This is a genomic window from Gordonia terrae (assembly GCF_051789125.1).
Taxonomy (GTDB): Bacteria; Actinomycetota; Actinomycetes; order Mycobacteriales; family Mycobacteriaceae; genus Gordonia; species Gordonia terrae_A.
Map to the genome: position 1 here is coordinate 683,895 of NZ_CP196526.1, position 114,425 is coordinate 798,319.

The 114,425-nt window shown below is 66.2% G+C and carries 103 protein-coding genes (2 of these 103 cut by a window edge); 52 read left to right on the forward strand and 51 right to left on the reverse strand.

The window, feature by feature from the left end; genetic code table 11:
• Both mbtM and ACSUZC_RS03120 read left to right on the forward strand, forming a co-directional pair.
• On the forward strand, positions 1 to 244 hold the final stretch of the coding sequence (gene mbtM / locus ACSUZC_RS03115; RefSeq protein ID WP_439031464.1) for a long-chain-fatty acid--ACP ligase MbtM. The gene continues 1,406 nt to the left of window position 1, outside the view; 244 of the gene's 1,650 nt are visible here — the last part of the coding sequence; its start codon lies off the left edge, out of view; its stop codon occupies positions 242 to 244.
• A gap of 108 nt (positions 245 to 352) precedes the next feature.
• Entirely contained in the window at positions 353 to 1,099 is a 747-nt protein-coding gene (locus ACSUZC_RS03120) for a siderophore-interacting protein (RefSeq protein WP_439031465.1), read from the forward strand.
• Positions 1,100 to 1,157: 58 nt separating this feature from the next.
• Here the strand turns inward: ACSUZC_RS03120 and ACSUZC_RS03125 are convergent, their stop codons facing one another.
• The 6 genes from ACSUZC_RS03125 to ACSUZC_RS03150 form a co-directional block, all read right to left on the reverse strand.
• The gene (locus tag ACSUZC_RS03125; RefSeq protein WP_439032980.1) at positions 1,158 to 1,580 is read right to left on the reverse strand and encodes an organic hydroperoxide resistance protein; all 423 of its coding nucleotides are present in this window, start codon (positions 1,578 to 1,580) and stop codon (positions 1,158 to 1,160) included.
• Between the two features lie 26 nt (positions 1,581 to 1,606).
• Positions 1,607 to 2,038 (reverse strand): MarR family winged helix-turn-helix transcriptional regulator, encoded by a 432-nt coding sequence (locus ACSUZC_RS03130; protein ID WP_439031466.1) that lies wholly within the window; start codon positions 2,036 to 2,038, stop codon positions 1,607 to 1,609.
• A gap of 185 nt (positions 2,039 to 2,223) precedes the next feature.
• Positions 2,224 to 3,012: an exodeoxyribonuclease III gene (locus ACSUZC_RS03135; RefSeq protein ID WP_439031467.1), complete on the reverse strand. Its 789-nt coding sequence runs from the start codon at positions 3,010 to 3,012 to the stop codon at positions 2,224 to 2,226.
• On the reverse strand, positions 3,012 to 4,010 hold the full coding sequence (locus ACSUZC_RS03140) for an N-acetylglutamate synthase, CG3035 family (protein WP_439031468.1): 999 nt from the start codon (positions 4,008 to 4,010) through the stop codon (positions 3,012 to 3,014). Before ACSUZC_RS03140 ends, ACSUZC_RS03135 begins: the two co-directional genes overlap by 1 nt.
• Positions 4,011 to 4,017: 7 nt before the next feature.
• Positions 4,018 to 4,617: a peptide deformylase gene (locus ACSUZC_RS03145; protein WP_439031469.1), complete on the reverse strand. Its 600-nt coding sequence runs from the start codon at positions 4,615 to 4,617 to the stop codon at positions 4,018 to 4,020.
• 20 nt (positions 4,618 to 4,637) lie between these two features.
• A complete protein-coding gene (locus ACSUZC_RS03150) occupies positions 4,638 to 5,504 on the reverse strand; it encodes an esterase/lipase family protein (RefSeq protein WP_439031470.1) in 867 nt (288 codons plus the stop codon).
• Positions 5,505 to 5,749: 245 nt separating this feature from the next.
• On the opposite strand from ACSUZC_RS03150, the gene ACSUZC_RS03155 reads away from it, so the two are divergent.
• From ACSUZC_RS03155 to ACSUZC_RS03170, 4 genes are read left to right on the forward strand one after another with little or no spacing between them, the layout of a single operon-like run.
• Positions 5,750 to 6,121, forward strand: coding sequence for a DUF3263 domain-containing protein (locus ACSUZC_RS03155; protein WP_439031471.1), 372 nt, complete (start codon positions 5,750 to 5,752; stop codon positions 6,119 to 6,121).
• A 47-nt stretch (positions 6,122 to 6,168) separates the two neighbouring features.
• The gene (locus tag ACSUZC_RS03160; protein ID WP_439031472.1) at positions 6,169 to 6,654 is read left to right on the forward strand and encodes a LytR C-terminal domain-containing protein; all 486 of its coding nucleotides are present in this window, start codon (positions 6,169 to 6,171) and stop codon (positions 6,652 to 6,654) included.
• 58 nt (positions 6,655 to 6,712) lie between these two features.
• Positions 6,713 to 7,393, forward strand: coding sequence for a superoxide dismutase family protein (locus ACSUZC_RS03165; RefSeq protein WP_439031473.1), 681 nt, complete (start codon positions 6,713 to 6,715; stop codon positions 7,391 to 7,393).
• Positions 7,394 to 7,423: 30 nt separating this feature from the next.
• A complete protein-coding gene (locus ACSUZC_RS03170) occupies positions 7,424 to 8,551 on the forward strand; it encodes a glutamate--cysteine ligase (RefSeq protein ID WP_439031474.1) in 1,128 nt (375 codons plus the stop codon).
• Between the two features lie 3 nt (positions 8,552 to 8,554).
• Here ACSUZC_RS03170 and ACSUZC_RS03175 read toward each other — a convergent pair whose 3' ends face one another.
• From ACSUZC_RS03175 to ACSUZC_RS03205, 7 genes are all read right to left on the reverse strand, one after another.
• Positions 8,555 to 8,944 (reverse strand): DUF1304 domain-containing protein, encoded by a 390-nt coding sequence (locus ACSUZC_RS03175; protein ID WP_439031475.1) that lies wholly within the window; start codon positions 8,942 to 8,944, stop codon positions 8,555 to 8,557.
• A 131-nt stretch (positions 8,945 to 9,075) separates the two neighbouring features.
• On the reverse strand, positions 9,076 to 9,408 hold the full coding sequence (gene mnhG, locus ACSUZC_RS03180) for a monovalent cation/H(+) antiporter subunit G (protein ID WP_439031476.1): 333 nt from the start codon (positions 9,406 to 9,408) through the stop codon (positions 9,076 to 9,078).
• Positions 9,405 to 9,668, reverse strand: a complete 264-nt coding sequence (locus ACSUZC_RS03185; protein WP_439031477.1) for a monovalent cation/H+ antiporter complex subunit F — start codon at positions 9,666 to 9,668, stop codon at positions 9,405 to 9,407. Before ACSUZC_RS03185 ends, mnhG begins: the two co-directional genes overlap by 4 nt.
• Positions 9,665 to 10,501 (reverse strand): Na+/H+ antiporter subunit E, encoded by an 837-nt coding sequence (locus tag ACSUZC_RS03190; protein WP_439031478.1) that lies wholly within the window; start codon positions 10,499 to 10,501, stop codon positions 9,665 to 9,667. Before ACSUZC_RS03190 ends, ACSUZC_RS03185 begins: the two co-directional genes overlap by 4 nt.
• Positions 10,498 to 12,114 carry a Na+/H+ antiporter subunit D gene (locus ACSUZC_RS03195; protein WP_439031479.1) on the reverse strand — a complete coding sequence of 539 codons (1,617 nt, stop codon included), beginning with the start codon at positions 12,112 to 12,114 and terminating at the stop codon, positions 10,498 to 10,500. The genes ACSUZC_RS03190 and ACSUZC_RS03195 overlap by 4 nt, the downstream gene beginning before the upstream one ends.
• Complete coding sequence (locus ACSUZC_RS03200) at positions 12,111 to 12,893, reverse strand: Na(+)/H(+) antiporter subunit C (protein WP_439031480.1); 783 nt, start codon at positions 12,891 to 12,893, stop codon at positions 12,111 to 12,113. The genes ACSUZC_RS03195 and ACSUZC_RS03200 overlap by 4 nt, the downstream gene beginning before the upstream one ends.
• Positions 12,890 to 15,820: a Na+/H+ antiporter subunit A gene (locus ACSUZC_RS03205; protein WP_439031481.1), complete on the reverse strand. Its 2,931-nt coding sequence runs from the start codon at positions 15,818 to 15,820 to the stop codon at positions 12,890 to 12,892. The genes ACSUZC_RS03200 and ACSUZC_RS03205 overlap by 4 nt, the downstream gene beginning before the upstream one ends.
• Before the next feature lie 75 nt (positions 15,821 to 15,895).
• Between ACSUZC_RS03205 and ACSUZC_RS03210 the strand changes: the two genes are divergently transcribed.
• The 8 genes from ACSUZC_RS03210 to ACSUZC_RS03245 all read left to right on the forward strand — a co-directional run bounded on the left by ACSUZC_RS03210 (position 15,896) and on the right by ACSUZC_RS03245 (position 24,560).
• Entirely contained in the window at positions 15,896 to 16,324 is a 429-nt protein-coding gene (locus ACSUZC_RS03210; RefSeq protein WP_439031482.1) for a hypothetical protein, read from the forward strand.
• Between the two features lie 193 nt (positions 16,325 to 16,517).
• Entirely contained in the window at positions 16,518 to 18,014 is a 1,497-nt protein-coding gene (locus ACSUZC_RS03215) for an aldehyde dehydrogenase (RefSeq protein ID WP_439031483.1), read from the forward strand.
• A gap of 366 nt (positions 18,015 to 18,380) precedes the next feature.
• The gene (locus tag ACSUZC_RS03220) at positions 18,381 to 19,250 is read left to right on the forward strand and encodes an SDR family NAD(P)-dependent oxidoreductase (RefSeq protein ID WP_439031484.1); all 870 of its coding nucleotides are present in this window, start codon (positions 18,381 to 18,383) and stop codon (positions 19,248 to 19,250) included.
• A gap of 2 nt (positions 19,251 to 19,252) precedes the next feature.
• Entirely contained in the window at positions 19,253 to 19,489 is a 237-nt protein-coding gene (locus ACSUZC_RS03225) for a ferredoxin (protein ID WP_439031485.1), read from the forward strand.
• Positions 19,489 to 20,718 (forward strand): cytochrome P450, encoded by a 1,230-nt coding sequence (locus ACSUZC_RS03230; protein ID WP_439031486.1) that lies wholly within the window; start codon positions 19,489 to 19,491, stop codon positions 20,716 to 20,718. Before ACSUZC_RS03225 ends, ACSUZC_RS03230 begins: the two co-directional genes overlap by 1 nt.
• Positions 20,719 to 20,930: 212 nt before the next feature.
• Positions 20,931 to 22,115, forward strand: coding sequence for an aromatic ring-hydroxylating oxygenase subunit alpha (locus ACSUZC_RS03235; protein WP_439031487.1), 1,185 nt, complete (start codon positions 20,931 to 20,933; stop codon positions 22,113 to 22,115).
• A 132-nt stretch (positions 22,116 to 22,247) separates the two neighbouring features.
• Positions 22,248 to 23,768 (forward strand): class I adenylate-forming enzyme family protein, encoded by a 1,521-nt coding sequence (locus ACSUZC_RS03240; protein WP_439031488.1) that lies wholly within the window; start codon positions 22,248 to 22,250, stop codon positions 23,766 to 23,768.
• A gap of 156 nt (positions 23,769 to 23,924) precedes the next feature.
• The gene (locus ACSUZC_RS03245) at positions 23,925 to 24,560 is read left to right on the forward strand and encodes a TetR/AcrR family transcriptional regulator (RefSeq protein WP_439031489.1); all 636 of its coding nucleotides are present in this window, start codon (positions 23,925 to 23,927) and stop codon (positions 24,558 to 24,560) included.
• A 39-nt stretch (positions 24,561 to 24,599) separates the two neighbouring features.
• On the opposite strand, the gene ACSUZC_RS03250 is transcribed toward ACSUZC_RS03245, so the two are convergent.
• Both ACSUZC_RS03250 and ACSUZC_RS03255 read right to left on the reverse strand, forming a co-directional pair.
• Positions 24,600 to 25,751, reverse strand: coding sequence for an acyl-CoA dehydrogenase family protein (locus tag ACSUZC_RS03250; RefSeq protein WP_439031490.1), 1,152 nt, complete (start codon positions 25,749 to 25,751; stop codon positions 24,600 to 24,602).
• A 72-nt stretch (positions 25,752 to 25,823) separates the two neighbouring features.
• The gene (locus ACSUZC_RS03255; protein WP_439031491.1) at positions 25,824 to 26,612 is read right to left on the reverse strand and encodes an SDR family NAD(P)-dependent oxidoreductase; all 789 of its coding nucleotides are present in this window, start codon (positions 26,610 to 26,612) and stop codon (positions 25,824 to 25,826) included.
• A 142-nt stretch (positions 26,613 to 26,754) separates the two neighbouring features.
• Here ACSUZC_RS03255 and ACSUZC_RS03260 point away from each other — a divergent pair, with 142 nt between their 5' ends.
• Together ACSUZC_RS03260 and ACSUZC_RS03265 are read left to right on the forward strand one after the other, a co-directional pair.
• On the forward strand, positions 26,755 to 27,564 hold the full coding sequence (locus ACSUZC_RS03260) for a crotonase/enoyl-CoA hydratase family protein (protein WP_439031492.1): 810 nt from the start codon (positions 26,755 to 26,757) through the stop codon (positions 27,562 to 27,564).
• Positions 27,561 to 28,409: an enoyl-CoA hydratase-related protein gene (locus ACSUZC_RS03265; protein ID WP_439031493.1), complete on the forward strand. Its 849-nt coding sequence runs from the start codon at positions 27,561 to 27,563 to the stop codon at positions 28,407 to 28,409. The genes ACSUZC_RS03260 and ACSUZC_RS03265 overlap by 4 nt, the downstream gene beginning before the upstream one ends.
• Before the next feature lie 63 nt (positions 28,410 to 28,472).
• On the opposite strand, the gene ACSUZC_RS03270 is transcribed toward ACSUZC_RS03265, so the two are convergent.
• Together ACSUZC_RS03270 and ACSUZC_RS03275 are read right to left on the reverse strand one after the other, a co-directional pair.
• Positions 28,473 to 30,317 carry an AMP-dependent synthetase/ligase gene (locus ACSUZC_RS03270; RefSeq protein WP_439031494.1) on the reverse strand — a complete coding sequence of 615 codons (1,845 nt, stop codon included), beginning with the start codon at positions 30,315 to 30,317 and terminating at the stop codon, positions 28,473 to 28,475.
• 50 nt (positions 30,318 to 30,367) lie between these two features.
• Positions 30,368 to 32,389, reverse strand: coding sequence for a flavin-containing monooxygenase (locus ACSUZC_RS03275; protein ID WP_439031495.1), 2,022 nt, complete (start codon positions 32,387 to 32,389; stop codon positions 30,368 to 30,370).
• 104 nt (positions 32,390 to 32,493) lie between these two features.
• Between ACSUZC_RS03275 and ACSUZC_RS03280 the strand changes: the two genes are divergently transcribed.
• Positions 32,494 to 33,663 (forward strand): acyl-CoA dehydrogenase family protein, encoded by a 1,170-nt coding sequence (locus ACSUZC_RS03280; RefSeq protein WP_439031496.1) that lies wholly within the window; start codon positions 32,494 to 32,496, stop codon positions 33,661 to 33,663.
• 20 nt (positions 33,664 to 33,683) lie between these two features.
• Positions 33,684 to 34,823, forward strand: coding sequence for an acyl-CoA dehydrogenase family protein (locus tag ACSUZC_RS03285; RefSeq protein WP_439031497.1), 1,140 nt, complete (start codon positions 33,684 to 33,686; stop codon positions 34,821 to 34,823).
• Positions 34,824 to 34,845: 22 nt separating this feature from the next.
• On the opposite strand, the gene ACSUZC_RS03290 is transcribed toward ACSUZC_RS03285, so the two are convergent.
• Both ACSUZC_RS03290 and ACSUZC_RS03295 read right to left on the reverse strand, forming a co-directional pair.
• Positions 34,846 to 36,006: a CaiB/BaiF CoA transferase family protein gene (locus ACSUZC_RS03290; protein WP_439031498.1), complete on the reverse strand. Its 1,161-nt coding sequence runs from the start codon at positions 36,004 to 36,006 to the stop codon at positions 34,846 to 34,848.
• Entirely contained in the window at positions 36,003 to 37,325 is a 1,323-nt protein-coding gene (locus tag ACSUZC_RS03295) for an oxygenase MpaB family protein (RefSeq protein WP_439031499.1), read from the reverse strand. Before ACSUZC_RS03295 ends, ACSUZC_RS03290 begins: the two co-directional genes overlap by 4 nt.
• 190 nt (positions 37,326 to 37,515) lie before the next feature.
• Here ACSUZC_RS03295 and ACSUZC_RS03300 point away from each other — a divergent pair, with 190 nt between their 5' ends.
• From ACSUZC_RS03300 to ACSUZC_RS03320, 5 genes are all read left to right on the forward strand, one after another.
• Positions 37,516 to 38,244 carry a nitroreductase gene (locus tag ACSUZC_RS03300; RefSeq protein ID WP_439031500.1) on the forward strand — a complete coding sequence of 243 codons (729 nt, stop codon included), beginning with the start codon at positions 37,516 to 37,518 and terminating at the stop codon, positions 38,242 to 38,244.
• Between the two features lie 107 nt (positions 38,245 to 38,351).
• Positions 38,352 to 39,566, forward strand: coding sequence for an acetyl-CoA C-acetyltransferase (locus ACSUZC_RS03305; RefSeq protein WP_439031501.1), 1,215 nt, complete (start codon positions 38,352 to 38,354; stop codon positions 39,564 to 39,566).
• Positions 39,567 to 39,621: 55 nt separating this feature from the next.
• Positions 39,622 to 41,817, forward strand: a complete 2,196-nt coding sequence (locus ACSUZC_RS03310; protein ID WP_439031502.1) for a 3-hydroxyacyl-CoA dehydrogenase NAD-binding domain-containing protein — start codon at positions 39,622 to 39,624, stop codon at positions 41,815 to 41,817.
• Positions 41,814 to 42,638: an alpha/beta fold hydrolase gene (locus ACSUZC_RS03315; protein WP_439031503.1), complete on the forward strand. Its 825-nt coding sequence runs from the start codon at positions 41,814 to 41,816 to the stop codon at positions 42,636 to 42,638. The genes ACSUZC_RS03310 and ACSUZC_RS03315 overlap by 4 nt, the downstream gene beginning before the upstream one ends.
• Positions 42,639 to 42,686: 48 nt before the next feature.
• The gene (locus tag ACSUZC_RS03320; RefSeq protein WP_439031504.1) at positions 42,687 to 43,982 is read left to right on the forward strand and encodes a TetR/AcrR family transcriptional regulator; all 1,296 of its coding nucleotides are present in this window, start codon (positions 42,687 to 42,689) and stop codon (positions 43,980 to 43,982) included.
• A 13-nt stretch (positions 43,983 to 43,995) separates the two neighbouring features.
• Here the strand turns inward: ACSUZC_RS03320 and ACSUZC_RS03325 are convergent, their stop codons facing one another.
• Positions 43,996 to 44,796: an enoyl-CoA hydratase/isomerase family protein gene (locus ACSUZC_RS03325; RefSeq protein WP_439031505.1), complete on the reverse strand. Its 801-nt coding sequence runs from the start codon at positions 44,794 to 44,796 to the stop codon at positions 43,996 to 43,998.
• Between the two features lie 168 nt (positions 44,797 to 44,964).
• Here ACSUZC_RS03325 and ACSUZC_RS03330 point away from each other — a divergent pair, with 168 nt between their 5' ends.
• The 19 genes from ACSUZC_RS03330 (at position 44,965) to ACSUZC_RS03420 (ending at position 66,160) form a co-directional block, all read left to right on the forward strand.
• Positions 44,965 to 46,356, forward strand: a complete 1,392-nt coding sequence (locus tag ACSUZC_RS03330; RefSeq protein WP_439031506.1) for an aldehyde dehydrogenase family protein — start codon at positions 44,965 to 44,967, stop codon at positions 46,354 to 46,356.
• A gap of 408 nt (positions 46,357 to 46,764) precedes the next feature.
• Entirely contained in the window at positions 46,765 to 47,625 is an 861-nt protein-coding gene (locus ACSUZC_RS03335; RefSeq protein ID WP_439031507.1) for an ABC transporter permease, read from the forward strand.
• Between the two features lie 37 nt (positions 47,626 to 47,662).
• Entirely contained in the window at positions 47,663 to 48,493 is an 831-nt protein-coding gene (locus ACSUZC_RS03340) for an MlaE family ABC transporter permease (protein WP_439032981.1), read from the forward strand.
• Between the two features lies 1 nt (position 48,494).
• Positions 48,495 to 49,580 (forward strand): MlaD family protein, encoded by a 1,086-nt coding sequence (locus tag ACSUZC_RS03345; protein WP_439031508.1) that lies wholly within the window; start codon positions 48,495 to 48,497, stop codon positions 49,578 to 49,580.
• Position 49,581: 1 nt separating this feature from the next.
• The gene (locus tag ACSUZC_RS03350) at positions 49,582 to 50,589 is read left to right on the forward strand and encodes an MlaD family protein (protein ID WP_439031509.1); all 1,008 of its coding nucleotides are present in this window, start codon (positions 49,582 to 49,584) and stop codon (positions 50,587 to 50,589) included.
• Complete coding sequence (locus tag ACSUZC_RS03355; RefSeq protein WP_439031510.1) at positions 50,586 to 51,569, forward strand: MlaD family protein; 984 nt, start codon at positions 50,586 to 50,588, stop codon at positions 51,567 to 51,569. The genes ACSUZC_RS03350 and ACSUZC_RS03355 overlap by 4 nt, the downstream gene beginning before the upstream one ends.
• A complete protein-coding gene (locus tag ACSUZC_RS03360; RefSeq protein ID WP_439031511.1) occupies positions 51,569 to 52,630 on the forward strand; it encodes an MlaD family protein in 1,062 nt (353 codons plus the stop codon). The genes ACSUZC_RS03355 and ACSUZC_RS03360 overlap by 1 nt, the downstream gene beginning before the upstream one ends.
• Positions 52,627 to 53,643: an MlaD family protein gene (locus ACSUZC_RS03365; protein WP_439031512.1), complete on the forward strand. Its 1,017-nt coding sequence runs from the start codon at positions 52,627 to 52,629 to the stop codon at positions 53,641 to 53,643. Before ACSUZC_RS03360 ends, ACSUZC_RS03365 begins: the two co-directional genes overlap by 4 nt.
• Positions 53,640 to 54,593: an MlaD family protein gene (locus tag ACSUZC_RS03370; RefSeq protein ID WP_439031513.1), complete on the forward strand. Its 954-nt coding sequence runs from the start codon at positions 53,640 to 53,642 to the stop codon at positions 54,591 to 54,593. The genes ACSUZC_RS03365 and ACSUZC_RS03370 overlap by 4 nt, the downstream gene beginning before the upstream one ends.
• A gap of 97 nt (positions 54,594 to 54,690) precedes the next feature.
• Positions 54,691 to 55,437, forward strand: a complete 747-nt coding sequence (locus ACSUZC_RS03375) for a hypothetical protein (protein ID WP_439031514.1) — start codon at positions 54,691 to 54,693, stop codon at positions 55,435 to 55,437.
• Positions 55,438 to 55,459: 22 nt separating this feature from the next.
• Complete coding sequence (locus ACSUZC_RS03380) at positions 55,460 to 56,536, forward strand: ABC transporter ATP-binding protein (protein WP_439031515.1); 1,077 nt, start codon at positions 55,460 to 55,462, stop codon at positions 56,534 to 56,536.
• A 111-nt stretch (positions 56,537 to 56,647) separates the two neighbouring features.
• On the forward strand, positions 56,648 to 58,144 hold the full coding sequence (locus ACSUZC_RS03385; RefSeq protein WP_439031516.1) for an acetyl-CoA acetyltransferase: 1,497 nt from the start codon (positions 56,648 to 56,650) through the stop codon (positions 58,142 to 58,144).
• Between the two features lie 70 nt (positions 58,145 to 58,214).
• Positions 58,215 to 58,529 (forward strand): hypothetical protein, encoded by a 315-nt coding sequence (locus tag ACSUZC_RS03390; protein ID WP_439031517.1) that lies wholly within the window; start codon positions 58,215 to 58,217, stop codon positions 58,527 to 58,529.
• On the forward strand, positions 58,526 to 58,969 hold the full coding sequence (locus tag ACSUZC_RS03395; RefSeq protein WP_439031518.1) for a Zn-ribbon domain-containing OB-fold protein: 444 nt from the start codon (positions 58,526 to 58,528) through the stop codon (positions 58,967 to 58,969). Before ACSUZC_RS03390 ends, ACSUZC_RS03395 begins: the two co-directional genes overlap by 4 nt.
• On the forward strand, positions 58,966 to 60,150 hold the full coding sequence (locus tag ACSUZC_RS03400) for a thiolase C-terminal domain-containing protein (RefSeq protein ID WP_439031519.1): 1,185 nt from the start codon (positions 58,966 to 58,968) through the stop codon (positions 60,148 to 60,150). The genes ACSUZC_RS03395 and ACSUZC_RS03400 overlap by 4 nt, the downstream gene beginning before the upstream one ends.
• A 67-nt stretch (positions 60,151 to 60,217) precedes the next feature.
• Entirely contained in the window at positions 60,218 to 61,657 is a 1,440-nt protein-coding gene (locus ACSUZC_RS03405) for an aldehyde dehydrogenase (protein WP_439031520.1), read from the forward strand.
• Positions 61,658 to 61,720: 63 nt separating this feature from the next.
• Entirely contained in the window at positions 61,721 to 64,123 is a 2,403-nt protein-coding gene (locus ACSUZC_RS03410; protein ID WP_439031521.1) for a CaiB/BaiF CoA transferase family protein, read from the forward strand.
• Positions 64,120 to 65,121 carry a GNAT family N-acetyltransferase gene (locus ACSUZC_RS03415; RefSeq protein ID WP_439031522.1) on the forward strand — a complete coding sequence of 334 codons (1,002 nt, stop codon included), beginning with the start codon at positions 64,120 to 64,122 and terminating at the stop codon, positions 65,119 to 65,121. Before ACSUZC_RS03410 ends, ACSUZC_RS03415 begins: the two co-directional genes overlap by 4 nt.
• A gap of 58 nt (positions 65,122 to 65,179) precedes the next feature.
• The gene (locus ACSUZC_RS03420) at positions 65,180 to 66,160 is read left to right on the forward strand and encodes a PDR/VanB family oxidoreductase (protein ID WP_439031523.1); all 981 of its coding nucleotides are present in this window, start codon (positions 65,180 to 65,182) and stop codon (positions 66,158 to 66,160) included.
• A 36-nt stretch (positions 66,161 to 66,196) separates the two neighbouring features.
• Here ACSUZC_RS03420 and ACSUZC_RS03425 read toward each other — a convergent pair whose 3' ends face one another.
• The 7 genes from ACSUZC_RS03425 to moeA all read right to left on the reverse strand — a co-directional run bounded on the left by ACSUZC_RS03425 (position 66,197) and on the right by moeA (position 75,612).
• Positions 66,197 to 66,859, reverse strand: a complete 663-nt coding sequence (locus tag ACSUZC_RS03425) for a TetR family transcriptional regulator (RefSeq protein ID WP_439031524.1) — start codon at positions 66,857 to 66,859, stop codon at positions 66,197 to 66,199.
• Positions 66,860 to 66,976: 117 nt separating this feature from the next.
• The gene (locus ACSUZC_RS03430) at positions 66,977 to 67,810 is read right to left on the reverse strand and encodes a universal stress protein (RefSeq protein ID WP_439031525.1); all 834 of its coding nucleotides are present in this window, start codon (positions 67,808 to 67,810) and stop codon (positions 66,977 to 66,979) included.
• A complete protein-coding gene (locus tag ACSUZC_RS03435; protein ID WP_439031526.1) occupies positions 67,807 to 69,480 on the reverse strand; it encodes an MDR family MFS transporter in 1,674 nt (557 codons plus the stop codon). The genes ACSUZC_RS03430 and ACSUZC_RS03435 overlap by 4 nt, the downstream gene beginning before the upstream one ends.
• A gap of 657 nt (positions 69,481 to 70,137) precedes the next feature.
• Positions 70,138 to 72,423, reverse strand: a complete 2,286-nt coding sequence (locus tag ACSUZC_RS03440) for an AAA family ATPase (protein WP_439031527.1) — start codon at positions 72,421 to 72,423, stop codon at positions 70,138 to 70,140.
• Entirely contained in the window at positions 72,420 to 73,514 is a 1,095-nt protein-coding gene (locus ACSUZC_RS03445) for a CDP-alcohol phosphatidyltransferase family protein (protein ID WP_439031528.1), read from the reverse strand. The genes ACSUZC_RS03440 and ACSUZC_RS03445 overlap by 4 nt, the downstream gene beginning before the upstream one ends.
• Before the next feature lie 28 nt (positions 73,515 to 73,542).
• Positions 73,543 to 74,265, reverse strand: coding sequence for a phosphatidylserine decarboxylase (locus tag ACSUZC_RS03450; protein WP_439031529.1), 723 nt, complete (start codon positions 74,263 to 74,265; stop codon positions 73,543 to 73,545).
• A 105-nt stretch (positions 74,266 to 74,370) separates the two neighbouring features.
• Positions 74,371 to 75,612 carry a molybdopterin molybdotransferase MoeA gene (moeA, locus tag ACSUZC_RS03455; RefSeq protein ID WP_439031530.1) on the reverse strand — a complete coding sequence of 414 codons (1,242 nt, stop codon included), beginning with the start codon at positions 75,610 to 75,612 and terminating at the stop codon, positions 74,371 to 74,373.
• A gap of 99 nt (positions 75,613 to 75,711) precedes the next feature.
• On the opposite strand from moeA, the gene ACSUZC_RS03460 reads away from it, so the two are divergent.
• Positions 75,712 to 76,512: an HAD-IIA family hydrolase gene (locus ACSUZC_RS03460; protein WP_439031531.1), complete on the forward strand. Its 801-nt coding sequence runs from the start codon at positions 75,712 to 75,714 to the stop codon at positions 76,510 to 76,512.
• Between the two features lie 34 nt (positions 76,513 to 76,546).
• On the opposite strand, the gene ACSUZC_RS03465 is transcribed toward ACSUZC_RS03460, so the two are convergent.
• The 4 genes from ACSUZC_RS03465 to ACSUZC_RS03480 all read right to left on the reverse strand — a co-directional run bounded on the left by ACSUZC_RS03465 (position 76,547) and on the right by ACSUZC_RS03480 (position 80,146).
• Positions 76,547 to 77,005, reverse strand: coding sequence for an SRPBCC family protein (locus tag ACSUZC_RS03465; protein WP_439031532.1), 459 nt, complete (start codon positions 77,003 to 77,005; stop codon positions 76,547 to 76,549).
• 101 nt (positions 77,006 to 77,106) lie between these two features.
• On the reverse strand, positions 77,107 to 77,580 hold the full coding sequence (locus ACSUZC_RS03470; RefSeq protein WP_439031533.1) for a DUF350 domain-containing protein: 474 nt from the start codon (positions 77,578 to 77,580) through the stop codon (positions 77,107 to 77,109).
• Positions 77,581 to 77,796: 216 nt separating this feature from the next.
• Entirely contained in the window at positions 77,797 to 78,909 is a 1,113-nt protein-coding gene (locus tag ACSUZC_RS03475; RefSeq protein ID WP_439031534.1) for an acyl-CoA dehydrogenase family protein, read from the reverse strand.
• Between the two features lie 43 nt (positions 78,910 to 78,952).
• Positions 78,953 to 80,146, reverse strand: a complete 1,194-nt coding sequence (locus tag ACSUZC_RS03480; protein WP_238421794.1) for an acyl-CoA dehydrogenase family protein — start codon at positions 80,144 to 80,146, stop codon at positions 78,953 to 78,955.
• Between the two features lie 240 nt (positions 80,147 to 80,386).
• On the opposite strand from ACSUZC_RS03480, the gene ACSUZC_RS03485 reads away from it, so the two are divergent.
• A complete protein-coding gene (locus ACSUZC_RS03485; protein ID WP_439031535.1) occupies positions 80,387 to 81,013 on the forward strand; it encodes a TetR/AcrR family transcriptional regulator in 627 nt (208 codons plus the stop codon).
• A 1-nt stretch (position 81,014) separates the two neighbouring features.
• Here ACSUZC_RS03485 and ACSUZC_RS03490 read toward each other — a convergent pair whose 3' ends face one another.
• Complete coding sequence (locus ACSUZC_RS03490; RefSeq protein ID WP_439031536.1) at positions 81,015 to 82,268, reverse strand: MFS transporter; 1,254 nt, start codon at positions 82,266 to 82,268, stop codon at positions 81,015 to 81,017.
• A gap of 87 nt (positions 82,269 to 82,355) precedes the next feature.
• On the opposite strand from ACSUZC_RS03490, the gene ACSUZC_RS03495 reads away from it, so the two are divergent.
• Entirely contained in the window at positions 82,356 to 82,970 is a 615-nt protein-coding gene (locus ACSUZC_RS03495) for a TetR/AcrR family transcriptional regulator C-terminal ligand-binding domain-containing protein (protein ID WP_439031537.1), read from the forward strand.
• A 9-nt stretch (positions 82,971 to 82,979) separates the two neighbouring features.
• Positions 82,980 to 84,392 (forward strand): amidase, encoded by a 1,413-nt coding sequence (locus tag ACSUZC_RS03500; protein ID WP_439031538.1) that lies wholly within the window; start codon positions 82,980 to 82,982, stop codon positions 84,390 to 84,392.
• Between the two features lie 401 nt (positions 84,393 to 84,793).
• On the opposite strand, the gene ACSUZC_RS03505 is transcribed toward ACSUZC_RS03500, so the two are convergent.
• Both ACSUZC_RS03505 and ACSUZC_RS03510 read right to left on the reverse strand, forming a co-directional pair.
• Positions 84,794 to 85,453: a nuclear transport factor 2 family protein gene (locus tag ACSUZC_RS03505; protein WP_439031539.1), complete on the reverse strand. Its 660-nt coding sequence runs from the start codon at positions 85,451 to 85,453 to the stop codon at positions 84,794 to 84,796.
• A gap of 65 nt (positions 85,454 to 85,518) precedes the next feature.
• Entirely contained in the window at positions 85,519 to 86,907 is a 1,389-nt protein-coding gene (locus tag ACSUZC_RS03510) for an FAD-dependent oxidoreductase (RefSeq protein ID WP_439031540.1), read from the reverse strand.
• A gap of 260 nt (positions 86,908 to 87,167) precedes the next feature.
• Here ACSUZC_RS03510 and ACSUZC_RS03515 point away from each other — a divergent pair, with 260 nt between their 5' ends.
• The 4 genes from ACSUZC_RS03515 to ACSUZC_RS03530 all read left to right on the forward strand — a co-directional run bounded on the left by ACSUZC_RS03515 (position 87,168) and on the right by ACSUZC_RS03530 (position 91,910).
• The gene (locus tag ACSUZC_RS03515) at positions 87,168 to 87,902 is read left to right on the forward strand and encodes an IclR family transcriptional regulator (protein ID WP_439031541.1); all 735 of its coding nucleotides are present in this window, start codon (positions 87,168 to 87,170) and stop codon (positions 87,900 to 87,902) included.
• Positions 87,903 to 88,072: 170 nt separating this feature from the next.
• Entirely contained in the window at positions 88,073 to 88,960 is an 888-nt protein-coding gene (locus ACSUZC_RS03520) for a VOC family protein (protein WP_439031542.1), read from the forward strand.
• A 61-nt stretch (positions 88,961 to 89,021) separates the two neighbouring features.
• Positions 89,022 to 89,990: a zinc-binding dehydrogenase gene (locus tag ACSUZC_RS03525; RefSeq protein ID WP_439031543.1), complete on the forward strand. Its 969-nt coding sequence runs from the start codon at positions 89,022 to 89,024 to the stop codon at positions 89,988 to 89,990.
• Positions 89,991 to 90,119: 129 nt separating this feature from the next.
• Positions 90,120 to 91,910 carry an FAD-dependent monooxygenase gene (locus ACSUZC_RS03530; RefSeq protein ID WP_439031544.1) on the forward strand — a complete coding sequence of 597 codons (1,791 nt, stop codon included), beginning with the start codon at positions 90,120 to 90,122 and terminating at the stop codon, positions 91,908 to 91,910.
• Here the strand turns inward: ACSUZC_RS03530 and ACSUZC_RS03535 are convergent.
• From ACSUZC_RS03535 to ACSUZC_RS03610, 16 genes are all read right to left on the reverse strand, one after another.
• Complete coding sequence (locus ACSUZC_RS03535) at positions 91,890 to 94,202, reverse strand: ATP-binding protein (protein ID WP_439031545.1); 2,313 nt, start codon at positions 94,200 to 94,202, stop codon at positions 91,890 to 91,892. The genes ACSUZC_RS03530 and ACSUZC_RS03535 overlap by 21 nt on opposite strands.
• Before the next feature lie 315 nt (positions 94,203 to 94,517).
• Positions 94,518 to 95,282 carry an SDR family NAD(P)-dependent oxidoreductase gene (locus tag ACSUZC_RS03540; protein WP_439031546.1) on the reverse strand — a complete coding sequence of 255 codons (765 nt, stop codon included), beginning with the start codon at positions 95,280 to 95,282 and terminating at the stop codon, positions 94,518 to 94,520.
• A gap of 145 nt (positions 95,283 to 95,427) precedes the next feature.
• Entirely contained in the window at positions 95,428 to 96,708 is a 1,281-nt protein-coding gene (locus ACSUZC_RS03545) for an NAD(P)/FAD-dependent oxidoreductase (protein WP_439031547.1), read from the reverse strand.
• 1 nt (position 96,709) lies between these two features.
• Positions 96,710 to 97,033, reverse strand: a complete 324-nt coding sequence (locus ACSUZC_RS03550) for a 2Fe-2S iron-sulfur cluster-binding protein (RefSeq protein ID WP_439031548.1) — start codon at positions 97,031 to 97,033, stop codon at positions 96,710 to 96,712.
• A 45-nt stretch (positions 97,034 to 97,078) separates the two neighbouring features.
• The gene (locus ACSUZC_RS03555; protein ID WP_439031549.1) at positions 97,079 to 98,476 is read right to left on the reverse strand and encodes a Rieske 2Fe-2S domain-containing protein; all 1,398 of its coding nucleotides are present in this window, start codon (positions 98,474 to 98,476) and stop codon (positions 97,079 to 97,081) included.
• Positions 98,477 to 99,518: 1,042 nt separating this feature from the next.
• Complete coding sequence (locus tag ACSUZC_RS03560; RefSeq protein WP_439031550.1) at positions 99,519 to 100,361, reverse strand: alpha/beta fold hydrolase; 843 nt, start codon at positions 100,359 to 100,361, stop codon at positions 99,519 to 99,521.
• The gene (gene folD, locus ACSUZC_RS03565) at positions 100,358 to 101,284 is read right to left on the reverse strand and encodes a bifunctional methylenetetrahydrofolate dehydrogenase/methenyltetrahydrofolate cyclohydrolase FolD (protein ID WP_439031551.1); all 927 of its coding nucleotides are present in this window, start codon (positions 101,282 to 101,284) and stop codon (positions 100,358 to 100,360) included. The genes ACSUZC_RS03560 and folD overlap by 4 nt, the downstream gene beginning before the upstream one ends.
• Positions 101,285 to 101,296: 12 nt before the next feature.
• Positions 101,297 to 102,211 (reverse strand): formyltetrahydrofolate deformylase, encoded by a 915-nt coding sequence (purU, locus tag ACSUZC_RS03570; protein ID WP_439031552.1) that lies wholly within the window; start codon positions 102,209 to 102,211, stop codon positions 101,297 to 101,299.
• 416 nt (positions 102,212 to 102,627) lie between these two features.
• Positions 102,628 to 103,455: an IclR family transcriptional regulator domain-containing protein gene (locus ACSUZC_RS03575; RefSeq protein WP_439031553.1), complete on the reverse strand. Its 828-nt coding sequence runs from the start codon at positions 103,453 to 103,455 to the stop codon at positions 102,628 to 102,630.
• A gap of 112 nt (positions 103,456 to 103,567) precedes the next feature.
• Positions 103,568 to 104,431, reverse strand: a complete 864-nt coding sequence (locus ACSUZC_RS03580; protein WP_439031554.1) for a dioxygenase — start codon at positions 104,429 to 104,431, stop codon at positions 103,568 to 103,570.
• Between the two features lie 24 nt (positions 104,432 to 104,455).
• Positions 104,456 to 105,268: a citryl-CoA lyase gene (locus ACSUZC_RS03585; RefSeq protein WP_439031555.1), complete on the reverse strand. Its 813-nt coding sequence runs from the start codon at positions 105,266 to 105,268 to the stop codon at positions 104,456 to 104,458.
• Positions 105,265 to 106,452: a CaiB/BaiF CoA transferase family protein gene (locus ACSUZC_RS03590; protein ID WP_439031556.1), complete on the reverse strand. Its 1,188-nt coding sequence runs from the start codon at positions 106,450 to 106,452 to the stop codon at positions 105,265 to 105,267. Before ACSUZC_RS03590 ends, ACSUZC_RS03585 begins: the two co-directional genes overlap by 4 nt.
• A 243-nt stretch (positions 106,453 to 106,695) precedes the next feature.
• Positions 106,696 to 107,976 (reverse strand): hypothetical protein, encoded by a 1,281-nt coding sequence (locus ACSUZC_RS03595; protein WP_439031557.1) that lies wholly within the window; start codon positions 107,974 to 107,976, stop codon positions 106,696 to 106,698.
• Positions 107,977 to 108,535: 559 nt separating this feature from the next.
• On the reverse strand, positions 108,536 to 109,567 hold the full coding sequence (gene dmpG, locus ACSUZC_RS03600) for a 4-hydroxy-2-oxovalerate aldolase (RefSeq protein WP_439031558.1): 1,032 nt from the start codon (positions 109,565 to 109,567) through the stop codon (positions 108,536 to 108,538).
• Positions 109,564 to 110,541, reverse strand: coding sequence for an acetaldehyde dehydrogenase (acetylating) (locus ACSUZC_RS03605; protein WP_439031559.1), 978 nt, complete (start codon positions 110,539 to 110,541; stop codon positions 109,564 to 109,566). Before ACSUZC_RS03605 ends, dmpG begins: the two co-directional genes overlap by 4 nt.
• Complete coding sequence (locus ACSUZC_RS03610) at positions 110,538 to 111,359, reverse strand: 2-keto-4-pentenoate hydratase (RefSeq protein WP_439031560.1); 822 nt, start codon at positions 111,357 to 111,359, stop codon at positions 110,538 to 110,540. The genes ACSUZC_RS03605 and ACSUZC_RS03610 overlap by 4 nt, the downstream gene beginning before the upstream one ends.
• Before the next feature lie 207 nt (positions 111,360 to 111,566).
• Between ACSUZC_RS03610 and ACSUZC_RS03615 the strand changes: the two genes are divergently transcribed.
• Entirely contained in the window at positions 111,567 to 112,295 is a 729-nt protein-coding gene (locus ACSUZC_RS03615) for an IclR family transcriptional regulator (RefSeq protein WP_439032982.1), read from the forward strand.
• 119 nt (positions 112,296 to 112,414) lie between these two features.
• Here the strand turns inward: ACSUZC_RS03615 and ACSUZC_RS03620 are convergent, their stop codons facing one another.
• Positions 112,415 to 113,329: a LysR family transcriptional regulator gene (locus ACSUZC_RS03620; RefSeq protein WP_439031561.1), complete on the reverse strand. Its 915-nt coding sequence runs from the start codon at positions 113,327 to 113,329 to the stop codon at positions 112,415 to 112,417.
• A gap of 220 nt (positions 113,330 to 113,549) precedes the next feature.
• Between ACSUZC_RS03620 and ACSUZC_RS03625 the strand changes: the two genes are divergently transcribed.
• Positions 113,550 to 114,425: the 5' portion of an MFS transporter gene (locus ACSUZC_RS03625; RefSeq protein WP_439031562.1), read on the forward strand. 546 nt of this gene lie beyond the right edge of the window; only the first 876 of its 1,422 coding nucleotides appear in the window; it begins with the start codon at positions 113,550 to 113,552; its stop codon lies off the right edge, out of view.

Consider the following 114,425-nt stretch of genomic DNA (forward strand, 5'->3'; position numbering starts at 1 on the left):
CGGCGTCGTCGCGATGGCGCGGGGCGAGGGGTCGGCTCGTCCGGGTCTGGTCATCCTCGCCGAGTACAAGGGTTCCGATCCCGATCAGGCTCGCGCAGAGGTCAATTCAGAGGTCGCGTCCGCGTGCGGGATCATGCCGGCCGAGGTCATCTTCGTCGCCCCGGATTCCGTCCCGCGCACCACATCGGGCAAGATCCGCCGCCTCGAGACCCGGCAGATGGTCGAGAACGGAACCTTCGCGTAGGTCCGGGTTTTCCGTGGTGCGTCGTGTCCTGCCGATGGCCACGAGAATGACAGCGTCTCTCCGGCCCGGTCACCGGGCCGGGGAGGCACTGTAGGGAGAGGAATGCACATGAGTGACGTGTCGACGAAGGGCCGCGGCTGGCAGGGCGCGGTCATGAAGCTGATGGGCGCCGACGACTACACGTTCACGGTGACCGGAACCGAGCCCGTGACGGATCACTATCTGCGGCTTCGGTTCACCGGCGGTGGACTGCTCACCGATCGCACACCGCACCCGACGATGTGGGTGCGGCTCTGGTTCGCCGACGGCGGCAAGATGCATCAGCGCGGATATACGCTCGTCAACCCCGACCCGGCATCGGACTCGTTCGACATCGAGTTCGCCATCCACGACGGGACCGCGGCCCGGTGGGCCCAGCAGGCGCAGGCGGGGGACACCATCGGCGCAACCCTGATGGGCTCCAAGTTCGCGGTGCCCGACCCGGCGCCGGCCGGTTGGCTCATCGCCGGGGACACGGCGTCGCTCCCCGCCATCAACTCACTGCTCGACGCACTGGGTCCGGCCTCGCCCGCGGCGACCGTCTGGTTCGAATACCAGCACGAGAGCGACAAGTCGCTGCCGCTACATGCCCGGGAACAGGACACCGTCCACTGGATCCCGCGTGAGCGCAGCGGTGCCGCCCTGGTCGACGCCGTCCGCGCCGGTGTCTTCGACGCTCAGGACCACTTCGGCTGGGTCGCACTGGATTCGACGAGTACTCGTGCGGTCGCCGGACTGTTCAAGGGCGACTACCGATTGCCCAAGAAGTCCGTGAAGTCCCAGGCCTACTGGATCGTGGGCAAGTCCTTCGCCTGAGCGGCCCGGCGCCGACGGGAGTGTCGGACCGGGCCGCGAGAGGCTCTGCGCTAGAAGGTCAGTCGTCGCTGACCGTGATGGTCACGTCGATGTTCCCGCGGGTGGCGTTGGAGTACGGGCACACCTGATGCGCCTTGTCCGCGAGTTCCTGAGCCTGCTCATGGGGGAGATGCGGCAGGGTCACCTCGAGGGTCACGGCCAGGCCGAACGCCCCACCGTCGAGGGAACCGATGCTCACCTGCGCACCCACCGAGGAATCCTCGACATTCGCGCCGGCCTGCTTGGACACCAGGCGCAGGGCGGAGTGGAAGCACGCCGCATACCCGACCGCGAAGAGTTGTTCGGGGTTGGTTCCCTCGCCGGTGCCGCCGAGTGCCGGCGGCGAGGCGAGGGTGACGTCGAGCTGTCCGTCGCTGCTGCGGCCGTGACCGTTGCGCCCGTCGCCGGTCGCGATTGCCTCTGCGGTGTAGATCGCCTTCATGGTGTTCTCCTTGTGGGTGATGTGGTTCAGGTCCACTGGTTGAGTTGAGCGGTCAGATCGTCGAGGGTCGAACGCAGTTCGTTCATCGCCTCCGGGGACATGTCGGTGCACGAGACGAGACGTCTGGGGACCGAACGCGCGCGTGCGCGCAGGGCCTCGCCGGCCGGGGTGAGGTGGACGGCGACCCGGCGTTCGTCACCGCGTGAACGGCGGCGGTCGATCAGGCCCTGACCCTCGAGGCGCTTGAGCAGCGGAGAGAGTGTGCCGCTGTCCAATTCGAGCAGGTCGCTCAGCTCGCTCACGTGCAACCCGTCGCGATCCCAGAGCGCCAGCATCACCAGATACTGCGGGTAGGTGATCCCCAGCTCGGTGAGCAGCGGGCGGTAGACAGCGGTGGTCGCGCGCGACGCCTTGTACAGGGCGAAGCACAGCTGCTGGTCCAGCGCCAACTCGTTCACATCTGAAAAGTAGCACGCAATTGAGTTGTGCACAACCTATTGCCGACTTCTGTGCGATCAGGCGATCAGGCGGTTGCGGTCCCGCAGGCCGAGAAGTCTGAACGTCCGCTCACTGATTCCGTCCCCGCTCACCGGATTCGGGTGAGCGGGAACGGACCCGGTGAGCGGGAACGGATCGGCGTGGGTCAGTCGAGGATGTCGAACACGACCGGCGCGTGATCGCTGGCGCCTTTGGCTTTTCGGGCACCGCGGTCGATCCGCGCGCCGACGATGCGGGTGTCGAGCGCGGGGGAGCAGAACGCGTAGTCGATGCGCATTCCCTCATTGCGCGGGAACCGTAGCTGGGTGTAGTCCCAGAAGGTGTAGCCGGGCGCGTACGGCAATGCGGAGTCGACGAGACCGCCGTCCAGGAAACCCTGGACCGCCGCGCGTTCGGGCGGGGTGACGTGGGTCCGTCCCTCGAAGTACGAACGATCCCACACGTCGTCGTCGGTCTGCGCCACGTTCCAGTCGCCCGCGAGCATCATCTCGGCCGCCGGGTCGTGCGCCAGACGTAGCCCGATGTGGTCGCGCAGGGCGTCGAGCCACGCGAGCTTGTAGGCGTAGTGGGGATCGCCGGGCGTGCGACCGTTGGGTACGTACAGGCTCCACACGCGGATTCCGTTGCAGCGTGCGGAGATCGATCTCGCCTCGCGAATCGGCTGCCCGTCGACGGGGTGGGTGGGTACGCCGTCGAAGGCGACCTCCACCTCGTCGAGCCCCACCCGTGAGGCGATCGCGACGCCGTTGTAGGCGCCCTGCCCGACATGGGCGACGTCGTAACCGGCCGCGAGGAAGCTCATCAGCGGGAACGCGTCATCGTGGCATTTGGTCTCCTGGAGCGCCAGGACGTCGACCTCGGCGGTCTCGGCCCATGCGACCACGGCCTCCGACCGGGCGCGGACGGAGTTGACGTTCCAGGTGGCGATCCGCATCAGACGGCCTCGGCGTCTGGCGGCACGTCGGGGGTGAGGTAACGGTAGGTGTGGTGCAGGCCGAAACCCATACGGCGATACCACGATCCCGCGACCCGGTTGGTCGACTCGACCTGCAGGTAGGCCGCGTCGGCGCCGTGCCGGGCACCCCAGGCCACGAGCTCGGCCGCGACCGCGGAGGACAGGCCGGTGCGGCGTCGTGCGGGATCGGTCCACATCGCCGACAGGCCCAACCACAGTGTCCCGTCCTGGGATTCGGTGATCGCGCCGCGCCCGATCGCGCCGGCGTCCTCGGAGGAGGCGAAGGCCAGGAGACCCTCACCTGCCTCGACGACCTCACGGACGGCGTCGGGGTGTCGATCATCCGTGGGGCGGGTGCCCGCGTAGGACGTCAGCCAGGATGGGTCGGGGGTGTTCCCGAGTCGTACCGCGGCGCGGCGGTGCCCGCCGAGGGACTCGATGAGTCGCGGCATCGGGCAGGTCAGCATCTGCACCTCGACGCCCTCGGCACCGCCGATGGCCGCCGGGCGGATGAGTCGCTCCGGCAAGGACAGCAGTGGGGGCAGGTCTCGCTCGGCATACCAGCGCGCGATCCGTCGCAGCGTCGAGGCGTCCGGGTGGGCGTGCCGATCGAGAGGGACGGCCGAGTTGGCGCGCCGACTGAATCCGTACCCGGAACGCACGAACCAGCCGTCGATCCGATCGGTGTCCACTCCGGGCCAGGAGCGCGCCGCGACCTGTTCGAGGGTGCGGATCTCACTGTTGCGCACCGGCTTCGCCGACAGGAGGCGGACCGAGGTGATGGCCGCCGACGGGATGGCGAGTTCCTCACCGTCGCGCCGCAACCGCAGGGGGTCGGCGTCGTCGATCAGGATGCCGGTCACATCGGACTGAGCGGCTCCGGGATCTCCGCGCCAGTCCGCCGGGGTCGACTCGCCGAGCAGGTAACGCACGACGACGCGATCGCCGACGACCGCACCGGACCGGAAGACCTTCACGTCACGATCAGTCGTCGTGACCGAACGGGTCCTCGACCTCACCCGGCACCCAGGTCAGGCCGGGCACACCCCACTGGTTGCGCTTGATGGCCTTCTTCGCGGCCCTCGCATTGCGGCCGACGAGTACGTCGACGTAGAGGAAGCCGTCGAGGTGGCCGACCTCGTGTTGCAGCATGCGGGCGAAGAACCCGGTGCCCTCGATGTCGACGGCGGCGCCGGTCCGGTCCACGCCGGTGACGCGCGCCCAATCGGCCCGGCCGGTGGGGAACTGCTCGCCGGGGACCGACAGGCAGCCCTCGTCGTTGTCGTCGGGGTCCGGCATCGTCTCCGGGATCTCGGAGGTCTCGAGCACGGGGTTGATGACCTCGCCGCGACGACGGGTTGCCGAGCGATCGCCGTCGGGGCAGTCGTAGACGAACATGCGCGAGCCCACGCCGACCTGATTGGCCGCGAGGCCCACGCCGTGGGCGGCGTCCATCGTCTCGTACATGTCGTCGAGAAGGGTGATGACCTCGTCCGACGGACGGCCGTCCGCGTCCAGAGGGATCGGCGTGGTCGGCTGGTGGAGTACCGGCTCGCCCACGATGCAGATCGGGAGAATCGCCATGGCGCTCACCTTAGCGCTGCTCAGGGGGCAGGAACGACGCCGGGTACGGCGTCGCGGATGGCCTCGCCCGCCGGCCCGGGGATGCCCGGGAACAGGGTCGACTGCCAGTCGAACGAGTCGACCGGCTCGGTGACGACGTGGCCCGCGCAGGAGCCCCGCAACGAGGTCACGACGTTGGCGATGACGGTCGCGTCGCGCATCTCGATCGTGTGGTCGAAGCCGGTGTTCGCGAGCGGGACGGGCGAGTACGCGCGGCACTGGGCCGTCCCGTCGAGACGTCCGTCGGTCCATTCGCCGTCGCTCTGCACGACCGAGTACCGGGTGGGTCCGGGGGCGTCGTCGCCGCGGTTCAGCTCGGTGATCGCGTCGGCGTACATGCACGTGTCGTAACCGCCGTCGCGCGGCTGCGAACAGCCGCCGGGGGAACCGTACTGTGCTGTGCCGATCGCGATGTACTCGTCGACGACCTCGGAGCCGCCGAGGAATTTCAGATAGTGACGCGTGCCCAACCCGCCCGCGCTGTGCGCGACGATGCCAACCGACCGCGCGGTGCCCGCGAGCGGGGCGATCGTCTTCTCGATGAGCCGTGCGTCGGCGTCGACCTCGCGACCCGCGGCATGTGCGAACACCACCGTGTACCCCGCGGAGCGCACGGCGTCGGCGAGGGGACGGAAGGTCTCTTCGTTCTGCTGCGCGTCGGCATACAGCTGCTGGCCCGGGACGATCACGACCACGCGGTCACCGGGCGACACATCCGGCGGTGCGGCGACCGCCGAACCCGTCACGCCGAGGCCGGCGATCGAGAGGACCGCGGTCGCCAGCGCAGCGCCCGCCGTCCGGCGGAGTGCCCGGCGAGGCCCGCTGCTCCGTGACGTGCCTGAGATCATGATGTCCCCCGATCGCGTATGTAGTGAGGGCAGCCTAACAGTGGGCTCCGCCACCCGTGCCGCGGATAGTCGCAGACGTGGCGAGTCACAGCGCGAACCGATCGTCGGGCCGTGGTTAGATTGTCTGCGAACCACACCGCTGTCATTTGCCTCCGCCGCGGAGGCGGTCTGGCCGTATCGAGCTCGCATCGATGCACGTCAGAGGCGGTGTGAGGATCGTCGACCGGTATCGGTGAGGGAGTGAGATGGACGGCGCAGCTGCGCGTAGCCAGAAGCAGGGCGATCAACCCACCCCCGACAAGAACGCGGAATCAGGGGCAGACGGCGCTGGGCGACTTCTCGATCCGCATGAAGTCGGTTCCGACGGTCTGACCCGGCGCGAGCACGACATCCTCGCCTTCGAGCGTCAGTGGTGGAAGTACGCCGGCGCCAAAGAAGAGGCGATCAAGGAACTGTTCGGACTGTCGGCGACGCGGTACTACCAGGTGCTCAACGCGCTCGTCGACCGCCCGGAGGCGCTCGCCGCGGATCCGATGCTCGTCAAGCGGCTTCGGCGCCTTCGTGCATCACGCCAGAAGGCCCGCGCCGCGCGCCGTCTCGGCTTCGAGATCACCTGACACGCTGAGCCCGGTCGCCTTCGCGATGTGCGTTAAGGTCGTCGGTGATGAATGCAGACCGTGAGCCCAATCGCCTGCCGCTGCGCGCGGGGGCGATGATGCTCTTCGCAGTCGCCGTCGTCTTCATCGGTCTCGGCTGGCATTCCGCGGCGACCGCGGGCAACGATTCGCCGGGAGAGGCCGCGTCCACGTCGACGTCGACACCCACCACCTCGGCGGCTCCCTCGACCACCGCGGTGTCCACCGACAAGCGGCTGTGCGTGATCAACGCCGGCCAGGTCGCGGGACTCGCCTCCGATGTGACCGAACTCCTCGAGGGCAAGGGCTATCAGATGGCCCAGCCGGGCAACTACACCGCGGGCGGGTTCAGCGAGAACACGGTCTTCCACGACGACGATGCCGACAAGGCGCAGGCCGACGAGGTCGCGAAGGCACTCGGCGGGGAGGTCGCGGTCGAGGAACGCCCCACCACCTTCACCCGCTGCCGCGGCGGCATACCGGTCATCATGGTGACCGCGGTCAGCGGTGCCTGACCGCTCGTAGAGTGCAAACGACTGTCTGTAAACGATCGTCAGTGAAACAAGGAGTGACATGTCCGGACGTTCCAAACTCGCCGCCCCGCGCGCCCTCGCCGCGTTGGTTTCCGCGGGCCTGATCGGCGTGGCACTGGCCGGGTGCAGTCCCGACCAGGAACCCACGGATGTGCCGGGCACGACACCGTCGGTGGTCACCGACCAGCCGCTGCCCCCGGGTGCCGAGGACGACGTCGACGGCGAGCCCAACGGCCAGATCGCCGTCGCCGAGATCAAGGACACCTCCGGCAAGGTCGTCGGCGAGGCCACGATCTCCGCGGCCACCGAGAGCGAGAAGCCGGTCACCATCAGCGTCCAGGTCAACGCCGGTGATCTGCCGGCCGGATTCCACGGCATGCACATCCACGAGAACGGCAGCTGCGACGCCGGCTCGGGCGGATCGCAGGCGTTCACCTCCGCGGGCGGTCACCTGCAGGTCGACGGCAACACGAGCCACCCCTCCAGCGGTGACCTCGTCTCGATCAACATCCTCGAAGACCACACCGGACGGACCGTCACGACGACCGACGCGGTGACGCTCCAGCAGCTGATCGGCAAGTCGATCATGATCCACGAGAAGCCGGACAACTTCGGCAACATCCCGGCCGACAAGTACCCGGGCGGACCCAATCCCGACACTCTGAAGACCGGTGACGCCGGCCCCCGCATCGCGTGTGGCGTCATCGAAGAGCAGAGCTAGGGACGGGTTTGACCGGCGATCACGGCACACATGACACCCATCGAGTTCGACGGGTCGCCGACCCCCACCCTCGGGGTCGAGTGGGAATTCGCCCTCACCGACAAGGTGACCGGCGACCTGTCGAACTCGGCGGCGGCGCTCTTCGCCGCCGTCGGTGAGAAGCATCCCGAACGCGCCGGGAAGATCCACAAGGAACTGCTGCGCAACACCGTCGAACTGGTGACGGGTATCTGCCGCACCACCGGTGAGGCGATCGCGGACCTCACCGACACGCTCGGCGTCGTGCGTGTACTCACCGAGGAGCTCGGGGTCGATCTGTACGGCGCAGGCACCCATCCGTTCGCCGAGTACTCGACCCAGCTGCTGACCGAGGGCCATCGCTACGCCGAACTCATCGAGCGCACCCAGTGGTGGGGACGGCAGATGCTGATCTGGGGCGTCCACGTCCACGTGGGTATCAGTCACCGCGACAAGGTGTTACCCGTTCTCGACGCACTGCTGAACTATTATCCGCATCTGCTCGCGCTCTCGTCGTCGTCGCCCATGTGGGCGGGACAGGACACCGGTTACGCCAGCAACCGCGCCATGATGTTCCAACAACTCCCCACTGCCGGACTGCCGTTCCAGTTCGAGACGTGGTCGCAGTTCGAGGCGTTCGTCACCGACCAGATGACAACCGGGATCATCGACCACCTGAACGAGATCCGTTGGGACATCCGACCTTCCCCACACCTGGGCACCATCGAGGTCCGGGTGTGCGACGGCATGACGAACCTCGGTGAGCTCTCCGCCGTCGTCGCGCTCATCCACTGTCTCGTCGTCGACCTCGACCGGCGGTTCACCGCGGGGGAGACGTTGCCGACCATGGCTCCCTGGCTCGTGCAGGAGAACAAGTGGCGCGCCGCGAGATACGGGCTCGACGCCATCGTCATCCTCGACGCCGACTGCCGCGAGAAGCTCGTCACCGACGATCTGCGGGTTCTGCTGGAACGCCTCGAACCCATTGCGCGCGAACTCGACTGCGTCGACGAACTCGCCGGCGTCGAGCGGATCATCGAGCGGGGTGCCAGCTACCAGCGCCAGCGCGCCGTACACCGGCGGACGCAGTCGATGCGTGACGTCGTCGCCTCGGTGGTCGCCGAACTCGACGGTCCGTGAGGATCAGAGGCCCACTCCGAGACCGAGGGCGAGGATCGCCAGTGCGGGAATCACACCCTGCTTGAGGGCTGCCGCCGACTTGTCCCGGCTGGTGAGCAACAGTACGAGCGCTGCGGCGGTCATCGAGGCAGTGCCGGTGAACACCAGTGTCACACCGACCGTCTCCTGTCCGGCCGCGTACAGACCGATGCCGACGCCGACCGCGATCGCCAGGAACAGGTTGTAGAAGCCCTGGTTGAACGCCAGCTCTTTCTGTGCCGACGCCTGCTCCACCGTTCCCGTGCCGAACGTCGCGCGAGCGCGCTCGCTGGTCCACGCGATCGATTCGAGATAGAAGATGAAGACGTGGACCAGGGCCGCGATCGCGGCGAGAATCAGACCTGCGATGACCACGCTGTCTCCTCGAAGCTGTCGGACGCGACCCCGGGTGAGAATCGCCATCTCAGCCTAGACGCGTGCGTTGCGCGGGTGCCCCGGCTACCCGAGGTGCGAGCGGAGCCCGCGCTCCCGTGCAGACATCGGCCTCAATCGCGGTCGGGTGACTCCATGTCCCGCCGGTCCATGAGACCGTCTCGGGCACGCTGCTCCTGATAGGCGAGACGACCGATGCGATGGGCCACCACCGGTGCGGTGATGAGTGCGAAGAGCCCGGCGAGGACCAGCATGCCGCTGTCGACGTTGTCGCCGAGACGCAGCATCGCGCCGATGAGGATCAGCAGCAGTCCGAAGGTCTGCGGTTTCGTCGCAGCGTGCATGCGGCTCAACGTGTCGGGGAACCGGACGAGACCGATGGCGGCGGTGACCGCCATCAGGCAGCCGATGAGGAGCAGCGTCGCGCTGATGATGTCGATGATCATGTCTGGTCGTCCCGGACTCGGAAACGCGCGATCGACACCGACCCCACGAAGCTCAGCAGTGACAGGGCGACGATCGCCGGGACGACCGTCGAATCACGGCTGTAGGCAGCCCACATACCCAGACCGCACATGCACAGGGCGATCAGGACATCCAGAGCGACGAGCCGGTCGAGCGTCGTCGGTCCGCGGAGTATGCCGACCATCGTCAGGACGGCGGCGATCAGCAGCATCGCGGTGGCGATCGTCCACACGAAATTCATGAGGTCCCCCGTTCCGGCTCGCTGCCCGTGGATCGCCGATCCGGTTCGGTGTCCACCGACCGGTCCACCTCGCGGACGTGGTGGTACTCCTCGTCGATGCCGTGGAACGGACTCGGATGCCATTCGCTGTCGCGCTCGAAGGCCTGGATGAACATGCGCTCGACGTAGGCGACCTGATCGTAGAAGGCCCGCACCTTCTTCTCCGAGCGGACGTCGAAGACGTGCACGTAGAGCATCCGCCGGCGATGGTCGATCTCCAGGACCATCGTGCCCGGCACGAGGTTGAGGTAGTCGACGGCGAGCGTCAGCACCATGTCCGACTTGATCGCGACGCGCACCCGTACGACCGCGCCGAGCGGTGGCCGCCCGGGACGGATGGCCATCCAGCCGATCTGGACGCTCGACTTGAAGAAGTCCACGATCAACCGGCCGAGCAGCTGCAGGACGGACAGCGGGTGGATACGCCCCTCGACCGGAACCCTGGGCAGCGGCAGGACGGTCAACACAAGAGTCGCCAACAGGACGCCGCCGAGCACGTTGGCCCAGGAGATGGTGCCCCACAACAGGACCCAGACGAAGGTGAGCCAGGCGATGGTCCACAAGCGGACCGCGACCTCGCGGCCGTCGCTGCCGAGCCATTTGGGCAACCGGATGTGCATCCGCAACCACACGAGCGCGCCGATGAGGTTCCAGAAGATGAACAGCAGCGAGACCCGCCACACGTTGATGACGAGCGACAGCACAGGTCCCTTGGTCGACACCACGGGTGCGCGACGCTTCCGCGGCCCGACGGTGTTTCGCTCAGAGCGATCGGGTGTGCTGGGTGTGCTCATCGGACACCCCCCGCACCGAGCACCGCGTCGACGTACACCGCGCGGTCGACGACGTCGGTGGCGGCGCTGTCGGTGAAGTCGAAGATCGGACCGGCCCACAGTGTGAGCACCAGACCTGCGGCGACCATCGCCATCGTCGGCAGGACCATCATCACCGGCATCCGGCCGACGTCCTCGCGGTCGGAGAACGCCGCGTCATCGGAGCTCTCGTCGATGAGCGCCGAGGGGCCCTTGTCGGCCAGGTCGCCCTCGGGTGCGTCGGCGCGCGGGCGCCAGAAGCCCTTGGTCCAGATGCGGGCCATGACGTAGAGGGTGAGCAGGCTGGTGATCACCGATCCGGCGACCAGAATCCAGGCCAGCACCGAGCCGTCCTGGGTGCCGGCCTCGAGCAGCGCGACCTTGCCGATGAAGCCGGAGAACGGCGGGATTCCGCCGAGATTCAGCGCGGGCACCAGGAACAGGACGGCCAGCAGGGGACTGGCGATCAGCCCGCCCAGACGGCGGAGCGATGCCGATCCGGCCTGTCGCTCGATCAGCCCGACCACCAGGAACAGCGTCGTCTGCACCAGGATGTGGTGCGCGACGTAGTAGATCGCCGCCGACATCCCGAGGTCGGAGGACAGCGCGATGCCGAAGATCATGTATCCGATGTGGCTGACGAGCGTGAACGACAGCAGACGTTTGATGTCGGACTGGGCGATCGCGCCGAAGATGCCCACGAGCATGGTCAGCAGACCCGCGACCAGCATGATCGTGTCCAGCGACCCGCCCGGGAACAGCAGCGAATGAGCCCGGACGATCGCATACACACCCACCTTGGTGAGCAGGCCGGCGAACACCGCGGTGACCGGTGCCGGTGCGGTGGGGTAGGAGTCGGGCAGCCACGTCGACAGCGGGAACACGGCCGCCTTGATGCCGAAGGCCACGAGCAGCACCGCGAACAGCGCGTTGCGCGTGCCGTCGGGGACGTCGTCGAGGCGAACGGCCATCTCGGCGAGGTTGAGGGTGCCGGTCGTCGCATAGGCGAAGGCGATGCCTGCCAGGAAGATCAGCGACGACACCATCGAGACCATCACATACGACGCGCCGGCGCGCACGCGTTCGGCGCTCGCCCCCAGGGTCAGCAGCACATAGCTCGCGGTCAGCAGGATCTCGAAGGAGACATACAGGTTGAACAGGTCGCCGGCGAGGAAGGCATTGCACACACCCGCGGTCAGGATCAGATAGGTCGGCAAGAAGATCGACGTCGGCTGCTGCGCGGTGCCGTCCCGGATACCCTGGCCGATCGCGTACACGACGACGCACAGCAGCACGATCGTCGAGACCACCAGCATCAGCGCGGCCAGCTGGTCGACGACGAGCGTGATGCCGAGCGGGCCGTTGGCGTATCCCTTGTCGCCCCATCCGCCGATGGCGACGGCGAAGGTCCCGTGGCGTTCGGTCAGGAACAGCAGCAGGCACGATGCGATGAACGCGACGGAGATCGCGGCGATCGAGACGGTGCGCTGGAAGCGCGGACTGCGGCCGAGTAGCAGCGACAGGGCGGCGGCGCCGAGGGGGACGAGCGTCGGCAGGGTGATCAGCACCGGAATCCAGGACTCGTCGGGAATCATCGGTCACCCCCGTTCCGGTCGTCCTCGTGTGCGTCTGGCATGTCCCGGTCCGGCATCTCGGAGTCGTTCGCGCCGACCGTGTTCGCTCCGGCGCCGGTGCTCTCCGGCGGTGTGTCGTCGCGCTTGGGGCCAACTTCCTCCGGACCGAGCTCGCCGGGGCCGTGTACCTCGGGTCCGGCTTCCCGGGAGTCGCTCTGTGCGGGGGTGTCGGTGTCGGGTTCCTCGTCCTGGGCGCCGATCTCGTCGACGACGTCGGAGTCGGTCGGCATGAGGTCGGTCTCGTGCAGCGCGGCGTGCCGGGCGGCGGCCTGTTCCGGGGTCAGCGGGTTGCCCTCGTCGTCGAAGTAGTCACCGGTCGGGGTGTCGGAGAAGGTGACCGGGTCGTCGCTTCGGTCGCGGTCGGGTGCGGTGCCCAACGATCCGCTGAGGATCTTGACGTCCTCCACGTCGTCCTCGACGTCGTCGTCGTCCCGGTTGATCACGAACAGGCGGTACACCAGGGACAGCACGAAGGCCGCGACACCCATCATGATCACGATCGCGGTGAGGACCATGCCCTGGGCGAGCGGATCGGCGTCGGCCGCCCGGTTCTCCGACGAACGGCCCATGATCGGCGGGTTACCCATGCCGCCGGACACGACGATGATCATCAGGTTGAGGGCGTTGCCCACCAGGAGCAGCCCGAACAGCATCCGGACCAGGCTGCGTTCCATGAGCAGGTACACACCGCATGCGGCCATCACACCGACGACCAGCATCAGCGAGAGATTGGTGTTCATCGGGCCACCTGCTCGCCGGTCGCACCCTCGGCATCGCCGCGCGACGCCTCGATCCGGGCCGTGTCGCGCGCGATCGTCGTCTCCACGTCGAGGCGCGCGCCGAGACTGCGCAGCACGTCGAGGACGAGACCGACCACGATGAGATAGATGCCGAGGTCGAAGAACAGCGCGGTGACGAACTTGATGTCACCGAGGACCGGGACGGTGATCTCGAAGACCGCCGACGACAGGGCCGGCGCGCCCAGGAACATCGACACGATCGCCGTCGTCGTCGAGACGGCCAGGCCTGCGCCGAGGATCCGGCCGGGCTCGATCGGGAGGGCTTCGCCGAGCTCGTAGCGTCCGCCCGCGAGGTAGCGGAGCACGAGGGCCAGCCCCATCGTCAGGCCGCCGGCGAAACCGCCACCCGGCGCATTGTGGCCGGCGTAGAAGAAGTAGATCGACAACACGACCATCGTCGGGAACAGGAGTCGGGTCGTCGCCTCCAGGACCATCGACCGGTGTCGGGGATCGCGCAGACCGGAGCCGAGGAGCCACGTGGTCCGGTCCGGTGGGACGTGATCGTCATCGTCGTCGCCGTCCCCGGACTGCAGCCGCGCCGCGTCTGCGACGCGCGGCGCTGCACCGAATCGGCGGTTGCGGAAGACCATCGACGCGACACCGGTGGCCGCGGCGATGAGCACGGACACCTCGCCGAGCGTGTCCCAGGCGCGGACATCGACCAGCAGCACGTTGACCGCGTTCGCGCCGTGGCCGAACTCGTAGGCGGCCTCGGGCAGGTCGACGTGGAGCGGTTCGGTCGAGCGGGCCGATGCCGCGAACAGTCCGATGAGGACGAGCATCGCGCCGAACGCGATACCGATGAGTGCCCGGAGCGGTTTGAACCCGGTGGCATGACGCTTTTCTGGTTCCGCCGGGAGCTTGCGCAGCACGAGCACGAAGATCACCAGGGTCAGCGTCTCGACCAGGAACTGGGTGAGCGCGAGGTCGGGGGCGCCGTAGAGCGCGAACAGCATGGCGCAGCCGTAGCCGGTGATGCCGACGACGAGGGTCGCGGCCAGGCGGTTGCGCAGCAGCACCGCGGCCAGCGACGCCGCCACGATGCACCCGCCGATGACCAGTTGCACGGCCGTCGCGGTGTAGTCGATGTGCAGCCGGTCCCGTGCGCCCGCGAACAGCACGATCGTCGGCAGGAGGATGGCGGTGCAGAGGATGACACCCTGCGTGACCGGCAGCGATCCGCGCTGGGTGTTGCGGGTCAGCAGCAGCGAGATGGTGTCCGCCCCGCGCAGGGTCGCGTCGTAGATGCGGTCGGCGTTGACGAGGGGCCGGAACCCGAAGATGCGGTCGCGGATGCGCCGTAGGCCGAAGAACAGGAGGGCACCGCCGATGACCACGATGATCGAGAACACCACCGGCAGACCGAACCCGTGCCACAGCGCGAGGTGCTCGAGTTCGTGTCCGTAGTCGTCGAGCGTCTCGGCGTAGGGCTCGAAGAGGTCACCGAGCTGCGGGCTGAACACGCCCGCGGCCACACCGGCGGCCGCGAGGACCACCGGTGACAGGTAGAACGCCCACGACGGGACGTGCATCTTCGCGACGGCCGGACTCGGGGTGTTGCGCACCTTGCGGCCGAAGGCGCCCCACAGGAATCGGAGGGTGTACGCGCAGGTGATGATCGAGCCGACCAGCAGCACGATGTCGATCGTGTGCGCCTGCCAGGAGACATAGGCACCTGTCTCCCACACCGAGGCGAAGGCCGTCTCCTTGCCCACGAAACCGAGCGTGAGCGGGATACCCGCCATGCTCGCGCCGGCGACGGCGGCGGTGATCGCCAGCCCCGGGAGACGGTGCCCGAGGCGGGCGAGCTTGCGGATGTCGCGGGTACCGGTCGCGTGGTCGATGATGCCGACCACCATGAACAGCGAGGCCTTGAACAGCGCATGCGCGACGAGCATCGCGATGCCGGCCATGGCGACGTTCGCATCGCCGACACCGACCAGAACCGCCATGAAGCCCAGCTGGGAGACGGTGCCGAAGGCGAGGATGAGCTTGAGGTCGAGCTCGCGCAGCGACCGCCAGCCGCCGAGCACCATGGTCAGCATGCCCAGGCCGACGACGGCGACCTGCCAGCTGAGGGCGTCGGAGAACGCGGGCGCCAGGCGCGCGATGAGGTAGATGCCGGCCTTGACCATCGCCGCGGCGTGCAGGTAGGCGCTGACCGGGGTGGGCGCGGCCATGGCGCCGGGCAGCCAGAAGTGAAACGGGACGATCGCCGACTTGGTGAGCGCGCCGATGAGCAGCAGCACCACCGCCACGTCGACGTAGACGCCTGTCGGCGGCGACGAGATGATCTCCGAGAGCAGATAGGTGCCCGACCGTTCGCCGAGCATGATGATCCCGACGAGCATCGCGAGACCGCCGAAGGTGGTCACCAGCAGTGCCTGGGTTGCGGATCGACGCGCGGTCGCACGCACCCCGTAGAAGCCGACGAGCATGAACGACAGGACGGTGGTGAGCTCCCAGAACACGTAGAGCACCAGCATGTTGTCGGAGATGACGAGACCGAACATCGCGCCGGCGAAGGCGACCATCTCGCCGCCGAACAGCGCCACGCGGGGCCGGGCGTCGTCGAAGTAGTGTGCGCAGTAGCACAGGACGAGCGCCCCCACGCCGAGGATCAGCACCGAGAGGATGGCGGTGAGGGTGTCGAAGCGGGTGACGATGTCCATCTGCAGCGACGGGACCCAGGTCAACGTCTCGACACGGGCTGCGGAAGCGTCGGCGGGCGGCCAGTTGAGTACGACCCAGATGAGACCGCCGAGGGGAGCCAGGGCGAGTACGTAGAAACCCCGGGTACCCATCCAGTGGATGACTGCGGGCGCGAACAGTGCGCACACTGCCAACGCAGCCAACACAGATATCAAAAGGGCACTCCGTCTTTCTCTCCCGGCGGGGTGTCACGGGCGAACACCCGCGCCCGCTACTTTACCGTTGCCCGTATGTTCCGGTTCGACTGGCTCCGGCGTCCCGCCGTGATGATTGCCGCGGTCCTGCTGATTCTCGGTCTCGTCGTGGGGTGCAGTGACGAGGAACATGCCGGACCCCAGGGCGTTCCCCTTCCCTCCGATTTCCCGGCGGCGCAAGTGCCGCTCATCGACGGGCATGTGCTCTCGGCCAGCGGGAGTCGCGCGGACGGCTGGGAGGTCACCGTGCAGGGCCCGGTGAACGCGGGCAACCAGCTCGACGCCGCGACCGACAAGCTCGTCGACGATGGGTTCGCCGAGTCGCACCGCTCCACCGAGGGTGGTCAATCGGTGGTCGTGCTGTCGGCGACGAAGGACGGCGCCACCTACTGGGTCCAGATCGGCGCGTCACCTCAGGCCGCAGGCGGCGGGTCGTCGGTCTTCTATCTCGTCAACGTGGAGTAGCGCTCACCCGCCTGTCCGCACCGTTCCCACCTCACGGTTCCACGCGCCCGGGCTGCGATACAGCTGACACAACATGTCCGCTGTTGACCTAAAGGCATTCGGTTATTACTCTGTGCTGTGACCCGCTTCACAAGCGGTGCCCCGTGAGGTCCGCGCTGACCCCCGGCGTATTCATCGAGGAGAACTGGCTTTCATGACAACGACAGAACAAGCGACCGACCCGCTCGCCACCGTGTCCGATCGCGACCGGGTGTTCATCGGCGGGCGATGGGTCGAGTCGAGCGGTGACGAGTGGATCGAGGTCGTCGACTCCTACTTCGAACGCACCGCGGCGCGCGTGCGTGCCGCGACGGCCGAGGACATGTCGCGCGCGGTCGCGGCTGCGCGGGCATCGTTCGACGCGGGCGAGTGGGCGCGTAAGCCCATCGCCGAGCGCGCCGCGATCATCGACACGATCGCCGACCGGCTCGAGGCACGGACCGCCGAACTGACGACGCTGGGGATCGTCGAGGTGGGGGTGCCGGTCCCGGTGAGCGCTATGACCCAGCAGATGACCGTCGGCCTCTTCCGCGCCGTGGCCGACGAGGCGCGCAAGGTCACGCTCCGCGAGGAGCGGACGCGGGCCGACGGCGGCATCTCCCGCATCCTCAGGGAGCCCAGCGGTGTGGTCGCGGCCATCATCCCGTGGAACGGTCCGATCGGCACGATCGCCTTCAAAGTGATCCCGGCTCTGGCGGCCGGTTGCTCGGTGGTGCTGAAGACCTCGCCGGAGGCTCCGCTGTCGCCGTCGGTGTTCGCCGACGTGGTCGGCGAACTCGTCGACGAGGGTGTGATCCCCGAAGGTGTGTTGAGCGTGCTCGTCGCCGACCGCGAGGTCTCCGAGGCGCTCGTGACCGATCCCCGTGTCGACCACATCACCTTCACCGGGAGCACCCAGACGGGCAGGCGGATCATGAATCTCGCCGGCAATCGGGTGGCGAAGGTGTCGCTGGAACTCGGCGGCAAGTCGGCCGCGATCATCCTCGACGACGCCGACCTCGGCACCGTCATGCAGAACCTGCCGATGGCGGGCTGCCTGCAATCCGGCCAGGCGTGCATCGCCCTGACCCGTGTGCTCGTGTCGCGTGCCCGCCACGACGAGGTCGTCGAGGCCTACAAGGCGGCGCTGGGGATGATCCCCATCGGAAATCCCTGGGAGGAAACGAATTTCCTCGGACCGCTCACCTCAGCGCGGCAGCGGGACCGCGTCGAGGGGTATATCAAGGCGGCGGAGAAGGAGGGCGCCGAGATCGTCTACGGCGGGCAGCGCGTCGGCGATCAGGGCTTCTTCGTACAACCGACGATCGTCGACAACGTGCGCAACGACATGACCATCGCGCAGGAAGAGGTCTTCGGTCCGGTCATCTCGATCATCACCTACGAGGACGAGGACGACGCGGTGGCGATCGCCAACGACTCCGTCTACGGCCTGTCCGGCGCTGTCTTCACCGCCGATGAGGAGCACGGATTCGAACTGGCGCAACGTATCCGGACCGGGACGGTGAACGTGAACGCCTCGGTCATCGACTTCACGCTCCCGTTCGGCGGGTACAAGCAGTCGGGTGTCGGACGCGAAGGCGGCCCCGAGGGGCTCGAGGAGTTCTTCGAGCTGAAGACCGTTCACCTGCCGGCGCCGCAGCCGTCCGCCTGACCGATTCCGGCCGGGCAACACTCCGGGCGTGGTGATCTCACCGAGGTCGTCACGCCCGGGCCGTGGCGCGCCCGATCCGTTCCGATGTAGTTCGCAAGCTGTTGTCGCGAAGCTACTTTGAGCTAGCCAAGCTGCTGACAAATATCACTTGACGTCTCATGTTTTTCTGCTTACCGTGGTGACACAGAGGTGGCGGGCGTCACATCACGGACAGCCTCCCGTTCATCCGCCCACCTCGTGATCGCCGTGAAATCCTCGTCCCCCGAGGTCTTCTCGGCCGCCGCCGCACACTCCTCGTCGCATCCACATCTCCGGCGCCGCTCCATCCATCAGAAGTACCCATCTCCACCCGAACAAGGAATCGTCATGAAACTCGAAGGAAAAGTCGCTCTCATCACCGGCGCGGGCTCCGGCCTCGGCCGGCAGTCGTCACAGCTGTTCGCCGCCGAGGGTGCCAAGATCGCCATCGTCGACATCGATGCCGATCGCGCCGAGCAGACCGCGAAACTCGTCGAGCAGCAGGGCGGCGACGCCATCGCCATCACCGCCGACGTCGCGAGCAAGTCCGAGATCACCGCTGCGGTCGAGCAGACCGTCGCCCACTTCGGCAAGCTCGACATCGCCTGGGCCAACGCCGGAGTCGTCTCCCGCGGCGGCGTTCCCAGCGTCGCCGGGGGTGAACAGGTCGACTTCGAAGACCTCACCGAAGAGGACTGGAACAACGTCGTCGGCGTGAACCTCAGCGGCGTGATCTTCACCGCGCAGGCCGCGGTCCCGGCACTCAAGCGCAACGGTGGTGGCACCATCATCGCGACGTCGTCGGCGGCCTCGTTCGTCGCCTACCACCAGATCGCGCTGTACTCGGCCACCAAGGCCGGCGTGAACGGACTGGTGCGCGGACTGAGTCTCGACCTGGGCCCCTACGGCATTCGCGTCAACGGCATCGCGCCGGTCCACGGCATGTCGCCGAACTTCCTGATGCCGGCGGGCTCGCCGGTCGTCGGGCAGTCCTACGAAGAGGTTGCGGGACCGTGGGATCCGTATGTGTCCCCGATTCCGCTCAAGCTCAACCGGCCGCCGTCACTGAACGACAACGCCAAGATCGCGCTGTTCCTCGCGTCGGACGACTCGGCCTACATGTCCGGTCAGGTCATCGGTTCCGGCGACGGCGGCACGCTCTCCCGTGTCGGCATGTGGTTCCCCGAGGATCTCGACCAGAAGAACCCGAACGCCTGACCATGTCGTCCCCCCAGCCCAGCACACTCACCGTGGACCGCGTCGCCTGCGCCGGCCACGGCCTGTGCTACGGGGTCGCCCCGGATCTGATCGATGCCGACGACCAGGGCGACCCCGTGGTGCCCGAGCGCGCCCTCACCTCGGAGGAGGCCGTTCTCGCGAATGAGGCGGTGTCCATGTGTCCCGAACGGGCACTGGCGCTGCAGCCCACCGACTCCCCGAACAGCAAGGACCAGTGATGACAACCACGGAACGGTCTCGCGAGGACGTCACCGTCGACTTCGACGTGTACGACCAGTCCATCGCAGCCCCGATCGATCGATTCCAGGAACTGGCGGCCGATCTCGCCGCCAAGGGTCCCGTCGTGTATTCGACCGCCCACGGCGGTCACTGGATCGTGACCCGCTACAACGAGATCCACGAGGTCCTGCGCGACGCGGAGACCTTCTCCAGCTATCCGAACAACCTGGTGACGAACGAGGCCTTCGGCAAGTTCATCCCCATCGAGCTGGACCCGCCGGAACACACCGGTTACCGCAAGGCGCTGCAGCCGTTGTTCGGCCCCGCACGCATGAAGACCCTGTCCGACAGCATCCGGGTCGTCGTGAACGATCTGCTCGACGGTTTCGCCGGCAAGGGTGAGGCCGAGTACATCTCGGAGTTCGCCCACGAACTGCCGGCGCGGATCTTCCTGGCACTGATGGACTGGCCGATCGAGGATGCGCCGCTGTTCACCGAGGCCACCGACGTCGTCCTCTTCGGCAAGCCGGGTGGCACCGAGGAGGAGTCGCTCGAGGCGCGCGGAATCGCGGGCATGCAGATGCTCGGTTACTTCCAGAAGATGGTCGACGAGCGCCGCGCGACTCCGGGTGAGGATGTCACCTCGCAGCTCATCCACACCGAGGTGGAGATGGAGGACGGACTGCGCCTCTTGACCGACGAAGAACTGAATCGGATGTTCTTCCTGCTGCTCATCGCCGGACTGCACACCGTCCAGGGCTCACTGGCCTGGGCGATCGTCCACCTGGTCAACAATCCCGAGCAGCGACAGAGCATCATCGACGACCCGGACATGATCCCGACGGCCGTGGAGGAGATTCTCCGCATCGAGGCCGCCGTGGTGCCGGGACGCCGGGCCACGCGGGACGTGGAGCTCGGTGGCGTGACGATCGCCGAGGGCGAGCAACTCATCCTCATGCTGTGCTCGGCCAACCGTGACGGTGACGAGTTCGACGAACCGGACGAACTCGACCTGACCCGAAAGCCCAACCGCCACCTCGCTTTCGGCGGCGGCGCGCACCGCTGCCTGGGCTCGCACCTGGCCCGCATCGAGTTGACGATCGCTCTCGAGGAGATCCACCGCCGCATCCCGGATTACCAGCTGGTGGAATCCGATCCGCCGGTGTTCCACGCGAGCCAGGTCCGGGGTTGTGTGCGGATGCCGATCCGCTTCACGCCGGAATCCTGACCCGGGGCTTCTCCACAGGCGGTTGATGGTCCACCGGTGCGGCGGGTTGTCCGCCATTCGCCCGCCGCACCGGTTTCACGGTGGAACGTCAGGCGCCGGCCGCTGTCGGTCGATTGCCCGTTAAAACTTATTACTGTAGGTTTAAGGAGTGTCGTCCCGCCCCGGGCGAGCACGCACCCACTCGCAACAACCGCTCCATCACGGAGGGAACCATGACCACTTCGCTTCCTCGCCAGGATCGAATCCGACGCGCGCTCGAGCTCCTGCGCAACGACACGACGGACAAGTTCGACGACCTCGTCCAGTTCGAACCCGACGAGTTCACCGACCCGGTACTCGCCAAGGACGAGCGCGATCACATCTTCGGTCGCGTGCCGTCGATCGTCGCGCATGGAAGCGAGATCTCGCGTCCGAACGATTTCATCACCGTTCAGATGCCGCGCAACAACATCATCGTGGTGCGTCAGAAGGACGGCAGCGTCCGGTCATTCGTCAATCTGTGCCGTCACCGCGGAGCGTTGCTGGAACAGAGCGAGAAGGGGCGGTGCCGGATCTTCTCGTGTGGATACCATCGCTGGTCCTATGATCCGGACGGCTCCCTGCGGACGATCACCCGGGACTCGACCTTCGGCGAGGTCGATCGTTCCGAGCACGGTCTGATCGAGATCCCGACCGAGGAGCGGCACGGGTTCATCTGGGTCGTGGACAACGCGCATGCCGAGATCGACGTCGCGGCCTGGCTCGGTCCCGACATCGATCCGATTCTCGCCGAGTACGAACTCGACAAGCTGGTGTGCTTCCGGTCGGCGGGCTTCGACGAGCCCACCAACTGGAAGATCATGCAGGACGCGTTCCTGGACGGCTACCACATCCAGTACGCGCACCCGAACACCGCCGGGAAGATCATCCACACCAACGTGATGGCCTTCGAGGACTTCGGCCGGCACTGCCGGTTCATCGCGCCGCGCAAGTCGATCGACCGGTTCCTCGAAGAGGATCCCGGCGACATCCCGCTGGACAAGTACGTCATCGAGACGCACTTCCTGCTGCCCAACAGCACCCTGCTCCGCCAGCCGGATCACTTCCAGCTGCTCACCTTCCGGCCGCACCCGACCGATCCGACGAAGTCGCGGATGGAACAGCGGCTCATGGTTCCCAGGGTCGAGGACAGCGGGATGGACCCCGAGCGCTGGGAGCGACTGTGGAACAAGAACTGGGAGATCCTGCTCGCGGTGCTGCACCAGGAGGATTTTCCGCTGTTGCGCGACTCGCAGCGAGGCATGGGTAGCGCCGACGCGGGCGACATGTTGCTCGGACGCAACGAGATCGCCAATCAGGTCTTCCGCCGGGAGACCAAGAAGCTCGTCGCGCAGGGACGTGCAGAACTGAACGCCTGACGGTGGCGGCCGGGTCGTGAAAAGCGACCCCGCCGCCCCGAGGTCCGATTTATCCTATATCCGTTAGACGGGGAGCCCGGGGATGTCCCGCATTCTCGCGCGGATCCCCTGGTACCAGAAGAAAGAACGAACATGACCGCAACGATCGGCAAGGCACTTGATTGGTGGGCCCGCACCAAAGGCGACTCCACCGCGGTGGTGTTCTCCGGCGCGGAGATCTCCTACCGCACGTTGCGGGACTGGAGCAGCCGCATCGCACGACTGCTCGTCGAGACCAAGGGCGTCGCGCCGGGCGATCGCGTCGGCCTGCTCGGCCCCAACTCGCTGGAGTGGCCGGCCGCGGCGCTCGGTGTGCTCAAATCCGGCGGCGTACTGGTTCCGCTGAACAGCCGTTACCGTCCCGCCGAACTGCGCAAGATCGTCGACGACGCCGGGATCGGTGTCGTGGTCGTCGCCCCCGGGTTCGAACAGCTCGCCGAAGACACCTCGGCGGTGGGCGCACCGTTCTCGGTGGCGCCCTTCGCCGAGTTCGACGACCTGCGCGCGGGCGCGGCTGACGACTTCCGCGTGGATCTCCAGCCCGACGAGCCGACAACCGTACTGTTCACCAGCGGATCGACGGGTCTGTCCAAGGGGGTGATCCTCACCAACCGGACGCTGATGTCGATCGTCTTGGAGAACACACTCACCGAGGAGGGGTTCCGTCCCGGTACGACAACCCTCCTCGTGCTCCCGCTGGCGTTCACCCCGGGCCTCGTCTACGGACTCCTGATCACCACCGTCCTGGGCGGAACGCTGGTCGTCGAACCCGACCTCAACCCGTCGAATGCCGTCGCGCTTCTCGAAAAGCATTCCGTGCAGGCGATTTTCGGTGTCCCGCTGATCTTCGAGGCCATCTCGCGCGCCCCGGAGTTCGCCGACGCGGACCTGAGTTCGCTCAAGACCGCGATCGTCGGCGGGGCGGCGGTACCGGCGCAGCTGCTGAAGCGGTGGTCGGACAAGGGTGTGCTCCTCCGCCAGATCTACGGCATGACCGAAGCCGGGGGAGTGGCCACGGCGACGATCCGCGAAGAGGCCCTGGAGTTCCCGGATCGATGCGGCACCGGTTCCATCTTCACCGAGGTCAAGGTCTTCAACTCCGACGGAGTGCCGGCCGCGCCCGGTGAGGAGGGCGAACTCGTCGTCCGCGGTCCGGGCGTCACGCCGGGCTACTGGAACGACCCCGAGACGACGGCGCAGGCCATCAAGGACGGTTGGCTGCACAGCGGAGACCTCGGGGTGGCCGACGAGGAGGGTCGGGTCCAGTTCGTCGATCGGCTCAAGGACCTGATCATCTCCGGCGGTATCAACATCTCACCCGTGGAGCTCGAAATCGCCATCGGCGCCATCGACGGGGTCGAAGAGGTCGCGGTCATCGCCGCGCACGACGACAGGTTCGGGGAGACCCCGGCCGCGATCGTGACCGTCTCCGACGACATGGACGCCACGACCATCGTCGACCACTGCAAGCAGGTGCTCGCCGACTTCAAGGTCCCGCGTTACGTGGTCATCCGCCAGGACCCGCTGCCCCGTCTACCCAGCGGAAAGATCGCCAAGACGGTCATCCGGGACGAGTACAAGGACGTCGACACCAGGTTCGATCGCGTTCGTTGAGATCCGGCGGCCGGCGTCGTGGTGCATCTGCCACGGCCCGGCCGTTCGGCGTTTCACGACCCATTCGCGCGTAACATGGCGGCGTCGTCCCCGTTTTGACGATACGCGGACACAGAACGTGATCTGTCTCTTGTATCATCGTTCCGGGAGGTAGACGTGGCGCGTAGGAAGACGGGCAACGTCCTCAGCGAGGACGTCGACGAGGCCCGCAAGCAGATCATGGTGGCCGCCGAGCGCGTGTTCCAGCGGTACGGCGTCGCGAAGACGACGATGGACGACATCGGCCGGGAGGCCGGGGTGTCACGGCCGACGGTGTACCGGTATTTCAAGGACCGTGACGCGCTCATGTCGGCGCTCATCGAACGACGTTCGCGTCTGCTGTTCGAGAAGGCCCGCAAGTTCCTGCTCGACCACGACACGTTCGCCGATCAGCTCGTCGAGGGCCTGATCTTCCTCGTCGAGCGCGGCCGCCGCGATCCGCTGATCCGGGTCCTGGTGAGCCCGGAGCACATGCAGATGGCCGAATCGCTCGTCGGGAGTTCCGGTCTGGCAGCACGTCTGACCGCAGAGATGTGGGACCCGGTCATCGAACGCGCGATGGATCTCGGCGAGATCCGGCGCGACCTGGACAAGGCGAAGATCGCCGAGTGGATCGCGCTGGTCCAGTTCATCCTCGTCGGACGGCTCGATTTCGACCGTCCGGACGATCCCCAGCATCGAGAGATGTTGCGGAACTTCGTACTTCCCGCCTTCATGCCGACTGCCGTGCCGGTTGCCCGTACCGAGCGGTGAGCCTGCCGGACGCGCCGACCGACGCGTCCGGCACGGTGCCTATCCCCGCATCAGATCGCGGTGGATGATCTCCTTCATGATCTCGTTGGTGCCGCCGTAGATTCGCTGGATGCGGGCGTCGATGAAGGCCTTCGCGACCGGATACTCCATCATGTAGCCGTAACCGCCGTGGAACTGGACTCCGGCGTCGATCACGCGTCCCTGGAGTTCGGTCGCCCACAGTTTTGCCTTGGCGGCGTCGACCGCGGTGAGCGTTCCCCTGTTGTACCCCCGGACGCAGCGGTCGATGTACGCCCGTGAGACCTCCACTGCCGTACGGAGTTCGGCGAGCGTGAAGCCGAGCCCCTGGAACTGTCCCACGGGTTGTCCGAAGGCGGTGCGCTCTTTGACATATGCGAGGGTCCAGTCGAACACGGCCTCGGCGGACACCTGTGCGGCGATGCCGATCCCGAGTCGCTCCAGCGGCAGGCTCTGCATCAGGTAGGAGAACCCGGCACCCTCCTCGCCGAGGAGATTCGCGGCAGGCACTCGTACATCCTCGAAGGACAGTTCCGCGGTGTCCTGCGCGTGCAGCCCGACCTTGTCGAGTTTGCGACCCCGGGAGAAACCGGGTGTCCCGTCTTCGACGACGAAGAGGCTGAAGTCGCGCGATCGCCCCTCCGACCCCGTCTTGGCGAAGACGATCACCAGGTCCGCGAGGATGCCACTGGTGATGAAGGTCTTGGCGCCGTTGATGATCCAGTGGTCGCCGTCGCGCCTGGCCGTCGTCGTGATCGAGCGCAGATCGCTCCCGGCCCCGGGTTCGGTCATGGCGATGGCGCCGATCGTGTCACCGGTGACGAAACCCGGCACCCACCGGTGCTTCTGCTCGTCGTCGGCGTGCCGGAGCAGATAGTTCAACACGATGTCGTCGTTCGTCGAGAAGCCGGACTGCAGTGCGGAGGCGCCCACCCGGGCGATCTCGGTCTGGATGGCCACCCGGAAGCGGTAGTCGTTCTCGCCGGGCCCGCCGTACTCCAGCGGCACGGCGAGACCGAGGATGCCCTGGGCGCCGGCTGCGCGCCACGTCTCCCGGTCGATGAGCCGTTCGGCGTCCCACTTCTCCAGATTCGGGACGACGTGTTTGGTCACGAAGCCACGGACCGACTCGGCGAAGAGCTCGTGATCGGCGTCGAAAAGGTCTGTCTGCATGGTGTTCTCCTGTTGAGGTGATGGTGGCGCGCGGGCCGCCGGTTCGTGGTGGTCGGGTGTCCGGGGAGCGGGTCAGTGTCCCGAGGTGCCGCCGTCGACCGCGAGCGTCGACCCGGTGATGTACGACGAGGCGGGGCTCGCCAGAAACAACACCGCCGCGTCCATCTCGCGTTGGGTTCCCATCCGTCCGAGCGAGCATCCGTGCAGGAAGTCCTCGCGCGCCGCGTCGGACATCTCGGCGATCATGTCGGTGTCGACGAAACCCGGTGCGATCGCGTTCACCCGGATGCCCTTGCGCCCGGACCACTGGTGGGACAGATCGCGCGTCAGTCCGATGACACCGGCCTTGCTGGACGAGTACGCGGCTTGTGGGAGAACGAATTTGACGAGACCGAGCATGCTGCCGACGTTGACGATGCTCGATCCGGGTTGCATAACCCGGGCGCAGGCCTGCGCCATCCAGTAACTGCCGAGCAGGTTGACCTCCAGCACCGCCCGGAAGTCCTCGGGGAGTTCCCGAGTCGCCGGCGCGGTGTGGGTGAGTCCGGCGTTGTTGATCAGGACGTCGACCCGCCCGAACTCGTCCATCGCGGCGCGGACCACGGAGTCGCACTGTTCGGGAGCGGTGACGTCGGCGGGAACGTCCAGTGCGCGTCCGCCCAGCCGCCGGACCTCGGCCGCGCGGGCGCGGAGGGGTTCGGGCCGGCGTCCGGACACGACGACATGGGCTCCCGCCTCGGCGAGGGCGCGGGCGAATCCGGCGCCCAGCCCCGATCCCGCGCCGGTGACGATTGCCACTGCGCCATCCAGTCGGAACAGGTCCAGCAGAGGGGTTGCCGGACCGGACGTCTGCGCGTCCATGGATCTCCTCTCATCCGCACGACCCCGCGACCAGGTCGGGCGAGGTTGTCGAATTTAATCTAACAGAATAAGGTTTATGTCGATGCCGGGCCGTGTGACCCTCCTGTCCACGAGTGCGGATCACGAACCCAGGAGGATGCCCATGACAGCACGCGACACCGCTTCCGTACGCGACTCCGTCGTCGAGTACGAGGTGCGCGAACACATCGCGATCATCACCCTCAACCGGCCCGAGGCGATGAACGCGGTGAACTCCGCGTTGTCGTCAGCAGCAGGCGCCGCTCTCGAGAGCGCAGCACTCGATCCCGAGGTGCGCGTTGTCGTGCTCACCGGTGCGGGGAAGGCATTCTGTGCCGGCGCCGACCTGAAGGAGATCGCGGCAGGCAGGCGGATCGGCGACCCGGAGCACCGCGAATGGGATTTCGCCGGGATCGTTCGGCACCACATCGGCAAACCGGTCATCGCCGCGGTGAACGGTTTCGCGCTCGGTGGGGGCACCGAGATCGTCCTGGCGGCGGATCTCGCGGTGATCGACGAGGAGGCGTCGGTGGGTCTGCCCGAGGTCAGACGCGGTCTGATCGCAGCCGCGGGGGGACTGCTGCGCATCCACCGACAGGTGCCCCAGAAGGTCGCCGCCGAGATCGCACTGACCGGTGCGCCGGTGTCCGCTCGCCGGGCCTACGAACTGGGGCTGGTGAACCGGGTCGCACCGGCGGGGACGACACTTGCCGTCGCTCTCGAACTCGCCGCGCAGATCGCGGCCAACGCCCCGCTGGCGGTGTCGGAGAGCAAGCGGGTGATGTACGAGACGTCGAAGGCGCAGCGTGGCTGGGACGACGAGTCCTGGGAGATCAACGCCTCGGCCATCCGCACGATCTTCGCCAGCGACGACGCCCGCGAAGGCCCGCGGGCCTTCGCCGAGAAGCGCGCACCGAAATGGACCGGACGATGACGGCCGAGGCGGCCCGCGCGGTCGAGACCGGGGTGGTCGTCGTCGAACGCATCGGTGCCGTCGCCGTGGTGCGGTTGAACCGTCCCGACCGGCTCAACGCATTCACCGAGGACATCCGCGTCCAGCTGATCGAGGCCTTCGACACCTGCGACGCCGACGACGGGGTGCGCGCGGTCGTCCTGACCGGCACCGGCCGGGCATTCTGTGCCGGAGCAGATCTCGCCAGTGGCGGTGACACCTTCCTCCCCGACGAGAAGGGAGCCGACGGCGAGGCTCCGCCGGACTCCGGTGGGCAGGTGGCCCTGCGCATCTACCGGTCGAAGAAGCCGGTCATCGCGGCGATCAACGGACCCGCCGCGGGGGTGGGAGTCACCATGACCCTGCCGGCCGACGTCCGGATCGCCGCGGACACCGCGAAGTTCGGTTTCGTCTTCACGCGGCGCGGTCTGGTTCCCGAGGCGTGTTCGACCTGGTTCCTTCCCCGCGTGGTGGGCATCTCGACGGCAGCGGAATGGACCTTGGGCGGACGCATGGTGCCGGTCGCAGAGGCTCTTGAGCGTGGACTGGTGCGCGAGGTCGTGCCCGCGGATCAGGTGCTCGCCAGGGCTCTCGAGATCGCCGAGGAGATGGTCGCCGGGACGGCACCGGTGTCGGTCGCACTGACGAGGTCGTTGCTCTGGGGAGCGCTTGGTGCGTCGAGCCCGGAGGAGGCCCACCGAGCCGAATCGGAGGTGCTTTACCGACGCGGTCTCTCGGAGGATGTGCAGGAGGGCGTCGACGCCTTCCTCGCTAAGCGGGTGCCGGAGTTCCCGGATCGCGTGTCGGGAATCGAGGACGAGGCCTGATGTCGCCGCTGAAGCCGGTCGTGGGACCTACGTCCACGACCGGTTTCGGCGCGCGGGATCGGATCAGCGGACCGAGGAGGCGTAGATGTCCTCGATGATCTCGGCGTACTTGGTCGTAACGCCACGCCGTTTGAGCTTCATCGTCGGGGTGAGTTCCTCGGAGTCGGGCAGCCATTCGTCGGCGAGGAGTCGATAATGTTTGACCTGCTCGACGCGGGAGAGTTGCGCGTTGGCCCGCGCGACCGCGTCGTCGATCTCGGTGCGCAGGGACTCGTTGCCGACGAGTGCCGACGGTGTGGCGTCGGCCAGACCGTGCGCGGCGGCGAAAGTGCGTGCCGCATCGGGGTCCAGCACGATGAGGGCCACGTTGTACGGCCGACGGTCACCCACCACACACGCCTGACCGATCAGCGGTGACGCGCTCTTCAACTTCCCCTCGATGTTGACCGGGGACATGTTCTTGCCCGCCGCGTTGATGATGAGTTCCTTCTTGCGGTCGACGATCGTGACCCATCCCTCGTCGTCGATCTGCGCGATGTCGCCGGTGTGCAGCCAGCCGAACTCATCGATCGCCTCGGCCGTCTTCTCGGGGGCCTTACGGTAGCCCCGCATGACGTGCGGGCCGCGCAACAGGAGCTCGCCGTCGTCGGCGAGCTTGGCCTCGGTGCCGGGCTGGGCCAGGCCCACCTTGCCCACGCGGATGTCGGTGGGCACGTTGGTGAAGCCCAGAGCGCCGGTCTCGGACATTCCGAAGCCCTCCTGTAGCGGCAAGCCGAGCGCGAGGAAGAACTCGTGCACCGCCGGCGCGATCGGCGCCGCTCCGGTCATGAGGAGTGCGACGCGGTCCAGTCCGAGTTGTGCCCGGAGGTCGGCGAAGATGCGCTCGTCGGCAACGCTGACGGCATCGTGTAGATCTGCCGGAACCGGCTCTCGGCGCTGTTCGATCTGTACCAGGCGGATCGCTGCCTCCAGCGCGGCCGAAGTCGCATCGCGCGGTCCGTCCGGCAGCGCCGAGAATCGTGCGAGGAGACCCGCCCGGAGTTTCTCCCAGATCCGCGGCACGCCCAGGAACCAGGTCGGGTGAGCTTCGGCGACCGCGCCGAAAACGGTTGTCGCATCTCGAACAGTGGTGATGGGCCAGCCCGTCACGGTCGCCAGGTAGTGCGAGAACACGCGATCGGCGGCGTGCGCGGTGGGCAGGTAGCTGACGGCCGCACCGTCGACGGCGAACGGGAAACGCAGGTTGCAGGTGTACATGACGAACATCAGATTGGCGTGGGTGAGTTCGACACCCTTCGGATCCCCCGTGGTGCCCGAGGTGTAGATGAGGGTGGCCAGATCGTCGGGGCGAACCGAATGCCAGGTCTTCTCGAAGTCGAAGCCCGCGGGGCGGCGGCTCCGGAGCTCATCGAGCGGCGTGATCGTCGCGGGGCCGTTGTCATGGACCATGGATGCGCCGGCCGGGTTCGTGACCACGATGTGCCTGACGGCGGGTGCGGCGGTGCGCTGGAGGATGTCGAGGAAAGCGGAGTCGGCGACGACGACGGAGTTTCCGGCATTGTCGAACAGATAGCTGATCTGATCCGGCGCCGAAGTGAGATAGATCGAGAACGGCGTCGCGCCCAAGTGCAAGACGGCCATGTCGACGATGTGGAACTCGGGGCTGTTCGGGAGCATGATGGCGACCGTGTCGCCGTGTCCGACTCCGAGATCGGCGAGTCCGGCGGCCACTTCCTCAACCGCCGTGCGGTATTCGGACCAGGTGAGCGATCGCTCCTCACCGAATGCGCTCAGGGCGGTGGAGTCGGGCCGACTGGCGGCCGTGGCCTGGAAGGCCCCGACGAGCGTGGTGGCGGAAATACCCGGGGCGGCAACAGGTGCGGACGGGGCCTGAGGTGCGTGTGTCATCGTGTTCTGCCTCGATTGCGATGGGACGAGAAGGTGGGGGCGGGTCGGGCTCAGTGGGTGAGTTGTCCGGTGCCGCCGGACGATTCCTGCGCTGTCGTCTCGATGCCGCGCGTGGTGATGAACTCGGAGAAGTCGGGTTCGTGAACGCGACGCCAGTAGTCGACATACCGCCAGGGGCTGTTGGTGACGATCCGTCCCCGCGCGTTGCGGTAGTACGTCGTGGTACCGCCGAAGTGCCACACCGTGTCCTCGAGGGCCTCGTCGAGCTCGCGGTTATAGGCGTCGAACGCGTCGGGGCGCACCTCGATCGAGTCGAATCGCTCATCGACCATCGCGCTGATCAACGCCGTCACGTGCTGGACCTGCATCTCGGTGCCGGCGATGACCGTGCCGCCGTGACCGGTGTTGGTATTGGGGCCGTACAGACAGAAGAAGTTCGGGAATCCGGGCACCGAGATGCCCAGGTGCGCCCGACCGTCGTCGGCACCCCAGACCTCTCGGAGGGTCCGTCCGTCACGCCCACGGACCGTGAGTGACCCGAGCACATCCACCGACTTGAAACCCGTTGCCAGAACCAGTACGTCGGCGCCGTAGTCCGCGCCATCATCGGTACGGACCCCGGTCGCTGTGACAGTGCTGATTCCGGTGGTGACGAGATCGACATTCTCGCGACGAAGAGTCCGGAACCAGCCGGCATCGATCAGCAGTCGCTTTCCATAAGGCGGGTAGTCGGGCAGGCTCTTCGCGAGAAGGTCTGGGCGGTCGGCCAATTCACGCTCGATGTACGCGGTCAGCATGGCGCGGAGCCGGTCGTTGCCCTTGTTGATCGCGCGCCCGAGATGGGGGTACTCGCGATCGACCTGCAGGAGGCGCCAGACCTTGTCGCCCATCCGCCAGAACAGTCGTGCTCGATACCAGGCCAGGTAGAAGGGTACGTGCTTGTTGAGCCAGTGGGCCGAGTCGTCGACCGACTGGCCCTTCAGCGGGTGCGGCATCGCCCACTGCGGTGTCCGCTGGAACACGCGGACCTCCGCGGCGTCCTCAGCGGCGGCCGGAACGAACTGCATGGCACTCGCGCCCGTGCCGACGACGGCGACCCGCTTGCCCGCGAGATCGACGGCCGGATCCCACTGGGCGGTGTGCAGCACCGGACCGGCAAAATCCGACAGCCCGGGCAGGTCGGGGATGCTTGGCTGATTCAACAGTCCGACTGCGCTGACCACCACTGTGGCGGTGAGGGTTTCGACCTCGCCGCTGCGCACTGATCGTAGATCCAGTGCCCACGTGTTGGTGGTCGGGTCGAACTCGGCCTGATCGACGACCGTCGAGAACCGCGTGTGGTCGAGTACGCCGTGACGTTCGGCCAGCGTCCGCCAATACCTTGCGAGCTCCTCCTGCGGCGCGAAGTAGCTGGACCACTCCGGGTTCGGGTCGAACGACAGCGCGTACAGGTAGCTCGGCGTGTCGACGCCGCAACCCGGGTAGACGTTCTCGTGCCACGTGCCGCCCACGTCGTCGTTCTTGTCGATGAGGACGTAGTCGATGCCGGCCTGCTGCAGGCGAATTGCCATCGCCAGTCCGGATATCCCCGCACCGATGATCGCGACTCGGAAGCCATCTGTTGGCGCAGTCTGCGGCACCGAATGGCGACGGTACAGGCCCATCTCCTCGCCCAGGAGCTGCCCGTAGTCGTCGGGGAGCTGTTCGGCCAGCATCACCGAGAGGATCTGCGACAGTCGCTCGGGCTCCGGTGCGTCCGCCACGTCGAGGTGGCCGTCGCGCCACGCACGAAGCGTTGTCCCGGCCTCACGCCGAATTCGTTCGGCGACTTCGGGTTCGAAGCCTCCTGTGTCGTGGTCGCCGAGGTCGGGGGGAGGGGTGGGGAAGAACGGATCCTCGATCCAGCGATCGTCTCCGGTCAGTAGCGCCAAGGACCCCAGCAGGATCGGGAGGTTCGCGTGCTCGAGCGCGGACGCGAGCTGGTCGTCGGTGAAGTCGGCGTCGGGCCGGAAAGAGCCGTCGGGGGCGCCGCTCCACTCGGGGGCGAGGCGGGGGAAACTGGACTCTGGCATACACCAGACCATACAATGTGTTCAGACGTGGCGTCAATCACAATCCTCGCCGCCGGCTGCTCACCGCGCCTTCCTTCACCTCGACCGACAGACAGGACAGACAGATGACAGTTACTTCGAATCGCCCCAGCGCACGAAGTGTGTATGAGTCCGAGCACGAAGCCTTTCGAGAGAGCTTCCGCCGATTCCTCGACACCGAAGTCGTGCCGGGGTACGAGAACTGGGAGAGGGAGGGGCGCATCCCCCGTGAACTCTTTCAGAAGGCCGGTTCGCACGGATTCCTCGGGATGTCGGTCGACGAAGAGTTCGGCGGCGGCGGCACCGATGACTTCCGCTTCAACGCCATCATCGCGGAGGAGGTCGCCGACGCAGGGGTGATGTCGTTCGGGGTCAACCTCCACAACGACATCTGCGTCCCGTATTTCGAGCGTTACGCCGACGACGATCAGAAGCGGCGCTGGCTGCCCGGCCTGACGTCGGGTGATCTCATCGCGGCCATCGCGATGACCGAGCCGGGGACGGGCTCCGACCTCGCCGGTATCACCACGACCGCGAAAGAGGAGGGCGGTCACTTCGTGCTGAACGGCTCGAAGACGTTCATCTCCAATGGAATCAACGCCGATCTGGTGATCGTCGCCGCGCGAACAGAGAGCGACGGCGACCGCCACGGGGGTCTGTCGCTGCTGGTCGTCGAACGGGACACACCGGGTTTCCAGCGTGGGCGCAACCTGGAGAAGATCGGCATGCACGCGCAGGACACCGCCGAGTTGTTCTTCGAGGACGCGCGGGTCCCGAAGGAGAACCTGCTGGGTGAGCGAGGTGGAGGTTTCCGTGCACTCGTCACCAACCTCCCGCAAGAGCGACTGACGATCGCGGTGGCGAGTACCGCTGCAGCGGCACGTGCGGTCGAACTCGCGCGCGATTATGTGACGACCCGAACCGCATTCGGAAAACCGTTGGCGGCCAATCAAAATACCCGATTCACACTCGCCGACGCCTACGTGCAGACCGAGGTCGTCCGCGCCTTCGTCGACGATTGCCTGCTCCGACACACGACCGGTGACCTGACCGCCGATCGGGCCGCGATGGCCAAACTCGCGGCGAGCGAGGTCCAGGGTCGCGTCGTCGACCGGTGTCTGCAGATGTTCGGCGGCTACGGCTTCATGACCGAGTACCCGATTGCCAAGGCCTATGTCGACGCACGCGTGCAGCGAATCTACGGCGGAGCCAACGAGATCATGAAGGAGATCATCGGCAAGTCCCTCTTCCGCTGAGGGCTGGCGAACACAACATCATGAGAAGAACACTCTTCGAGTCCGAACACGACCAGTTCCGAGACACCGTCCGGTCCTTCCTGACGAAGGAAGCCGTGCCGCACACGGCCGACTGGGAGGAAGCCGGTGAGGTCAGTCGTGACTTCTGGACCGCGGCAGCCGATCAGGGTCTGGTCGGCTTCGCGGCTCCGGAACAGTACGGCGGCGGGGGACTGCGCGACTTCCGTTTCAATGCGGTGCTGAACGAGGAAGTGGTCCGCACCGGGACCGTCGGCGACGGCTTCTCGTTGACCAACGACATCGTGCTCCCGTACTTCCTCGACATCGCGACGCCGGAACAGCAGGGACGCTGGCTGCCCGGCATCGTCAGCGGTGCGACCGCGATCGCCATCGCCATGTCCGAACCGGGTACCGGTTCGGATCTGCGCGCGATCAAGTCCACCGCGGCCCGTGTCGACGGTGGCTGGCGACTCAACGGTTCCAAGACCTTCATCACTCGCGGAATCCAGGCCGACCTGATCATCGTCGCCGCCCGGATCCCGGAGCACGACGGCGGTGGATTCGGATTGTTCGTGGTGTCCGCCGACCATGACGGATTCCAGCGCGGTCGCAAGCTGCAGAAGATCGGCCGCAAGGCACAGGACACCGCGGAGTTGTTCTTCGAGGACGTCCTCGTCGCAGAGTCGGACGTGCTCGGTGAACCGGGCAAGGGGTTGCGCTACATGATGGGCAACCTTGCCCAGGAACGGCTGTCGATGGCGGTCGTGGCGGTCGCTCAGGCCGAGTACGCGGTCGAGACCGCCATTGCCTATGGCAAGGAGCGCAAGGCCTTCGGTCAACCCATCGGGAGCTTCCAGGCGAATCGCTTCACCCTGGCCGAGTTGTCCACACAGGTGGGGATCGCCCGGGTGTTCGTGGACCGCTGTATCGAGGCGCAGAACGCCGGCGAACTCACCGCTGCCGAGGCGGCCGGGGCGAAGTTCTGGACCACGGAGCTGGAGTTCAACGCGCTGGACACCTGCCTCCAGATGCACGGCGGATACGGCTACATGGAGGAGTACGACGTCGCGCGGCGGTGGCGGGACGCGCGGGTGCAGCGTATCTACGGTGGCACCAACGAGATCATGCGTGAGATCGTCGGTCGTTCACTGGGTCTGTAGGCCGTCCGGGCAACCACCGAGGTCATGGAGTCGAGTCGATCACGCCGTCGGCGAGGAGGGACTCGATCTCGGTCGGGGAGAAGCCGGTCTCACCGAGCACCTCGAGGGTGTCGGCGCCTGGTGTGCGCCGCGGACGGGGAACCGTGGGCGGCCGACCGTCGAAGCGAGGTGCCGGCGCAGGTTGCACCGCGTCGTCGACCGTCACGAACGTCTCCCGGACCAGGTGATGCGGATGTTCCACCGTCTCTGAGAGCGTCAGAACCGGTGCGTAGCAGGTATTTCGGCCCGCGAAGGCTCGGTCTAGCTCATCTCGGTCGGATTGCGCGATCCGCTCGGCCAGGATCTTCCGGTACTCGTCCCAGCGAGTGGGGTCGAGGTGGTCGTGCCTCATGGAGTCGGGCAAATCCAGAACATCGCAGAGTTCCACCCAGAACTGATTCTCGATGGCGCCGATGCTCACCCAATTGCCGTCGCGGGTCTCGTAGACGTCGTAGAAGAAGGCACCGGTGTCGAGCAGGTTGGCTCCGCGTTCCTCGACGAAGTTGCCCTCTGCCCGGTACGAATGGAACATCGCCATCAGGGCCGAGGCGCCGTCGATCATCGCCGCGTCGACGACCCGACCGCCATGGCCGGCGCGGGCGGACAGGATGCCCGCGAGCATCCCGAAGGCGAGAAAGGTTCCGCCGCCTCCGAAGTCGCCGACGAGATTGAGGGGCGGAACCGGGGGCCCGCCCTTTCGTCCGACCTGATGCAGGGCGCCGGTGAGTGCGATGTAGTTGATGTCATGACCGGGCAGGGATGCCATCGGACCGCTCTGGCCCCACCCGGTCATGCGGCCGTAGACGAGGTTCGGGTTGTGGTGCCGGCAGTCTTCTGGTCCGACCCCGAGACGTTCGGCGACCCCGGGCCGAAACGTCTCGATGAGACCGTCGGCGTCGGCACACAGACGCCGCACCACCGCCGCACCCGCCTCGGACTTGAGATCCACGGCTATGTGCCGTCGGCTCCGGAAGAGGATGCCGTGACCGCCGACCGCCCAGGGGTTTCCCCCGGGTCGGTCGACGGTGATGACCTCGGCACCCATGTCCGCCAACATCATCGCGGCGAAGGGACCGGGGCCTATCCCGGCGAGCTCGATGATCCGGGTGCCTGCCAGGGGTGGGGTTGCTGACTTGTCGCTCACTTCTTCGCGACCACCGGCATGCCGCCCTTGTTCGCGGCGATGTCCGCGTGCACCTCGTCGGGGTTGGCCACGGCCATTTCCTTGTTCGCACCGTCGGGGAGTTTGATCGCGTCGTTGAATTGACGCAGCATGGTGAACGCGGCCTTCTCGTCATCGTGCGGTAGCACCCGTCCGACACGATCGGCAAGGGTGACGAGCGGGCTGATCGTCGGCAGGATATGCCGCCAACCGGTCTTCTCGACGCCCAGAGCATCCATGACGTGCGGCGGAATCCACGAGTGCAACAACCCATATGCGAGCTTCAGGCGACGTTCGTTCGTCATGAACTTGGCCACCGGTCCCGGCAGCACCTCGACGTCGCCGGGCGGGTTCTCCACGCTATACTCGATGATCGAGTGGACCACGTCGTGGCAGAGCTGGTCCGGCGGCAGTTCGACCAGCGTGTGCAGATCGGTCTTGCGACGAGCATCCTCGTAATCCGTGTGCAGGATGTCTTCGGGAACGCCGATCACGTATCCCACGTAGCGGCTCAGGGCGAAGATGTCGTCGAGTTCACGGTCGCTGAACCGGATTCCCGAGGACTGGACCGCATCGGTGAACTTCACACCGAACTGGCCTGCCTGGGTGACCATGCTGTCGAAGTTGTTGATCGGAATGCCCCAGCCGGCCCAGTCCCAATGGTCGGATCGCCCGAGACTGTGACGAACCGCGGCATGGATCATGCGGACTTTCGCGGTGAGACGAAAACCCTCCTCGAAGCGCGCCATCCCGCCTGGTGTGTATGCGGCGACCACGTACCGGAAGCTCTCGATGAGCCGGGTGCCCACCTTGTCCTGCTCGCGGAGCCGACCACTGAACAGCACCGGACGCGTCGCGCTGTACATGGAGAAGCCCCCGGCTATCGCGCCCCAGGCGAGAACGGGAGGGACGATGGGCCCGGCCCGCCAGAAGGCGACGGCACCGCGGTAGAGCTGGTCGAAATCGACCCAGTCGGGAATGTGGTCGAGCTGGTCGAAGAGTGCGATCAGTCCGGGGCTTGGGTCGTCGATCGCGTCGATCCCGTGATCGAGGGCCTGATCGAAGGTGCGCCACGTCGAGTTGTGGGATTTGTCCTTGAAGTCGAGCATCGCCGCGTAGGCATAGTCGTCGGCGAGCAGAGCGTGGTCGGTCAGCTTCTCGACCAGGTCGCGACCGTACATGGCGATCGCTTTGTCCTTGTTCGCAATTCGTCCCAAGTCGATACCGCGCGGCAGTCCCGGCGGAACGTCGAGATCGCCGCGGAAACTCATCGGTTGTGTATGTGGCTCGGTGATGGTCATCGCGCCTCCTAGGTGGGTGATCGGTACGCCGACCTCGTGTGATCGTCGTTACAACGCAGGGTAGACCCGACTGAACACTATGTCTACACTTATTGTCTGGCCGCATGTCTGCCGGTCAGTGTCGCGGTCTGCCCCCGGTCTGTCTGACGGGCGCGCGGCCATACCCGCCCGTAACGAACGAGGAGTATCGATGTCGCAGCTGTCCGAGGGCTCGAAGGAATCATCGGCGGTGTCGCCTCCGGAATCGCTGCCGCACCGGACCTTGCGTGAGCTGCTGGGGTCCCGGTGGAGTTGCCGCGAGTTTCTCCCGCGTGAGGTACCCCCGTCCGAGATCGAGCGAGTGCTCGACGTGGCCCGTCTGACTCCCTCGTGGTGCAACACGCAGCCGTGGCACGTCGACGTGCTGAGTGGGGGAGCCACCGAGGGCCTGCGCGATGCCCTGCGGGCTGCGATCGCGAATGGGCCGGCACAGAATCCCGACATCGAGTTCCCGGCGGCTTACGACGGGGTCTACCAGGAGCGACGCCGAGAGAGTGGTCTGCAGCTCTATGCGAGTCTCGGTATCGAGAAGTCGGACCGGGCCGGTTCGGCGCGACAGATGCTGCGCAATTTCGATTTCTTCGGCGCGCCGCATGTAGCGATCGTCACGACCGAGGCCGCGTTGGGCCCCTACGGTGCGGTCGACTGTGGATTGTTCGTGAGCAACTTCATCCTGGCGGCCCACGCACTCGGCATCGCGACCGTCCCTCAGGCGGCGCTGGCGACGCAGTCGCCGGTGATCCGGGAGCACCTCGGATTGAACCCCGAACGGCAAGTGGTCGTGGGTATCTCGTTCGGCTACCCCGACGGGGACGCGCCGGTCAACGCGTACCGCACCAGTAGGCAGTCCATCGCGGAGGTCGCGACCTTCCACCGCTGATGGTCTCGGGACATGCCTTCCCGGTGGTATACAGAGTGTATGAACGTGATGTATGTTGCTCTCGACGACGGCGCCCGAGCGCCCGCTGAACGACTAGGAGACTGTGAATGTCGGAAACCCAGGCACTGATCTTTGATGCGATCCGCACGCCGCGCGGTAAGGGCAAGAGCTCGGGATCGTTGCACACGATCAAGCCGATCGACCTCACCACCTGCCTGCTGTCGGCAGTCCTCGAACGGAATCCCTCACTCGATCCCGCTCGCGTCGACGACCTGGTCCTCGGGGTCGTGACTCCGGTCGGCGAGCAGGGCGGCGACATCGCGCGCACGGCGGCACTTGCGGCCGGGCTTCCCCGCACGGTGGCGGGGGTGCAGGTCAACCGCTTCTGTGCATCCGGGCTCGAGGCGGTGAATCTCGCCGCGCAGAAGGTACGTTCGGGATTCGAGGACCTGGTTTTCGCAGGTGGCGTCGAGTCGATGTCCCGTGTCCCCATGAGCTCCGATGGCGCCGCGTGGATGGACGATCCCGCAACGAATCTGGCTACGAGCTTCGTGCCGCAGGGTATCGGTGCCGATCTGATCGCGACACTCGACGGGTACACCCGCGACGACGTGGACGCGTACGCGGTGCGTTCGCACGAACTGGCCGCCAAAGCCGAGGCGGACGGGCGATTCGACGCCTCGGTCGTACCGGTACGCGACATCAACGGGGCCGTGGTACTCGACCGGCACGAGACCATCCGCGAGGGGACCACCACCGCCACCCTCGCCCCACTGCGGCCGTCGTTCGCCAAGCTCGGCGCAGCGGGATTCGATGCCGTTGCGCTGCAGGAGTTCCCGACCGTCGAGAAGATCGATCACGTCCATCACGCCGGCAACAGTTCAGGAATCGTCGACGGCGCCTCGCTGGTCGTGATCGGGAGCGAAGAAGTCGGGGGAGAACTGGGCCTGACTCCGCGCGGGCGGATCGTCTCCACCGCGGTGTCCGGAGACAATCCGACCATCATGCTGACCGCGCCGGCTCCTGCGTCGCGCAAGGCGCTGGCGAAAGCCGGTCTCACCGTGGACGACATCGACCTCGTGGAGATCAACGAGGCGTTCGCCTCGGTGGTGTTGCATTTCGTCGACGACCTCGGCCTCGACATGGCGAAGGTGAACGTGAACGGCGGAGCGATCGCGATGGGGCACCCGCTCGGTGCCACCGGGGCGATGCTCGTCTCCACGGTTCTGGACGAACTGCACCGGACCGGCGGTCGATACGGACTTGTGACGCTGTGCGTCGGCGGCGGAATGGGGATCGCGACCGTGGTCGAGGCGCTCTGATCGCCGCTCACGACGCCAGACAATCCCGCAGACAACCCACAGAGAGTTAACGGCCATGACGCAGAGCACGATCCGACGCACCATCGACGACGACGCCATCGTCACCCTGACCATCGACGACCCGGAACAGCGGGTGAACACGATGAACGAGCGATTCGTCGCCTCGCTCTCGGACGCCCTCGACGAGATCGGTGACGCCCAGAACATCGCGGGTGTCGTCATCGCTTCCGGAAAATCGACATTCTTCGCCGGTGGCGACCTCAATGACCTCGTGAACACCGATCGGTCCCACATCGACGAATTCACCGTGTTCGTCGAACGGAATCGCGGGCTGCTCCGACGCCTGGAGCGTCTCGGAGTGCCGGTGGTGGCGACGATCAACGGTGCGGCGCTGGGTGGTGGCCTCGAACTCGCGCTCGCGACCCACCATCGCATCGCGGTGAATTCTGCCGGAGTTCGTCTGGGCCTTCCGGAAGTGACCCTGGGTCTCCTGCCGGGTGCCGGGGGCGTCGTCCGCAGCGTGCGACTGCTGGGCGTCCAGAAGGCGCTGTCGTCGCTGCTGCTCACCGGTCGCCAGATCGGCGCGACGGCCGCACTCGAACTCGGCATCGTGGATGAACTCGTCGATTCGCCGGCGGATCTGGCTTCGGCGGCGAAAGCCTGGATCCTGGCCAACCCGGGTGCGCGGCAGCCGTGGGATGCGCCGGGGTACGCGATACCCGGCGGGGCCCCGGGTGACCCGACGCAGCCGCTGCACCCGTCCCTGCCCCTCCTGACCGCAACGCTGCGCGCCGACCTCAAAGGCGCGAATTACCCGGCGCCGAAGAACATCCTGAAGGCCGCTGTCGAGGGTGCCCAGGTCGACTTCGACAACGCCTTACGGATCGAGACCCGGTACTTCGTCGATCTCGCTGTCGGGCAGATCTCGAAAAACATGATCCAGGCCCGCTTCTTCGACACCCAGACGGTGAACGGACTCCGCGGCCGCGACGCGTCACGGACCCCGTGGAAGGCGACGAAGGCGGTGGTTCTGGGCGCCGGGATGATGGGTGCGGGTATCGCGTACCAGTGCGCCGCAGCCGGAATCGACGTCGTACTCAAGGACGTCAGCGTAGAAGCCGCCGAGCGCGGCAAGGAATACTCGCGGAAAGTGCTCGACAAGAAGGTGGGCGCGGGAGCGCTCTCCGAAGCCCAGCGAGAGGTCATCCTCGACCGGATCACCGCCACCGACGACGTCGCCGACGCCGAGGGCGCGGACCTGGTGATCGAGGCCGTCTTCGAGGACCCGGGTCTCAAGGCCCGAGTTCTGAAGGAGGTCGAACCCGTCCTCGCGCCGGGTGCGCTCATCGGGTCGAACACGTCGACCCTGCCGATCACCGGTTTGGCCGGCACCGTTGGGAATCCCACAGACTTCATCGGCCTGCACTTCTTCAGTCCCGTGGACAAGATGCCGCTGCTGGAGATCATCAAGGGCGGATCGACGTCTGCCGAATCGGTGTCCAGGGCCCTGGATGTCGCCCGTCAGATCGCCAAGACACCCATCGTGGTCAACGACAGTCGCGGCTTCTTCACCAGCCGGGTGATCGGCACCTTCGTCAACGAAGCGCTCGCCATGCTCGGCGAGGGAGTGCCGGCACCGATGATCGAGCAGGCCACGACCCAGGCGGGTTACCCCGCACCCGCGCTGCAACTCGCCGACGAACTCAATCTCGAACTCCTGCGGCGAGTTCGGGACGCATCGCGCGATGCGGCCGAGGCCGACGGGCGCGACTGGGTGGCACATCCCGCCGAAGCGGTGCTCGACCGGATGCTGGCCGAGTTCGATCGGGCGGGCCGGTTGGCCGGCGCCGGCTTCTACGAGTACAGCGAGGGACGCCGTAGCGGGTTGTGGAGTGGCCTCGGAACGGCTTTCCCGGTCGCGGAACAGGTACCGACCCTGACCGATCTCAAGGAGCGCCTGCTGTTCGTCGAAGCCGTGGAATCTGCGAAGTGCTTGGAAGAGGGCGTTCTGGAGTCGGTGGCCGACGCGAACATCGGATCGCTGCTGGGAATCGGGTATCCGGGTTGGACAGGTGGAGTGCTGCAGTTCATCGACGGCTATGAGGGCGGAGTCGCGGGCTTCGTGACGCGCGCGAATGAGCTGGCCGCACACTACGGATCGCGTTTCCTCCCCGCGGCGTCACTGACCCGGCTCGCCGCCGATGGCCTGTCACTCGCCGACTCGCGTCGACCTGCGGAAGCGGCGTCATGACTCAGCACTTCGTGCACACGCGGGACGGCATCCGGATCTCGGTCCGAGATGTCGGAGACGGTCCAGGCGTCCTGCTGATCCACGGCTGGAGTCTCAGCGGCGAGGTGTGGGACCGGCAGATACGGGTGCTGGCCGAGAGCGGTCACCGGGTCGTCGCCATGGATCTTCGAGGACACGGACGATCAGATGCACCCCTGCACGGTTACGACATCGACTCCCTGTACCGCGATGCCCTCGAGGTCATCGAGCAGCGTGGCCTGGGCGCAACCGCCATCGTGGGTTGGTCGCTGGGAGGGATGGTCGCCCTCCGCCTGGCACATGAATGCCCCGATCTCACAGAGTCTCTCGTGTTGGTCGCCACCAACGGCGTTGCGGCGGCCCGGTTTGCGAACTTCCCCTTCGGTGTGCCCCCCGAGGGTCCTCTCGAGAGTCTGCTCGCGGCCGAGCACGCCGACCGGATCTCCCTGCGACGGCGTGCCGTCGGTGATCCGTTCAAAGGCGCCGCGCCTGACCCGCACATCCTGGACTGGCTGCAGCGGATCTCGCTGCAGACGCCGAGTTGGGCTGCTCGCGCTGCTCTGCGCACGCTGATGTGCACCGAACAGACGCATCTGCTCGAGGGTCTCTCCGTACCGGTGACCCAGATCATCGGTACCGCGGATCCGGCGCTGTCGGTTCGCGGTGCACGGTGGGTGCGCGAGCGTCTGGACAGCACGCTCGTGGAGCTCGACGTCGGGCACTATCCGATGCTGGAGTGCCCGGACGACTTCGACGCGGCATTGCTCCGCGGAGTGAGTGCGGTGCGGTCGCGCGTGACGTGACAATCCCGCGGGCAGACGTCGTGTCCGGACATCGAGTATGATGCGGCTATGGCTTCGAGTTCCTTTGTACGACGGCGCCCCCGTGACTACGACGGGAGTTCCTCTGCCGAACTCGCGGTGTTCCGGGCGACCGAGGAACTGCTCGCGTCGACCTCCCTCCAGGATCTGACCGTTGCTCAGATCCTGGAGACGGCCGGTCTGTCCCGGGCCAACTTCTACCACTACTTTGCCAACAAGTACGACGTCCTGGTGGCGCTTCTGGGACGAGTGTTCGACGAGTCGTACGGAGCTGACGCGCCGTGGTCCACCGATCCCGGACGTGACCGGGCGCGTCGCATGGGCTCGAGTCTCGATCACACGCTCGAGATGTGGTCGCGACACGGCGCGGTCATCTGCGCCGTCATCGAGCACATGCACAGCAAGCCCGCGGTTGCGGCGGCCTGGCAGCGGATGTTCGAGCAGTTCGTCGCGGCTGTCGCGGAACAGATCAGGTTCGAGCGAGCCGAGGGACGCGCTCCCGACGGCGCTCCCGCGGAGATGCTGGCCGCGATGCTGGTCGGCGGCTCCGAGCGAGCTTTCTACGTCAGCACGCGGGGCCTGGACGACCGGCTCCCCGCGGCGGCGAGTGTCACCACTTCGTTGAGCGCGATCAACGAGGCGGCCATCTACGGCGGCCGAACGGTGCCGAAGGGTCGACGCAAGAAGACGAGTGATGCCGCCGACGCGAGGCGGGAGCTGCTGCCCGCGATAGACAACCCTGCGGTGGAAACCGAGACGGCGCAGAACATCCTCCAGGCCATGCGCGAACTACTGCTCACCGAGACCTTGGCCGAGTTGTCCGTCGCGAAGATCCTCAAGCAGTCGAACATTTCTCGCGCGTCCTTCTACTTCTACTTCCGGAGCAAAGAAGACGCCTTTGTCGTTCTGTTCCGTCAGGCGGCGGCCGACATCGTCGCCGCGCTGACCGCGGTCGCCGACGTCGACCGGCAGGACCCGTCGGCCTTGCTCGAGCAGGTCGGACAGTGGCTGCATCTCGACGGGCATGCGGGCGCCGTGATCAAGAACGCCGTGCACGAATGGCCGCGCCTGCCTGAGTTGCGCGCCGAGTACCTCGCCGCCATGAATGCCATGGAAACGACCCTGGAGTCGATCATCATCGCTGACCGGGAACGAGGGTTGGCGCCGGCCGGCCCGCCTGCGCGCGAGTACACGGCCACGCTGCTGTGGACCATCGAGCGCACCATCGCGGGATCGCTCGCCGGGGAAACGCATCTCGACGACATCGACGCGGTCACCGACATGGTGGCGAGATTCATGTACGCGGCGATCTACGGAAAGCGCTGAAGCACAGTCGCATTCAGCCCTTCGCGCCGGTGGAGAACCGGGTGATCGCGGTTCGGAAACCGGGGCCGTCGACAAGGGCGGTCTGGCCAGCGACCTCGATCTCGAAGGCATCCTCGAGGCGGTGGAGAAGCGCGGCGTTCAGACTGTGCTTGGTCGCGGCGTAGGCCTCGGTGGGTCCGGCAGCGAGTTTCCGGGCAACGGACTCCGCGTGGTCGGCGAGAACCGCGTCGTCGACCACCGCGTCGATCAGCCCCCAGGAGAACGCGGTGTCGGCATCGACCCGTTCGGCCAGCAGGGCCATCCGCGACGCGCGGCCGAATCCCACCCGTGCACCGACGAGTAGCGATGCACCACCGTCGAGTGTGAGCCCCACACGCGAGAACGCCAGTGTGTACGACGACGACCTCGCCCCGACGACGTGGTCGCATGCGACCGCCACGGCGCAACCGACGCCAACCGCAGGACCGTTCACCGCGGCCACGACCGGCTTTCGCATCTCGCGCAACCCTCGGACGATCGGGTTGTAGAACCGCGTGAGTTCACGCTCGGTCCGCGGCGCCAGCCGGACTTCCGGACCGACATCGTCGAGCGCGAGATCCGCTCCCGCACTGAATGCGCGACCTCGACCGGTGATGAGAACGCACCGCACGGTGTCATCGGTCGCAGCTGCGGCGACGGCCTCGCGAAAGTCGCTCTGGAGCTTCTCGTCGAAGGCGTTGAGAGAGCCCGGGCGCGACAGCATCAGGCGGCGGACCCCGCCACCATCCGAGATCTCGAGCGTCTCGGAGTGTGCGATGTCGGCCCAATCGATCATGGAGCTCACGATAGGGCAGACGAGGACTCCATACAAGATGTATGGTCTTTGGGACGAGCGCCCCACATGATCCTCTGAAGTGATTGACATCACGTCTGAACACTGTGTACGATCGCTCCATACTTCAGCCCGGGGTGGGTCCCCGCAGCATCAGAAAGCGAAGCCACGATGAGTGTTACCGAGATGTCGACGAGCACGGCGGCCACCGAATCCGGGTCGGCACTGGCCGGGGCGCGATCCGCGTTCGACAGCGGTCGTACGCGACCGCTGTCGTGGCGACTCGCCCAGCTCGAGGGGCTGCTGCGGTTCATCGACGAGTGCGAGCCGGCGATTGCGGCCGCGATCGAAGCCGATCTCGGGCGGGGGCGGATGGCGACCTTCATGGCCGACGTCGCACCGGTCCGGCACGAGATCCGGCATACCGTCGCGAATCTGGGTCGTTGGATGAAGCCAGAGAAGGTGCGGATGAGTGCCGCGACCGCGCCGGGAAAAGCACGGGTGGTCTCCGAGCCGAAAGGTGTCGCGCTCATCCTCGGCGCCTGGAACTTTCCGATTCTGCTGACACTTCACCCGTTGGTGAGTGCGCTCGCCGCGGGCAACGCCGCGGTGGTCAAGCCGTCGGAGCTCTCCGCGGCGACTGCCCGGCTGCTGTCCGAACAGTTGCCGCGATACCTGGACACCGAAGCGGTGTCCGTCGTGCTCGGTGACGCGCAGGTCAGCGCCGCGCTGGGCGCCCAACCCTTTGATCACACGTTCTTCACCGGTTCGACCTCGGTCGGCCGAGCGGTCATGGAGGCGAGTGCTCGCAATCTGACCCCGGTCACGCTCGAACTCGGGGGTAAGAGTCCGGTGATCGTCGCTGCCGACGCCGATATCGACGTCGCGGCCAGACGTATCGCCTGGGCGAAGTCGGTGAACGCGGGCCAGACGTGCACCGCCCCGGACTATGTCCTCGTCGAGGAGTCGGTGCGGCCGGCGCTGGTCGGGCGGTTGCTCGAGGAGCTGCCGCTGCGCGCCGCCTACGACTCCACCCGCATCGTGAATCAGCGTCACGTCGACCGGTTGCGGCGCGTTCTGAGCACCCATGGCGGGGAGCAGTTCGGCGGCGAGATCGACGAAGCCAGGCTAACGATCAAGCCGGCGCTGGTCACCGACCCCGATCTCGGCTCGGAGCTGATGCAGGAAGAGATCTTCGGTCCGATTCTGCCGCTCGTCTCGGTCCCGGACATCGCTGCCGCCGCCGCGTTCGTCAACGCCCGGCCCAAACCGCTTGCGCTCTATCTCTTCACGGAGTCGAAGGCTGTCGAGGATGCCGTGGTCGAGCAGACCTCGTCTGGTTCGGTCGTGGTCAATCACCTCCTGTACCAACTGCTGGTGCCGGAACTCCCGTTCGGCGGGGTCGGCGCATCGGGTATGGGGAACTATCACGGCAAGAACGGGTTCGACACTTTCAGTCACCGAAAGTCGGTTCTGAGCAAACCTGCTCGTCCGGACTTCGGCGCAACGTATCCGCCCTACGGCCGTTCCATGGAGAAGGTCCTGCGGCGGATGATGGGCTGACCAACTACAAGGATTAGATAACCCGTGATCGACAGCGGGCGAGCGTGACCGTTCGTCCTCGTACGTCATGGGCGCCGTGCCGTGCGTGGCTCCGGTGCCGCGCTCGGAGGGTCTGGACGCCGCGTGTGTCCTGACCTGGTCATATGGCCGGTGCGGGGGACTCGCCCTCGTGCAGGATGGGTTCGCCGCCACTATCTGAGCTGCTGACACTTGACATGATACGTCTTATGTCTGCTAGCCTCTTAACGATCGCAAGTGGCGGGGATCACAATAGTTGAGCTAAAGGCTTTAGGCCACAGGCCACATGCGCGCCTCAGTCCGGTGGCGCGCACTGCGAGCGTCACCCGGCCCGGCCGGTGGCACAGAAACCGAGGCGGACACGGTATCCGCGAATTCGAGAGGATCCACATGACTGTCAGTGCTCTGGTCGAGCGCAGTCCAGGAGCGAGGTCGGTCGACGCGCTCCGCAGGGTGGGCGGCGGCGCCAGCGACCGGATCACCCGCAGTCTGGCGACCATCGGTCGCTCGGCACGACTGGCAGCGGAGATGATCCGCTTCGCGATCACCGACGCGATCTCGCTGCGCCTGGCCGGTGCGGAGGTGATCGATCAGATGTGGAAGCTGTTCAAGGTCACCGCCCTCCCGGCGCTTCTGATGGCGGTACCGATCGGTGCTGAGGTGTCTGTGCAGGTCGGTGGCGTCATGGACCAGGTCGGCGCGAACTCGCTGGCGGGAGCCGCCAGTGGCCTGGGCGTGGTGAACCAGGGAGCACCCATGGCGGCCGGCCTCCTGATGAGCGGCGCCGCGGCATCGGCGATCGCCTCGGACCTCGGGGCGCGGTCGATCCGGGAGGAGATCGAGGCCATGCGGGTCATCGGCGTGAATCCGGTCCAGCGGCTCATCGTGCCCCGATTCCTGGCGATGCTGGCCATCGCGCCGGCTCTGTGCGTGATGATCATCGCGTCCGGAGTCGCTGCCGGACTGGCCATCTCGGCCAACGTCAACGACGTGGTCCCCGCCAGCTTCTGGCAGTCCTTCGGTACCTTCGCGACTCCGACGGATCTGATGTTCTCGGTTCTCAAGTCGGTCTTGTTCGCATTCATCGTCGTGGTGATCGCCAGCTTGCGGGGACTCGAGGCCAAGGGCGGCCCGAAGGGTGTCGCCAACGCGGTCAACGCCTCGGTCGTCCTCAGTGTCCTGTGCATCTTCATGACGAACATGGCGGTCAGTCAGCTGCAGGCCATGTTCTTCCCGGCCCGATTGGCGTGACGACATGACGACAGAAACACTTCCGCGCCCGGGCCGGATGAACCGGTTCGGCAGGTCGGTGACCGGCCGATTCACCGAGGCATTCGCGACCTTCGGCCAGATCGTCGTGTTCGTGGGCAAGACCTTCGCGCTGCTGCCGACCACCATCCGGCACTACCGCAAGCAGACGATGAAGACCATGAACGACATGGCCTGGGGCAGCGGCTCGATCATCGTCGACGGCGGCGTCGTGAGCCTGATGTTCTTCCTGGGTATCGCGGTCGGGTCGGTCGTGGCGATCATGGCGTTCATGGCGTTCGACCTCCTCGGGTTCGGTGCCTTGACCGGAATCATCAACTCGTTCGGCAACATCCGGGTCGTCGCGCCGATCATCACCGGTATCGGATTCGCGGCCCAGGCCGGCTGTCGCATGACGGCCGAGATCGGTGCGATGCGTATCTCGGAGGAGATCGACGCCACCGAGACCATGGGCCTGCGCGCGATCCCGTTCGTGGTCGGGACCCGTCTGATCGGCGGGATGCTCGTGGTCCTGCCCAGCTACCTCATGGCCCTGGTTGTCAGCTTCCTGACGGGCGGTCTGATAGTGAAGCTCTTCCATGACCAGCCCGAGGGCACCTACGACCACTACTTCGCCCAGTTCGTGTCGATACCCGACCTGCTGGCATCGGTGGCGAAGGCCCTCATCTTCTGTGCGGTCATCACCGTCATCCACTGCTACTACGGGTATTTCGCGTCCGGAGGGCCGGCTGGTGTCGGTGCGGCGTCCGGGCGGGCGATCCGGGCCAGCCTGGTAGCCATCGTTGTCCTCAATTTCCTCATGACCGTGGCCATCTGGGGCCTCAATCCGGTCCTTCCGTTCAGGGGTTGACGTGTCGTCATACAGCAGTCAGGACTTCCTCCGCGGGGACGCTCGCGGTCAGACACGGACACTGGTTCGCGCCGGCGTCATCGCAGTCGCCGTACTCGCCGTCATCGTCACGGTGTTCGCCGTGGTCTATCCGCGCGCCACCGCGCCCAAGGGCACCGACCTCCATCTGGTGCTGCCCGCACTGGGTCCGGGTGTCGAGAGCGGAAGCCGGATCCTGTTGCGCGGAGCCGAGGTCGGTGAGGTGACGGCGATCGACTCCACCGAACCCGATGTCGTCCACGTCGACGTGGTGCTCGACGCCGCAGCCGCCGGAAGTCTCACCGATTCGTTCGAGGTCGACTACCGGCCGCAGAACTACTTCGGCGTCACCGCGGTCAACCTCATCGCGATGCCGGGCGGGGCGCGACTCTCCGACGGACAGACCCTCCGCCGCTCCGCCGCACCTGATTTCACCATGTCGACGATGATCGAGCGGAGTTCGATCGTCGTGGACGGAACGCTGACGAGGGACATGATCGACAGCCTCGACGAGGTGATGCGCTACGCCGACGGCCTCTCGCCGCTGATCGAGACAGCGATCATCTTCACCGACAAGGTGGCCCGAACCCAACGGCACCTGCCCAGCACGCTGCTGGGTGAGATGAACGACCTGGCCGAAGCATTCCCCGGGTTCAACCGGGAGGCGATGAAGAGCCTCCACGCCATCACCGAAAGCGTCTTCAACAAGATGCCCGATGGTTCTCGCGGAGTGGACGAGGCCTATCACGAACTCATGGACCGATCTCTGAACGTGGCCTCCGGTGGATTGTTCGGTGCGGCAGGAACACTGCTCGCGTCGCACGCGGCCGATCTGACGCCCCTGGTCACCTCCTTCAAATACCTGATCGACCCGGTACCTCAGATGATCGGCGGGGGTGCGTCGATGGCGAAGACACGAAAGGTTATCGAGCAGTTGCGCAACACTTTCCGAGGCGACGATGCGAGCAGGACCCTACAGCTGCGCCTCCTACTCGACAGCGTCCCCGCCGTCTCGGGCCCGCTGGAACGGATGCAGTCGATGGCCGGCCAACGGGCGGGAGGTAACTGACATGGCGTCTCGCAGCACAGTGGTCGCCGGTGCGAAGGTCGCGGTGGTCGCGGCGGTCACGGTCATGTTGTTCGTGCTCGTGGTGAACGCGATGCGCAATCCCGTCGACGCCAGTGTGGTGACCTACCGTGCCGACTTCACCGACGCGTCGGGCCTCCACGACAATGGGGATGTCCGATTCCGGGGTAAGCGGATCGGCAAGATCGTCTCGGTGGACCTCGAGCGAAACGATGACGGAAGCCCCTTCGCGACAGTCGAATTCACCATGGACGATCGGCAGAAGCTGACGTCGACCTCGACCCTGTCGATCAAGTACCAGAACCTCACCGGCGTGCGCTACCTGGATCTGCAGCCGGGAAAGACACCGGGCCGCATGGTGAGCCACGCGACTACCTCACAAACCGTTCCCTCCTTCGACATCACGTCACTGTTCAACGGACTCCAACCGGTGCTGACGACGATGAACTCCGACGAGGTCAACCAGTTCAGCGAGAACGCCATCGCACTTCTCCAGGGTGACGGCGGCGGGCTCGGGCCCATGCTCGAGAGCACCCAGAAGCTGGCGCGGTTCGCGGAGAACCGACAGCAGCTCATCTCCACCCTCACGTCGAATCTGGCACGTATCGCCGACACCATGGGTGGCCGGTCACCGCAGGTCATGGGCTTCCTTGAGGCGGTCGATCTGCCCATCAGCAACGCCATGACCGTGCTGGACGAGTTCGCGGTGACCGCGAGCGCCGGCCCCGCACTGTTCGAACCGATCGAGAGGCTCCTGGTGGCGCTCGGTGTCAACGAGGAATTCGATGTCGACGTGTTTCTGAAGACCACCTTCTCGTCCATGCAAGAAGCGTTGAAGTCCTTCCAGCTGATGCCGAACGCACTCGCCGGACTGCGCGGCATCGACACGCATGCCTCATTCAGCAAGCAATGTGCGAAAGGTCGCGCGCACATCCCGTCCGACGTGCGAATCCTGATGACCGGCAGCGAGGTGGTCCTGTGCAATCGATGAACCGGAAAGGAATCCGCAGGTTCACGTCCCACGACGGAGTGCTCGGCGTGATCGTCCTGGTCGTGGTGGTGGCCCTGCTCGGCACCCTCGCCATCATCTATCTGCGTCCACCCGGCCAGAAGACCATCACCTTCGAGGTCACCGACGCGTCCGCGATCGAGACCGGCCAGGATGTCCGCGTTGCAGGCATCAGTATCGGCAAGGTGTCGGAGGTGGCCCTCCGACCCGACCGGGTGATGGTCACCGCGCGCATCGACGAGGACACCTTCGTCGGCGACCAGACAAAGATGGAGGTCCGGATGCTCACGCCGGTGGGCGGATACGCGATCACCATGATCCCGCTCGGCCGGCAACCGCTGACGTCGTCGATCCCGGCCGGACGCGTCACCGTTCCGTACTCGATCGGCGACGTGATCCAGGCCGTTCCGAGCACCACCGACACGGTCGACACCCGAGAGGTCAACGCGAACCTCGATCAGGTTGCTCGCGCCCTCGATGGGAACGACACCTCGCTGCGTTCCATCGTGGCCGGACTCGAGTCCGTGACGTCCGTGTTCGACAGACAGCGCGGCCAGGTCCACGACGTCGCCGCACTCGCCTCGGAGTACCTGCAGACCTTCAACGGAAATCGTGAATTCGTCTTCGAGCTGATCCGGAAGATCGACATGGTCGTGAGCACGTACCACGTCAACTCCGCGGGCTTCAACTACGCCTACAAGCTGTTCGCGAACGTCCTCATGAAGCTGGCACCCTTCATGCGGTTCTACCTCAACCACAGTGAGCTGGTCTCCGGTCACGTGAATCAGATGAAGGACACGATCATCCGTCTGCAACAACAGCTCGGGCCGGCCATCGACGGGTTGGTGGCCACGCGGAAGAAGCTGGCGCAGTGGATCACACCCGAAGGCATGCGACAGGTCGGCGGCGGCACGCTGTGGACCGAGAACGTGTGCATCCCCATCCCCGGAAGGAACTGCTGATGAGCGCGATCGTTGGCTCCTCGAAACGGCGGCTCGCCATTTCGCTGGGGACCGTGGTGGTGTTGCTCGGCGTGGTCACCACGATCGGGCTGACCTCGGCGTGGGCCACCGGTGTCGACGACACCGCACCCGGCGGCGACGGGTTCTGCGTGGATGTCGCCGACACGATCGGCCTGTACCAGGGAAACCCGGTGACCCAGATGGGAATCCGAGTCGGTGAGATCGATCGGATCGAGAGTCGGGGCGACCATGTGCGGGTCACGTTCTCTCTCGAGCCCGGACGGACGTATCCGGCCGACGTCAAGGCCGTGACCAGATCCAAGTCGTTGCTGGCGGATCGGAGCCTGGAACTGGTGGGCAATTACGCCGGCGGTCCCGCCCTCAGGGAGGGCGCGTGCATCGGCGTCGAGAACTCGTTCACGCCCAAGAGCATCTCCGAGGTCGCCGCGTCGGCGTCGGACTTCCTGAAGTCGCTGTCCGACAACGGTGGTGATGATCTGGAGACCGCACTCGACGGCGCCGACCGGGCCTTTGCCGGGACCGGACCGCAGGCGTCGCGGATGTTCGAGAACGCGGCCCGCGCGGCACAGAACCCCGACGCGTTCGTCGCCGACATCGGCTCGTCCATCCGGGACATGGCGCCCCTGACCGACGACGCCGTGAAGAACTGGGATCAGATCATGTCGATCATGAACCAGATGCCTTCGGTCACGCAGCTGGGGACGACCCTGTTCTACGACGTCGCGCGCTTCTGCCGGGGGATCGGTTGGACGATCGCGCTGATGTACGACATCCAACGGAACTACGGCGACGACATCCTGTGGCCACTCCTGCACGGGCCGGTGGAGGACATCATCGCCTACGGCGCCAAGCGAGCGCCCGAACTCGGGCAACTCGTGGCCATGACACCGTCGGTCGCCGCGGCCATGCGCCAGCAGGAGTCGGCAGCCGGCGCACTCTCGGTGCCCTACGTGGCACCGAAGGTCGACGTCGGGGGCGGCGAGTCGGCGCCGGTCAACGCACTGTCAATCCTGTTGCAGAAGGCGGGTCTGGGGAAATGATCGGTAGACGAACCGTGTTCGGTCTGGCCGCGCTGCTCGCCGTCGTGGTCGGACTCACCGGCTGTTCGGCGCTGAGTCCGAACCGGCTGCCGTCGGTGAAGAGCAGTGTGCCGCTGGACTACGAGGTGACACTTCAGTTCGCGAGCGTGCTCAACCTGCCGGACGGGGCCGACGTCATGATGAACGGCATCCAGGTCGGCCGGGTGCAATCCACCGAGACCACCGACGACGGCGTGGACGTGGTCGTCGGACTCACCGACGACCGCCCGGTTCCCGCGGATTCCTCGGCGATCATCCGGCAGAACACGCCGCTCGGTGACACGTACCTGGCATTGCAGCCACCGACGGAGGGCGGCGGGAGCGAGCTCCTGCGGGACGGCAGCGTGATCCCCCGCGGACGAACGACCTCACCGCCACCGCTGGAGGACACCATCGCCGTCCTGGCGTACTTCATCAACGGGGGCAGCATCCAGAAGGTCCAGGACACGATGGCAACCCTGAATCGCACGATGCCGCCTGTCTCCGACGTGCGGAAGATCGCGGGCACGGTGTCGAAGGACCTCGACGATCTGTCGCGGAACACCAGGGAACTGGATCGCACCCTCAACAGCCTGAACGCGGTGGCCGGGTCCTTCTCCGACAGTCGGCACGAGATCGAGAACGTGTTCTCCGAGCAGGCCGAGCACTACTGGAGGACTGTCTCCTATTCGCTGGTCCGCCACATCAGCACGTTGCTGCCCTCCGTGGGGTCGGTGTTCACCGGCGGCCTGTTCCTCGTGCCGCTGTTGAACTCGGCGGCCGATGCCGCCGAGGCCGGCCGGGGGATGTGGGACCAGGCGCCCGCGACCGGGACGGCGATGGCGAAGTTCTTGGAGGACACACTGATCCCGTTCGCGAAGAGGCCATCGGTCAACATCGCCTCGGTTCAGGCCCCCTCGGTTCAGTCCGCCGGCAAGAAGGAACTGCTCGGTGACACCAAGATGCTGCTACGGATGTTGGGAGCGATCCGATGATCACCAAGACCCGGGTCTCGGTGGTGGCCATGCTGGCCATCGCGGGCCTGTCGATCGCGTACATCCTCAGTGTCGGACTCCATGTGAACTCGCCATCGGCCCGGCACGCGACCATCACGGTGCCGGACACGAACGGGATCCTGGTCGGTTCCCGAGTGTTGCTGCGCGGCATCGAAATCGGTCACGTGACCGAGATCTCGCAGTCCTCGCGCGGCGCCGAGATCACCTGGAACTACGACGACACCGAGAACATCCCGGTCGAGAGCAACTTCCGGGTCGACAATCTCTCGGCCCTCGGCGAGGCCTATGTCGCGGTGATGCCCACGACTGCAGGAGGCCCGTATCTCGCCGACAACGCCTACATCAGTGGCGAGAACGTCTCCAATGCGGCCACTTTCAAGGATCTCTCCGAGCAGGTCACCGAGGTGCTCGGCCAGACCGATCCGGACAAGGTCCAGCGGGTGTTCGCCGAGCTCGACATGGGACTACCCGACGGGATCGAGGTCATCGAGGATCTCGACAGGGCCGGGCGCCTGCTGGCAGCAGAGTTCACGGCTCGTGCAGACGAACTGACCACGCTGCTGGCGACCATGCAGCCGTTGCTCATGCGATCGGGAGCGATACCGGGTCTGATGCGCGCGACGACGCCGCACCTGGCAGGATTCGGAATCGGCTTCGCCGAGCTGGAGTCGGGTGTCAAGGACGCCATCGACTGGAGCGGACCGATGTACACCGGCATCACCCAGGGGGCGACGCCGCTGGTGGCGGCTCTGCAGAAATTCCTTGACGACAGCGGCGCCGACCTGAAGATCATCGGAGACAACCTGTTGCCGGCCACCCGATCCGGCGCGGCATCCCTGCGGACCGTCGATGTGGGCCGGGTGCTGGACAACCTGATCAACGCGACCGATTCCGGAGCACTGGACATCCGCATCCCGGCAGGGGGGTGACGGTGACCGACCCCGCAACGACGACGTGGGATTCCGCAGTGGACATGACAAGCGTTCCGGCGCAGATCAACAAGCAGACATCGACAGGAGACCGGCGATGACGAAGACCATCACCAGCGACACGGGCACCGAGGCCGACACCGACGAGACGACGTCGGAAGACACAGAAACCGCCACGACGGCAACCACTTCGGATCGCACCGGACGCACCAGGGCACGAGCCCTGACCGCCACCTCGGTGTCGTTGCGATCGATACTGATCGGTGTTGTCGCGGTACTCGTCGTCGCAGCGATCGCGCTGCTCGGCTGGCAGTGGCGGAGCGCGTCCGAAGAGGTCGACCGGTTGAACGCGGCGGCCGCCGCCGACGCCGCCGCGGAGAAGGTGGCACTCGACTACGCCACCGGCGCCGCCGACATGAGCTTCGAGAACCCCGACGAATGGCGGACCCTCCTCACCAAGGGCACGTCCCCGGAGCTGTCGGAACGACTCCGGCGGGCGTCGACCCAGATGGAACAGCTTCTGCGCCCGCTCCAGTGGTCCTCGACGGCGCAGCCGATTGCGGCCAAGGTCGAATCGGTCGACGGTGACACATACCAAGTCGTCGCGTTCGTCAACGTGCAGACGAAGAACGTCCAGGCTCCCAGCGGGATCGAGTCCACGGCGACCTACCGGGTGACTCTCGACAAGAGCCAGAACTGGCTGATCACCGCGATCAGCAGCACGGGGTCGAACCTGGATGCCGACAACGCCGGCAACAACCCCGCTGGCGGCGAACAGGCGATCCCGGGCAATCCGCCCGCCGAGCAACCCGCACCCGCCGACCCGCCGGTCCCGGGCAACTGACGACGAGATCTGGAGGAAGACAATGGGTGTTGAGGTCAGTGTCGAGGGGCTCACGAAGTCGTTCGGTTCGCAGAACATTTGGCGTGATGTCTCCCTGACCCTGCCGGAGGGCGAGGTCTCTGCACTGCTGGGTCCGTCGGGTACGGGTAAGTCGGTGTTTTTGAAGACCCTGATCGGTCTGCTGCACCCGGAGCAGGGGTCGGTGATCATCGATGGCACCGACATCACGCAGTGCTCGGCCAAGGAACTGTATGAGATCCGCAAGCTGTTCGGTGTGCTGTTCCAGGACGGTGCCCTGTTCGGGTCGATGAGCTTGTTCGACAACATCGCGTTCCCGCTTCGTGAGCACACGAAGAAGAAGGAGAACGAGGTCCGCGACATCGTGATGGAGAAGATCGACCTCGTCGGTCTGACCGGTGCCGAGGACAAGCTGCCCGGTGAGATCTCCGGCGGTATGCGCAAGCGTGCCGGCCTGGCACGCGCGTTGGTGTTGGATCCGCAGATCATTTTGTGTGATGAGCCGGACTCGGGTCTGGATCCGGTGCGTACGGCCTACATCAGCCAGTTGTTGATCGACATCAACGCCCAGATCGATGCGACGATCCTGATCGTCACGCACAACATCAACATCGCGCGCACGATCCCGGACAACATCGGGATGTTGTTCCGCAAGGAGTTGGTGATGTTCGGTCCGCGTGAGCAGCTGCTGACCTCTGAGCAGCCGGTGGTCAAGCAGTTCCTCTCCGGTGACCGGTTCGGTCCGATCGGCATGTCCGAGGAAAAGGACGAGGCCGTCCAGAAGCAGGAAGAGGCAATGCAGGCCGCGGGTATCTCCGGTGGTGGTACCAAGGAGGACTTCACCGAGATCATCCCGCAGGTGCAGCCCAATCCCGGTATGCCCGAACGCAAGGCCATCGCCCGCCACCGTCAGCGGGTCATCGACCTCCTGCCGTCCTTGCCACCCTCCGCTCAGGAGGCCATCCGCCGCAGCATGGTCGAGGAAGACCAGATCCGCGCCGACGGACGCGCGCGGACCGCCGACGTGGGTCCGGCGAACGCGTGGCAGGACGCTCCGACCGCGGTGCTCCCGCGCATCTGACGCCGTGGGCCCGCGATCCACGAGGGGTTGGATTGCGGGCACTTATCTACGGTTGTTAGATTTATTGGGAGCAGCCGCGGGCTGTGTCGTCGACCTGGAGGCAGCGCAGTCATGACCATCGATCCCCGTACCCCCGTTCTCGTCGGCGGCGGCCAGATCACCTCCCGCGACGGAGGTGTCGAACCGATCGATCTGATCGCCGACGCTGCCCGGGAAGCGGCGGTCGAGGCCGGAACCGCGCGGTTGCTCCCGCTGGTCGACTCGATACGCGTCGTGGGGCTGCTGTCGTGGCGCTACCGTGATCCCGGCGCGCTGGTGGCCGACCGGATCGGTGCGAGTCCGCGCCACACCGGATACACCGGGAACGGCGGCAGTACGCCGCAGGTGCTGGTGAACGGCGCGGCCGAGGACATCGCGGCCGGGCGTGCCGACGTCGTCCTCATCGGAGGCGCGGAGTCCTGGCGGACTCGGATGAAGCTGCGTGCACAGGGTGAACGCCCGGAGTGGACGCGCCAGGACGACACCGTCCCGTCCGCGCAGATCCTGGTCCCCGACGTCCCCATGGAAGCCGAGAGCGAGCGCCGGATCGGGTTGGACCGGCCGTCCTTCGTCTACCCGCTGTTCGAACAGGCGCTGCGCATCGCGGCGCGCCGGAGCATCGCCGATCACGAGAAGCGGCTCGGTGAGCTGTGGTCGTCGTTCAGCGAGGTCGCCGCCGCCAATCCGCATGCGTGGACACGGCGTACGTACACGCCCGCCGAGCTCACCACGCCGTCGGACTCCAATCGGCTGATCGCGACGCCGTACGCGAAGCTGTTGAACTCCAACAACATGGTCGACCAGGGTGCGGCGCTGCTCATGTGTTCGGCGGAGACGGCCCGACGACTCGGTGTGCCCACCTCGGCGTGGGTGTTTCCCCAGAGCGGCACCGAATCCCGGGACACCGACGCGGTCGCGGCCCGCCCGGCCCTGGATCGGTCGGCACCGATCCGGTTGGGAGCCCGGCGGGCACTCGCACTCGCCGGGATCGGGATCGACGAGGTCGAGCACCTCGACATCTATTCGTGCTTCCCGTCGGCGGTGCAGGTCGCGGCCACCGAACTCGGGGTGCGGACCGACGATCCGGCACGTCCTCTCACGTGCACCGGCGGGCTGACGTTCGCGGGAGGTCCCTGGAACAACTACAGCACCCACGCCATCGCGACTGTGGCCACCGCGCTGCGCCGGTCCCCGGGGGCCTATGGACTGGTCACCGCCAACAGCGGTTACCTGACCAAGCACGCGTTCGGCGTGTACTCGACCCGGCCTCCCGCCTCCGGTTTCCGGCGGTACGACGCCGCGGACGAGGTGCGCCGGCTGCATGCTGGTTCGGAGCCCGCGACAGCGGTGGTCGAGTCCCACGAAGGGGTCGCCGCCATCGAGACCTGGACCGTCGTCCACGATCGGACGGGGTTGCCGGAGAAGGCCTTCCTGGCCGCGCGGGTCGCCGGCGGAGGCCGCACACTCGCCGTCGTCACCGACGACGGCGATCTCGCAGAGCTCGCCGGCGCCGATGTGGCCGGGCGGGAAGTGCGCATCCGGGCAGACGGCACCGCGCGACTCGATTGACGCGATTTAACTAAAGACGTAAGGTTTATTGAAATGACGCCGAGTCCTGTCGGCGGTGAGGAGCGAGACCATGTCCGAGTTGGAGAACTTCCGCCGGCGCTATGAACGGCACGTGGGTCATGTCGTGGCCGGTGAATTCAAAGCATCACTTGCCGACATGATCCCGGAAAACCTGCCCGCCGTGTTCGACGGTGTCGACGTCCCACGTGGTGCGGTCGACGGCCACCGGATCGTCGGTGTCCGGGCCGACGGTGACCGCATGATCGGTGAGACCGTCTACGTCATCGAGGGCCGAGAGATCGGGCTCCGTTCGATCTGGCAACTCCGGGATGGCGAGTGGTATGCGGGAGCGCTGGAGAACTTCGCACCCGAGTCGGTGGCATGACATCCGTCGACGTGCCGTGGGGACCCGCGGACGACAAGCTCGATCAGCCGTACTGGGACGGTCTCCTGGCCGGGGAACTACGCCTGCAGCGCTGTGGCTCCTGCGCGACCTGGATCTGGAGTCCGCAATCGGTGTGCGGCACCTGCTACTCGTTCGACCTGGGGTGGCATCGGGTGGAGCCGGTCGGGACGGTCTACAGCTGGAGCCGCAGTTGGTACCCCTACATCGAGGAGTACGGCGACGCGTTGCCGTACATCAGTGTGCTGGTGGAACTGGCCGACGCCGGGGGTCGTCGTGTGCTGGGGATGCTCGTCGACGACCCCGAGTCGACCCCGCGCATCGGCGAGCGGGTGGTGGGCACGTTCGAGCGGCGCGACGGCGAACCGTGGCCACTGCTTCGCTGGCGGAGAGCCGAACAGACCGAGGGAGACGCCCGATGAACACCGGAATCCGAGGCGCGGCCGCGGTGGTCGGCGTCGCCGAGATGCATTACAAGCGTGGGCAATCGCCGATGACCGAACAGCAGATGACGATCCGGGCCGTGCTCGACGCCTGCGCCGACGCGGGTGTGTCACCACGCGAGATCGACGGATTCGTCTCCTACGCAGGTGGTTCCAACGACGGTCCGATCCTGGGCGCGGCACTGATGATCGATGAGCTGCGCTGGTCGAACATGATGTGGGGCGGCGGTGGCGGTAGCGTCGCGGCCGCGATCACCAACGCGGCCGTCGCCATCGCGACCGGACAGGCGCAGTGTGTGGTCGTCTACCGCGCGATGTCGCAGGACGGCACCGGCCGCCTTGGTTACGCGAAATACCACTACGGCCCGCACTTCCTCGCCCACGGTGTAGGTTCGCCGGCGCAGATCTGCGCGATGCGCACCCAGCGGATGCTCGAACACGACGGCGTCCCCCGATCGGCGATGCGCTCGCTCGTGTTGGCGGCCTACCAGCACGCGCAGCAGAATCCGACCGCGCAGGGGTACGGCAGGCCGCTCGACGAGGACGCCTACGAGTCGTCCCGTCTGATCGCCGAACCGTTCCATCTCTACGACTGTTCCCGGGAGAGCGATGGCGCCGTCGCGCTCGTGCTCGTCGCATCCGACCGTGCGCGCGAACTGCGGAGCGATCCGGCGTTCGTGCTGGCCGGCTCGCAGGGCGCGCCGGGTGGCTATTGCGAACGGGTCGACAACGACGAGCAGTACTCGACCGCCGGATTCGGACCCGCGAACAACGGTAAACCCGGTGTCGCGGAACGTCTCTGGTCCTCGGCCGGCCTGGGCCCCGACGACGTCGACGTGGTGCAGGTCTACGAGAACTTCAGCGGACCGGCCGTCGCCGCTCTCATCGACCACGGTCTTTGCCCACCTGGCGAGGCGGCGGGAACCGTGATGACGGTCGAGAACCTCACGGCGCCGCACGGCAAGCTCCCGGTGAACACCAGCGGTGGCAACATCGCGGACTCGTTCATCAACGGACTCAACCTGGCCGTCGAGGCCGTTCGACAGATCCGGGGCACGTCGACCAACCAGGTCGCCGGCGCCCGCACGTCGTTGTTCATCGGAGGCCCGATGGCCCCGCTGGTCAGCTCGGTGCTGTTCGGGCACGCCGACACGGTGTGACACCGCCGAAGCGGTGGTGCGCCGTATTGCAGAAACCCTGTGTGACAACACTTCAGAAAGAGTGACGATGGTCGATCGAGACGAGTTGTTCATCGACGGACGCTGGACGCCGTCGACCTCGGGGGGCGGGTTCGAGGTCATCGAGGCCGCGACGGAGAAGGTGCTGGGCAGAACTGTGCTCGGCGGGAACGACGACATCGATCGGGCGGTCGCGGCCGCGCGATCGGCCCTCTCCAGGCCCTGGCGGTCGATCTCGGCCGGCGACCGCGCCGACCTCCTCGATCGCTTCGCCGACGCTCTGAAGAAGCGGGCGCGTGACACGGCCGAGCTCGTCACCCGCGAGAACGGCATGCCCATCGCGCTGTCGAAACCCACCAACGGGTACGGCCCCGCGGCGATGCTCTCGTATTACGCGGGCCTGATCCGCGACGCCGACACCGATGACGTGCGGCCGGGTGTGTTCGGAGGCCGGACGGTGGTCCGGCGTGAACCTGTCGGCGTGGTCGCGGCGATCACACCGTGGAACTACCCGCAGCCGCTCGCGGCGATGAAGATCGCCCCCGCCCTCGCGGCGGGATGCACGATCGTCCTCAAGCCCGCTCCCGAAACCGCTTTGGACGCTTTCGTCTTCGCCGACGCCGCCCAGGAGGCCGGGCTGCCGGAGGGTGTCCTCAACATCGTCCCGGCGGATCGTGCGGCCGGCGCGTACCTCGTCGAGCACCCCGGGATCGACAAGGTGGCGTTCACCGGATCGACCGCGGCGGGCCGGGCGATCGGCGAGGTGTGCGGGCGGCTGCTGCGGCCGGTGACACTCGAACTCGGTGGCAAGTCGGCAGCGATCGTGGCCGACGACGCCGATCTCGACGAGTTCACCCGCAACCTTCTCGACGTCTCGCTCGTCAACAACGGTCAGACATGCCACGCGAGCACGCGCATTCTCGCTCCGCGGTCGCGGTACGCCGAGGTCGTAGACGCGGTCACCGAGACGGTACGTGCACTGACCGTGGGAGACCCGCTCGACAAGTCGACCGCCATCGGTCCGCTCGTGAGCTCCGTTCAGCGCGAACGGGTGCTCGGGCATGTGGCCGCGGGTCGCGCAGCCGGATATCGGATCACGACAGGCGGAGGGGTTCCCACCGACCAACCGCAGGGCTGGTTCGTCGAGCCGACGGTGTTCGCCGGCGTCGACAACTCCGCGTCGATCGCGCAGGAGGAGATATTCGGGCCGGTGCTCACCGTCACCGAGTACGCCGACGAGGACGATGCGGTGCGGATCGCCAACGATTCGGTCTACGGCCTCGGCGGGACGGTATGGACTGCGGACGAGGCCCGCGGACTCCGCATCGCCGACCGGATCCGGACCGGAACCGTCGGGGTCAATCACTACGCACTCGACCTCGCGGCACCGTTCGGCGGCGTGAAGGCCTCCGGTCTCGGCAGGGAACTGGGCCCGGAAGGACTCACGCCCTACCTGTCCACGAAGTCGGTCTACTTCGGCACCCGTTGACTTCCGCCCGGTAGAAGACACAGCTGAAGCTCAACCCGCACACACGGTTTCGACAGGAGTGACATGAACGGTCTGCCTCTCACAGGTGTCCGGGTCGTCGACGTGACCGACGGCCTCGCTGAATCATGCGGCCGTCTCCTCGCCGACCTCGGCGCCGAGGTCGTGCGGGTCGAGCGGCCAGGGGGCTCGCGGTCTCGTCACGCGCAACCGGTCGAAGCCGGGATCAGTATCCCGTTCGCGCTCAACAACGCCAACAAGGACCTCGTGATCCTCGATCTCGACGCCGAATCGGGACGATTCCGGTTGCGCGAGCTGGTCCGCGGTGCAGACATTCTCGTCGAATCGGTGTCCTCGGGTTCCGCGGGATGCGGGATCTCGCCCGCCGAGCTCCGGGATTCGAATCCCGCACTCGTCGTGGTGACCGTGAGCGGCTTCGGCCGGACCGGACCGTATCGCGATTGGGAGGCCACCGAATCGGTGATCTACGCGATGAGTGGAGTGCTGTCGCGTTCGGGTGAGCCCGGTCGCGATCCGCTGTTGCCGCCGGCCGGTCTCGTCGAGCAGTCCGTGGGTGTGCACGCGGCCTGGTCGGCGCTGCTGGCGTTCTACGACCGTATCCGGACCGGCGCCGGACAGCTGGTGGACATCTCCACATTCGAGTCGGTGGTGCACGGTTTCGACCCTGGCTTCGGCGTCCAGGGCTCGGCCGCGGCCGGGCGGCGCGACGACTTCCCCCGTGACCGACCCGACGCGGCCAATTTCTATCCCGTCCTCCGGTGCGCGGACGGGCAGGTGCGGATCTGCCTTCTCGCGAAACGTCAATGGCGTGCCATGTTCGCCTGGCTCGGTGAACCCGAGGAGTTCGCCGACCCGAAGTACGACACGATCCCGGCGCGCTTCGCGGCCGCGGACCGCCTGCACCCGCTCATCGAGCAGATGTTCGCCCACCACACCCGGGATGAGCTGGTCGCCGAAGGCGCTGCCCGCGGAATCCCGATCGGCGGGGTCCTGCGGATCGGGGAGGTGCTCGTCAACGACCACTTCGCCGCCGCGGGAACACTTGTCGATGTGGAGATCGCGCCGGGCGTCGACGCGCGCATCCCTTCCGGTTATGCGACGCTCGGCGGACGACGGGCGGGCTTTCGGCATCGGGCCCCGGACGCCGACACGGGTTCCACCGACCACACCTGGTCCGGGGAGAGCCCGGCTTGGCGGCCCGAGACCGAACCGGCGGTCCCGGGGACGCACCCGTTCGCCGGGCTGCGCGTCCTCGATCTGGGCGTCGTCGTGTTCGGAGCCGAACTCGGAAGGCAGTTCGCCGATCACGGTGCAGACGTCATCAAGGTCGAGAACCGCGAGTTCCCCGACGGCCTGCGGCAGTCGAAACGCCCGGGCACCCTGTCACCGTCGGTCGCCTGGGGTCACCGCAATCGCCGCTCGCTGGGACTGAATCTGCGTACCACCGAGGGCAAGGACCTCTTCCGCGGGCTCGCGGCCGAGGCCGACGTGGTGCTCGCAAACTTCAAACCCGGGACCCTCGACGCGATGGGGATCGGCTACGACGAACTGCGGCAGTCCAATCCGCGCATCATCGTCGCCGAGGGCAGTGCATTCGGCAGTGCCGGGCCGTGGAACACGAGGCTCGGTTACGGTCCCCTCGTCCGCGCCGCGTGCGGTGTGTCGGCCCTGTGGCGGTACTCCGACGACGACACCGGTCTCAGCGACGGCTCGACCGTCTACCCCGATCACATCGGCGGGCAGGTCGGCGCGGTGACCGTTCTCGCTGCGCTGATCGCCAGAACCGTACGGGGAGAGGGGATCGACATCGAGATCGCGCAGGCCGACACCGCCCTCGTCGCTCTCGGCAGCCAGCTCGCACGCGAATCGCTGGCCGCCGGTTCGGTCTCGGCGCAGGGCAACGACGACCCGTTCGCCGCACCGGCCGGACTGTATCCGTGTGCCGGAGAAGACGAATGGGTTGCGGTCTCCGTTCGAGACGACCGGGACTGGAGCAGTCTCGCGACGCTGATCGGCCGCGAGGACCTCGCCGACGATCCGCGCTTCGACTCGGTCGCGAGACGGATCGAGAACCGTACCGAGGCCGACAAGGTGCTCTCGGGCTGGCTCGCCGACCGGACACCCACCGACGCGATGTGGGCGCTCCAGGAGGCAGGCGTGCCGGCCGGTGCGATGCTGCGGCTGCCCGAACTGCTCACCGATCCCCACCTGCTCGCACGGGACGCCTATGCGCAACTGGAGCATCCGCTGCTCTCGGCCCCGCTGCCCACCGCGGTACGCGTGGCCCGCTTCACGTCGATCCCGGACGCGCCCCTTCGTCCGGCGCCGGCGCCCGGTGCCGACACCCGCGAGATCGCCGTCGGGGTGCTCGGACTCGACGAGGACCGGTACCAGCGCCTCGTCGACGACGGTGTCCTCCAGCCCCCGGACAGGAATGCACAGGAATGATCACATACGAATGGCGCTCGCAACTCATCGGTGAGGAACTCGACGAGGTACTCGAACTCTGCCGAGTAGCAGCAGAATACGACGACGAGGCCGGATTCTCGGCGATCGCTCCGCACACCGTTCAGGAGGTGTCCGGTGAAGGACGGACGGTGTCCCACCTGCCGATTCGGGCTCGCCGCGACCTCAGTCCGCTCGAGGACGCCCCGATGGTGACCGTTGCCTACCTTCATCTCTCGGTCGACCGTCGCCCCGGCGACACCGAAGGCGTCGGCACGGTGTCCTACGTCGTACATCCCGACTACCGGTCCCGGGGGATCACCACGCTCCTCGTCGAGGAGGTGGGACTGGATCTGACGGCCCCCGATGGTTGGGATTCCACCGGGGCCAAGGCATTACGCTGCTGGTCCTACGCCACACATCCGGCGTCGGGTCGACTGACCCGGAGGTTCGGCGTCCCGGCGGTGAGCCGGCAATGGACGTTGGTCCGACACCTCACCGGGCCGTTCGCGCTCCCACTCGACGGCGTCAAAGCACCCGGCGGCATCACCTTCGGCGAACCGCGGGCGTTGGAGCCGGACGACGAGGGGATCGCCGCGGTGCTGCAGTCCGCGAACCTGCCCGCACGCCATCGGGATCGCGTGGTCGCCGACCTCCGTCGCGGTGAGGGAAAGGTCGTCGACGCCCGTACCGAGGACGGGGGTGTCGTGGGATTCGTCTGGTTCTCCACCGACCATCGTCCCCACATGGAGCTGCGCACCGCACCGGTCCATGCCCTCGTGCTCTCCGATGGGGCGCGCGGCCAGGGTCTGGGCGCCGCGCTGCTCGTCGCGGCCATGACCCATCAGCGGGAGTCGGGAGTTCAGCTGTCGCAGTTGCGGATCGACCCCGACGACGCCGGGGCGGTCCGGATGTGCCGGCTGCTCGCCTTCGAGCAGGAGGACGTGCACTCCTGCTACCAGGTCGGGACCACCGCGAGCCCGCCGCCGGCATTCCGATGAGCAGCACGATCGCACTGGTGAGGCCCTCGACGAGGCCACTGCAGAGGAAGACGTGGGCGTGAACGAGAACAGCCCGAACCAGCGGGTGCTGGACCATGACAAGTTGCGCGTCGACGCCAAGGACATCGAAGCCGACGGCGTCGTGTCCCTCACCCTCGTGGACCCCGACGGCAGGCCGCTGCCCGCGTGGGACCCCGGAGCGCATCTCGACCTCATCCTGGGTGACGACCTGATCCGCCAGTACTCGCTGTGCGGCGACGTCAACGACCGGGATCGTCTGCGGGTGGCGGTGTTACGCGAACCGGAGAGCCGCGGAGGTTCGCGACGCGTGCACGACGATCTGGCGGTCGGCGACCTGGTCGCGGTCAAGGGGCCGCGCAACAACTTTCCGCTCGTCGAGGCTCCGTCGTATCTCTTCGTCGCCGGCGGGATCGGCATCACCCCGATTCGGCCGATGATCGACGAGGTCGACGCGCAAGGTGCGGAGTGGACGCTGCTGTACGGCGGACGGACCGCGGCCGGGATGGCTTTCGGAACGTCGCTCGCGCAACAACATCCGGATCGTGTCCAGCTGCGCCCCCAGGACGAGCACGGGCTCCTCGACCTCGGGTCCGCGATCGCCGGGGCGTCTGCGGGCACCGCCGTGTACTGCTGCGGGCCCGAACCGCTCCTCGTGGCCATCGAGGCGGTGTGCGCCACTCGGCCCGACATCGAACTGCACATCGAGCGGTTCACGCCCAAGAGATCTGCGGTGGCCACCGATTCGACCGATGAGACGTTCGATGTGGTGCTCGAGCGGAGTGGCCGCACGGTGACGGTGCCGCCCGGCCGGTCGGTGCTCGACGCCCTGCTCGACGATGGCGCCGACGTCGACTTCTCGTGTCGCGAGGGAACCTGCGGGACGTGCGAGCAGGTGGTGCTCGACGGTGTTCCGGACCATCGTGATTCGGTGCTCTCCGACGACGAGCAGGCCGCCAACGACTGCATGATGATCTGCGTGTCGCGCAGTCGCTCACCGCGACTCGTGCTCGATCTCTGATCGCACAGGTTGTGCGACAGCGGGTCTCGGCCAGGCTCAGCCCGCGACCGCGGACTCCTCGTCGTCGGACGACGGCAGACCGTGATCGCGGATGATGCCGTGCAGGAAGCTGCGGACCATCGTCTCGAACAGCTGGCGTTGGGTGAGTTCGTTTCTCGACAGCGCCTCGGCCAGGAGCGGCTGGGACTCGGGGGAGACGTTCGGGAAGATGGTGGCCTTCGTCCGGGCGGGTCGTGTCGCCTCCATGAGAACCGCGCCGATCGACAACGTCTCCATGCCATCGAGGATCTGGACGTGGAGATCGACCGGCACCCCAGAGTCGAGGAGGAACTGCGCGGTGTCCTCGTACGTCGAGGTGAACAGGTCGCGCGGCAGATGCCGGAGGAGGACCGGGGCGGCGTTGCGATGCCGGAGGATCGACTGCCGGAAGTTCAGCGCCAGCCCCACGAAGAACTCGGGCCAATCCGGGCCGGGCTTCATCCGTGGGCGACGCACTCCCTTGCCCGCGATGTAGCGGGCCACCTCGGTGAGGATCTCGTTCTTGTCGTCGAAGTGGTGATAGAGCGACGGGGCGCGCACGCCCAGATGCTTGGCGAGCCGCGGCAGACTGAACGCGTCGAGTCCCTCGGAGTCGATGATGTCGATGGACGCCATCACCGCCGCGTCACGACTGATCAACGGCTTGGATGGCCGTGCCATGCCCCACCTCTCCGCGCTGTGTCAACGACCTAACCAGCGTAGTTTCACCGGGACCGAATGTCCAAGTGGGCGCGCCGATCTGAGCCGGCACGAGAGCCAGAGGGTTTGCGCGACGAGTCAGTGGACGGGGCTGTGGTCCACGATCGCGATCGGGCAGCGGGTGTGGTGCTGCGCGGCGCGGGCCACCGAACCGGCCCAGGTCGTGAGCGTCGCGCCGGCGCGCGGGCGGGTGAACACCAGAAGCGATGCCTGCGGTACGGCGTCTGTGACCGCCCGGGACGGATCCCCGTTGACCAGCTGTAACGTCACCTCGCACTCGGGGAACCGTGCGCGCCACGGCACCAGCAGGGCTTCGCCGCGGGCGTACACGGCCTCGATCTGAGCGGGTGTGGCCGCGTCCGGGATCGCGCAGACCACGGCGACTGATCCGTGCATGGCGCGTGCGTATTCGAAGGCGGTGGAGAGTGCGAGGTCCGACGGCGCGGCCGCGTCGATCGCCGCGACGACCGGACCGCTCGCGGCGAGGTGGCCGTGGGGGACGGTGACGACCGGACACTGCGATCGTGCCGAGAGCGCCGAGCTGATGCTGCCGGTGGTGAGGCGCTCGATCACCCCGAGGCGATGATGGCCGACGACCAGGAGGTCGACCTCCCGGGACAACCGCGTGAGAAGCGGGATCGGAAAATCGTGCTCGACGAGCGTGGTGACGTCGAGTTCTGGGCGGGAGGCTCGGAGGGACTCGGCCAGCCGGCCGACGTGGACGAGCGCGGAATCCCGAGTCGAGACCACGTCGAACTCGAACTCGAACTCGGCGAGCGGCGTCAAACCGGTCGCCGCCGCGAAACCGTGGACCAACACGAGGCGGTCCCCGGCACGGGCCGAGGCGACCGCCCAGCGGGCGGCCGCCTCGGATTCGGGACTCAGGTCGACCCCGACCGCGATGGTGCTCATCGCGTGCTGGTGGGGTCGCCCGTTCGGGTGTCGTCGGCAGCGACGGCATCAGCCGTTGCGTCGGCACCCGGTGCGGCGGCTACCGCGGCGGGTTCGACGACCGCCGTCGCCTGCGCGCGACGCTCCTCGTCGCTGCTCATCGTCTTCAGCGCGACCTCCTTGATCAGGGTGATGGCGATGAAACTCAGGGCGGCCATGACCGCCGCCACGAGGAAGATCCGCGCGGTGCCGTCACCATAGGCGCCCCGGACGATGGCCGCGATCGGAGCGGGCAGCTCGTTCAGGTTCGCCAGCCCGGCACTGCCGCCGCCGGTCTGACCGGAGCCGATGCCGAGTGCACCGAGGGCCTTGCCGATCAGGTCGGTCACGTGGTTGGACAGAACCGCACCCAGGACCGACACGCCGGCGGCACCGCCGAGTGAACGGAAGAACGTGACCGTCGATGTCGCCGCACCCAGGATGTCCGGGGTGACGTTGTTCTGGACCGCCAGGACCAGGTTCTGCATCGTCATGCCCATGCCGCAGCCGAGTACGAACAGGTAGACGCCGACCAGGGCCATGTCGGTGTGCGCGTCGATGGTCGAGAGCAGGCCGAAGCCGATGGTCATCATCGCGGCACCGGCGACGAGGAATCGCTTCCAGCGTCCGTAGCGGGTGATGAGGTTGCCCGAGACGGTTGCCGAGATCATCGACCCGATGACCATCGGGAGGGTCAGCAGACCTGCTGCGGTGGGCGAGTAACCACGTGCGATCTGGAAGTACTGGCCCAGGAACACGGCCCCGCCGAACAGGGCGACACCGACGCCGACGCTGGCGAGGGTGGCCAGTGTCGTGGTGCGGTCCCGGAAGATGTGCAGCGGGATGATCGGGCTGGACACCTTCGACTCCACATACACCGCCACGAGCAGCAGCACGACACCGAGCGCGACGAGCCCGTACGAGGTCGGCGACGCCCAGGCGAAGTTCTTGCCGGCCAGGGTGACCCAGATCAGGAGCGTGCTGACGCCGGAGGCGATCAGCAGTGCGCCGCCGTAGTCGATGCTGACCTTGTTGCGGACGACCGGGACGTTCAGGGTGCGCTGGATGACGAGGAGCGCGATGATCGCGAGCGGGACGCAGACGTAGAAGGTCCAGCGCCAGCCGAGCCAGCTGGTGTCGACGATGACACCGCCGATGAGCGGCCCGGCAACGGTCGCGACCGACATGACGGCGGCCATCGGGCCCTGGTAACGCCCGCGTTCACGCGGGCTGAACATCGTCGCGACGACGATGACGACCAGTGCCTGCAGCCCGCCGAGACCGAGGCCCTGGATGACGCGGAAACCGATCAGCATGTCGACCGATGTCGAGAGTCCGGCGAGTACCGAACCCAAGGTGAACAGCACCAGCGCACCCTGGACCAGCAACTTCTTGCTCACGATGTCGGCGAACTTGCCCCAGATCGGGGTGGTGGCGGTCGACGCCAGCAGGGTGGCGACGACGACCCAGGTGTATTGATCCTGCGTGCCGTGCAGGTCGGTGATGATCGTGGGAAGGGCGTTGGACACCACGGTCGAGGACAGGAACGCGACGAACATGCCGAGAAGGAGGCCGACGAGGGCCTCGATCTTCTGGCGATGCGTCATCGGTACGTCTTTGACCGGCGCCACCGCTGAAGCGGGTGCACTCATAAAACAAACCTCCGAGAAAGAAAGTTGCCCGCGACGACAGGAGGCGGGGCGGGCCACGAATCGGCGCGCGCTGCGGCGCACCCGATTGGTTGATACATGCAACGATATAGCGTGATCGTTGCAACCAACAACTATCGGAGGTTATTCCGGGTGTGTTCCGGGACTCACCCGGCGCTTCTCATCTCGGCAGCTCCGTCGACCGGGTAGGAGATCCCGTCGACTGGGCGTCGATTTCCGTCGACTGGGTAGGAGATCCCGTCGGGTGGGCGTCGATTTCCGTCGACCGGGTAGGAGATTCCGTCGACTGGGCAGGAAGTCTCGTCGACTGGGCAGGCATTTTCGTCGACTGGGCATCGTCTTCCATTGGATGGTCCGATCCGGAGGAAGAGGACCGGCCGCGACCATCCGTCAACGGTCCGCACCGACCTTCCTGCAGCGCGACGACATGTGACCATCCGTGCGAGACGTCGGATCAGGGAGCTGAAGCTCGCCCTTGCCCGTATCTCGTGCCCAGTCGACGGATATGTCTGCCCAGTCGTCGAAAACGGGCACCCAGTCGACGAAAATTTCCGCACAGTCGACGAAAACGGGCACCCGGTCGACGGATATGTCTGCACAGTCGACGAAAACGGGCACCCGGTCGACGGTGGTCGCTGCTCAGTCCAGACGACGCTCGGCGTAGGCCTTGAGATCCTCGACCTGGGCGGGGTCCAGCGACGGCCGGACCCGGCGGCGGGCCTCCTCGACATCGGCGGCGGTCACCGCCGCGGCGTCGATGTCCCGGCGCATCGCCGACAGTGCCGCCTCACGCAGCAGTGCCGAACAGTCCGCCGCCGAGTAACCCTCGAGGTCGGCGGCGAGGTCGTCGAGATCGACGCCGTCGAGCGGCACGTCCCGTCCGGTCGCCCGCAGGATGTCCCCGCGTGCGTCGGCATCCGGCGGCGGTACGAACACGAGACGTTCGAGACGGCCCGGTCGAAGCAGCGCCGGATCGATCAGGTCCGGGCGGTTGGTGGCGCCGAGGACGACGACGTCCTGCAGGGGTTCGACGCCGTCGAGTTCGGTGAGCAGCGATGCGACGACACGGTCGCCGACGCCGGAATCGGTGGACTGACCGCGGCGCGGGGCGAGCGCGTCGACCTCGTCGAGGAAGATCAGCGACGGCGCCGACTCACGGGCCCGGGCGAACAGGTCGCGGACCGCCTTCTCCGACGACCCGACCCACTTGTCCATCAGCTCCGCGCCCTTGACGGTGTGCACCGACAACTGACCCGACGCCGCGAGCGCTCGCACCACGAATGTCTTGCCGCACCCGGGCGGGCCGAACAGCAGCACGCCGCGTGGCGGGGCCACACCCAATCGCGCGAAGGTGTCGGGGTGATGGAGCGGCCACAGGACGGCCTCGGTGAGCGCCTGTTTCGTCTCGACCATGTCCCCGACGTCGGCCAGGGTGATCGAACCCAGTGCGACCTCGGGTGAGTCGGACCGTGACACCGGCCGGATGACGTCGAGGGCGCCGAGGAGATCTTCGGTGCGCAGTGCGGGAGAGGACTTCTCGCTGCTGGCGCGGGTGGCTGCGCGCAGTGCCGCTTCCCGTGCGAGTGCGGCCAGGTCGCCGGCGACGAAACCGGGTGTGCGGGCCGACACCGCGGTCAGGTCGAGGTCGCCCTCGGTGGGCACGTCGGACAGGATCGCCGTCAGGAGGCGGGCGCGCGTCGCCGCGTCAGGGAGGCCGATCACGAGCTCGCGATCGCACAGGGACGGGTCGCGCAGGCGGGCATCGAGCCGTACGGGTTCGGCGGTCGTGGCGACGAGCGCGATACGCCCGTCGGCGATGCCGGACCGCAGTTCGTCCAGGATGAGAGCCGCGACCGGTTCGGGCTCCGACGGGAGCAGCGCGTCGATGTCGGTGATCAACAGGACGCCGCCGCCGGACCGCGCACGGGCAACGGCATCGGTGACCAGCCGCAGGCGGGCGTTGGCCTCTGTCGCCCCGGCGGTGGGGCCGTCGACGGTCACCAGTGTCCGGTGTGCGCACACGGACCGGACCAGGGTGGCCTTGCCGCCGCCCGCGGGGCCGGTGACCAGGACCCCGAGCCGGGGCATGGCGCCCAGGGTGCGCAGGACGTCGGGCTCGTCGAGCGTGATCGCGAGCCATTCGGTGAGCTTGGTGATCTGGGAGTCGACGCCGACCAGCTCCGACACCGGACGGACGGGTACATCGTCGACGGGCCGGGCGGGCGGAGCCGCGGGTGCCGACCGGGTGTGGGCCCCGGCGTCGGCGACCATGCCGAGTGCGCCCGGGATCCCGGGTGAGGTGCTCCGCGCGCGATCGGCGAGCGGGGACACCTCGCCGGCGGTGGTGGACCACAGCACGGCGGTGTTCGTCTGCACGCTCACCGGAGCCGACACCTGACCCTCCACCGACGGGCCGGGCTCGACAGCGGTGACGGTGAGCAACTCGGTGGTCCACGTGATGCCCACCGAGCGGGCCAGCGCGCGGGTCGCCTCGGTGGCCGCCAGTTCCGGCCCGAGGTCGCGGGGGAGCAGGGAGACCGCGTCGCCCACCGAGAGCACCTTCCCGAGCAGCGCCCGGCGCAGCGTCGACTCGGTGATCGACTGGGTGGCCAGCACCGAACCACTCACCACCACCCGGCTCGCACCATGCACGACGACCGGGGCGAGTACGACCGCCGAGTTCTCGCGGACACCGGCGTTGGAGAACGCGATCTCGTCGAGGAGCACGACGCCGGTGGGTGCGGACGCTTCGGTTGCCGCGACGACCGCGGCGGTGACGCGCGCGCCGGTGATCGACACCGCGTCCCACTCCCGTAACGACAGCGCCGTCAACACCTCGGGGTGCACCCGGATGATCCCGCGGCGTGCCTCTGCCGCGGACGGATTGAGTCGTGCCGTGAGAGTGAGGGAGGCCGGTGTGGTCATTCGGACTCGCTTTCGGTCGGACGCGGCCCAGTGGTGCCCGGCCCCGCGGTGCCCGGCCCCGTGGTGGCCGGTCCGGCGACGGCCGGTTCGGGTGCCGGTCCCGTCGGACGGTTCAGGCCCAGGCGGCCGAGCGAGTTGAGCACTGGCCGGCGACGCCGACCGTTCGGCGACGAGGTGCGCAGCGCGCGTCGTTGTGCCCGGCGGACCGCGGGCTTGTCGTCCCAGTGCTCGGGACGGGAGGCCACCCAGCGCCGGGCGCGCCACGCGAACGGGATGTGCAGCGCGTATCCGGCGATCATGATCATCATCAACACGTACGGGAACGTGACCAGCAGCGCCGCGGCCGCGGCCACGAGCACCAGCAGGCCGGCGATGGCGCGGGCCGGGATCGACACCGTCTTCAACGACGATGTCGGGATGCGGCTGACCGCGAGGAACGCGACGACGACCAGCCAACCCCCGACGACGGGCAGCGACGTCCACCAGCCCTCGCCGAACTGCTGTTCCATACCGATCGGCAGCAGGGCGACGATCGCCGCGGCCGGTGCGGGTACGCCGGCGAAGAAGTCCCGCGTGTAGGCGGGGGCCTCGTCGTCGTCGAGCAGGGTGTTGAAACGGGCCAGCCGCAGGACGATCGCGCAGCAGTAGACGAGGGCCAGCACCCAGCCGAGATCCTGGCCGTCGAGCAGGTGGAAGTAGATGATCATCGCCGGGACGACCCCGAAGTTGATCGCGTCGGCGAGGGAGTCGATCTCGGCGCCGATGCGGCTCGTCGCGCCCATCAATCGGGCCACGCGGCCGTCGATGCCGTCGAGGAAGGCCGCCGCGACCACGAGCGCCATGGCGGCGTTGATGTCGCCGTTGGTGGCCGCGCGCATCGCGGTGAGTCCGGCGCAGATCGCGAGGATCGTCAACGACGACGGGATGACGACGCGGCTCGCCTGCGCCTGTTGACGCAACCGGCGGCGTTCGGGCGGCTGCGGGACGGTGTGCGAGGCCTTCGCGTGCCGTCGGGCGGATCGGGCCGTCGGGGTGCGGGAGGTCCGCGAGCCCGATCGGCGCCCACTGGGTTTCGGGCCGGACGAGTTCATCTCGGTCGGGTTCACCGGGCGGCTCGGGTCACTGGTCCAGGTACGCGAACGGGGTCTCGCCACCGACCGCGCGCTGACCGACCGACACACGAGGGCGGGTGCCCGCGGGGAAGTAGACGTCCACGCGCGACCCGAACCGGATGAGACCGTAGGTGTCCCCGATCCGGAGGCTGTCCCCGACCTGCGGTTCGCACACGATGCGGCGAGCGATGAGGCCGGCGATCTGGACGACGGCGAGCTCGTGTCCGCCGGGGCCGTTCGTGCGGATCGTCATCGTCGTGCGCTCGTTGTCCCGGCTCGCTTCGGGGAGGTCGGCCGAGACGAACGCGCCCGGCGTGTGGGTGACGGCGGTGACCGTGCCCGCGATCGGCACCCGCTGCACATGGACGTCGAAGATCGACAGGAATGTGGAGACCCGGGGGAGCGGCTGGGTGCCGAGCCCGGACTCGGCGGGCGGCACCGCCTCGTCGACCAGGGCGATGGTCCCGTCGGCGGGCGCGACGATCACGCCGGGCTCGCTCGGGGTGACACGGGCCGGGTGCCGGAAGAATGCAGCACACGCGCCCGCGGCCAGCAGAGCGGGCCGGGAGATCCAGCGATGCCGCCGGCCGAGCAGGGCCACGGCCGCCGGGCCGGCGACGAACGGCACACCCGCGGGATGGACCGGAGGGACGGTTTCACGGGCCAGGTCGAGAAAATGGGCGACACGACCGATGTCGCCGTTGCCGTCCGGACGCGGACGTCGGGCCACGATCAACCTCCTCTGGCCTGTCAGCAGGCCGGTTCCGATGGGGGGCACCTCGACGACGGGTGCGCTGGCGTCCACTCTAGAGCGCCGCGTCCGGGCGCCCGCTCGTCAGCGCAGGAGCAAGACGTCGACGGGGGATCCCGCGGCGACCTCGTCGATGTCGGCGGGCACGTCGATGAGGGCATCTGCCTCGGCCAGATAACGCAGATGATGCGAGGCGGGCGGGCCGATCGGGTCCACCACGACGCCCGCGCCCGACTCCCCGGCGGCGAGCACACCCCGCAGGAACTGCCGTTTGCCCCGCGGCGAGCGGATGTCGGCGCCGAGCCGCGCCGAGACCCGGTCGCGGTTCGGCGGCAGCGCCATGGCGCCACGCAGCGCCGGCCGGATGAACACCTCGAATGACACCAGTGCGCTCACGGGATTGCCCGGCAGGGTGATGATCGGCACCTGTGCGCCGCGAGCGGATCCGTACAGGCCGCAGCCCTGCGGCATCCCGGGCTGCATGGCCACCTTCACGAATTCGACGGTCCCCGTGGCCGACAACGCGTCCTTGACCACCTCGAAGGCACCGGCGCTGACTCCGCCGGAGGTGATGATCAGGTCGGCCTCGTCGGCGACCTCGTCCAGACGGGCCGTGAAGTCCGCGGTGTTGTCCGGTACGAAGTGCAGGTGGCGTCCGGTCGCGCCCGCCTCGATGACGGCCGCGGTCAGCATGGCCCCGTTGGACTCGTAGATCTGACCGTGGCGCAACGCATTTCCGGGCTCGATGAGTTCGGACCCGGTGGAGAGCACCACCACGCGCAGAGGTCGGGCCACGGTGACCTCGGCGATGCCGAGCGCGGACAGCAGACCGATCTGGGGTGCGCCGATCACCGTCCCGGCGGGGAGTGCGCGGGTGCCGCGCTCGATGTCGGAGCCCGCCCGCCGGATGTGTTTGCCAGCGTGGACGGGCCCGGTGAAGGTGACCGTCGCGGCGGCGGCGACCGGGCCGACGACCGCGTCGGTGAGTTCGACGGGCACCACCGCGTCGGCGCCGGAGGGCAGCGGTGCGCCGGTCATGATGCGATGCGCGGTACCCGGCTCGAGCTCGAGGTCGTCGGTGCGGCCCGCCGGGATGTCGGCGGCGACGGGCAGGACGACGGGACGGTCGGCGGACGCGCCCGCCAGATCGAGCGACCGCACCGCGAATCCGTCCATCGCCGAATTGTCGAAACCGGGTAGGGACAGGGGGGCGTCGACGTCGGTCGACGTCGCCAGCCCCATGGCGTCGGGGACCTTCATCAGCACGGGTTCGGGAGCGCCGAACAGCGCCGCGACGACGCCTTGATGCTCTACGACGGTACGCATGCGCACAGCATGCCAGGTGCCCTCGGCGTGTCCCCGACGTCGGGGTTCCGCGCGAGGCCTGTTCTGCGACGCGGCAACTGCGGGACTACATTCGTGCGCATGGCACTGGGTCTGCTGTTCGACATCGACGGGGTGATGGTCACCTCGTGGAAGGCTCTGCCCGGTGCGGTCGAGGCGGTCTCCGAACTAGCCGACCGCGGTATCCCGCGGATGTTCCTGACCAACACGACGTCCCGGTCGCGCGGGGACATCGCCCGGGCCCTCGACGAGTGCGGTTTCGAGGTCGATCCGGACGAGATCCTGTCCGCGGCCAAGTTGACCGCGGAGTTCGTCGCGTCGACCTATCCGGGCAAACGGGTCTGGGTCCTCAACCAGGGGGCCATCGCCGAGGACATGACCGGCGTCGAACTCACCGACGACCCGTCGACGGCAGAGGTCGTCGTGCTCGGCGGAGCGGGCTCGGTGTTCACCCATTCGACGCTGTCGACGGTGCTGCAGATGCTCCTCGACGGGGTGCCGGTGATCGCGATGCACCGGTCGATGACGTGGTCGACCGACAGCGGTCTGTGCATCGACACCGGCGTGTACCTCGAGGGTCTCGAAAAGGCTTCGGGCACAAAGATCAAGGCCGTCGGCAAACCGTCACCGGTCGGTTTCCGCGCCGCGACCGACATCCTCGGACTCGAACCCACCCAGGTCGTGATGGTCGGCGACGACTTGCACAACGACGTCCTGGGCGCGCAGGCGGCGGCACTGGTCGGGGTGTTGGTGCGCACCGGCAAGTTCCGCGAGGAGGCGCTGCGTGCCTTGCAGCGTGACGAATTCGGGCCCTACCCGGACCACGTCATCGACTCGGTTGCCGACCTCCCCGAGCTCATCGACAAGCTCGCCGGAACCTGATTGCCGCTTGCCGGGGAGCGAGCGTCTCGAAGGGCTACTCGGACTCGGCGGCGCGCTTGATCTTGCCGAGCGTCTCGGCCATGCCGAGCTTCAGTTCGGCGTCGAAGGAGTCGGCACCGCCGAACAGCTTGTCCACCAGCACCGAGGAGACCTTGGTGGTCGACCCGTTGACCTCGCGCCGCTCGGTGACCGTGACGCCCGCGTCCTTCGGGGTGATGGTGTAGCTCCAGATGGTGTGGTTCTCCGCGACCCGGAAACCGAGTTCCTGGTTGGGGGTGAAGCGCACGACCTTGGAGGTGGTCGGCCACACCAGGGGGCCCCGGCGGTTGATGTTGATGGTCTTGGTCCCCAACTCGACGGTGCCGCCGCGGACGATCATCTTCTTGCACTGGGGGCTCCACTCGCCCATGCGCTTCAGATCGGAGATCACCGACCACACCTGCTCGGGCGTGGCGTCGATGTCGATGGATTCCTCGATGAGTGCTGCGGTCATGGTCGCCCACCCTATGGGCTTGTTGGCCGAGGGTCAATAAGCATCTTCGGGTGCTTGAGTCAACCCCGGAAAGTGCGTGGACCAGCGGCGTCGCGTCGAACTCAGACCAGCAGGGTCATGCCGATGACGGCGCCGACGGCCACGAAGACCGCGGCCGTGATCCAACCCGCGGGATGGTCGTCGGCGGCACTGCGGCCGACGCCCGGATCAGCATCGTCACGCGGCGAGCCGTCGAACAGCAGCGTGCCCAGCTTGCCGGGCGTGAGCCAGTCGATCAGTACGAACGACCACATCATCACCGCGATCGCGAGCACCGTATACGCCGCGGTGTAGAGCAGTGCGCGCCACAACTCCAGGAGTTCGGTGTCGATGACCGAACACACCAGCACGATCGCCAGACCGATGACCATCGACGTGGTCAGCAACACCGCGTTGCGGTTGTGCTCCACCCACACCAGCTGTCGCAGCCGGCCGGGCGTCACGAGGTCGAGCGCCACGAATCCGAGGACGAGCAAGGCGATTGCGACCAGGCTGAACGACGCGCCCGCGGCGAGGTTGTCCCGCAACAGTTCCATCCGGTTCCCTCTCGGCTCACGACACCTTCGGCGGGCTGCCGCCCGACAACGACTTCGGCGGGCTGCCGCCCGACAACGACTTCGGCGGGCTGCCGCCCGACAACGACTTCAGCGAAGGGCCCGCACGCGAGGAGCGCACAGGACCTTCGCTGAAGGACAGTAGCCGGGGGACAGGCCCGCGGCACCCCTTCCGGCGCGTGTCCGGAAGTCGGGATGTCAGCCGACGCTGAGCATCTTGTAGGAGTCGACGTTCTCCGCGAGCCGGGTGACATGCTCGGAGGCGTCGCCGAGCGTGTGGCTGATCGCGGTCAGGCGGCTCACGTAGTGAGCGATCGGGTACTCGGCGGTCATGCCGATGCCGCCGTGCATCTGGATCGCTTCCTGGCCGACCAGACGCGCGGACCGGCAGATCTGCAGCTTCGCCCGTGACGCGATGATCGGGTCGGCGATGCCGTCGGCCAGCGCCGACGTCGCGTACAGGCTCAGGCTGCGAGCCAGTTCGAGCTGGACGTACATGTCGGCGGCACGGTGGGTCAGTGCCTGGAACGACGACAACGTGACACCGAACTGCTTGCGCGACTTGAGGTACTCGACCGTGAGGTCGAGGCTGCGCTCCATCGCGCCGACGGCTTCGGCGCACAGCGCCGTCTGGATGCCGACCTCCGCGTCGGAGATCGTCTGCGAGGCGTCCCCATCGCCGAGACGCGTGGCCTTCGCGTCGTTGAACTCGATCTGCGCGCCGCGCCGACGATCGTGTGTCCGGTACGGGGTGCGGGTGACACCCTCGGCGTCGGCGTCGATGAGGTACAGGCCGACCCCGCTGTCGTCGCGCGCCGACACGATCAGCTTGGCTGCGCAATCGCCGTGTCCGACAAGGCTCTTGGTGCCGTTCAGCACGCCGTCGGCAGACGCGGTGGTCTCCACCCGGGCCTCCGGCCACCGGTCGCCGGGCTCGGTGTGGGCGAAGGCCATCAGGAGTTCGCCGGATGCCAGCGCGGTGCGCAGCTCGGTGCGGGTGGCGTCGTCGGCGAGCGCGAGGAGCGAACCGGGGACGAGGACCGAGTCGAGGTAGGGCTCGGGCGCCAGTGCGCGTCCGAGTTCGGTCATGACGCTGGTGAATTCGACGGGGCCGGCATCCATGCCGCCCTCGTTCTCCGGGAAGGTGAGGCCGAGGATGCCGATCTCGGCCAACGACTTCCACACCTTCTCGCTCCAGCCGAGGTCGGTGTCGGTGACCTTGCGGAGCGTCTCGACGTCGTAGGTCTTGGTGAGGACTTCGCGAACGGTGTCGCGCAGCATCCCCTGCTCTTCGGAAAGCTCGAAATCCATGGTGTTCCTTAGGTGAAGGTCTGAAAAGAGTCGTGGCCGGGGCTCAGAGGCCCAGGACGGCCTTGTCGATGATCTGGCGCTGCACTTCCGACGAGCCGCCGTAGATCGTGACCTTGCGGTAGTTGAGGTAGGTCGGGGAGGCGAGCTGTGCCCACTCCGGTGCACTCACCTCGGCGCTGCCGTTCGGTGCCGACGCGTCGAGCTGCGCCACCGGCAGCGAGTCGGGGCCGGCGATGTCGGCGATCAGCTCCATCGCGGCCTGCTGCAGCTGGCTACCGGTCAGCTTCAGCAGCGACGACGCGGGGTTCGGCTTGCCGTCGGCCGACGACGCGGCCACCCGCAGCTGGGTCAGCTCGAGCGCGAGCAGTTCGTTCTCGACCTCGGCCAGACGTGCCGCGAACAGCGGATCGTCGAGTAGCGTCCCCTTGGCGGTACGCGTCTGCTTGGCCAACTCCTTGGCACGGGCGAGCTTGGCCTTGGTGTAACCGACCCGGGCGATGCCGTTGCGCTCGTTGCCGAGAAGGAACTTGGCCTGCGTCCAGCCGCTGTTCTCCTCGCCGACCATGTTCTCCACGGGGACGCGGACGTCGTTGAAGAAGACCTCGTTGACCTCGTAGCTGCCGTCGATCAGCTGGATCGGACGGATCTCGACGCCCGGGGTGTCCATCGGGAACAGGAACATGCTGATGCCGGCCTGCTTCTTCACGTCCGGATTGGTGCGGGCGAGACAGAAGATCCAGTCCGCGAACTGGCCGAGCGTGGTCCAGGTCTTCTGACCGTTGATCACGTAGTGGTCGCCGTCGCGGACCGCGCGGGTCTTGAGAGACGCGAGGTCGGACCCGGCCTCGGGCTCGGAGAACCCCTGGCACCACCAGATGTCGAGATTGGCGGTCTTGGCGAGGAAGCGTTCCTTCATCTCGTCGGACCCGAACTGCGCGATGACCGGACCGATCATGCCGACGTTGAACGGGAGCATGTCGGGGACGAACGCCAGGCTCATCTCCTCGCGGTAGATGTGGTGCTGGATCGGGGTCCAGTCCTTGCCGCCGTACTCCGCGGGCCAGCTCGGCGTCGCCACGCCGTGCTCGTTGAGGATGCGGGTGGTGGTGACGAGGTCCTCGGGGTAGTTGAGCTTGCCCTCCTCGCACCGCTTGCGGACGTCTTCGGGGACCTTGGCGAAGATGCCGCGCAACTCCTCGCGGAAGGCCTCTTCTTCAGGACTGAATTTCAGCTGCATGGGTTCTTCTCTACTCCTGTCGAGGATGTCCGTACGGGCGACGGCCTCCGCCGAGGCGCTCCTGCTGTTAAGTCCGGCCGATTCGACCCGCCGATCCAACCCCGCCGATCTACCACTGACTAAGCGCTTGCTTAGTGGTAGGTTGCATGATGCCGCGCCGGCCCGACGCTGTCAATCGCCGCCGCCGGCTCGGACCCAGTGTCCGATCCCGACTCCGCTTCCGATTCCGAACGACAGGGGATGAACGTGGTCCCGTCCGCCGACCCGGCACCCGAGGTGCGGCCCGTGGCCGCCCGGGCCCGGCTGCTGCGTGCCGCCGTCGAGGCGTTCGCGGCCAAGGGCTTCAACGCGACCACCACGCGCGACATCGCCAACGGTGCTCAGATGAGTTCTGCCGCCGTCTATGTCCACTTCCGGTCGAAGGAAGAGTTGCTCTTCGAGATCTCCGACGCCGGTCACCGCTCCATCCTCGCGACCATCGACGAAGCCGACGATCCCGCGGCGCCGCCGAGCGAACGTCTCCGGGCCTGCGTCCACGCGTTCACCGCCCACCACGCCCGCGACCACGTCTGGGGTCGGGTGGTGAACTACGAACTCAATGCCCTGGCCGCCGACCATCTCGACACCGTGATGGCGATGCGCCGGGAGATCACCCAGCGGATTCGGGCGATCGTCGACGCCGGCATCGAACACGCGGGGTTCGATGTCGCGGACTCGCTCGCGACCACCAATGCCGTCCTGTCCATGGGGATCGACGTCGCGCGGTGGTATCGCGACGGGAGTTCACTCTCGCCCGAGGAGATGGGTGACTTCTACGCGGAGCTGGCCACACGGATGGTCGGCTGGCGACCGCCTGTCGTGGATTGACTCAGCCCTTGCGGGCCGGTTCCGGTTGCGCAGGAGAGCCGTTCGCGGCAGGGCGGGTCGCCGACGTCGCCCGGCGGTGAACCGTCACCGCGAATGTCGCCGCGACCAACACCATCACCAGATCGTAACCGACGTAACCGATGATGGTGGCGCGCAACCCGATGTGCGACACGATGATTCCGGCGATCACGGCTGGGACGCTGAACGCGAGGTAGCTCGCCACGAACACCGACGAGAAGACCTGACCACGCTGGGCGGGTGGGGTCGCGGCGGTGATGTTGTCCATCGCGGAGAGGAACGTGGCGGCCCAGCCCGAGCCGGCGATGATCGAGCCGACGATGTAGAGGGGCAGCGATGCCGACAGGACCCCGGCCAGTGAGATCACGACACCGGCGGCGAGTGCGGGGAATCCGAACGCCGCCTTGACCGACGCCGGACGATCGGTGATGAGCAGGGACGTGACAGCCGCGCAGGCGAAGAAGACGAACAGGATGGCACCCGCCGCGCCGTGGTTGTCGACTCCGAACACGCGGGAGACCACCGAGGAGCCGAGGGAGAGGTACAGGCCGCCGAGGGACCAGGTGGCGACGAGGGTCGGGACCGAGGCGAGGAACACCGTGCGGACCTCGCGGGGTACGCGAATCTGCGGCGCGAGCGTGCCCGCCAGGTGCCGTCGGGAGTCGAAGCCGACCCGCTCGCGGGTCTCCGGGACGACGAGCAGCGCGATCAGCAATGCGGCGAACAGTCCGAGAATGATCTCGTAGACCAGGACGCGCGGTGCAGGTGCGTACTCGACGAGCACACCGGCCACGGCGACCCCGCTCGCCAGACCGATCGCCGGGGCCGCGCCGATGATCGTCGACCCGGTACGGGCCGAGGGCTGCAGATCGACCGTCGTCGCGGTCAGCGTGCCCATGGCGGCTCCGGTGGCCAGGCCCTGCAGAGCCCGCGCGGCGAGCAGGGTGCCGACGTCCTGGGCGACGACGAACAGCACCATGCTCGCGATCAACAGGACGAGCGCGACGGCGAGGACGGGCCGTCGGCCGACATGGTCGGAGAGCGACCCGACCGTGAGGAGACTCAACAGCATGGTCACCACGTACACCGCGAAGACGAGGGTCAGAGTGAGCGCGGAGAATCCCCAGAGTTCCTGGTAGACGGGATACAGCGGCGACGGTGCCGCGGATGCGAACAGGACCATCATGTAGGTCGCCGCGATCAACCAGAACGCGCGATGGGGGTGCAGTGGCGCCACGAGGTCTCCTTAAAGCAAACAGAGTTGCATTGAGAAAGTAGCCCGGACCGCCACACAAAAGCAATCGGCTTTGCAATAATGGCGTCTATGACGACGGCCCGCATCCCTGAGAAACCGACAACCGGTGGCCCCGCTTCGCCGCCCCGGCGCCCCGGTGGGCGCAGCGCTCGCGTGCAATCGGCGGTCTACACAGCAGTCGGGCAGCTGGTCGGTGCGGGAAGCCGCGAGACGATGACGATCCCGGAGGTCGCCGAGCTCGCCGGCGTCAACCCCACCAGCATCTACCGGCGCTGGGGGACGATCGACACCTTGCTCGGTGAGGTGGCGGTCGCGGCCCTGACGCAGGGGGAGCCCCTCCCCGACACCGGGAGGCTCGCCGACGATCTGTCCGAATGGGCCCAGATCATCGCGGCCGACATCGGTCGGCCCAAGCGCCGTGCCTACCTGCGGGCGATGGTCTCGGCGCGTGAGGGCCTCGTCGACGCGTGCCCGTGCTGGGAGATCCGTCGCGAGCAAGCCGAGCAGATGATCGACCGGGCTCGCGCGCGCGACGAGTCGACGCCCTCGGTGCGTCAGATCCTCGATCACGTGATCGCGCCGCTCTACCACCATGCGGTCTTCGGGCTCCCGATCGACGACGATCACGTCTCCGCACTGATCGCCGACGTCCTGTCGATGTCAGGAGACGACCCGAGACGATAGGGTCCGGGCATGAAAAACGTGCACGCGTTCACCGATGACGCGCTCGGCGACCTCGACGCGACGGGGATCGCCGACGCCATCGCCTCCGGAGAGATCTCGGCCGCCGAGGCCGTCGAAGCGGCCATCGCCCGCATCGACGCCGTCAATCCGCAACTCAATGCGATCGCCTTCGACGACCGCGAGCGTGCGCGTAAACGCGCCGTCGACAACGACTTCCCGCTCGGCTCGTTCATCGGCGTGCCGTCGATCATCAAGAACAACACCGACTTCGCCGGCCTGCCGACCTGCCACGGTTCGGCGGCAGTGCCGCAGCGGCCCGCCGAGGCCAACGAGGCGTTCACCAACCAGTTCCTGGCCAGCGGGGTCAACGTCATCGGCGCGTCGACGATGCCGGCCTTCGGGCTCACCTCGACGACCGAGTTCGTCGACCGGGAACCCACCCGCAATCCGTGGGACACCGACTACTCGTCGGGTGGCTCGTCGGGCGGTTCGGCCGCACTGGTCGCAGCCGGCGCTCTGCCGATCGCCCACGCCAACGACGGTGGAGGGTCGATCCGGATCCCCGCCGCCATCTGTGGTCTCGTAGGCCTCAAGCCGACCCGCGGGCGCGTCGAACCGTCCAAGGAGACCAAGGACGCACCCATCGATCTGGTGTCGAACGGGATCGTCAGCCGGTCGGTGCGCGACACCGCCCGATTCCTCGCCGACACACAGGGATTCCGGCCGGCGCCGGAATTGCCGCCGCTCGGGATGGTCGAGGGGCCCGGAACCGAGCGGCTGCGGGTCGCGCTGATCACCGAGCCGCTGACGGGGACTCTCCTCGACCGGGACACCCAGCGGTGCCTCACCGAGGCGGCAGACCTGGTCGAGTCGCTGGGCCACCGCACCGAGATGGTGCCGCTGCCCGTGGATCGTGACTACGTGCAGGACTTCATCGACTACTGGTCGTTGCTGGCGTTCGCGCTCGACCGGTTCGGGAAGAGAGTCGTCGACAAGGGATTCGACCGCTCGAAGGTCGATTCGTTCACCCGTGGGCTGTCGCGAAACGCGTTGCGCCACTTCTATCGGTTGCCGGGCGCGGTCCGTGGCCTGCACAGGTCGACCGACGCGTTCCGCGGACTGCACGACAAGTTCGACGTCATCCTCACCCCGACCGTCGTGCACGCCACCCCGGAAATCGGATACCTCGACCCCGCAGTCGAATTCGACGAGGCGATGGACCGCCTGACCCGGTTCATCGCGTTCACCCCGGCCAACAACACCGCGGGAACCCCGGCGATCAGTCTCCCGCTCGGACGAGCGGAGTCGGGAATGCCGATCGGCGTCCATTTCGCCGCCGACCTCGGCCAGGAGCGCACCCTGCTGGAGTTGGCCTACGAACTCGAGGCCGCCCAGCCGTTCGCGCGTATCCAGGACGCCTGAACCGCGATCCGTCCTTCTCGCGGTAGCGTTTCCGTTCCGGTTATCGGATCCGGCAAGCGGAACCACGACGAGGACGAGCGCAACGGCGCTTCGTCGACCCATGGCTGCGATGCGTTTGATGCATCTCGGTCTGCGGGTCCACGTGGCCGGCGAGGTCACAGCGCCGTCGTGGGATCAGGCGACGTCATGATCGCGGTGTCGGGATCAGGGACCACCGACTCGGCAATTATTGCCGCCGCCGTAGTGGGCCCACATGTGCGGGTGACGGACTACGGCACGGCGGATAGGGAGGATGTTGTGCAGGGTGTGCGTCGCGATCTCGGCGATGCACAATGCCCGGTGGGCGGGGAAGTGAAAGTGACGCGGTGATGGTCGCAGACGGCAGCCACGTCTGTCGCTCGTCAGATAATCTCCTCAATCGTCGCACCGGCCAGCCACGAATCACCCTGGATGTATAACTGATCCACTTCCGCTCCGCGGGTCACCGGCATGTCACTACGAACGTTGTGCCCGTGGAGCGTTTGCAAGTAGGCAAGATATCTGTATTCGCTGGGAAACCGTGACAGCACTACAGGATCGAACGACAGCTCGGCGCCTGGTATCACAGAGTCCATCCGGTCGCGGTCGTAGATGGGCTGCCGTCGCACCAGCCGCCAACCTCGGTGGACGTCCGTGCCGAAGTCGTCTGTTGCGGCAAGGAAATCGAAGAACCTACCGTGGCAGGTCACGTCGACCTCGACGTCGCGCAATGCGGCCCGCTGCGTGATCGCCATTCTGGTCTGTGCGACGGCGTGCCTCCCGACGATGCGGACCGAGGTTCCGCTCATGGTGTGGATGACGTCGAGACCGTTGTCGTGCGCCCGCTTACTGGCCTCGATGAACTCCGCGGCGGTTCCGCTGAACCAGGTCGTGGACATTCGACCGCGGCGGTGCCAGATCTGAGAGAACCGGCCCCATTGTCCTGTGTCGCGGTACAAGGCCCAGTCATCGATGAGCGAGCGGATGCTGAGCTCATCTTGGATCATGTTCAATGGTGATGCGGCGGAGCCGTTTTGCGTCATGAGACCACTGTGATCGAATAGAGACGGGGACGCGGCCTTTCATTGCTGCTCAGCGGACGAGCAATTCAACGATCTGCGGCAGCATTGAGGCCCGCCGCACGTCCTGTGGTCAGGGCGGTCGCCAAGCCGCCCGCATACCCAGAGCTGCTGACACCGCCGATGTCGGCCCCCACCGAGTACAAACCTGAGATAGGAGTGAACCGGAAGTCCCTCGCATCGGTGATCCAGGAGGCTGACCGCGGGGCGCTGGAGTGGGACTTGCGCATTACACGTAGCTGGTCGTCGACCGCGATTCCGCCGGTGGTGAACGAGATGGCTGACTGCACATGGACCGCGGTGAACGGCCCGTGGGCCAGGGTGGTGCCGATACCGGTACGTGAGACGGGGAGGCCGGCGGCGTTGCCGCCGGCCATCGCCGCCGCGAAATTCGTAAGCGTCGCAGCGACAACCGCCGGTGGAGCCCCTAGCTCGCCGATTCGCGCGGCCAGTCCCTCCAGTGTCGGATCAGTGAGCACGACACCACCGGCCTTCTTGGCGCGAGCGGCTATCACGGACGGCGGCGCAGTGATGGCCGTCGAGGTCGGCTCCTGTGCCGTCGCGTCATCGAAGACGTAGAAGCCGAGGCCGCGCGGCTGCCGGGCAAGTGCCTCGTTGACGTTCTCTTCGAACGCTCCGGCCGTCTCGTCGATGAAGCGGTGCCCCGCCATGTTGATCGCAACCGACTTGCATCCGTAGTACTGGGAGAGGTCCGCGAATGTCTCCGCGGTGTGCCGCGCAGGTGGAGCGGGGAGGGCATGTCCGTAGAAGCCGCTAAGGCCCCCGGTGGTGCCCGCGCCGACGGCGACCGCGGCCGTCAGGCCGTCACCGGTGCTCCACGGATTCGATCGGTGTGCGACCGAACTGGCGTCGATTCCGGCGTAGCGACCCAGCAGTTCCGGACTACCTTGAAAACCGCCGGTGGCCAGCACCACTGCGTCCGCGGCGACTTTGCGTCGGGTAGCGGAGTCGTCGATTACATATGCACCAGTTACCTCGCCGTTGTCACCGAGTGCCAGTTGGTCCAGCGAGGTGCCGCTGTGGACGGTCCCGCCCAGGTCGGCGATTGTAGACGCTGCCCGCGAGATCAGTTGCTGTGGCGACAGAGCCCAGCCTTCGTATCGATCGAAAACTGTTGGAAGCACTTGCAACTCGACCCCAAGAGTCTGCAACCACGCTGCCGCATCCGGCAGGGACTCACACACGAGTGTCTGTAGTTGCTCGTCGCCGTTGGGTGCGCACGCCCGAAACCGGTCGAGATCGCCGTAAGTGGTCAACATGCCATTCGACAGTGCCGCCGAGCCGCCGAGTCGCGGACCCTTCTCGATGAGGGTGCATGACGCGCCGGCCTGCAACGCCGACACGGCGCAGGCGAGTCCGCCCATACCGCCACCGATCACCAGGATATGTGTGGTCACAACAGGTCCCTCCGCACTTTGGTTGCCAGGTAGCGAGAGTGGGTGCTGACCACGGCCGTCTACCGAGTCAATCGGCCCGCACGGCATATTTCAAATGAATAGCATGAATCATCAACATCAACAGTATTTATCATGGTCCGGTGGCGTCATCATGCTCAAGCGGGTGCTTGCTGCGTCACGGTCGGCGTGCAAGCCTGGAACCATCGAGAGGCATGGGAGGACAATGTATGTCGGGCGGGGTTGGTGAACCGGGAGCTTCCGTGGCTCGCAGGTTGCTGACGATCCTGGACTGTTTCGACGTGTCCCGCACCGAACTGTCGCTCTCGGACATCGCCCATATCGCCGGTCTGCCGGTCTCGACCACGCGCCGACTCATCGTGGAACTGGTCGAGTGGGGCGGCTTGGAGCGGCAGTCGAACGGGAAGTACCGGATCGGACAGCGGCTGTGGCAGGTTGCTGCCTCTGCATCCGTGCAACACACGTTGCGCGTTCGTGCGTTGTCCTGCATGCACGACCTCTTTGCTGCGACATCGCAGAACGTCCAGTTGATGGTGCTGGACGGGTCGGAGGCGTTATGTATCGAAAAGTTGTCGCACGATCGGTCCGTTGTGAACCTGACCCAGGTCGCCGGACGAACTCCATTGCATGCATCTGCTGCGGGCAAAGTGTTGCTCGCGTATGCGCCGGCGGAATTCACACGCGAATACGTGTCACGAGGATTACCGCGGCTCATGCCGCGAACAATCGTGCAACCGGGCCGGTTTATGGCGAGCTTGGCCGAGGTTCGCAGAGCAGGCGTCGCGCACAGCCGTGAAGAACTCACGCCGGGGGTCTGTTCGGTCGCGGCCCCGGTCACCGGTCCATCCGGTGACGTCGAGGCCGCACTGGGTCTGTTGGTCCCTCACACCATGCGACTGGACCGGCTTGAATCCGCGGTTCGCACCGCGGCGAAGGGAATCAGCCGGTCGCTCTCGACAACGGGAGACCTGGCGTAGATCGACTGACGAGTCGGGCACGGTGCTGGCCCAGGCCGGTCGCTCATGAACGAGATGGGGGTCGAGGGCCGCTTACGCCATCAGGCTAGTGAATGGAGGCGATTCAGCCTATCTATTAGACGAATAGAACGCCGGGTGCGACAGTGCTTACAAACAAAGGAGCAACACTCATGAGCATTTCTTCCCTGGGCTACGTCGTCGTCAGAGGTCCGGTCAGCGAATGGCGCACGTTCGCCAGAGATGTACTAGGACTTCAGGAGGTACCCCAATCTCGCGAGGACAGGGCGTACTTCCGAACCGATGACTACATCTACCGCGTCGCGGTGGTAGACGGGCCCCCCGGTCCGGACGCGCTGCTCGCGGCAGGCTGGGAGATGCCCAACACAGAGACCTTCGAGGCATTGGTCGCACATCTACGCCATCACGGGTACGACGCTAATGAAGACGACGAACTGGCCAAAGAACGCCGGGTCCGGCGGTTGGCAACAGTGACAGATCCCGATGGACTGGTTCTGGAGTTCTACCTCGGATTCACCCGTGACTTCGCACCCTTCGCATCACCCCGCGGGGTCACCTTCGTATGTGACGAGCTGGGCTTGGGTCATCTGTTCCTGTCGAGTCAGCAGCCGGCGAAGACGGTGGAGTTCTATCGAGATGTGCTTGGGTTCAGACCGACCGACACCATCGACGTGATGGGCACCGATGCAGTCTTCATGCACATCAACCCTCGTCATCACTCGGTAGCTGTCGCCAGCATCCCGAATCTCACCGGGTTGGGTCACCTGATGCTGGAGGTGACCAAGCTCGAGGATGTCGGTCGCGCTCTCGACCAGGTGAAGTCCGGCGCCGCAGAGATGGCGATGGATATGGGCGAGCACTCCAACGATCACATGATCTCGTTCTATGTCGTCACACCGTCCGGATTCCAGATTGAATACGGCTGGAACGGCGCGCTCGTGGACGACGAGACGTGGACCCCGGCGCACTATGTGGTGACGAGCAATTGGGGACATCAGATGGCTGATGGCACCTCGTTCCCCAAGAGGCCGGCGCTGTAATGATGAGTGGGTCTGGAAGATGACAGGCGGATCTGACCGCCGGGTGGTCTGGCCTGAGCCCATGATCGCGACGGTCGAAGACTTCAGCCAACCCGCGCCGGGGCCCGGTCAGGTCCTGATCCGCACCGCGCTCACTCTCGTGAGTCCGGGAACCGAGCGGGCCTGGTTGTCGACTAAGAGCCGATTCCCGTTCCCTGGGGCCGGCTTTCCGTTCCATCCCGGTTATTCCTTGATCGGCCGCGTCGAAGATGTCGGGCACGGTTGTGACCCGACTCGAATCGGCGAGACCGTGTTCACCACCAACGGTGGCTACGGATGCCACGCGACCCGGGTAGCGGCCGCCGAGGAATTGGTTTTCAGGGTAACTGACGGCACGGATCCGCGAAAGGCCCTGTTCTTCGCCGTCGCCGATGTCGCCATCGCCGCCGTTCGCCGGTCCCGGGTAGAGCTCGGGGAGTCCGGAGTGATCGTCGGGCTGGGTCTAATCGGTCAGCTCGCGGTTCAAGCTGCGCGGGCCGCGGGTGCCGTCCCTGTGATCGGCATCGACCCAGATCCGCATCGGCGGGATCTCGCACTGAGATCGGGAGCTCATGCGGTGTTCTCGCCGGACGACCGCGACGGCTGGCGAGGGGCCGTCTCAGCGGACGGCGGAGCTGACTTCACTGTTGATCTCGCCGGCGGCAACGGCGAGTCGCTTCAGCTCGCCATCGACGCCGTAGGCAGATTCGGGCGTGTCATCGGGGCGGCGCGCACCCCCGAGCCGGTGTCCCTGGAGCTCAACGATGGTCTGATGCTCAAGAACGCCTCGCTGTCACTCATGCACATATTGGCGCGGCCAGACGCGGACTCCCGACCCGGCCTGTGGTCTCTGGCGGACCAGTGGGCCGCGTACCTCAAGCTGTTGGCCGTGGGATCGCTGGACCCGCTGCTGCTATCCGGACAGGAACTGGGTCCCGATGCCCTACCCGCCTTCTATCAGGACCTCGTCAGAGGCGACTCATCACCGCTGGCCACAGTCGTCGCCTGGTGAGTCGTCCGGCCACCACACCACACCCCAACCCGTCAGTCGCTGCAGCCGAGCGACATGCAAGAACTAGAGAGTCAGATGTCAACCACTCCAGATGTCATTTCAGCTCCGCCGAGGTCTGAGCACGCCCGCGTGTTGATCGTCGGCTCCGGACCGGCGGGGCTGACTTCCGCACTCGCCCTGGCGCGGATGGGGATTCCGAGCGTCGTGATCACCCGTTATGCCGGTCTGGCACACACGCCGCGTGCGCACATCACCAACCAGCGGACTCTGGAGATACTGGCCGATCTCGGCGTGATCGATGATGTCGAGGAACGGGCTGTGCCATTGGCTGAAGCGCCGTTCAGCTTGTTCGCATTGACGCTCTCCGGCCCGGAGGCAGCACGGGTACCGGCCTGGGGTGCCGGACTGGAGGATCAGCGGCGCTACCGCGCGGCCAGCAGGCACCTGCCGCTGAACGTTCCCCAGAACGTGTTGGAACCGATTCTTGCTGACGCCGCACTCCAAACCGGACTCGTCGATCTGCGGTACCAGAACGAGTTCCTGCGTCTCACGCAGAACGGCGACGGTGTCGACGTCAGCGTCCTGGAACGCACGTCCGGTCAGGAGTACATCGTCCGCGCCGAGTACGTCATCGGCGCCGACGGAGCCAACAGCCGGGTGCTAGAGCAGATCGGACTCTCCGTCAGCGGCGAACTGGACCTCCTACGCACCGTGTATGCCTGGGTCGAGGTGGACCTCGCGCAGTACTTCTCCTACCGGCCGGCGTGGTGCATGTGGCCGATCGATTTCGAGTTCTGCAGTTTCACCATGGTCGCGCCGTGGAACGAGTGGGTGTGCGGATGGGTTGACCCCGCTGGACGTGTCCCCACGGACGCCGAAGTGATCGAGAAGGTCCGCTCCTCGATAGGAGATCCGACCGTCGAGGTCAAGGTCAAGAACGTGAGCACGTGGTCGGTGAACCATGCGGCAGCCCCGCGGTACTCTGCGGGACGGGTGTTCTGCATGGGCGACGCAGTACATCGGCACCCACCGACGAATGGGTTGGGAAGCAACACGTCGATTGCCGATGCCTACAACCTCGCGTGGAAGCTCCAATTGGTCCTCACTGGGGTCGCCGGCGCGGCGTTGCTGGAAACCTACTCCGATGAGCGTGCACCGGTGGGCCGCCGGGCCGTCGATCGAGCGTATCAGTCTGTCACGGAGGTGTTTTCGCTCGGCACAGCCATTGGGTTGAAGCCGGAGATGACCAGTGAACAGAAGCAACAGGTCGTCGCCGGAATCGATGCCGATTCACCGGAGGGCAAGCAGGCCCGGGCCGCAGTTGCGGAGTTCCGGAAACTGATGGACTTCAATTTCAATGCGCATGGCGTCGAGCTGGGTTATCGCTACGACGATCCGAACGCCACGGACACCACCAGCCACGACGTCGAACCGCTCGACCCTGGCACGGTGGACGATCTGATTTACGTGCCCTCCACGGCGCCGGGCGAACACCTTCCGCACGCATGGGTGGAGCGGAATCGGCGCCGCGTGTCGACCGTCGATCTGGTCGGCGGCGGTCAGTTCACGTTGATCACCGGTCGCGGGGGTGCGGGATGGTTGCCCGCCCTGGACCGGGTACAGGCGTTGTACGGCCTACCCGTGGTCGCCCGCTTCATCGGCGCGAGCCATGGCTACCGGGACCCGCTGGGCGAGTGGGCACAACGGTGTGCAATCGAGGAGGACGGGTGCCTTCTGGTCCGACCCGACGGACACATCGCCTGGCGCGCGATGAGCGGACCGGATCCCGATGCACTGGTCGCAGCGGTCGGTCGGGCACTCGCCATCGGGAAATCCGCGGCCCGGCGTCTCGGCCTGGCGCGCTCTCAGCCGGCTGATCCAGCAGCCGAGGGCGCGACCTCAGGGGCTGTGATGGAGTAATTCGTTCACCCACACCGCAATCTGGGATCGTGATCGAAACTCCAACTTCAGCAGGATGCTGGCGACATGGGACTCGGCGGTGCGGTGCGAAATGACCAACCGCTCGGCGATCTGACTGTTGGTCAAACCCTCGGCCACTAACCTCGCCACTTCGAACTGGCGTCTGGACAGCGGGTGCGCGTCCGCCCCCGGGACCGCCGGGCCCCGGGGGCGGACGACGTCCTCGCGCAACGCCTCGGCGGCTAATCGCAGCACGGCAGCGTCATCGAGGTCTCCACCCGCCGCGGCAAGACTTCCGTAACGGTCATCGCCGAGCAGCCGGCGACAGTCCGCTTCGGTCTGCCGGGTCATTCGCCTGGTTGTGTCGCGCGTCAACGGGAGTTGGCGGACGTTCCACATCCGGCCGACCGCACCGAGAAGTGTTGCGGCATGCTCGTTCTTACCCAATCCCGAGGCTACGTAGGCGGTGGCCGCGACTGAGCAGGCGGACAAGGAGGCCCCCGGGAAACACTGAAACAGCGCGATGGACTCGGCGAGTTCTGCACGCGGAGCAACCAGATCAGCGACATGTCGTTGCTTCAGAACACCTGCGATCCATTTCGCATTCGCCTTCATGAGGTGCGATTTGTGCGCGTCTGCTGTCTCCTCGAGTCTGGTGCAGAATGACGCTGACTGGGCATCGTCGTTCAAATCCAGGGCGACTGTGGCGCCCACCAGCAGAGCATGCATGCGGGTATGCGGATCTTCGTCGAACTGGGCACGCTCTGCCGCCGCCTCAGCGAACGCGATCGCTCCGGCGTTGTCGTTGGCAGCCCTAGCCATCAAAGCGTCGCCCAGCATGAATTGTCCTGCTAGCGCGGTATACTCGGGTGTGCCTTCCCACTGCAGAATCGCCTCGGCCACGCGGCCTGCCGAGGCGGAATCACCGAGCAAACACTCCAGGATTTTCAGTAGCGACTGGATCTGCAGGAGGTGGGTCTTCGACAGCGAGCACTGCTCCAGAAGGATTTGTGCCCAGCGCATTCCTTCCCGCGTGGCACCAGCGGTGTGAAACCAGTACGGCTGCAGTGCGGTGACGACGTCGACAGCCCGGGTCTGGTCGCCCTCGGTCATCAAAAACTGCAACGCGGTGCGAATGTTCGCCATCTCTCTGCGAATCATTCGAAACCAGTACAGATCTCCGAGTTCGGCTTCCTCGGGCGCGCCCGAAGACACTATGCCCCGGTAATAGTCGGCGTGCGCGCGACGGATACGGGTCCTGTCGTCGCAGCGCTCCAGACGTTCCGCGCCATACTGTCGAATCACCTCGAGGAGGTGATAACGGTCCTGCCCCGGCTCCGAGGCTCCGGCGCGGCTCACGATCGACTTGTCCACCAGTCCTTCCAGCAGGTCGAGGATGTCGGCGTCGGCGTCGAGCACGTAACAAGCAGCGTCGATGGTGAACCCTCCGGTGAACACCGATAGCCTCTCCCAGGCGCGTCGCTCGGAAGTCGAGCACAGCTCATGGCTCCAATCGAGAGTCGCGCGCATAGTCTGCTGCCGGCGTGGACGCGTCCGACCTCCGCGAACCAACAGCGACAGCACGTCATCGAGGCGCGACAGCATCTCGTCCACCGACACTGCACGTAACCGTACGGCCGCGAGTTCCAGAGCCAGTGGCATCCCATCCAGCCGACGGCATAGTTCGGCAACCTGCGGACGGTTCTGCGAGTTGACCTCGAAATCCGGCCTTACCAGGCGTGCACGGTCGACGAACATCGCCACGGCGTCGGACCGCATCACCTCGTCGGGCTCGTCGGACTCGGGCAGCGACAGCGGCGCGATCTCGACCACGAGTTCTCCCGTGACCGCGAGTACTTCGCGGCTGGTGACCATAACGCTCACCCGAGGCGCGCCGGCTATCAGGCCCCCCACTAGGTCGGCTGCCTCACCGATCACGTGCTCACAATTGTCAAGGACGAGCAGAAGTTCGCGGTTCGCTACGCTCCCCACGATGGCAAGGCCCACATCCAGGGAGTCGTCGCGTAAGCCGAGCGCATCCGCGACGGCGCGGTTGACCGCGCCCGGGCCCCGCACACCTGCGAGCTCCACAAGGACTGCACCGTCCCGGAACTCACCGACGACTGCCTGCGCGACCTCCAACGCGAGGCGCGTCTTGCCCATCCCGCCGAGGCCGGTGAGCGTCACCAGGCGATGCTCCGCGAGGAAGGTCTGCAGAGCTTGCACTTCGACACCACGGCCGACAAATCGATCCGCGGCGCCGGGAAGGCCGTCGCGTGAGCAGAGCGTCATGAGAGCGACCGCCGGGCTGCCGAATGCACGTTATTTGCATACAACCGAAACACCTCGTTGATCGTCGAACACCATCGGCGGCGCGTTGTAAGGGCAAATCCGCACACACGGGACCACGGGCGCATAGCGTCTAGCTCCCAAACGCCACGTTACCGCTCCGGCCTTTCACGACCGAGTGATATCGGACCACGGACGCAGCCCAACCTTGCCACCGCCCCGTTCCGGACGGACAAGCCGTGCCTGCGCGGCGGCTCCAGAGTCAGAGGGGAAGGCATCGCCTTCGATCCAGCGTCGTGCGGACACGACCCGCTCACCTCACAGGTGCCGGGTGATGCCGCCATCGGCCGTGACGAACTGCCCCGTCACCATCGCCGATTCGTCGCCGGTGAGGAAAAGGACAGGCCCCACGACGTCCTCAACGGACGGTACGCGAGCGATTGCCTGCTGCGCCCACATGGCCTCGACGGCATCCTTCGGGATCCTTCCGTCGAGGACCTGCGCGTCGAGTGCAGGTGTCATGGTCAAACCGGGTGACACTGCATTCACCGTGATGCCGTGCCGGCCGAGTTCGCCGGCCATCCCTAGAGTCAGTCCCAAGAGCCCGGCCTTACTCGACATGTAGGGGACCTTGTCCGGCATCGTGGTGTATATCGACGACGAGGCGACGTTGACGATCCGACCCCACCCGCGCTCGATCATGCCGGGCACCGTAGCGCTCAACAGCATGAACGGCGCATCCAGGTTCACCGACATGACACGCCGCCATTCTTCGAGCGTGACGTCGGTGAAGGGGATCGAATTCGACACAGCAGCATTGTTGACCACGATGTCGACGTCGCCGAGACGGTCGCGGGTCTCGGCCACGGCGCGTTCGACCCCTTCGCGGTCGGTCAGATCCACTGGCACCGCGATCGCCTCGCCACCCCCGTCTTTGACCTTCTGGACGGTCTCATCGCCTTCGATGACATCGAGTATCGCTACCCGCGCCCCTCGCCGCGCCAGGCCCAGAGCCACCGCTTGGCCGATACCGCGCGCCGCGCCGGTGACTATCGCCACCCGCTGGTTGGTTCTTTTTTCCACTTTCCCTCCTCAGACCGCTATGCGACCGTGTTCCGTAGCGTGTGTACACCCCGCAACTCCCGCAGAGCCGCAAGTCTGCCGGCCCGCGGTGGCCCGGAGAGCCTCGCGGTCGTGTCGATCGACGCCGGTAGATTGATGTGCGAGGTCACGCGATGTGGGCCGCTCGATCAGCCGGCACGGACGGTGGCTTGTGACCCTTGGCGGTTACCGCTCGAAGATCACCGTTCGCCTCGACGAGTTCCGAGCGCGTGACCCGGATGCGTTGTGCGAGAATTTTTTTACCTATCAGATGGTCGGCGGGACTGTTGATCGACTCGACGCGGACGAGAACGTCGTCGTGGTCGAAGCATGCAACTGCCAGTTTCGAGCCATGGGTGGTGGGCAGCGAAAGCGTGGTTCCTGAGCCGCTCTGAAGCCCTACCATCTGCAGCTTCATGTCGGCTTGATCGCTCCAGAACCACGGAACATCGGTGGACGGAGCCCAGGTATCGGTCGCAAGGCCCGTGGCCAAGGCTTTCGCCTGGGACTTGGCGTTCTGGATGGACTCCAACCGAACAGATCTCCCCTCTGCAAATATGTTGGGGGACCTCGCGCAATCTCCCACGGCAGAGATGTGCGGGTCGGACGTTCGCAGAAACCGGTCGACGACGATGCCGTCATCGACGGACAAGCCTGCACTCGCGGCGAGCCCGGTCACCGGTTCGGCGCCTATCCCGACCACGACCAGATCCGCCGGGATGCGCTGTCCCGTGGTGAGGTGAACTCCGGTGACGCCGTCCCCGGAGGCTTCGATCGCTGCCACACCACTGTCGAAGACGAACTCGATGCCGCGCTGGCGATGCGAAGCCAGGAGGTGCGCAGAGGTTATCGGCGATATCGCCCGGTTGAGTACCCTCGGACCGGCCTGGACAACAGTCACCGCCCGCCCGGATTCAGCGACAGTTGAGGCGATTTCGAGACCGATGAACCCTCCGCCGATCACGACGACGGCATTCGCCGTCCCGAGGGACTCCTTGAGTCGGTCGGCGTCGGCGAGCGTGCGAATGGCGAGCACCGAAGGTGATCGGGCACCCGGCACATCCAGCCAACGGCTCCGAGCCCCGAGCGCCAAGACCAGATGGTCATAGCGGATGGCCTCACCGGATGACACTTGCACTGTGCGGTCGTGCCTATTGATCCTGGTCAACGCATCCCCGCACCGCAACTCGATGGCGTTGCGAGCGTAAAACTCAGCAGACCGGAGCCATAGGCCCGAGTCGTCCGAGTCGCCACCCAGATAACCCTTGGACAGCGGTGGACGCTGGTAGGGCGGAATGCCCTCGTCACCGAGGAGTACCAAGTGTCCGTCGAATCCGGCACTGCGCAACGACGCGGCGGTCTGGCAGCCGGCCTCGCCGGCGCCGGCGACGACGATCCTGGATATCATCTCACTGCTCCGCGGGCAACTGGACCACGGCCCCGTCGAGATCGGAGGTCACAATGATCTGGCAACTCAAACGACTCTCTGGTGTGCGGGGCGATTCCGTGAACTCGAGCATGTCGTCTTCGTCCGCCGCGGGCGGGCCCACCCGTTCGACATCGACAGCGCTGACGTACACGTGGCAAGTCGCGCACGCCAGCGTGCCGTTGCACTCTGCCGTGATCCCGGCGATGCCGTTGTCCAGAGCTGCTTGCATGAGACTGTTGCCTTCTTCCGCGTCGACGGCGACGGTCTCACCTCCGTCCGGCGTTACGAACAGGACCTTGGCCACGATGTCGAACCTCCTTGGGTGATCGGTAGAGCTGATGCGGGCGACTCAGGAACGGTGTTCCTCATCGGTGTAGAAGACTTCGGATTCTTCCGGCCTCGGGCGCGTCCGGAATCCGAGCTTCTTCGGTTGAATGGCCCTCGCATGTTTGTCAACCATCTTGCGCCACAGGAGAACACCGCCACCGTCCGCTGCGAACAGCCGCTCGCGACTCAACCAGTCCTCGTTGGCGTATGCGTGATGGATCTCCTCGCGGCCGAAGACGTCGGCATTGTTGAAGCCGATGACGTTTGCATCCTTGACCGAGAAGACCAAGGGGCCATACTCATCCATCCGGGCGTGGAAGTCTGCCTCGTCTTCGTCGTTCTTCACCAGGCCTGCGTAGAGGATCGTGTACATGTGGTGATCTTCATCGATGGGCACGTACCACTCAAAATGCGCGAGATCCATTCGCGGGAAACCGAATCCGCCCATGAAGAAGCCGGGCAGCCAGCAACCGGTGGCTGTGGTCGAAGAGATCTCCATGATCTCCTCGATGTACTTGACATCGGTTGGGCTCATCGGCTCGCCCTTCGCCATCGCCTCGACCATGGCAGGCGGGACTGTCGCGGCGATCTCCTGGTCCTCGATCATGACCCGCCAGGTCATGTTCCCGATACCGGCGGCGCCGGCAGGCACCTCGACCCCCTTTGGATGGCCGTCTTCTTCGCGAAGAATGCGGTCCTGGGGTCGATCCCACATGCCAAGAGGCACGGCGATGTCGCCTCTCGTGACCAGATCGGCGTCGTGGTGCAGCCAGATGTGGGGGTCGTCGAACCCGTTCTCGGCTGCGGTTCGCCAGTTGCCGTTGATCTTGATTCGAACGAGTGGCCGCCACGCGAGTTTGAAATCTCCGTCGATCTCCGAGCGCCGCATCAGCGGAGGGAGGTCGTGCTCGATCGGCTCCGGCTCGCCGTCGCCGATGTAAACGAACACGGTGCTTGCCAACTCACGAACTTTGTAGGTCGGAATCGACACCCGATTGACCAGCTTGCTCTCTGGGTGGGACAAGATCTGAACGACCTTGCCGTCTCGGACATCGAACGTGAACCCGTGCAGCCAACAGGTGACGGTGTTCTTGGAATGGCACTCCGGCCGGGCGGACAGCGGGACGCCGCGGTGGATGCACCTGTCTTCGATGGCGTACACCTCGCCGTCGACTCGCTTGAACATGATGCGCTCACCGCAGATGGTCTCCGCGCGGGTCTCTCCGTCCTCAAGTTCGTTGCTGAAAAATGCTGGGTACCAGTAATTCCGGAGGCCCATGACGGCTTCCTCGTACCGAGGCCAGGCCCTGCGCCTACCATTGTCGGCGGTCGTCTCCTCTTTGGCTTCGGCGAGCGCCCTGTCAGCGTCCTGGCCAGGATCATGCGGAATGTTGGCAGTGAACTCTTCGGTATACGTCATGGTCAAAGCCTCAGTTCGGTAGATGGCGCGAGATACTCGCGATGCGTACTCGCTTCTGTCACGGACCGGATCGGCCGGTGAACAAAGCTGATGTGTTCGGGGCTGGCGGGGTCGGGGCCCGCACAGACGTCAAGCTAGCGCGGAAGTGGTGTGGGCCACATCCGTGGAACTACTGATACCGGTACGGATTGCTGGTGGGCCGAGAAGCACGCCGGGCCTCGGTTCGTGCGTGCATGGCAGGGCCTACGACCCCAATATGGAGGGAACGGACGTCGGGGTGCTGGCCCGGATCGACCTGAATCTTGTGGTCCGGCTTTCTTTACTCCTAAAGGAGCGCAGCGTGATACGGGCAGCCGACCACCTTCCGCGCGGTGGTTCAGCGACGTCCTGGGATCGCCGTCCTTCAATCCGTCTACGTCACATCCACGTTTCCGTATCGCGCCACCGCGACGACCATTGCGGTGGTGTTGCCGCCGCTGCTCGAGAAGACCGCGACAAGCGCTCCCGCGGTGTCCATCCAAGTCCTGCCGCTGGCGTCGCGGTCCGACTTGGTCGGAGACCGAGGTCGTGCTTCTTCCGGACACCTTCGGCGCCCCGTTGCCCAGGGAACATCGGTACGACGGCCAGTAGGTAGTGGTCACCTCGGCTGTGGGCAAGAGTCCAGGTGACATGACCATCGACAGGCTGAGCAGTGATTCCCGTATCGTGTTGGAGCTGGACGGTCAGAACGTCGCACCGTACGCGGACACGGATGCCCTCAGGATCAGCCGGCGAGTTCTGGTCTGTATGGAGAACATGTTTGCGGCGGTTCCGTTCCTGGTGGCCGAGTCCGAAGCGTTGGCTCTGATCCAGACTTTGAATCGCCCGCATGTTCGCGCGGTTCGGTATGCTGCACATCCACCCGCTCGCCATCAAGGCGGCCAAGCTCGGCGTCGACATGGGTGCAATCCGAGAGCTGTGGATGATGTTGGGCGTGTGTGGCTCCGTGAGGAGTTGCTGGCCGCGGTTGCCGACTCTTATGCGTAGCCGGTCCGCGCGCGAGTCATGTCTTAGAGGCCGTGACGAATTGTCGGACTACCGAATTGAATTCGTCCGCGTGCTCGATTTGGGCCCAGTGCCCGCAGCGGTTGATCAACAGCAATCGTGAATCGGGAGCCATCGAGACCAGACGGAGGCTGTTCTCGAACGGCACCACCCGGTCGTCTCGACCATGGATGGCAAGCACGGGCATGAGCAGTTCGGTCAGCTTCGCGCTGAGGGTCGCATACTCGCGCACACCGGGCGGGCCATGGTTGGTCAGGAACTCGTTCAGGTGCTCGGGCCGTTCGAGAGCCGCAGCGGATCGCTCTCGGGCCAGTGCGTCGGTGGCAAAGGCAGGGTCGTAGCACATGATCTGAACCAGCCGCTTGATGTTCTGAGGGCTCGGGTCCTGATAGCCCTCGACCAGCACCCTGATGCCCTCCGTCGGTCCGTTTCCCGGCGAGTGGACGTTGGGACCTGGGCAGGTGGCGCCCATGGTCACGATGCTGCTCACGCGGTCGGGGTGGGCGGCCGCGGTGCGTAGCGCTGTCATGGCCCCCATCGAGTTACCGATCAGCGTGGCGGTCGCGATACCGAGGGTATCGAGCAGGGCCACCACGGTTTGGACCGGGTCGCCGGCAGCTGCGACCGAATCGCTTGCGCCCCAACCTGGCATGTCCGGTACCACTACCCGGAAGTCTTTCGACAACTGCTCGTAGTTGGGCGAGAAGTTGCTCATACCAGTAGCCCCTGGGCCCGCACCGTGCAGCAGCACCAGTGCGTGCCCATGCCCTCGCTCGTGTACGAAGACATTGGCCCCACCGATGTCGATCAGCTTCCCGGTGTTTCCGACGCTGGTTGTCATTTCATCTCCTCATTCGGGTGTGGCACGGCCGCCCGGCCGGTCAAGCGGTTCAAGACCGGACCTTCCTCGGGTGCCTGCTGTCTGACGGCAGCAGTCAGGGTGTTGGACAACAGCATGGCGATGGTCATCGGGCCCACTCCACCCGGAACCGGGGTGAGGTGACCAGCCAGGTCGATGACCGACTGGGCATCGACGTCGCCGACCAGTCCCTCCTTTCCGCGGTGGATGCCGACGTCGATGACCGCGGCCCCTGGTTTGACCGCATCCGCTCCGATGAGGCCCGGGATCCCCGCGGCCACCACCAGGACGTCAGCGCGTCGGCATACCGCCACCAGATCTATTGTGCGAGAATGACAGACAGTGACGGTGGCGTTGCGCTCTAGTAAGAGATGGGCCATGGGCTTGCCGACGAGGCTCGATCGGCCGACCACGACCGCCTCGGCCCCCTCCAACTCGATGCCGTAGTGGTCGAGCAGCATCATGACACCGGACGGAGTGCACGGCCGCAGTCCGCTCGACACGCCTTGTGCCAGATATCCCGCGTTGACCGGCGTCAACCCGTCGACATCCTTGCGATGCGGGATCATCGACAACAGCTCGTGGGACCGTATGTAGGGCGGAGTGGGCAACTGCAGCAGGATGCCGGATACCAGGGGATCGGCGGCGAGTTCGTCGATCAACGCGGCTGCCTGCGCGTGATCGGTGTTCTCCGGTAGGTGTCGGTGTAGATCCGTCATCCCCGCGGCAACGCAGGCTCGGCGTTTGTTGCGCACGTAGACCTCGGATGCGGGATCGTTGCCGATCAGTACCGTGGCCAGGCCCGGTGCATTTCCGCCCCCGTCGCTCAGTTCTGCCACCCCGGCAGCGACCTCGGCTCGCACCTTGGCGGCTACCTGCTTGCCGTCGATCACAATGGCTGACAACGATTTTCCTTTCTAGAAGACGATCGTTGTGCGACCCTGTCGAGCCACTCGGTCTTCGAGGTGCCAACGCACAGCTCTGGAGAGCACGGAGCGTTCCACATCGGCCCCCAGACGCACCAGGTCGGCGGTGCTGTGCCGGTGATCAACTCGGACCACATCCTGCTCGATGATCGGACCCTCGTCGAGGTCTGCGGTCACGTAGTGCGCGGTGGCTCCAATCAGCTTGACTCCACGCTCTTTGGCCTTGCGGTACGGGCCGGCGCCGATGAACGCCGGAAGAAACGAGTGATGAATGTTGATCAGCGGGCACTGCACCGATTCGAGAAACTCAGGGGTGATGATCTGCATATACCGCGCCAGTACAACCAGATCGACGTTCCCCGTCAGGAGTTCGAGGAGCCGAGCTTCTGCCTCTGGCCTGTTGTCCCTGGTGGCGGGAACATGGAAGAACGGCACACCGAAGGGCCGGACATCATCGGACAGGTCGGGGTGATTAGAGATGACCATCACGACATTCATGTCCAGTTCACCGCGGCGGTTGCGCCACAACAGGTCCAGTAAACAGTGGTCGGTCCTCGACGCCATGATGGCCACTCGTTTGGGGGAGGAGGACACCCTGAGCTGAAAATCCATGTTGAAGCGGCCGGCCACCTCTGCGGCGAACTGTGCCCTCAGGTCTTCCACGGACGCGGCGATGCCGGGGAGGTGAAACTCGGTGCGTTGAAAATACTCGCCGCCGTCAACTGCTGTCGAAACCTGGTCGAGAGTAACGATGTTGGCACCGACGGTCGCTAGGAAGCCGCCTACGGCCGCCACCAGACCGGGACGGTCCCTGCATTTGATCAGCAGCCGAGCGAGATCGGTGCGGTTGGCATATGCGGCACCGGCATGTGTAGAGATCGGTGGGGCAACGGCAGCAGATTTCATTGAACACTTTCGGGGTAGATGATGGTTTCGCGCGACAGATCACTCACCTAATGAACGACCGGAACGCTGATCCAGCGACCGTCTTTCCCGGAGCTGCTGTTGTCGTGCGAATCGTCGTACGAGGGCAGGCTCCAGCCCGACGTGAGGTGCCGCACGGAGCGGACCGCACCGTGCTGGCGTCTGCGGGGAAGCCCTCTCTGGTGGTCCAGACTCAGATGTAGACACGTTCCGACCTGTGGACTTTTCCGAATGATATGGCGGATCCGCGCGGCCGAGAAGGAAGGTGTGGCCACTGAGTGGCAAGTGGCCTGCTTCCTCGTCGCAGACCTGCGCGCCACCAGGACACGGCCGACGTCGAAACAATGGCCTGGAACAGGTCGCCGTCGGCCTCGGACGGTTCAGCACGGCTCGAGGTCTCAACCGGCATCGTGGGGGCGTGGATGATGCCGTCGAACCACGTGGATGGGCCGGTCCTGCCATGCCGCCCACTCGGTTGTCGTGGCCTCGGCGGCGGCGAGCAAGCGCGGTAGATGGTCGCCGGTGAGGGTCTCGATCGACGTTTCTGTTGCATGGACGGTGACGTTCATGGCGGCTCGCACGTGATTGCGGTTGTCGCGGACCGGGGCGGCAATCGACCGAACCCCTGGCGCGAGGTCTTGATCGGCCAGTGCCCAACCACGTTCGCGAGTCTGCGCCAGCAGCTCGCTCACCACTAGGTCTGTGTAAGTGGGGTTGGGTAAGCCAGAGCGCGTTGGCTCGGCAAGCGCCGCGCGTACCTCGTCGGGGTTCATGTCGGCGAGGAGGACGCGACCCTGCGACGTGACCATTGCCGGAAAGCGGGTACCGATGTCGACGCGTAACGCAATCAGCTTGGGCACCGCGACGCGGGCGATGTAGACGATGTCGGATCCGTCGAGTTGGGCCATGGAGCTCGATTCGCCGGTGTGGAGTACGAGGTCCTCCATATGCGGGCGCGCGATGTCCGACAGGTTGAGCGCGCCGATAAAGGCCATGCCGAGTTCGAGCACCCGCGGGGTGAGTGCGTAGCCACCCGCGCCGGGCCTAACATATCCGAGCTCGACAAGTGTCAGCAGTATTCTCCGGGCCGTCGGACGGGCCAGGTCGGCTTTCTTCGCGACCTCGCTCAGTGACAGTGCCGGTGTGTCTGCACTGAATACCCTGAGCACATTCAAGCCGCGTGCCAGCGCATCGATGAAGTCGGGCCCGGTCCCGCGCTCAGCCACCACGTTCCTCCAAGCCGGTTCTCATGCAGACTCCCGATGAGGATGCGCGCGCATTGGCGCTCGCTCGGGCTCGCTCCGCCCGTTGATGTTTCGTGGACGTGCCGGACCGCCGTCACTTCGCCCGTTGGAGGACGAAGTCATGGTGGGCCACGAGAAATGGGCGGTCGAGGTGGGTCCCGTCGGGAGCCTTGCCAGCGCTGTGTGGGGAGAACTCCACGATGAGTTCGTCTTTGACGCCGAAGACGACGTCGGTGTCGAGGTAGTCGGTGCCATGTTGGAACAGATGTGTGATGAGTTTGCGGTGGCCGGGCTCGTCGAACATGAAGTGGATGTGGGCCGGGCGGTACTCGCTGATATCGGTGTTGCGCATCAGCATCCCGACCGGACCGTCCATGGGGATGGTGTAGCCGAGGGGCGCGATGGTGCGAACGCAGTAGGTTCCATCGTCGGTGGCGGCGTACTTAGCGCGTAGTCGCGCCTCGTCGATGTCGGGGATCTGTGCCTCGTAGGTGCCGGTGGCGTCGGCTTGCCAGACGTCGAGGATGGCACCGGGAATGGGTGTGCCCTCGGTGTCGATCACTCTGCCGGTGACGAACAAAGGGGTCCCTTCGATGCCGTCGGACATGTCGAATCCGTAAGGGGCCGGGGGTGACCCGTCTATGTGGAACGGCCCGAGGACGGTGGCGGGGGTGGCAGTGTCATCGAATCGGTTGTTGAGCTGCACGACGAGCATGCTGAGTCCGACGACGTCGGAGGCCAGGATGAACTCCTGGCGCTTGTCATCGCTGATCTGTCCGACCTCGGTGAGCCACTCGATCGCGGTCACCCATTCATCGCTTGTGAGTTCGACCTCGCGGGCGTAGTCGTGGATGTGGCGCACGAGCGTGGTCATCAGTTCGGCCATGCGTGGGCTGTGAGAGGTGGCCCAGCGTTCGAGGGCGAGGTCGGTGATGTTCTCTTCTGAGACGAAGGCCATGGCAGGCTCCTCCGGGCTGGTGTGTCAGGTAATCGGGCTGCTGGGGTCGACGTACACGGCGTTGCGGTCGACGCTCATGTAGATGTCGTTGGCAATGGGGTTGCGGCGTTCTTCGGCCAACTGGCCGAGAAGGCCGGCGCAGCGCGCCAGGAGCGCGAAACCGCGGAGCAGCTCGACGGGCAGGCCGAGGTCGGCAAGTGCTGCGCCGCAGACACCCGCGCCGTTGAGGGGGAGCTTCCGGCCGACTCCGCGTTCACTCATCCGCCCGATCGCTTCGAACAGCTGCAGGTGTGGGCCGCGGAGTCCTTCTTGGGCGGCGATGCCGATGAGGACCGGGGTGCGGGGGTCACCGTCCTTGTGGTTGGGGTGGCCGAGGCCGGGGACGTGTTTGCCGAGGTTCTTCTGGACGGCGATGGCGTCCAGAGCCATCTGATCCCATTCTTCGTCGGTGGTGGGTAGCGCACCGTCGTGGCGTTGCAATATGGCGTGGAGAAACTGGCCGCAATCCTCGGTGACACCGAGGAAACGGGATCCGCCACCGAGTAGGCCGGCGGCAATGGCTCCCTGCAGGGAGTCGGGCGCGCTGAGGTAGGTGACGCGGGCGGCGATGGCGGTGGGGGTGAACCCGTGGTCGGCCAGCGCGACGAGCACCGATTCGAACACTCGGAGTTCCCCGGGGCTGGGACGACGCATGGCGACCAACCAGAAGGCGAGCTCACCGAAGCTGACCTTGCCCATCAGGTCACCGGTGAGGTCGTGTCCGAGCAGGTTGATCTCGTGTCGGCTGGAGGTGCCGAGGGAGGTCGGGTATTGCGGTGTGGTGTCGGGGGTGGTCATGCGGGTGCTCCAGGGGATGCGGTGGCAGCCAACCAGGACCGGATCTCGGCTGTGTCCTGTCCGAGTTCGGGCGGGGCGAGGTCGTAGCGGGGGGTGAGGGTGGAGAAGCTGATGGGGTTGCGCACGCCGGGCACGGTGTTGCCCTCGGGACCGACCTGGACGATCGGTTGCAGGCCGAGCTTCTCGGCGTAGTGCACACCTTCGGCGATGGTGTTGATCGGTCCGTTGGGTACGCCGACCTCGTTGAGCTTGTCGAACCAGTGTGCCGCAGGTCGGGTTGTGAGCCGATCGATCAGCAACGGGCGCAACTCGTCGCGCCGTTCGGTACGGTCGGCATTAGTGGCAAAGCGCACGTCGTCGGCGAGTTCGGGGACGCCGAGGACCTCGACGAGTTTGCGGAACTGGTTGTCGTTGCCCGCGGTGATGATCAGGTCGCTGTCGGCGGTGGGTAGCGGTTCGTAGGGGAACAGGCTCGGGTGTGCATTGCCCATTCGGGTGGGAGTGACTCCACCGGCGACGTAGGCCGACGTCTGGTTGACCAGACCGCTCATGGCCGAGGCGAGCAGGCTGGTCTCGATACCCTGTCCCTGACCAGTGTTTTCACGGTGGCGCAGCGCGGCGAGGATCGCGATCGTCGAATGCAGCCCGGCCATGACGTCGAAGACGCTGATCCCGGCGCGGTAGGCGGGTCCGTCGGGATCGCCGGTCAGGCTCATCAGCCCGGACATTGCCTGCACGATGAGATCGTAGCCGGGCAGGCCGGCGCCTTCGGCGCTGCCGAACCCGCTGATCGAGCAGTAGATGACGTTGCCGTTGCGCTCGCGCACGGACTCGTAATCCAGGCCGAAGCGAGCGAGGCCACCGGGTTTGAAGTTTTCGATGACCACATCGGCTCGGGCGGTCAATACCTGGGCGACGGCCAGATCGTCGTCGTCCCTGAAGTCGAGCACGATCGACTTCTTGTTGCGGTTGATCGCAGCGTAGTAGGTCGACACCCCGTCGGGTCGCTTCGGTGGGACCCAGCTGCGGGTGTCGTCACCTGCAGGACTCTCCACTTTGATGACGGTGGCGCCCATGTCGGCCAGTAGCATGGTGGCGTACGGGCCGGCGAGGACCCGCGAAAAGTCGGCAATGACAACCCCTTCGAGGGGGAGGGCGCCCGAGATTGCAGAATTGTTGTCCACGTGGTCTCCTGTCGGTCGCGGACTGCGACCGGTGTCGAATGTCGTTGCACGAGTGACCGTCAATTAGACTTTCGCACTGCAACTCTCGCTCGCGCTGTCGTGCGCGTCATGGTGTGCACCAGCGCATCGGGCGGCACGCAGAGGTTCGGCATGCCGCCTCGCGCGGGGCTCGTCTGATCAGGTGGAGGTCACTCGACGTGCGAACGCCTCCACGGCCGGCGGTTCGAGCCGTGGCCGGTCCTACTAGGTCGCGAGTTCCCGGAGGTCGGTTCGTCGCGAGCTGTCGTCGAGATACGGGGCGCCGGCCACAGTTGCGCGGATCAGTTTTTGGCGCCGGCCGGGTTCACCCCACAACACCTCGACCTGCTCGCCGATGTTCACCCCGACATCGACCACGGCCAAGGAGAGCATCTCGCGGAAGTAGTAGCTGTACCCCCGTGATGTGGCGATACCCACCTGCTCACCGTCCTGCAGCACCGTGTCGTTCCACGCGTAACCGCGTTGGTCTCGTGGCATCTCCATGTAGCGGTACGGTTCTCCGGGTTCGTACAGCGATGCTTGGACGTCTGCGACGTCGTCGGCGTCCCAGCGAAGCGTTCGTATCGTACGCCGCGGATTGGCCTTCTCGACCTGCAGAGCGGACTTGCCGACGAAATCGTGATCGAAGTTCACGACTCTGCCCCAACCCAGTTCGATCGGGCTTCGATAGTAATCGCTGAGATCATCGGACTCGAAGCTGCCGGCGATGTTGAAGGTCCGCGACGCCGGCGGTAGCGACGCCATGAAGTGCTCCCGATAGTCGGACATATCGTCACCGAATATGGCGGGAAGGTAGTCGACGATGATCGTCGGAAAGCACGCTTCGAGGTGATTGATGAAGACACTGCGACCACCGAGCTCGCGAATCCCATGAGGTCGTCCGGCGTCGATGAGGGCCTCGCGAACATCGTCGATGTGTTCACGCGGGCCCTGGAACTCGAAACCGATTCCGCCGGCCATGCCCTGACGCAGCGCGCGAACTTCGTGACCGGCAACCGTGACCGGGATCGAGCGCATGAACCTGACATCTTTCAGGTCCTGGCCGGTGGCTGCCTCCGCCGTCGCCAATGCCGTGGGCCCGGACACTTGAAGAACAAAAAGGTCCAGTTCCTCGGAATGGACATCGAGCTTGGGGTTCTCGTGCTTCTCGGTGGCGAGATAGTGGTCCATCAAGAAAGAGCCGCGTCCAAATAGGATGAATCGGTCTTCGCCAACACGACTGAAGATTCCTTCGTGGATTACCTTGCCGTCCTCGTTGGTGTGGATCGCGTGCTTCGACTGGCCTGTCTCGAACTTGGCGAAGCTGTTCACGGTATACCGAGAGAAGAACTCCAACACCTGACTTCCGGTGTACTGGCGTTCCCACATGAAGGACCAGTCGCCGATGTAGCAATTTGTCTTCCAGGACATCGACTCGTCCTGCCAGTCGGTGTACTCGGGCTCCCCCCATCGGGAGGTGAAGTGACCCGCGGGCGTCGTTCTCATGTCAATGGGTCGCACCGTCCATGTCCTTCCGTTCGGTTGTGCCCCGATGGCGAGCGCGGAACGCGACTTGGTCGCCGCAGTCCGATAGATGATCGCGAATGGCTACGTGGGATGAATGGTGCCGGCGGTCGCATCAGCTGGCCTCGAGAGGTGTCCGCCTGGCGGACATCCGTCCGTGGGCGTGTGGACAGTCTGTCTCCATTCGAGGTCCATGTCAAGAGTAGAGGCGGGTCGAATCATATTGCCGCGCAACGTTATGGGTGCGTGACATTGTGCGACGCTGCACCGCTCTCGCAACGGTACTGGTTGTGCGAGTAGTGTTCTCGTCGCGGGATGGGCGTCGACGAGTGACCATTCCGGGGTGCCGGCTCAGATTCTCTCTGCGACAGCACGATGCCGGCGCGTACGTTCTACAACACCCCGTTGCAGGTGTGCCCCGAACCGCGTCGGGGGGTTACTTCACCTCGGCGGATTCCCCGGCCCAGGACGACGATCGGGTCGTCGACGGGCTCCGACGGCTGCCGATCCGGAGTGCGGGTGACGATCGTCGATCGGCGCGTCAGGCAGTGGAGTCGGCGGAGCGGACAGCCTGGAGATCCAGCGCGATGTCGACGATGAGATCTTCCTGGCCACCGACGAGGCCGCGACGTCCGACCTCTAGGAGGATCTCCCGTACGTCGAGGCCGTAGCGCAGGGCGGCGGTCTCGGCGTGCCGTAGGAATGACGAATAGACACCGGCATAGCCGAGGGTGAGGGTTTCGCGGTCCACCCTGACCGGGCGGTCCTGGAGTGGCCGGACGATGTCGTCGGCGGCATCTTGGAGCGCGAACAGGTCGGCGTTGTGCTTCCAGTCGTAGAGATCGGCGACGGCGATGAACGGTTCGATGGGGCAGTTGCCCGCGCCCGCGCCATGTCCGGCGAGGGAGGCATCCACACGTACAGCGCCGGCTTCGACGGCGACGACCGAGTTTGCTACGGAGAGCGACAGATTCTCGTGCGCGTGAATGCCGATCTCGGTGGAGTCGTCCAAGGTGTCGCGGTAGGCCTGTACCCGATCGCGCACACCGTCCATGGTCAGTCGGCCGCCTGAGTCTGTGACGTACACGCAGTGCGCACCGTAGCTCTCCATCAGCTTCGCCTGCTCGGCGAGGACCGGTGCAGAGGTCATATGACTCATCATCAGGAAGCCGGAGACGTCCATGCCCATCTCTCGCGCGGTGGAGATGTGCTGAGCGGCGACGTCGGCTTCGCTGCAGTGGGTGGCGACCCGTACCGACCTGACACCGAGTTCGTAAGCGTGCCGAAGATCGTTGATGGTGCCGATGCCGGGCAGCAGCAGTGTGGTCAGGCGAGCATGCTTGATGTTCGCTGCGGCAGCTTCGAGCCATTTCCAGTCGGTGTTGCTTCCCGGGCCGTAGTTGAGGCTCCCACCGGACAGGCCGTCACCGTGCGCGACCTCGATGGCATCAACACCGGCGGCGTCGAGAGCAGCGACGATCCGACCCACCGATTCAGGCGAGATCCGATGACGGACTGCGTGCATCCCGTCACGCAGTGTGACGTCTTGGATGAAGAGCTGTGTGGCGTTCATCGGGCCCTCGTTCCGGAGAGAGATGTTGGGGCGGCCGCGCTGTCCGCGAATCGCACTGCAGCCGATGTCATGATGTCCAGGTTCCCCGCGTAGGCAGGTAGGTAATGGGCGGCGCCCTCGACCTCGAGGAAGACGCTGACCTGATGAGTGGGAACCGTCTGTGAAGAGTCGGCAAGTAGCGTGTGCACCGGCTGATCCGACGGGATCTCGGTGATCTGTACCGCCTGCTTGAGGCGATAACCGGGTACGTATCCCGCGACTTCGGCGATCATCGCCTCGACCGATTCCCGGATCGCCTGTCTCACGGTCTCGTCCGGTGCGTCCACGAGGCACAACACGGTGTCACGCATGATCAGGGGCGGCTCGGCCGGGTTCAGGACGATGATCGCCTTTCCGCGCTGAGCTCCGCCGACACTCGTGATGGCGTGTGAGGTGGTCTCGGTGAATTCGTCGATGTTCGCTCGGGTGCCCGGGCCGGCAGATCTCGAGGCGATGGAGGCAACGATCTCGGCGTAGGGAACCGTCGCGACCCGGGCGACCGCTGCCACGATCGGGATCGTCGCCTGGCCGCCGCAGGTGACCATGTTGACGTTGGGTGCGTCGACGTGCTCGTTGAGATTGACAGCCGGGACCACGAACGGGCCGACAGCGGCGGGCGTGAGGTCGATCATTCGCTTTCCGAGTGGCGCGAGGACCTCGTTGTTTCTCGCGTGCGCACTGGCGGACGTGGCGTCGAAGACGATGTCGATTTCGTCGAACCCGGGGAGCTCGAGCAGGCCCTGTACCCCGTCGGAGGTGGTGGGTACGCCCAATCTCGCTGCGCGGGCCAGGCCGTCGGAAGCTGGATCGATGCCGACCATCGCTCCCATTTCGAGATGTTTTGCGTGTCGCAGCACCTTGATCATCAGATCGGTACCGATGTTGCCGGAGCCGATGATCGCGACCCGGGTCTTGGGGAGGCTCATGGTGGTCATTCCTTCACGAAGGTGGCTGATACGGACCCGAGGCCCGATATCTCGGAGCGGACGGTGCATGGCCCGGTGACGGGAGCCATCGGGCCCAGCGCGCCGGAGAGAATGACTTGGCCGGCGAGTAGTGGCTGACCGTACCGGCGAGCTGTGCGAGCGAGCCACACCAGCGCATTCAGCGGATCGCCTAGGCAGGCGTCACCGGTACCCGTCGACACCTCCCGGTCGTCGATCCAGGTCCGCATCGTCGTCTCGACCGGGGAGAACTCGTCGAGCGATATGCGATCGGTGCCGAGCACGTAGAGTCCGCTGGAGGCGTTGTCGGCAACGGTGTCTCCGAATGTGATGTCCCAGTCCGCGATTCGGCTGTCGACGATCTCGATTGCTGCGACTGCGTAGGCGACGGCCGCAGCGGCGGCCTCGACGTCGAGTGATTCGTCGTCGAGGTCGGACCCGAGGATGAACGCAATCTCGGCTTCGATCTTAGGTTGCAGCAGCCGCGACAGTGGGACCTCATCGCGGTCGGAGTAACCCATGTCGTCGAAGAGGACGCCGAAGTCGGGCTGGTCCACGCCGAGTTGTCTCTGAACGGCCGGCGAGGTCAGCCCGATCTTGCGCCCGATGATCGTGGCGCCTGCCGCGAGGCGCTCGTTTACGATCCGATATTGGACGGTGTATGCGCTCGCCAGGTCATCCGAACCGATCAGATCCCGGACAGGTTGTGCTGGTACGCGGGACATTTCAGCAAGCAATAGGCGTGCTGCGGCGGCCGAGACCGCGTCCTCGGACGCGTGCGCATCGCGTAGGTGGAAGGGGCTACTCATGTTCGATCCCAGCGTCGATGTCTGCCCGGTCTACTGATCCGGTCGCACCACCATCGCGCCCGAACGTCCAGCTGGCCAGTATTGCGTTCGGTTCAGCCGAACCTCGCATACGATGGAGCCGTGACAGGTCAGCGGGACCCGGCGCCAACCCCAGGATCGTCGCCCGACAGTCCGGATTTCGATGTATCGACTGTCCTGGGCAAGGTCATGACGGTCTTATACGCGTTTCGGATCGACGAAAGTGCACTGCCGTTCAGCGAGATACAGAGGCGGACCGGTATCGCGAAGGGTACGTTGCACGGCGTTCTGCGCGATATGGTGGCCGTCCGGTTGCTTGATCGCGCCGGTACCGGGTATCTGCTGGGCGGGCAGCTGTTCGAGCTCGGTATGCGCGCATCAGTGGAGAGAAGCCTGGTCGAGTTGGCAATTCCGTTTCTCGAGGATCTGTACGTTCGTACCAGCGAGACGGTCCATCTCGGGGTGATGGAGGGGATCGAGGTGGTGTACCTCTCCAAGATCGGAGGGCACCGCCAAGCAAGGGCTCCGTCGAAGCTGGGCGGACGTATGCCGTTGCATTGCACGGCGATCGGCAAAGCCCTGTTGGCGAATGCAGATCCGTCGGTGCGGTCGACCGTGTTGGCAGGCGCGCTCCGCCGCCACACGCCGCGAACCATCGTGCAACCGGGTGTACTGAACCGGCAACTCGACCGCATCATGGCCGAGGGGGTGGCGTTCGAGTACGAGGAGTCTGCGGTGGGCATAGTGTGTGTGGCGGCGCCGGTGCGGCTTGCCGGTGGCGAAGTGGTCGCCGCGATCAGTGTGACCGGCCCCCCGGCGCGGTTCGACCCGTCCGCACACACGTCCTCGGTACGGTCGGCCGCTGATCATCTCGGCACAGTGCTCGATCAGCGTCGAGGACTGACCGGCGACACGTGAATGACGTAGCAGTCGTGTGACCTTCTTCCCCCGCGGCAAGAGCGCGAGGGTATCGACAGACCGGTGGGGCGTCGGGGCCGAGATCGGTCGCTGTCGCAGCCCGACGCGTAAGCCCCACACTAGGTTTCAGGTGTCGCGCGGGCTATCTCGTGCAGTTGCTCGCGTAGCCAGGCGCGTCCCAGGTCACTGGTCGATCCAGGGGGCCAGACCAGGTCGATTCGCAGGGGTGGAAGTGCAACAGGGGAGGGGAGTATCTGCACCAGATCCCGGTTGGAGAAGCGTCGCGCAATCGGCTCCTGCACCACTCCGATCAGGTCGGTCTCGGTGATCAGTGCCATAAGCAGGAGGAAGTCGTCGGTGCGAGCCACGACCTTGTGGGTCGGAAGCGCTGCCGCGATGGCCAGATCGCCCAGTGTCCGAATGCCCCCCGCGTCGAAGACCGCGAACGAGTGCTTGGCCAGTTCGTGCACGTCGAGGGGATCATCGGATACCCCATGGCCCCTCGAGCACACCAGCACCCATGATTCGTCGAAGAATCGTTCCCTCGGATGGGACGTTCGCACTCCGTCTGGGACGAGTAGGACGTCTAGGTCATGGTGATCGATCATCTCGTCGATGTCGCCGTCGAGCCGTAGGTGTCGTAGGCTCATCGACGCGTCTAACAGCTGCAACCTGCGGGTCAGCGGGGGGAGGAAGACTCCCGCAGCCGCATTGGTGGCGACGATGGTGAACTCTCGGATGGACGTGGCGGGATCGAACTCTTCCGGCCAGACGACCTCGTGGTTGAGCAACGCGAGCGCCTGATCCAACGGTGCGTACAGGTCTCGTGCCCGGGGGGTCAGCGCGTACCCCCCGGCCTGGCGTACGAGTAAGTCGTCGTCCAGTAGACGCCGGAGCCGCTTGAGCGCGTTGCTCATTGCCGGCTGAGTGAGCCCCACGGCGTCGGCTGCCTTGGACACGCTCTTCGTGGACAGCAGCGCTTGGAGCGAGACGAGCAGGTTCAAGTCGACGCGGGCAAGTGCAGAGTCCTTCATGGGCTGATTCCTCACCATCAGTATCAATCTAATGAATGTACTACATCACCAGAATCAGTTTGCCCTATATCGCTGGCGGAGTAAGACTCACATCACAGCGACGCATCACAGAGCGAGACTCACCAGAGGTCCATTCCGCCGAGGATCTCAACCGTTCCGGCCAATCCGTTGCTGCCACGCCTGGCCGATGAGAGCCAGATGGAGAAGGGATTGCACACCAGTGACCACTGACGCTCACCCGGTTGCGGGAGACGGTGAAGGCTCCGACCGGATCGTGGTGCCGTCCGTCGGCGCCCGTCTCGACAGGGTGCCCACCGGCCCATTCCACTATCGGCTCGCAAGCAAGCTGGGCATCGGGACCTTTTTCGATGGCTTCGATGCACTCGCACTTGCGGTCGTACTCGCCTACATCATGCCGTCGTTGGGCATCAGCCTTACCGAAGCAGGCCTAATCATCAGCGCAGGATACGTGGGTCAGCTGCTCGGCGCGCTGGGCATAGGCGCACTCGCCGATAGGATCGGTCGCCGGAAGGCGTTCATCGGCTCCTTGGTTGTCTTCGGAAGCCTGTCCCTGGCGGCAGCTTTCGCGTGGAGTGGTGACAGTTTGTTGATTCTGCGCGCTCTGCAAGGGTTGGGTCTCGGCGCTGAAGTGCCGATCGCAGGCACCTTGATCAACGAGTATCTTGGCCGAAAGAACCGCGGTCGGATTGCCATCATCTATCAATCCGCCTTCAGCTGGGGCCTTTTCGCGGCCCCGCTGGTGGCGTTGGCCACGGTGGGCACCTTCGGGGATGAACTCGGATGGCGGGTCCTTCTCGGACTCGGCGCACTACCTCTTCTTCTGGCCGTCTGGTGTTGGTTCAGCCTGCCGGAGTCCGCCCGTTGGCTCGCTGAGCGCGGAGATGTTGCAGAAGCTGAACGAATCGTCTCGGGCATCGAAGCCGAGACAGTCGCACGCGGCGTTGCACTGCCGCAGCCTTCCATCGAAACCGTGTCGACACCTTCGACTGACGGAAACATATGGGAAGTGTTCGCGAAGAACTACCGACCCAGGACTGTAATGCTTTGCGCGATCTGGTTCTTGGTCTTCTTCGTG

What these genes read in the sequence shown, in the direction of transcription:
- ACSUZC_RS03155 (WP_439031471.1), top strand. Translation starts at nt 5,750, where the DNA reads ATGGACGGCGCAGCTGCGCGTAGCCAGAAGCAGGGCGATCAACCCACC.
- ACSUZC_RS03350 (WP_439031509.1), top strand. Translation starts at nt 49,582, where the DNA reads ATGGCGTCTCGCAGCACAGTGGTCGCCGGTGCGAAGGTCGCGGTGGTC.
- ACSUZC_RS03520 (WP_439031542.1), top strand. Translation starts at nt 88,073, where the DNA reads ATGAGCATTTCTTCCCTGGGCTACGTCGTCGTCAGAGGTCCGGTCAGC.
- ACSUZC_RS03355 (WP_439031510.1), top strand. Translation starts at nt 50,586, where the DNA reads ATGAACCGGAAAGGAATCCGCAGGTTCACGTCCCACGACGGAGTGCTC.
- ACSUZC_RS03195 (WP_439031479.1), bottom strand. Translation starts at nt 12,114, where the DNA reads ATGATTCCCGACGAGTCCTGGATTCCGGTGCTGATCACCCTGCCGACG.
- ACSUZC_RS03405 (WP_439031520.1), top strand. Translation starts at nt 60,218, where the DNA reads ATGGTCGATCGAGACGAGTTGTTCATCGACGGACGCTGGACGCCGTCG.
- ACSUZC_RS03370 (WP_439031513.1), top strand. Translation starts at nt 53,640, where the DNA reads ATGATCACCAAGACCCGGGTCTCGGTGGTGGCCATGCTGGCCATCGCG.
- ACSUZC_RS03425 (WP_439031524.1), bottom strand. Translation starts at nt 66,859, where the DNA reads ATGGCACGGCCATCCAAGCCGTTGATCAGTCGTGACGCGGCGGTGATG.
- moeA (WP_439031530.1), bottom strand. Translation starts at nt 75,612, where the DNA reads ATGCGTACCGTCGTAGAGCATCAAGGCGTCGTCGCGGCGCTGTTCGGC.
- ACSUZC_RS03340 (WP_439032981.1), top strand. Translation starts at nt 47,663, where the DNA reads ATGAACCGGTTCGGCAGGTCGGTGACCGGCCGATTCACCGAGGCATTC.
- ACSUZC_RS03445 (WP_439031528.1), bottom strand. Translation starts at nt 73,514, where the DNA reads ATGAACTCGTCCGGCCCGAAACCCAGTGGGCGCCGATCGGGCTCGCGG.
- ACSUZC_RS03150 (WP_439031470.1), bottom strand. Translation starts at nt 5,504, where the DNA reads ATGATCTCAGGCACGTCACGGAGCAGCGGGCCTCGCCGGGCACTCCGC.
- ACSUZC_RS03320 (WP_439031504.1), top strand. Translation starts at nt 42,687, where the DNA reads ATGGCTTCGAGTTCCTTTGTACGACGGCGCCCCCGTGACTACGACGGG.
- ACSUZC_RS03280 (WP_439031496.1), top strand. Translation starts at nt 32,494, where the DNA reads ATGACAGTTACTTCGAATCGCCCCAGCGCACGAAGTGTGTATGAGTCC.
- ACSUZC_RS03560 (WP_439031550.1), bottom strand. Translation starts at nt 100,361, where the DNA reads ATGACAACCAGCGTCGGAAACACCGGGAAGCTGATCGACATCGGTGGG.
- ACSUZC_RS03615 (WP_439032982.1), top strand. Translation starts at nt 111,567, where the DNA reads ATGACGGTCTTATACGCGTTTCGGATCGACGAAAGTGCACTGCCGTTC.
- ACSUZC_RS03165 (WP_439031473.1), top strand. Translation starts at nt 6,713, where the DNA reads ATGTCCGGACGTTCCAAACTCGCCGCCCCGCGCGCCCTCGCCGCGTTG.
- ACSUZC_RS03545 (WP_439031547.1), bottom strand. Translation starts at nt 96,708, where the DNA reads ATGATATCCAGGATCGTCGTCGCCGGCGCCGGCGAGGCCGGCTGCCAG.
- ACSUZC_RS03255 (WP_439031491.1), bottom strand. Translation starts at nt 26,612, where the DNA reads ATGGACGCGCAGACGTCCGGTCCGGCAACCCCTCTGCTGGACCTGTTC.
- ACSUZC_RS03375 (WP_439031514.1), top strand. Translation starts at nt 54,691, where the DNA reads ATGACGAAGACCATCACCAGCGACACGGGCACCGAGGCCGACACCGAC.
- ACSUZC_RS03440 (WP_439031527.1), bottom strand. Translation starts at nt 72,423, where the DNA reads ATGACCACACCGGCCTCCCTCACTCTCACGGCACGACTCAATCCGTCC.
- ACSUZC_RS03125 (WP_439032980.1), bottom strand. Translation starts at nt 1,580, where the DNA reads ATGAAGGCGATCTACACCGCAGAGGCAATCGCGACCGGCGACGGGCGC.
- ACSUZC_RS03475 (WP_439031534.1), bottom strand. Translation starts at nt 78,909, where the DNA reads ATGGATTTCGAGCTTTCCGAAGAGCAGGGGATGCTGCGCGACACCGTT.
- ACSUZC_RS03285 (WP_439031497.1), top strand. Translation starts at nt 33,684, where the DNA reads ATGAGAAGAACACTCTTCGAGTCCGAACACGACCAGTTCCGAGACACC.
- ACSUZC_RS03505 (WP_439031539.1), bottom strand. Translation starts at nt 85,453, where the DNA reads ATGACGCAAAACGGCTCCGCCGCATCACCATTGAACATGATCCAAGAT.
- ACSUZC_RS03605 (WP_439031559.1), bottom strand. Translation starts at nt 110,541, where the DNA reads ATGACCACCATGAGCCTCCCCAAGACCCGGGTCGCGATCATCGGCTCC.
- ACSUZC_RS03225 (WP_439031485.1), top strand. Translation starts at nt 19,253, where the DNA reads ATGTCGTCCCCCCAGCCCAGCACACTCACCGTGGACCGCGTCGCCTGC.
- ACSUZC_RS03500 (WP_439031538.1), top strand. Translation starts at nt 82,980, where the DNA reads ATGAAAAACGTGCACGCGTTCACCGATGACGCGCTCGGCGACCTCGAC.
- ACSUZC_RS03365 (WP_439031512.1), top strand. Translation starts at nt 52,627, where the DNA reads ATGATCGGTAGACGAACCGTGTTCGGTCTGGCCGCGCTGCTCGCCGTC.
- ACSUZC_RS03465 (WP_439031532.1), bottom strand. Translation starts at nt 77,005, where the DNA reads ATGACCGCAGCACTCATCGAGGAATCCATCGACATCGACGCCACGCCC.
- ACSUZC_RS03325 (WP_439031505.1), bottom strand. Translation starts at nt 44,796, where the DNA reads ATGATCGATTGGGCCGACATCGCACACTCCGAGACGCTCGAGATCTCG.
- ACSUZC_RS03330 (WP_439031506.1), top strand. Translation starts at nt 44,965, where the DNA reads ATGAGTGTTACCGAGATGTCGACGAGCACGGCGGCCACCGAATCCGGG.
- ACSUZC_RS03170 (WP_439031474.1), top strand. Translation starts at nt 7,424, where the DNA reads ATGACACCCATCGAGTTCGACGGGTCGCCGACCCCCACCCTCGGGGTC.
- ACSUZC_RS03485 (WP_439031535.1), top strand. Translation starts at nt 80,387, where the DNA reads ATGAACGTGGTCCCGTCCGCCGACCCGGCACCCGAGGTGCGGCCCGTG.
- ACSUZC_RS03430 (WP_439031525.1), bottom strand. Translation starts at nt 67,810, where the DNA reads ATGAGCACCATCGCGGTCGGGGTCGACCTGAGTCCCGAATCCGAGGCG.
- ACSUZC_RS03250 (WP_439031490.1), bottom strand. Translation starts at nt 25,751, where the DNA reads ATGCAGACAGACCTTTTCGACGCCGATCACGAGCTCTTCGCCGAGTCG.
- ACSUZC_RS03395 (WP_439031518.1), top strand. Translation starts at nt 58,526, where the DNA reads ATGACATCCGTCGACGTGCCGTGGGGACCCGCGGACGACAAGCTCGAT.
- ACSUZC_RS03620 (WP_439031561.1), bottom strand. Translation starts at nt 113,329, where the DNA reads ATGAAGGACTCTGCACTTGCCCGCGTCGACTTGAACCTGCTCGTCTCG.
- mnhG (WP_439031476.1), bottom strand. Translation starts at nt 9,408, where the DNA reads ATGATCATCGACATCATCAGCGCGACGCTGCTCCTCATCGGCTGCCTG.
- ACSUZC_RS03145 (WP_439031469.1), bottom strand. Translation starts at nt 4,617, where the DNA reads ATGGCGATTCTCCCGATCTGCATCGTGGGCGAGCCGGTACTCCACCAG.
- ACSUZC_RS03415 (WP_439031522.1), top strand. Translation starts at nt 64,120, where the DNA reads ATGATCACATACGAATGGCGCTCGCAACTCATCGGTGAGGAACTCGAC.
- dmpG (WP_439031558.1), bottom strand. Translation starts at nt 109,567, where the DNA reads ATGAACGCCACACAGCTCTTCATCCAAGACGTCACACTGCGTGACGGG.
- ACSUZC_RS03390 (WP_439031517.1), top strand. Translation starts at nt 58,215, where the DNA reads ATGTCCGAGTTGGAGAACTTCCGCCGGCGCTATGAACGGCACGTGGGT.
- ACSUZC_RS03220 (WP_439031484.1), top strand. Translation starts at nt 18,381, where the DNA reads ATGAAACTCGAAGGAAAAGTCGCTCTCATCACCGGCGCGGGCTCCGGC.
- ACSUZC_RS03535 (WP_439031545.1), bottom strand. Translation starts at nt 94,202, where the DNA reads ATGACGCTCTGCTCACGCGACGGCCTTCCCGGCGCCGCGGATCGATTT.
- ACSUZC_RS03585 (WP_439031555.1), bottom strand. Translation starts at nt 105,268, where the DNA reads ATGACCACCCCCGACACCACACCGCAATACCCGACCTCCCTCGGCACC.
- ACSUZC_RS03260 (WP_439031492.1), top strand. Translation starts at nt 26,755, where the DNA reads ATGACAGCACGCGACACCGCTTCCGTACGCGACTCCGTCGTCGAGTAC.
- ACSUZC_RS03160 (WP_439031472.1), top strand. Translation starts at nt 6,169, where the DNA reads ATGAATGCAGACCGTGAGCCCAATCGCCTGCCGCTGCGCGCGGGGGCG.
- ACSUZC_RS03215 (WP_439031483.1), top strand. Translation starts at nt 16,518, where the DNA reads ATGACAACGACAGAACAAGCGACCGACCCGCTCGCCACCGTGTCCGAT.
- ACSUZC_RS03480 (WP_238421794.1), bottom strand. Translation starts at nt 80,146, where the DNA reads ATGCAGCTGAAATTCAGTCCTGAAGAAGAGGCCTTCCGCGAGGAGTTG.
- ACSUZC_RS03595 (WP_439031557.1), bottom strand. Translation starts at nt 107,976, where the DNA reads ATGAGAACGACGCCCGCGGGTCACTTCACCTCCCGATGGGGGGAGCCC.
- ACSUZC_RS03270 (WP_439031494.1), bottom strand. Translation starts at nt 30,317, where the DNA reads ATGACACACGCACCTCAGGCCCCGTCCGCACCTGTTGCCGCCCCGGGT.
- ACSUZC_RS03470 (WP_439031533.1), bottom strand. Translation starts at nt 77,580, where the DNA reads ATGGAACTGTTGCGGGACAACCTCGCCGCGGGCGCGTCGTTCAGCCTG.
- ACSUZC_RS03360 (WP_439031511.1), top strand. Translation starts at nt 51,569, where the DNA reads ATGAGCGCGATCGTTGGCTCCTCGAAACGGCGGCTCGCCATTTCGCTG.
- ACSUZC_RS03310 (WP_439031502.1), top strand. Translation starts at nt 39,622, where the DNA reads ATGACGCAGAGCACGATCCGACGCACCATCGACGACGACGCCATCGTC.
- ACSUZC_RS03555 (WP_439031549.1), bottom strand. Translation starts at nt 98,476, where the DNA reads ATGACGTATACCGAAGAGTTCACTGCCAACATTCCGCATGATCCTGGC.
- ACSUZC_RS03135 (WP_439031467.1), bottom strand. Translation starts at nt 3,012, where the DNA reads ATGCGGATCGCCACCTGGAACGTCAACTCCGTCCGCGCCCGGTCGGAG.
- ACSUZC_RS03435 (WP_439031526.1), bottom strand. Translation starts at nt 69,480, where the DNA reads ATGAGTGCACCCGCTTCAGCGGTGGCGCCGGTCAAAGACGTACCGATG.
- ACSUZC_RS03305 (WP_439031501.1), top strand. Translation starts at nt 38,352, where the DNA reads ATGTCGGAAACCCAGGCACTGATCTTTGATGCGATCCGCACGCCGCGC.
- ACSUZC_RS03525 (WP_439031543.1), top strand. Translation starts at nt 89,022, where the DNA reads ATGATCGCGACGGTCGAAGACTTCAGCCAACCCGCGCCGGGGCCCGGT.
- ACSUZC_RS03335 (WP_439031507.1), top strand. Translation starts at nt 46,765, where the DNA reads ATGACTGTCAGTGCTCTGGTCGAGCGCAGTCCAGGAGCGAGGTCGGTC.
- ACSUZC_RS03300 (WP_439031500.1), top strand. Translation starts at nt 37,516, where the DNA reads ATGTCGCAGCTGTCCGAGGGCTCGAAGGAATCATCGGCGGTGTCGCCT.
- ACSUZC_RS03120 (WP_439031465.1), top strand. Translation starts at nt 353, where the DNA reads ATGAGTGACGTGTCGACGAAGGGCCGCGGCTGGCAGGGCGCGGTCATG.
- ACSUZC_RS03240 (WP_439031488.1), top strand. Translation starts at nt 22,248, where the DNA reads ATGACCGCAACGATCGGCAAGGCACTTGATTGGTGGGCCCGCACCAAA.
- ACSUZC_RS03200 (WP_439031480.1), bottom strand. Translation starts at nt 12,893, where the DNA reads ATGAACACCAATCTCTCGCTGATGCTGGTCGTCGGTGTGATGGCCGCA.
- ACSUZC_RS03265 (WP_439031493.1), top strand. Translation starts at nt 27,561, where the DNA reads ATGACGGCCGAGGCGGCCCGCGCGGTCGAGACCGGGGTGGTCGTCGTC.
- ACSUZC_RS03185 (WP_439031477.1), bottom strand. Translation starts at nt 9,668, where the DNA reads ATGAATTTCGTGTGGACGATCGCCACCGCGATGCTGCTGATCGCCGCC.
- ACSUZC_RS03235 (WP_439031487.1), top strand. Translation starts at nt 20,931, where the DNA reads ATGACCACTTCGCTTCCTCGCCAGGATCGAATCCGACGCGCGCTCGAG.
- ACSUZC_RS03295 (WP_439031499.1), bottom strand. Translation starts at nt 37,325, where the DNA reads ATGACCATCACCGAGCCACATACACAACCGATGAGTTTCCGCGGCGAT.
- ACSUZC_RS03230 (WP_439031486.1), top strand. Translation starts at nt 19,489, where the DNA reads ATGACAACCACGGAACGGTCTCGCGAGGACGTCACCGTCGACTTCGAC.
- ACSUZC_RS03190 (WP_439031478.1), bottom strand. Translation starts at nt 10,501, where the DNA reads ATGAGCACACCCAGCACACCCGATCGCTCTGAGCGAAACACCGTCGGG.
- ACSUZC_RS03610 (WP_439031560.1), bottom strand. Translation starts at nt 111,359, where the DNA reads ATGAGTAGCCCCTTCCACCTACGCGATGCGCACGCGTCCGAGGACGCG.
- ACSUZC_RS03410 (WP_439031521.1), top strand. Translation starts at nt 61,721, where the DNA reads ATGAACGGTCTGCCTCTCACAGGTGTCCGGGTCGTCGACGTGACCGAC.
- ACSUZC_RS03580 (WP_439031554.1), bottom strand. Translation starts at nt 104,431, where the DNA reads ATGGCCTTCGTCTCAGAAGAGAACATCACCGACCTCGCCCTCGAACGC.
- ACSUZC_RS03460 (WP_439031531.1), top strand. Translation starts at nt 75,712, where the DNA reads ATGGCACTGGGTCTGCTGTTCGACATCGACGGGGTGATGGTCACCTCG.
- ACSUZC_RS03210 (WP_439031482.1), top strand. Translation starts at nt 15,896, where the DNA reads ATGTTCCGGTTCGACTGGCTCCGGCGTCCCGCCGTGATGATTGCCGCG.
- ACSUZC_RS03380 (WP_439031515.1), top strand. Translation starts at nt 55,460, where the DNA reads ATGGGTGTTGAGGTCAGTGTCGAGGGGCTCACGAAGTCGTTCGGTTCG.
- ACSUZC_RS03275 (WP_439031495.1), bottom strand. Translation starts at nt 32,389, where the DNA reads ATGCCAGAGTCCAGTTTCCCCCGCCTCGCCCCCGAGTGGAGCGGCGCC.
- ACSUZC_RS03495 (WP_439031537.1), top strand. Translation starts at nt 82,356, where the DNA reads ATGACGACGGCCCGCATCCCTGAGAAACCGACAACCGGTGGCCCCGCT.
- purU (WP_439031552.1), bottom strand. Translation starts at nt 102,211, where the DNA reads ATGAAATCTGCTGCCGTTGCCCCACCGATCTCTACACATGCCGGTGCC.
- ACSUZC_RS03315 (WP_439031503.1), top strand. Translation starts at nt 41,814, where the DNA reads ATGACTCAGCACTTCGTGCACACGCGGGACGGCATCCGGATCTCGGTC.
- ACSUZC_RS03400 (WP_439031519.1), top strand. Translation starts at nt 58,966, where the DNA reads ATGAACACCGGAATCCGAGGCGCGGCCGCGGTGGTCGGCGTCGCCGAG.
- ACSUZC_RS03385 (WP_439031516.1), top strand. Translation starts at nt 56,648, where the DNA reads ATGACCATCGATCCCCGTACCCCCGTTCTCGTCGGCGGCGGCCAGATC.